Origin of the sequence: Ketobacter sp. MCCC 1A13808, assembly GCF_009746715.1 — a bacterium.
In the GTDB taxonomy this organism is placed as follows: Bacteria; Pseudomonadota; Gammaproteobacteria; order Pseudomonadales; family Ketobacteraceae; genus Ketobacter.
On sequence record NZ_VRKW01000005.1, the window covers coordinates 1 to 115,343 of the forward strand.

Here is a 115,343-nt window from a genome sequence, read left to right on the forward strand (position 1 = left end):
ATGGACCATGCCGATTCGAAATTGGAAAGCTGCCCTGAATCGATTTATTATTGAGTTTCCTGAGCGTTTGCAGAACTATATTTAAACAAAAGCAGTTACACGGTTTTGTTTACAGTCTCGAAGTGCGATATTTTTTCTTTGCGGTTCTAGCCCTAACTCTTTACACATTAGATCTCGGTTTTAAGTAATCAATGATGGCATTGGCTTAAAATGACGCACTAAATAATGTTTGATGTATGCCTTTGGCTTTTACTCTGCATTTTCTTAAGGTTTTAATGAATGAAAATTTCTTCCTTTACTTTAAAAAATTACCGGCGGCTAGCCAATGCTACCTTGGTGCTTGATGATAAAACCACTGTGCTTGTCGGAGCGAACAATAGCGGAAAAACCTCTTGCATAGGAGCGCTACATACGTTTCTGAGGGGGCCAGAGAACCTAAATATTCGTGATATATCGAAAAGGAATTGGAAGGAGATTCAACTGCTGGGAAAAAAAGTCGAACAAAAATTTCCTACAAATGAGGAAATAGGAGAACTATCGGGTGATCTAACTGGCTTATTGCCGAGTTTAGATATCGAAATTATGGCAGAAGCAAGTGAAGCATATAAGCTCCGCGACATTCTGCCCGACCTGGAATGGTGCGGTGGTACTTTATCAGTTCGAATTAATTACGAAGCAGTCGATTTCTCCAAATTTTTTCGTGAGTTTGTTGATACGAGAAGCGTAGTATCCAAGCATGGTGGTGAGGTAAGCCTGTGGCCAAAGGATTTATGTGACTTTTTAGAGAAAGGGCGTAATTTCAGTAAATACATAAGACAAAAGCACTATATTTTGAGCAAGGAGGAAGAGTTTAATGAAGCAGGTGAGATTGTTGTTAATGAAATCCTACAGCCCCTCACATCCGAAGCTTTGAAAAAATTGATTAGAGTAGATGTTATATCAGAACAACGAGGCTTAGGATCGGAAGATGCCAAAGTTCAAAAAGGGCCTTATTCAGAAAAGCAGCGTCTCAACAAGTTGCTCCGTGAATATTATGAGCACATTCTTAATCCAGAGGATTTACCTGAGGCCGACGACCTAATAGTACTGGGGCAACAGCAAAAATTAGAAAAGGACTTCACTGACAGATTGAATGGTCAATTTGAAGCTCCTTTCGAAGAACTCAAGAATATGGGATATCCTGGTATCGGAGGTAATCCGACTGTTGAAATATCCGCAATGATAAGCGGCATGGATGCGCTGCGAAAAACCTCATCTGTGCGGTATCGTTTCGATAAAAATGAAGAGGAGTTTCTTCCGGAAAGTTACTTAGGACTAGGTTACCAAAATCTGATTTATTTAACATTCAGGCTTTTGGAATTTCGCGATAGATGGATGCGTGTTGGTAAATCAGCATCATATGACGGCAGTGTTGAAGCGCAAAGTGAGCCAATTCATTTGGTCTTAGTCGAGGAGCCTGAAGTGAACCTGCACGCGCAAGTTCAGCGTGTCTTTGTATCGAAAGCTTATAATACGTTGAGAAATCACTCAAATTTGCGGGACAGGGAAACTCAACAAGACAACCCTGAATACCAAACCCAGCTTGTGATTAGCACTCATTCAAGCCATGTCGTCAATGATATGGACTTCAAGTCCTTGCGTTATTTCCGACGAAATAGTGCTGACAAGTCAATTTTAATGGACCATACATCAATCGCGAACTTATCAGAGCTTTTTGTAAATCCGAAAAATGAGATTTTGTTTGTTAGAAAGCATTTGAAGCTCACTCACTGTGATATTTTCTTCGCTGATGGAGTCATTTTCGTGGAAGGTCAGGCCGAGAGTCTACTCGTACCAGAATTCATTAATAAGAGCTTTCCAAGCCTGTCGAATCGCTACATTTCCATCATCGAAGTGAGTGGAGCACATACGCACAAATATAAAGACTTAGTTGAAAAACTTGGCGTTGCGACTCTGGTTTTGACCGATATTGACTCAGTTGATAAGGATGGAAAGAGCTGTTTCCCACAAAAGAAAGAAGGCCAACTAACTAATAACGATACATTGAGGAAATGGCATCCGAGAATAGAATCGTTGGACGACCTAATAGACTTAAAATCAGTTGGGCATGGGATGAACAGTAATGGAGCACCACTTTACGTTGCCTATCAGAAGCCAACACAGATTTCTGGTAAGGAGGTATTGTCTCGAACATTTGAAGATGCTTTGATTTTGGCAAACTTCGAGGATGACTTTTTCCAGAAGAAAGAGAGCATCAATGATGCAAAATTTAATTTTGAATATGGCATAAAGTCACTATCAGAATCACTTTATGATTACGTACAAAATTTAAAGAAAGGCGACTTTGCTTTTAACTGCCTTTTTCATCTATCTGACAACGAGACAATAAGCTTCACTCCCCCTAAATATATGAGCGACGGCCTAATGTGGTTGGAAAAGCAACTTTTACCAAGTTCGTAGAGAGAAAACATGTCAGAAGAATTTTATTTGGCAGAAACAAAGCCTGTCGACTATGACTGTAGCGTTGACATTGGTATACAGGACTGCCTGAGCATAGCGTCGGGTAAAAGCTTCATTACCTTTGCGGGAGCTGGTTCCGGTAAAACATACTCTTTAAAGGAAGCTCTTGATTATCTTAAAGAGAGGTATTCTAGTGATTTTATTCGTCAAGGAAAACAAATCTCAGTTGTCACTTTTACTAATAATGCTGCTGACGAAATAAAAGATCGGATCGAACAAAACATAATCTTCTCTGTCTCTACAATTCATAGCTTTTGCTGGTCGGCAATTTCCGGATTTGATCAAGATATTCGCAAGTGGTACTTGGAGACGATTCCCAATGACATAGCGAAGATTCAAGATGAAGAAAATCGTGGGCGCGCTGGTAAAGCTTCTGATGCTCGAAAAAGGACTATCAGTCGCTTGATTGAAAAGTTGGAATGGTTGTCAGAACCGCGCTCCTTCATTTACGATCCAAATGGTGTAAATTCTTCTGAAAATTCGCTATCGCACTCGGATGTCTTGAAAATTTTCTCAAACTTTCTGACTACCAAACCAATGATGGGGGAAGTCATAGTGAATAAGTTCCCTTTTATATTTATTGATGAAAGTCAGGATACGAACAAAGAGGTAATCAATGCGTTCTTTGAATTGAAAAATGCCAAATATGATAAAGTCGTCGTTGGCTTGTTCGGTGATACTATGCAACGTATTTTTGGCGGTGGCGAACCTGATCTAGGAAAGACTAAGCCAAATGACTGGGTAGTATTTGACAAGAAAATGAACCACCGTTCAGCTAGACGTATTGTTGGCTTGGGTAACCAAATTCGAAATGAAGATGATAAACGAAGTCAGTATGCTCGACATGGCGCTGTAGAAGGCTTTGTTCGTTATTTTCTGCTTCCCCTCGGAATTGAAAATAAAAACGAAGTTGAGACCAGTATTCGCGAGGCTATGGCGAATATTACGAAAGATGTGGATTGGGCAGATACACAATCTAAGGAGACAGCTATTTTGCTGTTAGAGCATAAAATGGCTGGGCGTAGACTTGGCTTTGATGACATGTGGGATAAGCTTTCAAAGTCAGACAAGATAAAAGATCGAATTTCTGAAGGTGAAAATAACGAGTTGAATTTTTTCTCTAAAATTGTTTTTCCTTTGGCCGAAGCGAGCCTGAACGATAGGCGATCAGAATTAATGTCTATTTTAAGGGAAAGTAAGTCACCACTTCTAGATGCTAGTGTATTAGAGTCCAATAGAGAAGATCCCCTCGAACTCGCCAGAATGGCCGAACATGAGTTTAGAAATGTGGTTTCGAGTAAGAATGTCAGCTTTCGTTCGGTTCTAGAAATACTTTCTGAGCACAAACTGCTTAAAATTCCAGAAAAATTACAGGCGTTTGTGTCAAACTTTGAAGAAAGTGGGGATGAATTAGAGTCAGGCCAAGCTATACACGAGGCTGAGGAAGATCGTGTAGTCGCGGACAATAGTGAGTTTACTGCGTGGTCTGAAGCCTTAGAAACTGAATTCTTTCAAATTCGAAACTATAAAGAATACATTGATGAGGATTCAATATTTCGAACCCATCAAGGTGTTAAGGGTAACGAATTCGAACGTGTAATGGTAATCATGGATGATAATGAAGCAGGTGGATTTCTGTTTTCATATGAGCAGTATTTTGGTGTGAAGGAACTTTCCAAAGCGAGCCAGAAAAAAAGAGATGCAGGTGAAGAAACCGGTTTGGATCGCACCCGCAGATTGTTTTATGTCACATCCACGCGGGCGAAGACCAGTCTCGCACATGTAATTTATACGTCGGATATGAAAAAAGTAAAAAAATATCTCATCGATAAAAAATTTGCGCGAGAAGATGAATTTATAGAAATTAGTAATTTGAATTCAATAAGCGAATGATGATTTCAATAATACCAAGTTTCTGAATTAAGAATGATTAGGTGATCAAGGTGACTTTCGTTAAATATGCCCAATTCATGCCAGTATTATAAATATTTGGCAAGTCATATTTAGTATATTATATAGGAATTATTGGTCACGATCATGACGAAACTACAGATAGGATGTGCCATCCTTGCCGGTGAGGTCTCGGCCATCACCTAAGGCTTTGAGAGCAGCTTCCATGTCGAAGGTTGGTTTTGTCATAAGTCATATCTTTTGGTCTAATGATAAAGAAATGACACAGAATTTTGAACACTATCTATGCCGCTATTGGGCACACCCCAAACGGCCGTTAGACCGGATTGCGCAACTTCAACCTAAACAGGACTACTTCGTGACAATGTCAAAAAACCCTTACTACCGGCTTTTGTCAGCCTTTCTAGCCCTATGTTATCTGCATTTGGGGGGATGCGCTGCCAACCCAACAAGCAGCGAGGCGAAGGCGGACGCCAGTACAACGAATCTTTATGACCAGTATATGGCAGAGGAGCGCGCTTGGGCCGGGTTAACGACCAACACCCTGGCAGTGCGTAAAAACCTTGATATTGTGTATTCCGAAGGGGGAAAGCGGGGTGCGCCGGTGCTGATCCTGCTGCACGGCTATTACGGCGATCGTAACAATTGGAACCGGGTTGCGTATCAACTGCGGGACCGCTTTCATCTGATTATTCCGGATTTGCCCGGCCACGGGGACAGCAGTGTGCACCCCGAGGCGGATTACACCTTCGCTGAAACTTCCTTCGTGTTGAGTGATTTTATTGATCAGCTGAAGATTCGCCGTTTCAACTTGGCAGGACATTCCATGGGAGGAGGCATCGCCATCCAGTGGGCGATGTCCAGGGGCAAGCAAATTGACCGTATGATTCTGGTGGACAGTGCAGGTAAATATCCCGGCAATACCTCGGTAATCGCCCGTCAGATGATGGACGGGGCGAACCCGATGCGAATTGCGCAGCCCGGAGACGCGCGCCGGGTTTTATCCATGGCGATGTCATTACCGCCGTTTGTTCCGCATCAGGTTATGAACGATTTTGAAACCAAACAATTAAAACGCACGGCGGTTTATGATGAAGTGATGGCGGATATGCTGGCGCGGGATAAATCACTTGACGTGCGGTTTTTTAATGCGGCACTCAGATTATTCAAAATGCCTGTGTTGATCCTTTGGGGCGACCAGGACGCGATTTTCAGTGTGGATGTAACCAAGCAATACATGGAAAACCTGGGGGAGGCAAAGCTGGTAATTCTGGAAGGGGTAGGGCACACACCGATTCTGGAAGCGCCCTGGCCAACCGCAAAGGCAATGGCGTCTTTTTTAACAGAATAAACTTAAGCGACTGTAACCTGGTTGCGTCCGTGCTTTTTGGACCGGTATAAAGCCGCATCGGCCCGTCGGATTAGCTCGTCTTTGCCCGGGATGTCATCTTGCAACATGGAAACGCCGATACTGATGGTGACGGTCAGTTGCTGTCCTTCATGCAGAACGCGGTGATTGGCGACTGAGCTGCGTATGCGTTCGGCGACTTCTTCTGCTCTGGGTATCGACGTTGTGGGTAAAATTACCACCATTTCCTCGCCGCCGTAACGGGCAACCAAATCACTTGCGCGACAAGTGGACTTAATCAGTTGAGAGACCTCCCGCAATACCTGATCGCCCACCTGATGCCCCCAGGTATCGTTGAATTGTTTGAAGTGATCAATATCAATCAGTAGCAACCCCATGTCGCGATGGTGGGTTCGGGACGATTCAATTTCCTGGTTCAAGGCATTTTGAAAGTATTCGTGGTTAAACAAGCCGGTGAGTCCATCAAATGCGGCTTTGCGGGAAAGTTCAAGGCGTCCGGCCGCTGCCATGACGATAATTTCCAGCGTGTCGAAGCGTTCCTGGGTAAAGGTCCCGGTGGCCAGATTATTTTCCAAATAAAGCAGTCCGATCAGCTCTACGCTGTCACCGCTACCGGAAACAATCGGCAAACAGAGCACGGAGCGGACCTGGTGCTGATGGATATAGTCATCCAGATCCAGTCCCGGAATTTCATTTTGTTTGGTCTGTGCGTCGTGAATAACGACGCTGGTTTGGGTGCGCATCACATAGTTAACCAGCGCCTGAGGCAGGCTGCCTTGTTCAATCGGCAATGATTGCAATACCCGTGGAGTGCTTTCCACGCTGGATTCACCTTCGATACAGTAAAGGCCCTCGGCGTTGCGAAGTATCAATAACCCGCGCTGAGCACCGGCGAACTCCACCGAAGTGGCGATTATGGCTTCCAGCATGCGGCTATGTATTTTTTCATCCGCGATGGATTTCAGGGCTTTCATCAGGGCGGTGATATCAATGCTGTCCAGCCGTTCCGTTTGCGTTCCCAGTCGTGGTGATGCAGGTTCGTTTTGGCGCAGCTCCATCAGCAAATGCGGGAACCGCTGGTGCAGGTTTTGTACTTTTGCTTGAGCACCCCAGCGTGCATACAAATCCCTGGCCTGAATCAGATAGGGACGCGCGACGGTGATACGCCCGGCAGCAAGGTGCATACAGGCGCAAAGTTCACTGGCCAATGCTTGTTCCTGAATAAACCCGTTATCTGCGCTGCATTGGATCGCTTCGTCGAACAGCGTATTAGCCTTGTATTGTTTTCCGGTAACCCGCAACCGTTCAGCCTCTACGATCAGAACTTTGTGACGATAATTTTCAGGGCAGCTTTTTGCCCAGGCTTTGAGTTTGGTGTGAACCCGTTTGACTTGGCGTAGCAGTTTGCGCTTTTGGGTGCTATCGGCATCGGCGACATTCGCCAGCCGGATCAAAGCGTCCACCATATAGACGCGGGCTGTTTTAAAGAAGCCACCCACCAGGCTGTCTTCGATGGCGGTACTATCGGCTTGCTCCAGAGCGCCTTTTATATCCCCAAACAGATAGCGTAGCCAAATGGACAATTCATGGTCCGTAGAGATCAGGGTTTTGTCGCCAATCTGGGCATGTTGCTGCCGTTTCTGCTCGATATTGTATTGGGCGCCGGTGAGTACAGCCGGATTCTTGGCTAGCCCGAGAAGGTTGTCGCAAACCTGCAGCAAAGCGCTGACGTAGTCCAGGTTATTGCCTTGCTTGAGTGACTTCACGGCAGCATGACATTGCTGAAGTTCTTGCTTGAGTTGCAATAGGTCGTAGCCTGCATCCAACAGGTTATATAGACTGATTTCCCAAGCCAATACCGCGTACTCAAAATCGCCGTTTTCCATCGCCATGCGGTACGTTTGTTTTAATGGCTCGATGGTTGTTTGCACTGGTTCTTTCCAGTGTCTCACCATCGCGTTGAACACATGCATGCAGCGTGTCTGCATGGGCCTGAATTGAAACCGATTTGCCAGTTCCAGGGATAAACGCCCGAATGCATGGCCCTCATCCACTCTGTTCAACTGACTCGCAAGTACCATGCCATAGACTGCCCAGGAACCCAGAGAGTTGGTGCAATGACCGAATTGATATTGAATACGGACTGAGCGCAAGGCCATCATCGCAAACATGTCCGGCTGAATAAATATTACCGCAGATCCGACCCGTTCCCCGATGTCATGGGCTGCAATATGATTCGGGTCTGTCATGGCCGGGGCTTTGGCCATTGCTGTTATGTCCGGTTTCCTCAACGCCCACAGGTTTTTAAACACTTCGATTACCACATGCAGTTTGCCTGGATTCTCAGGGTATCTGTGCTTACGACCGAACTTCGACATGAGGGGTTTTGCCAATTGCACCGCGTCTGCCAAGCGTCCACGGGCAATCAGCGCAGAAATTTGAACCAGTATGAGTTTCACTTTATCGAGCTCACCGGCGGCACTGCTGAATCCGGTCTTTAAAAGGCGATCCATGGTGTCATAGTCTTTGCTCAGATAGGCTGCCTCTGCCGCTTCGTTATGCAGCTCCAGCGTTAACCCATACTCACTTTGCCAGGACTGCAGCGGCAATAAGTCCAACGCAGAGGCGAAATAAAGATAAGCCGCCTGATAAGCGCTGGCGGCTTTAGCCCGTTGACCGGCTTTCAAGTTCAGACGGCAAAGTTGAAGTCGTTCGTCCTGGTCTTTTATGAAGGAAACGCCCAGGTTCAGGTGATTGGTAATATCAAAGAGCTGTTGCTCATGCTGGTGTGCAGGCAGATTGTTTTGCAATAACCGGCCTATTTTTAGATGAGTGATTTGTTTGCTGGTGTCGTCCAGTAAAGAATAAGCAGCCTGTTGAATGCGGTCATGCGCAAATGCAAATTCCACGGTCACTTCCGCTTCCGGGCTGCTTTCCAGTTCTAATAATTGATAGGCATCACCGATGGGTGCGATCACGCCTTCGCTCATGGCAGAGCGCAAGTGTTCAGCGATAATATTGTGTTTTTGTTCCGATACCACGGCCAGATCCCGCAGCCGAAAGCGGTTCCCGATACACGCGGCCAACTGCATTAATTGCAGGCTTTCCGGTTGCAGCTGACGAAGTTTATCTTTCATCAGTTCAACAACGTTATCGGTCATCTGCTGTGTACGGATTTTTTCAATATCCCATTGCCAGCAACGCTTCTCGAGGGAATAGGCAATTAACTTCTGTTTGTTCAAATCTTTTAGAAATTCTTCGGTGAAAAATGGATTACCAGCGGTTTTTTGTATGACCAGCCCTGCCAGCCCGGCCACTTCGGTGGGGTTGCTGGTCAGGGTATCCGCCAGCAAATCGATCAGATTGATCTGGCTTAGTGATTGAAGCTGGATTTCATCGATAGGCACCCCGTGTTCGGTGATGCTCTTGATACAAAGCAGTAGCGGGTGACCGGGGGAAACTTCATTATCCCGGTAGGCGCCGATGATCAATAGATGAGTGGCACCTGAATCGGGGTGGGTGAGCATTTCAAGCAAATTCAGGCTGGCGCTGTCTGCCCATTGCAGGTCGTCCAAAAATATCACCAAGGGGTGCAATGGCCGGGCAAAGACTTTTATAAAATTAAGAAACAGGCGGTTAAAGCGTTGTTCCGCTTCCACGGGTGGTAACTGCGGAACCGGCGCTTGCGGGCCGATAATAAATTCAAGTTCGCGCAGTATTTCTGTAATGAGCTGCCCATTGGGACCCACCGCAGTCAGAATATCCTGCTTCCAGGTGAGCAGCCGTTCTTCGCTCTCAGTGAGTAGTTGACGCATCATGTCGCGCAACGCGGTCAATACGGCGCTATAGGGAATATTGCGATGTAATTGATCGAATTTGCCACTGATAAAGTAGCCCCGCCGCTCAGTAATGGGTTTATAGAGTTCCCGGATCAGACAGGTTTTGCCAATACCGGAATAGCCGGACACCAGGGTAATTTCATTCACGCCCTGTGTGATCCGGTCGAAGGTACTGAGGAGGCGTACTATTTCCTGTTCGCGGCCGTACAGCTTTTGCGGAACTTGAAAATGCTGGGGGATTTCTTCGCTCCCCAAATCAAAATGTTCAATATGTCCCTTACTCTGCAATTGATTCAGGCAGCGTCGAAGATCCGCTTCAATTCCCTTGGCACTTTGATAGCGATCTTCTGCCATCTTCGCCATCAGCTTCATTACGATATCAGATACCAGCTGAGGGATTTTCGGGTTCACGATATGAGGGGGTTGTGGCTGTTTGGCAATGTGGCTGTGAAACCACTCTATCGGCTCGAATACCGTAAAGGGGAGTTTTCCGGTGAGCAATTCATATAACGTGACCCCGAAAGAATAAAAGTCACTACGGTAATCGATCGAACGATTCATACGCCCGGTTTGTTCCGGTGACACATAAGGCAGGCTGGCCTCAACAATATGAGGGTTGACGATCGCGGCTTGTTCCCGGGTGAGGGAACTCGAAATGCCAAAGTCGATAATTTTCAGTACACCGGTATCGGGGTTGTACACGACGTTGGAGGGGTTGATGTCTTTATGAATGATATTTGCGGCGTGGATTTCGCCCAGGCCCTGGGCCAGCTGAGCCCCGATGGAAAGTAATTCAGCTAGCTCAAATGAATGGGTGGCCATCAGGTTCAACAGCGAATCGCCACCGAAGTCTTCCAATACCACGACCGGCAGGTTGCGGTAGTGCTCTAATGCGTGCATGCGAATGACGGTTGCCGCCAGCAGGTTCCTGCCGATTTCATATTCGTGTTTCAGGCTTGCGATGGCTTCCCGGGCTTCGTGTTCGCTACCCAGGCATTTCAGCATTACAGATTCACCATCGGCGAGTCTGCGCGCCCGGTAAACACGAGTCGCATTGCGGGAACAGATCAGCTTCTCAATGCTGTAACCGGGGATATGTAACGGCTGGATTGGCTCTAGGTCAGTGCCGCTGTGGATCATGTCTGAGCTCGAAATAAATCAGTCCTCGTTAAGTTGTTTTACCGCCTTCTCAAGAGAGCTCCTTTTACTATAGATCAGATCTTTTAATACAGAAGGCTGCCGAGCGCTCAACAGCGGATATGAGATAAACGGTCATCAATGCCGGTTAGATTGGCCGTTTAGACAGGCTTTTACACCCCTCAGTCAGTGACTTTAACCGCCGTGAAACCGTACCATCGCACCTTACGCAGTAGTTAGAGATGACAAATGATGCCGCTGAAGCCAGCACAGTTAAAAGCCACCCTGAAAAACGTCAGTGAGCGTCTGTTACGCCCGGGAAACCTGATCACCGGTGGTAAAACGCCGTCCGACATAGTGTATGAGAATGAGTTAATAAAAGTACTTCACTACCGTCCTGACAGGGCTGCTATTGCTCGGAACAGTCGATATGCGGTGCCCTTGGTTATCGTGCCACCGCTGGCGATCAATAATTTAATTTATGACTGGTTTCCTGATCGCAGTTTCGTGCGTTTTATGCTGGCTCAGGGCTTCGATGTCTATCTGGTGGATTGGGGCAGCCCCACCCGCAAGCACGCGCATTACACGCTCAATACCTACGTCAGCCATTTGCTCCCACTGTGCCTGCAGCACGTGCGTCAGCACTCTGGCCGTCGCGAGCTGACTCTCCATGGCTGGAGTATGGGAGGTGGATTGGCGCTGTGTTACCAGGCGCTGAGTCAGGATAAGTTAATCAGAAATATTATTACGATTGGAACGGCCGTAGACGGACACGCTAATGGGCAGATCGGTCGGCAGTATGCGGTGATTAACCGTGGCCTGAAGAAAATCGGGTTCAATCTGAGCAAGGTGCCCGCACGGTGGGTTTATGCGCCGGCGTGGGCAAACGTGATTGGTTTTAAGTTGTCGGATCCGGTGAGCAGTGTTCAGGGCTATGTGGATTTGATTCGTAACCTGGATGACCGGGAGTTTATGGCCCGGCACGCCAATCAAAGCGCGTTTATGGATAACCTGGAAGCTTATCCCGGTGGTGTAATTCGGGATTGGATGTACAGCATCTGGCTGGAAAACGAAGCCGCCCGAGGGTATATCACTCTGGATAATACCCGGGCTTATTTTAAAGACGTTGATGCCAATCTGCTCTGCATAGCCGGGAGTAACGATAAGCTGGCGAACCAACATTGCTGTAAGCCTTTAATGAACATGGTGGGCAGTGAGGATAAGCAGTACCTGCTTTGTGAAGGCGGGCATACCGGCATCGTCAGTGGCAAGCGGGCCCCGGAGCAGATCTGGCCGCAGATATCAGCGTGGCTGGCAAGTCGATCGAAACCCTATGCCGGTTAGGCGCGCCTGGACAAAAAGCGCGAGATAAACGAGTGGTTTGTTACCGAACTCCGGTTTAACATTAGGTTGTAAATTGAACATCAATAACACTGCATAATGTTACATAGAACTCGTTAAAAAAAACTGTACCCGTTCATTATTTTATATTACATTGGTTGATGTAACATAAAATAATGAACCAGAGGGCAACTTATGACAGCTGCGATTCTCCCAGTACGCCGGAATCTTCAGTTTTATCTACCCCAAAATAAAATAGATAACTGGAACGGAGGCGGTGAACATTGGACCCAGTTCATGAACACACTCTCCATCTTTTTTCCCGCCGGAGAGCGGTTCTTCATGAAGAGCGTGCGCAATTATCGTAACCAGATAATCGATGCTGAGTTAAAGAAGGCGGTATCTGCCTTTATCGGTCAGGAAGCATTCCACACCCGTGAGCATGAAGAATACAACGAGGCCATGGCGAATGCGGGTATTCCGGTGAACGAACTGGAAGGCCAGGTGCAGACATTGCTCGATTTTGTCGACGAAAAGCTTCCCAATTCAGTCAAATTAGCGGTCACCGTGTCGCTGGAACATCTTACTGCGATGTTGGCGGATGTGGTGATGGGCGATGAGCGTTTTATGAAGGATGCCGATCCACACTACAAAGCGTTGTGGCAATGGCATGCGATGGAAGAAACCGAGCATAAGGGCGTTGCTTATGACGTGTATGAAACCGCGATGGGCAAAGGGCTGAAAGCGTATGCGATACGCACCAGTGTGTTTCTGGCTGCCAACGTGATTTTCTGGAGTTTATTCTACCGATACTATTATCTGGTTGTGAAAAGCCGTGGTGAGCATAAAAACATCAAGGGCTGGGCGAAATCTTTCCGCTTGCAGTTCGGTCGGGGGGGCGTTTTCCCAACGTTGTTCGGCGATTGGTTGAGCTTTTTCAAATTCAGCTTTCACCCTTGGGACATTAATAATGTTGAGGTGCTGGACGGTGCTGAAGACCTGATGAAACTGGTCGATCAGTTTGCGGAAACAGCGAAACTGAATATCAAACCGAAAGCCGCGTAGTGTTAAGCTTTACAGCTAGTGAGTCTAACGCTGGCCTGTAATCCGGTTTGGTTGCTGCAGCCTTCGCTATTGTGAATAGCGGGGGCTGATCAGTTTGATATCATTTACCATCCCGCTCCCGAGCCAAGCGTTCTATGATCTTTTCCAGCCGGTCCGATAATAATCGGGAGGCCGCATTCTCCATCGCTCGCGCCAATTCGGCATGCACAGCCATTTCTGCCAATGGTCGCATACGCCATACCAGGTCCGCCAATTTGGGAAATTCTTCCTGCGGAGGCAATTCTTCGGTTTCGTAGTTCGACAGTACGTGATCACCGACTAAACGTACTAACTCGTTGGCAACCCGTTCCACGTTGCCTCGCAACATGCGAACAATATCCAGTAACTCCTCCAGTGGAATCCCGGTTGCAACCAACTCCGCGCCGGCACGTAAGGTGCGCATACTGCGCACGGTGACCATGGTTCCATCCGGCTTCATCAGATCCAGTTCAATGGCCCGTTTCAATGCTTCCGGGGTAAGGTGGGTACCGAACATGGCCAGCAACTCCGCCATGGGCACCAGCATGGGCTCTTCATCCGTCCAGGGGCTGGTCATGGCGGATTCCAGTCCCATCAGGTGGCGCAAATCGATGCCGTTTTCCAGCGCGCTGATCAGATCCTTGATACTGGAAAGGGAGTATCCTCGATCCAGTAATCCGGAGATGACCCGTAGTCGCGCCAGATGGCTGTTGAAATAAAAGCCCTTGCGTCCCCGCAGTTCCGGTGGTGGCAGTAACCCGCGATCCTGGTAGGCGCGAATGTTTCTTGCGGTGGTGTCGGCGGCCCTGGCCAGTTCATCGATGGTGTACTCTTTGGCTTGGGGCAGTTCGACCGGTTTTTTAGCCGGTGTGCTGAATCCCGGAAGATGTTGAGCAATAAAGTGCAGCGTTTTATGTGGCAGTTTCATTGTATTCCCAGTGCCAGCTGAATCCGTGTTGGTGTCTTATAAGAGGCGTATCGGTATTGTGTCGGTGTCGCATTATGCCATATCCGGCGCGAGGCGTTATGGCGGGATTCCCCCTTTCACCTGATTGTGCTCAGGGAATCGAAGTGGCGGCGATGCGTTTGTCGTTTATTCGGACCACATTTTTTTCAATGCGGGTCGTGCTTAAGGTGACCAGTTGCCCGCTGAAAGCAGCGACGCCGGTAACCGCATCGATACTACGGTCGTCGGTTATATCATTGATGCTGACACCGGCATTTTGTTGCGCGATTGACAGCTGGCTGCCACTGCGGTGGTGGCCCCAGCCATGGGGAATTGAAATTACCGAAGGCATAATATCGTCCGTCAGTTGAGCGGGCAGTTCAATTTCGCCCACGCTGCTACTGACGATCACGGGGTCGCCGTCACGAATGCCCAATCGCTCGCCGTCGGAAAAGTGGAGCAATGCAGTACAGCGGTTTTTTCCTTTTACCAACCGCTGGCTGTTGTGCATCCAGGAATTATTGCTGCGCAAATGCCGTCGCCCGATCAGGATAAAGGCGTCCGGGGATAATTTGGTTTTCTGGTCGAGCTGTTGTTGCAGGCGGTTTATCTCCTGCATAAATAATTTCGGGACCAGATTGATGCTCTTGCCCTGGGTGGCCAAGCGCTCGGGTAAGGCGGGTTGCAATGGACCCAGATCAATACCGTGGGGGTGTTGTTGCAATTTTTTCAGGCTCAGATTGTGCTGTTGCCTATGGGTGTGACGACTGTATGGGCTGACGTCCAGAAGCTGGCTCAATCCCGATTCCGGAAAACGCTTGTAGATCAGCTTTACCAGAGCTTTCTGTAGCTCGGAAAGTTGGTCAGGCGAGGTTCCGTAGGGCCCCAGGCGCAATAACAAATCCAGCATGCCTTCACTGCCCAGTGATTTGATCAGCCGGTATTGCAATTCGCCGCCGGCCCATTTGAGCGGGGAAAGCGGTTGCAGGCGCCGGGTTAACTCGTTGAATATTTGCCAATCATGGCGGCTGTCCGGCATGGGCTTGTAGAGCGCGGGGGAGTATTTCGCCGTATTGCGCACGGTGACCATATTTAAGGCCAGGTCGTAATGTCCGTGTTCAAGCGGCCCGGTCGGAGGCAGAATAATGTCCGCATGCTGTGTGGTTTCATTGAGGTAAAAATCAATCGAGACCATGAAGTCCAGGTTCCCCAAGGCTTTTTCCACTTTCTTGCCATTGGGTAAGGACAGCACCGGATTGCCGGCGCAAGTAACCATTGCTCTTATTTGTCCTTTGCCCGGCGTCAACATTTCATCCGCCAGGGTTGCGGCGGGGAATTCGCCACCGAATTCGGGGTATTTGTGGACGCGGCTGCGTCGCGAGTTAAAACTGCCTCCCTGGCCCAGCAAATTGGCCAATCCGGGCAGATCGACCGCAGGACGGGTAAACATAACCCCGCCGGGATTATCCAGATTGCCGGTCAGGGCGTTGAATACAGTGATCAGCCAATTGGTGGTGGTACCGAAGGCTTGGGTGGATATCCCCATGCGGCCATACAGGCAGGCACTGTCCGCGTTGGCAAAATCAACCGTCAGCTGACGGATCTCCTTGGTCTTGATACCGGTTGCTTTGGCGACCCGCTGGGGTGTGAATCCAGCTACCATATTCTTAACAATATTAACGCCTTGCATGTGGCTGCTCAGGTTTGCGGTGTTCACCAGATCCTGCCGGAATAGAGTGTGCAGCATGGCCATCAGTAATAACGCATCGGTTCCTGGGCGGATAAAATGATGTTGATCAGCAATTTCAGCGGTTTCCGTGCGGCGAGGGTCAATTACCACCAGCTTGCCACCACGCTCCTGCAAGGCTTTGACGCGGTTTTTAAAGCCGGGCGCAGTCATCAGGCTGCCATTACTGGCCATGGGGTTGGCGCCCAGGCACACCATCATTTGGGTCCGGTCTATATCCGGAACAGTGAACAGGGTTTGATTGCCGAACATTTTCAGTGCTACCAGCATCGGCGCCAGTTGGTCCACCGAGGTGGCACTGAACCGGTTTTGAGTGCCCAGTGCAGACAGAAACGGTTTCAGCGTAAGCATGGAGCCCAGATTGTGAATCGTGGGGTTGCCGATATAAATGCCGACCGCATTTTTGCCATGCTTGGCTTGCACGTTACGGATTCGCGATGCCACTTCATTTAACGCATTTTCCCAGCTGATCTGTTCCCAGCCCTGTGGGGTTTTCAGCATCGGATAGTGCAGGCGGTCAGGGTCGTCATGAATATCCTGCAGTGCCACCGCTTTTGGACACATAAACCCTTTGCTGAGTGGATCGCGTTTGTCGCCTTTTATGGAAACAATATGACCCTGATCGTGAGTGATCTCGATACCACACATGGCTTCACAGAGGTTGCAGGTGCGTGTGTGTGTTTGGAGATCTGGCATAAGGGTTCCTTGTGGCGTGAAGGAAATGGGACAAAGACCATAGTACTCTGCGGGTTTTATTCAGAAAAGCCAAGCAGTGGGAAATTGTTATATTTTATTGACGGCCTTCATGCAAATCCCAAGCTGATTTGCAACAACTAAATTCATTAGTTTTTAAATATCCAACGGCATCAGCCGGTTAAAAGTTAGTGAACACTCACAAGAATCGTCGGTGAAAAAAAGGCGTTCAAATATCCAATTCAACCCTTGCCTCCGGCTGATTGGGCAGTCTATTATCAGTGACTCGACTGCCCGATCGCACAAATTGACTTGCATTCCGTTCTAACTCCTCAGCTATGGTGAAGCGGGCCTCTTTTCGCGATCGGGTAGCTCGATACCCTAGCTGTTCTGGCTGAAGTGATTTCTATCCTGTTGAAAAATAAGCTGTTATTCATCGTTTTCTGATTAGGCTGATGCCGTCGGCCACGGTCAGCAGACTGACGTCCACCCGCTGGTCCTCCAGTAATTTCTGGTTCAGTCGGCGGATCGCGAGTGTATCTTCATCATCGAATTCGGGATCGGCAACCCGTCCGCTCCAAAGCATGTTGTCCAGCAGGATCACCCCGTTACTGCGCAGCAATTGCAGGCACTGTTCATAGTAAGTGTCATAACTTTCTTTGTCGGCATCGATGAACGCCAGATCAAATTGATTCTGCTGCTGGTCGTCAATTAGCGTTTGCAGAGTCTGTTGCGCGGGCGCTAAAACCAACTTAATTTTTTGCGCCACCTGGGCTTGTTGCCAATAGCGTTTGGCGATGTTGGTCCACTGTTCACTCAGGTCGCAGCAAATTAATTCACCATCTTCCGGCAATGCGCGCGCCATACACAAACTGCTGTATCCGGTGAAAGTACCGACTTCAATTATGCGCTTGGCACCGGTTAGTTTAACCAGCAATGCCATAAGCTGGCCCTGTTCAGCGGAAATTTGCATCCTTGCCATATCGTCTTGCGCGGTTTCCTCACGCAATGCACGGAGCAGGGGGTCGTCACGCACGGAATTATCAAAAACATAATCGCTGATTGACGCCAAATCCAGGCTCGGTTTGCTGGTCATAACGTGGCTCCTGTTTAGTCTTCAGTGATCCATTGGATGATGTTTTCACCTTCTGAGGTAATTTCTAACCACTGGTCAGGGTCGTCGCCTTTGCTCCACGCACTCTCTACACAGCGCACGGTGGAGTGAAGTGCGTTACAGGCGGACCGGCCCATCTCCACATCGTTTTTCCAGGGTGTGTTCTTCCCGTCGATCCAGATAGAGGTGTATCCTGTTCGACCTGCATTTAATACAATCATTCCATTATTAAAATGACCGTCGCTGCCGCAGCGGAATTTGCAGCCCTTTTTGCTCTGTCGTACCACGTCAAACTGATCGAAGGACGTTTGCAACCAGCCCGTTATGTCATCCAGATTATTATTCGCAATGTATATTTCCAGATCGTCCAGATGTGCCAATGAGTCATTCGACATTATTTTATTCCGTGGCCAGCAAGTTAATAAGTAACTGCTCATAGATTTTGGACAGCGTATTCAGGTCGTCAGCTTTGATGCGTTCATCGAGTTTGTGAATAGTGGCATTGCAGGGACCTAGCTCAATTACTTGGGTGCCGGTAGGAGCTATAAAACGCCCGTCGGAGGTGCCGCCCGACGTGGATAACTCCGGCTCGATACCGGCTTCGGTGCGAATCGCGCTGACACAGGCCTGGACCAGATCGCCGTGCCCGGTGATGAAGGGTTCCCCGTATAAGGTCCAGTCGATGTCGTATTCCAGTTCAAAACCATCAAGTATCTCGTGCGCCTTTTCACGCAAGGTATCAGCGGAGTTTTCGGTGGAAAAACGGAAATTAAAAACCACTTCCGCTTGGCCTGGGATTACGTTGGTGGCGCCGGTTCCGGCATTGAAATTGGATATCTGAAAGGAGGTCGGCGGAAAAAATTCGTTGCCGTTGTCCCAATGTGCTGTGGTAAGGGCATCCAATGCCGGTGCAATCTGGTGAATTGGATTGCGGGCCAGGTGCGGATAAGCAACGTGTCCCTGAATGCCTTTAACTGTAAGTTTTGCGCCCAACGAGCCGCGGCGCCCATTCTTAATTACATCACCCACCTTGTGGGTGCTGGAGGGTTCGCCCACCAGACACCAATCCATTTTTTCATTGCGAGCCTCGAGGTGTTCAACGACTTTTACCGTGCCGTTTACGGCGGGGCCTTCCTCGTCGCTGGTGATCAAAAAACCGATGGAGCCGCGGTGATCCGGGTTGTGTTCAACAAACCGTTCACACGCGGTCACCATCGCGGCCAGGCTGCCTTTCATGTCTGCTGCGCCGCGACCGCAAAGCATGCCGTTTTCAATGCGCGGTTCGAAAGGGTGAAATTCCCAGTTGTTAACCGGGCCGGTGGGCACGACGTCGGTATGACCGGCAAAAGCAAACAACGGTCCGCTTGCGCCACGACGGGCCCAGAAGTTGTCCACTTCACCAAAACGCAGGTGTTCAATCTGAAAACCGATAGCCCGTAACCGGTCGCACATGATGGTCTGGCAGTCACAGTCATCCGGCGTCACCGATGGCTTAGCCATCAGTTCAATCGCCAGTCCTAAGGTGGGGGAGTGGCTGGAATCAGAGGTGCTATCTGTCGGGCTGGGTGTGTCGGGCATGATTCGTCAATTTCCTATGGGTTCAAACAGCCCGCTATAATAGCAAACCACGCCTTGATTACCGAGTTCTCCGCGGGATTACTTGAATTGTTCTACGGTTTCTATGTCGGCAACATCCAGAATCTTTCGACTATCATAGTATTTGTTCCAATCGACCTTGATGGCCCGTAAATTCCCTTGCGTGTCTTTCGGAAATGGCTTAATTGCCTTCAATTCAACGCCCGCCCGCATCAGCGTTAACGCCGCCAATTTCACTTCCAGCGGTGTCATGTCGCGACCGTAGTAAATAATATTAACTTGTGTATAGGGCTCTTCGTCGGCCTGATAGGGTACCAGGGTGAATCCCACCTGGCGTAACGCCAGCTTCACAATATGCTCATCCACGTTAGTGGGAACCCCTTTGATCAACATGGGCTTGACCGGGTTATAATTGGCCCGGAGTCGTTCTCTGGCTTCATGAGCCTGTTGTGCGCTGAGGAGTTTCGAATTATTACCCAGCCAGCCATAGCTGATTAATTTTTTTAGTAACGCCTGATCGGCCTCGGAGGGCGGTTTGAATTGCGCCAGTATCAGCGTTAGCTCATCCAGATGCCGGTATTTCCAGTCTTCGGCTTGCAGAGCTTGCTCCTTGTATCGTTCAAGGTGATCTCTATCTTTTGCTGTGAAAAGGTTGCTGAGGACGGCAAACAGCAGCATGAATGCACCCAGTGCTGATAGAGTTATAATGCCGGCTTTGCTGCGCAAAGGTATTAGGCGGGCTGCAAATCCCACGGCGATTGCCAACGCCAAAAGCAGCCAGGGAAGAAGAAAAGAGGTTAGATGCATGGTGTCCTGCTGTGTACGGTCATTAATTACTAACCAGTATAGACAATCCGCCAGCGCAACCATGGGATTAGCAGCAACCCGACGGCAGGTCGGGTTGCTTGGCGCCTTATTTGTTGAACAACGACTGAAACGATGCCTCCTTAAAACCCACTAAAATGGATTGGTCGTGAATCACAACGGGTCGTTTAATCAGGGTCAGATTTTCCAACATCAATTTCTTGGCGTTGCTTGCGTCGGTATTGTGTTTAACGTCTTCAGGCAGCTGGCGCCAGGTGGTGCCGCGTTTGTTCAACAGTACCTCCCAGCTTTGCTGTTGCAGCCATTGCTCCATCGTCGCCTCACTTAAACCGTCTTTGCGAAAATCATGGAATTCAAACTCCACACCATTCGCATCCAGCCATTTGCGGGCTTTCTTAACCGAGTCGCAATTGGGTATGCCGTAAAGTGTTGTACTCATGATGTGTCTACCCGTTAATCCGTGATGCGCAGCAGTTCATTGATGCCTACCTTGCCGCGGGTTTTCTCATCCACTTTCTTCACAATGATGGCTGCGTAAAGGCTGTATTTGCCGCAGGCGGAGGGCAGATTGCCAGATACCACTACGGATCCGGGTGGCACGCGACCGTAATGGGTCTCGCCGGTTTCGCGATCGTAAATACGAGTGCTTTGGCCGATATATACACCCATGGAAATGACAGAGCCGGCACCCACGATGACGCCTTCAACCACTTCGGAGCGGGCACCAATAAAGCAATCATCCTCGATAATAGTGGGCCCGGCTTGCAAAGGTTCCAGTACACCACCAATACCAACCCCACCGGAAAGATGTACGTTTTTACCGATCTGTGCACAGGAACCGACGGTGGCCCAGGTGTCGACCATTGTACCGCTGTCGACGTAGGCTCCGATGTTGACGTAGGAGGGCATCAGGACAACGCCGGGTGCAATATAACTGCCGGCACGAGCAACCGCAGGTGGAACTACCCGCACACCGGCTTCTTTAAATTGTTCAGCGGTCATATCGGCAAATTTGGAGGGCACTTTATCGTAATATTGAGTGAACTGGCCTTCGATCGGCACATTGTCGTTAATGCGGAAGCTCAGCAGCACGGCTTTCTTTAGCCATTGATTCACGACCCATTCGCCATCTTGCTTTTCCGCAACACGGGCTTCTCCGCTGTCCAGTAACGCCAAGGCATCGTTGATGGCGGACTTTACGCCGGCGTCGACGCTGGAGGGTGAGATGCTGTCGCGATTATCAAACGCGGTTTCAATAATGGCTTTCAGATCTGACATGGTTTTTCTCCTGAAGGTAATCTCGCCTGTGCCGGCTTTATGCTGACAGAGGAATCCTGATTAATGGTGATGGATAAAATGTTTAATGCGTTCGGCCGCTTCCAGGCATTGGGCGACCGGGGCTACCAGCGCCATGCGCACCCGGTTTGCGCCCGGATTAACACCGTTGACAGTGCGTGACAAATAGCTTCCGGGTAACACGGTGACGTGTTGTTGCTGAAACAGGTTGCGGGCGAAGTCGGTATCCGGCGTCGGCGTTTGCGGCCACAAATAAAATCCGGCATCCGGCAAAGATAGGTTCAAATGGCCATCCAGAATCGTTAGAACACCGGAAAATTTCTGCTGATAAAGGCGGCGATTTTCACGTACATGATCTTCGTCACTCCAGGCAGCCACACTGGCTAATTGATGCTGTACCGGCATGGCACAGCCGTGATAGGTGCGGTATTTCAGAAAACCGGACAGCAGGGCTGCGTCTCCAGCGACGAAGCCTGAGCGCAGGCCTGGCAGATTGGAACGTTTGGACAAACTGTGAAAAACCACACAGCGACTGAAATCATCACGCCCCAGGTTTTTGCAAACTTGCAGTAACCCGGTGGGTGGATTCGACTCGTCAAAATACAATTCCGAATAACATTCATCAGAGGCAATAATAAAATCGTGCTCATCGGCCAGTTCGATCAGCTGCTTTAGAGTGGCTTCATCTGTGACTGCGCCGGTCGGGTTGCCTGGGCTGCATACAAATAATAACTGGCAACGCCGCCAGACATCGGCAGGCACCGCGTCGTAATCTGGAATCATGGCGTTACTTTCCAGGCAGGGGAGAAAGTACGGTTGCGCGCCGGCGAGCAACGCCGCACCCTCGTAAATCTGATAAAACGGATTTGGTGAGATCACCAGCGGATCACGGCTGCGGTCAATCATCGCCTGAGCAAATGCAAACAACGCTTCCCGAGTGCCATTGACTGGCAGCACCTGCGTTTCCGGGCATAATCCCTGATCGCCAAGTTGAAAACGTGTGCAGGCCCAGCGACTGATGACCGCACGGAACTCAGGTATACCTTTGGTTGTGGGATAGACTGCCAGCTTGTCTACGGCGTCAATTAATGACTGTTTTACAAATTCCGGGCTCGGGTGTTTGGGTTCGCCGATCGACAAAGCGATGTGCGATAAACCAGCGCTATGTGCGGCACCTTTAAATAACGTTGCCAGTTTTTCGAACGGGTAGGAGTGTAATTTCTGTAAATCTGGATTCATTTTATTTTGCCGGATGATCGAGTTTTTCTTTAATGGATTGTTTTAGTCGTTCGCACAAATCCAGATCCTGAATCATGTTGCCATCAGCGTCGCTGATGGAGAAAACGTCTTCCACCCGTTCCCCGAGCGTGGCAATGCGGGCGCTGTGAATCAGCACGTTGTGTTCAAGAAAGATGCGGCCCACTTCAGCCAGCAGGCCGGGGCGATCCAAAGCCACCAACTCCATTACCGTATGCTCATGTTCCAAATCATTGCTGATCACGACTTCAGGGGGGATGTTGAAGGCTTTCAACGCTCTTGGCATTCGTTTTTGAACAATATCAGGGAACTTGCTCGGGTCTTTTAATGCTTTACACAATTTGGCTTCGATCTGTTTGACGCGAGCCAGGTCGTCACCGATGGGGCTGCCGTTTTCTTCCAGAATGATGAAGGTGTCCAAACTGAAGTTATTGGTGGAGGTAATAATTTTAGCATCGGCAATGGTTAAATTTAATTGATCCAGTGCCGCCACAGTCGCCGCAAAGAGGTTGGCGGTATCCTTGGTGTAGATGAACAGTTCAGCAGCACCCTGAAAGTTGCGTTCATCCGATTTGCCAATGAACACCAGAGGTTCTTCCGGCTTCTTACGGGTCAGGATAGCTTCACTATGGCGGGCTACGTCCGCGAATGTTTCCCGCAGAAAATAGTCATCACCCAGCTGATCCCACAATTCCAGAACGGTGTCTTCATCAAAATTCCGATTCGACAATAATGCCAGCGCCCGTTCTTTGGTTTCTTCAATCCAGTCCTCACGGTTTCCCGGTCTTTTCAGGCCCCTACGCAATGCTCGGCGCGCCTCTGAATAAAGCTGCCGCAGCAGAGCAGAACGCCACCCATTCCATAGCTTCGGATTGGTCGCGCATATGTCCGCTACCGTAAGCGCATGTAGATAATCGAGGCGGGTGGAGTCTTCTACAATACTGGCGAATTCATGTATTACTTCGGGGTCGGATACGTCTTTTTTCTGAGAAGTGATCGACATCAAAAGATGGTTTTCCACCAGCCAGGACACCAGGTTGGCATCCCATTTACTAAGCCGGTGGTGAATACAGAACTCATAGGCATCGACCGACCCCAGCTCAGAATGATCACCGCCGCGGCCTTTTGCTAGGTCATGGAACAAGCCAGCGATATAGAGCAGCTCGATCTTGGGGATCCGGCTTACCACGTAATGGGCAATAGGGAAGTCTTTTTTTACTTCCTGATGGCGGAACATGCGCAGGTTTCGCAGCACATGCAGGGAGTGGGCATCCACTGTATAAATGTGGAAGAGGTCGAACTGCATCTGGCCAATGACCTGGCCGAATTCCGGAATGTAATTACCAAGGATGCCATACCGCTTCATCCGGTATAGCTGCGTATAGATTTTATTGGGCGAGCGCAGCAATTCCATAAAAAAAGATATATTACGGATGTCGTTACGGAAGTGCTCATCGACCAGGTGGCGATTATCCCGAATCAGGCGAATGGTCGAAGCGCGAATACCTTTGATTTCTTCTTTCTGTGCCAGAATCACAAACACCTCCAATAGAGCAGAGGGGATATGTTCAAACAGCTTGTCGTATTTGGCCTCTATATAGCCGTTACGCACCTGAAAACGCCTGTTAACCGGTTCAATAGAATCAGGCTCGTCGGCGCGCACAATCGCTTCGTCAAAATGCTGTAACAGCATGTCATTGAGCTGTGAAATGGAAAGCGCCACACGGTAGTAGCGCTTCATGAATTTTTCCACTGCGAGATTGGCGTTGCTGTCCCGGTAGCCAAGCATCTCAGCAACGGTACGCTGATACTCAAACAACAGCCGGTTTTCGCCACGACCAGTGATCAGGTGGAGCGCATACCGCACTTCCCACAAGAATAAATGCCCGGAATTAAGGATGTCGTATTCTTCGTTGGTAAGAAAGCCGTTACTGACCAAGTCACTCATGCGCCGGGCATCGAAATACCGCTTCGCCACCCAGCCGATATTCTGGATATCCCGCAGGCCTCCGGGCGCCCCTTTTATGTCCGGTTCCAGATTGAACTCTGTATTGCTGAATTTGTTATGCCGGGAAATTTGCTCTGACCACTTTGCCAGAAAAAAGGCTTTCGGGTCCCAGATATTGTCTGGTCCCGTGGCTTCGCGCATTTTTCTGCCAAGGTCGGGGTCACCCCAGATCGTGCGAGATTCCATTAAGTTGGTGGCGATAGTGATGTCGGCTGCGGCTAATTCTTTGCTTTGTTTAATGGAGCGAACGCTATGACCTACTTCCAGCCCGATATCCCACATCTGCGTCAGGAATGTTTCCAGATCAGTTTTATAGGACGCTCCGCTGTCGTCCTGGCGCAGCAGTATCATCAGGTCAATATCGGAGTGGGGATGGAGCTCGGCCCGTCCGTAGCCGCCCACGGCCAGTAAGGCAATGTCCGGGCTGCGGGAACAATCGAATTGCTGCCACAGTTTTTGCAACAGCTTGTCCATCACCCAGGCGCGCCGACGAATTATGAGCTTTATGTTTTCCATGCGCAGGAAACGTTCGTTCAGCAACGCATCCGCTTGCTCCATAGTTCGCTTGAACGCCATGGTTAAGGAGCCTTCGGTTTGCGCCAGCGCATCAAAGCGCTCAGCGTCGAACAGTTCGCTATCGTGTTTTAACTCGGTAACTAGTGGCGTTCGCATGTCGGCAGTTTACAGCCCGGTCTCTTCTGATCGCAAAGTCAGCACTTCGTATCCGTTCTCCGTAACCAAAATGGTGTGTTCCCACTGTGCTGAAAGTTTATGGTCTTTGGTGACAACGGTCCATTTGTCCGGCAGTAGTTTGGTATAGCGTTTACCGGCGTTGATCATGGGTTCGATGGTGAAAGTCATGCCCGCTTTTAATGTGGCACCGGTGTCTGCTTTGCCGTAGTGCAGCACTTGAGGTTCTTCGTGAAATATTTCACCGATTCCGTGGCCGCAGTATTCACGTACTACAGAAAAATGGTTGCTTTCGGCGTGCTGCTGAATGGCTGCGCCGATACTGCCGAGCTTCTCGCCGGGCTTGACCATTTTAATGCCCAGGTATAAGCACTCCTGGGTCACTTTGGTTAGCCGTTGTGCCTGAATAGACGCTTCACCCACAAAGAACATTTTACTGGTATCGCCATGAAAGCCATCTTTGATGACGGTAACATCGATGTTAATGATGTCACCTTTCTTTAATACTTTTTTCTCGCTGGGAATACCATGGCAAATGACATGATTAACCGAGGTGCAAACGGACTTGGGAAAGCCTTTATAATTGAGCGGCGCCGGAATCGCGTTTTGTTCATTCACGATATAGTCGTGACAAATCTTATCCAGCTCAGCGGTGGTGATACCTGCTTTGACATAGTCCCCGATCATTTCAAGGACTTCAGCAGCCAGGCGGCCGGCAACGCGCATCTTTTCAATCTGTTCCGGGGTCTTAATACTAATGCTCATGTGTGATTGATCGCTTTGAGACGGAAGTTGATTAGGCCAGGGTCAAAGGGCCCGAAATTGGCAAAGCTGCGTATTGTACATGGGGAATCCGGTTCAATATACCCCTTGTTGGCCTCCGCGGGTAGCCAGGAGGCTCGGCAATGGCGGTCTTGGGTTGGGCAAAATGAGGGCTTTTGGTTGTCCCGTGTGGCTGGTTATGGTATAAAGCGCCGCTCAATTGAAACCATAAACCACACATATACCGACACATGGATCAGGGTGCTTGAACAAGGCAAATAGCCATTCAGGTTGATTCATGGGGTATATGGAGGCTTAACCCGTTAAAAATCAGGAGTCTATATGACAACTCAAGTCAGCATGCGCGATATGTTGAAAGCTGGTGTTCACTTTGGTCACCAAACCCGTTTCTGGAATCCCAAAATGGGCGAATTCATTTTCGGCGCCCGTAACAAGATTCACATCATTAACCTGGAACAAACGGTTCCTGCCTTTAATGATGCCCTGACGTTCATCAATAAGCAGACGTCCCACAAAAACAAAATCCTGTTCGTCGGCACCAAGCGTGCTGCCAGCAAAATCATCCAGGAGCAGGCGCGCCGTGCCGGCATGCCCTACGTTAACCATCGCTGGTTAGGTGGCATGTTGACCAACTGGAAGACCATTCGCCAGTCCATTCGCCGACTGAAAGACCTGGAAGCGCAAAGCCAGGACGGCACCTTCGATAAGTTGACCAAGAAAGAAGCCTTGATGCGCACCCGTGAAATGGAAAAACTGGAGCGCAGCCTGGGCGGTATCAAGGATATGGGCGGCCTGCCCGACGCCTTGTTTGTAATCGACGTTGATCATGAGCGCATTGCGGTGACCGAAGCCAATAAGCTGGGTATTCCGGTTATCGGCATCGTTGATACCAACAGCAATCCGGATGGCATAGACTATGTCATTCCCGGAAATGACGACGCTATCAAAGCGATTCAGCTCTATGTTGAATCCATAGCTGACGCTTGTCTGGACGGAGCTGAATACGCGAAAACGACCGGTTCTGCTCCGGTTGAAGCCGACGGCTTTGTAGAAGTGGCTGAAGGTGGTGAAGCCGCCGCCGCTGCCACTAAGTAAGCCGTCACATAACAGCGTTATAACGTTCTTAAGCAGAACGTTCAGTGCAGGTTAGGTACAAAAGGGGGCCAGGCCCCCTTTTTCAAAAGCAAATCAGTATTAGCGCAATTTCAAATACCACCCATTCATAAAATTGGTAAGAGGATATTCTCATGGCTGTGACTGCTGCACAGGTAAAAGAACTACGTGAGCGCACCGGCTTGGGCATGATGGAATGTAAAAAAGCCCTGGTTGAAACCGAAGGTGACATTGATCTGGCAATTGATAATTTACGTAAATCCGGACAAGCCAAAGCGGCCAAGAAAGCGGGCCGTACCGCTGCAGAAGGCATTGTGATCGCCAAAGTGTCTGACGACGCAAAAACCGGCATACTGCTGGAAGTAAACAGTGAAACCGATTTCGTGGCTCGCGATGATAACTTTCTTAACTTCGCCAATCAGGTTGCGGCCCAGGTTCTGGCAACCAAAGAAACGGATATTGAAAAGTTATTGCAAGCACCTTACACCGAGGGCGGGGAATCCATAGAAACGGCGCGTTCCGCTTTGGTTCAGAAAATTGGCGAGAACATTCAGGTGCGTCGTGCTTACACGCTGGACGCCAGCGATGGTTTGGTCTCCGCATACGTTCACAGCGGTAAGATCGGTGTTCTGGTCTCGCTGAAAGGCGGCAACGACGAATTGGGTAAAGATGTCGCCATGCACGTGGCTGCTGCTAACCCGTTGGTAGTGGACCCGAGTCAGGTAGATCAGGCGACTTTGGACAAAGAACGTGAGATTTATAGCGCGCAAGCAGCGGATAGCGGTAAGCCCGCTGAGATCGTTGCGAAAATGGTGGAAGGCCGCGTTAATAAATTCCTCAAGGAAGTGAGCTTGGTGGATCAGCCTTTTGTTAAGGACCCCGATACCACAGTGGGCAAGCTGGTTAAGGGCGCAGGCGCTGAAGTGGCGGGTTTCATCCGCATTGAAGCCGGTGAAGGCATCGAGAAAGAAGAAGTGGATTTTGCCAGTGAAGTAATGGCACAAGCTCGCGGACAGTAAATCTCTTTTTAAGGCACCCATGGACTGCACGATACCTGCTCGGTATTATGCAGCACCATGGGTGCCTTTTGTTAGGGGCAGCTTTTGTAAAGGGGCAAGGGCAAGTGGTTTTGACGAGCCCTTAATCACTGTTTCAATTGGAGTTTTTAATGCCAGCGTCTGATCGTACTCCCAAGTATAAGCGTATATTGTTAAAGCTAAGCGGCGAAGCCCTGATGGGTGAGATGGAATTCGGTATTGACCCCAATGTCCTCGACCGGATGTCGCTAGAGATAGGTCAGTTAAGGGGGATTGGTGTTGAAGTTGGTCTGGTTGTCGGCGGAGGTAATTTATTTCGCGGCGCGGCACTGCAAAAAACCGGGCTTGACCGGGTTACCGGTGATCACATGGGTATGCTGGCCACGGTAATGAATGGCCTTGCCTTGCGGGATTCACTGGAGCGCGCCAATATTTCCACCACGCTGATGTCAGCGATTCAGATGAGCGGCGTGGTCGAGCATTATGACCGCCGCCGCAGTATGCGATTGTTGGGTAACGGTGATGTAGTCATATTTGCTGCAGGCACCGGCAACCCGTTCTTTACCACCGATTCCGCAGCCTGTCTGCGCGGCATTGAAGTAGAAGCCGATGCGGTCTTTAAGGCAACCAAAGTGGACGGCGTCTACGACTCCGACCCGGTGCTGAACCCGGAAGCGGTAAAATACAACCATTTAACCTATGACGATGTTCTGGAAAAGAAACTGGGCGTAATGGACCTGACTGCGATCTGCTTATGCAGGGATCACAACATGCCGGTCCGGGTATTCAATATGAACCAGCCTGGTTCGCTGCTGGCGGTAACGCTCGGCGGTAAAGACGGAACCATAATAGATAAGGGATAGAGTCCGTGATTAACGACATCAAGAAAGATGCAGAAACCCGCATGAAGAAGTCTTTGGAAGCACTCGAGACTGCTTTCAAGAAAGTTCGTACCGGCCGCGCTCATCCGAGCATTCTCGATAGTGTCATGGTGCCTTATTACGGTACACCCACGCCGTTGAAGCAGGTCGCCAACGTCACTATCGAAGATGGCAGAACCCTGGCTATCAGCGCCTGGGAACGGCACCTGATACCCGATATTGAAAAAGCCATCATGAAAGCGGATCTGGGTTTGAATCCGAGCAGCAATGGCGATTTCATCCGCGTACCGATGCCACCGCTGACCGAGCAAACCCGTAAAGAGATGACTAAAATCTGTAAGGCTGAAGCCGAACAGGGACGGGTTTCGGTACGTAATATCCGCCGTGATGCGAACAGCACATTGAAAGATCTGCTCAAAGAAAAAGAAATCAGTGAAGACGAAGAGCGTAAGGGTCAGGATGAAATCCAGAAGCTGACCGACAAGTACGTCGCCCTGATTGAAGAAATGCTGAAGCAAAAAGAAGCGGATCTAATGGAAGTTTAAGGCGTCTGCCGGAAATACACCTACGGGGCTACGGCCCCGTTTTTACGCCAGAGAGACATTGTGAAATCACACTCTTCAGCGCCAGATATTGATAACGGGGCAGGGTCTGTGCCTCGCCACATCGCCATCATTATGGATGGCAATAATCGTTGGGCCAAAAGTCGGGGTTTGCAGGGAGCCGAAGGGCACCGAGAAGGTGCGCGGGCGGTCAGGGCGACTGTAGAAAATTGTGCCCGTCTGGGTGTCGACGTGCTGACGGTTTATGCTTTCAGTAGTGAAAACTGGCGTCGCCCGGAAGCCGAAGTTTCTGCATTGATGAATTTGTTTCTGGAGGCATTAGCAGATGAAGTGCCGGATCTGCATCAGAATGGCATTCGCCTGCGCTTCATCGGTGATTTATCGGCCTTCAGCTCTGAGTTACAGGCTAAAATGCTGGAGGCGGTGCGTCTGACCGAAAAGAATACCGGTATGGTATTCGCCGTGGCGGTGAATTACGGTGGTCACTGGGATATTACAAATGCTTGCAAACAGCTGGCTGTGCTGGTGCAGGACGGTCGCCTCTCTGCAAAGAACATTGGCCCTGAGTTGTTGCAGTCGCATATGTCGTTGGGCGATTTGCCGTTGCCGGATCTGTGTATCCGTACCGGCGGTGAGCAACGCATCAGCAATTTCCTGTTGTGGCAGATAGCCTATGCCGAATTCTACTTTACCGAGTTGCTTTGGCCAGACTTCGATCAATCTGCGCTTGAAAAAGCCATTGCGGACTATAATGGCCGCCAGCGACGATTCGGTCGCACCAGCGAGCAAGTAGAGGCTAGTCAGCAATAATATGTTAAAGCAACGGATCGCAACCGCACTGGTATTATTGCCCCTGGTTCTAGGGGCAATTTTTTATTTAAGCACCCCTTGGTTCGCGCTGGCTATGGTCGCTCCGGTCGTGGTGGGTGGCTGGGAGTGGGCTAACATTATGGGCCTTAAAGAATCCGCCCAGCGCCTGGGGTACGCGCTTTTTATCGGTTTGTCCCTGGGCCTGGTTTATTGGTTGCATGCCGATTTTATTCTGTTGGCGAGCCTGTTCTGGTGGGTCACCGCCATTGTTCTGGTGAGTGCCTACCCCCGCAAAACCGAACTCTGGTCACCCATTGCGGTGACAGGGCTGATCGGTGTGTTGCTGTTCCTGCCGGCGTGGTGGGGGCTGGTGGTGCTACACCGCCAGGAAGGGGGGGCTTGGTGGTTACTGTATGCCCTGCTGCTGGTATGGGGCGCGGATACCGGAGCCTATTTCGCTGGCCGCGCGTTCGGAAAACGGAAACTGGCGCCCGATGTCAGCCCGGGAAAGACAATAGAAGGTTTGATCGGAGGGTTAGCCCTGACCTTGATCATCTCGATATGGGTCGCCCTGAAATCCCCGGTATTACAGAATGTCGGGTTGATGGGTTTCCTCATGGTCAGTATGGTGTCCGTTATCGGATCGGTATATGGTGATTTGGCAGAAAGCATGTTTAAGCGCCATCGTGGCATAAAAGACAGTAGTCAGATCCTGCCGGGGCATGGTGGGGTGCTGGATCGAATTGATAGCATCACAGCTGCAATCCCGTTGTTCGCGGGTGGAATGTTGCTGTTGGGAGCGTTCCATTAACAGGTTGAGTCTTTAAATGTCCGAGATAAAGTTGATTACCGTGCTGGGCAGCACAGGCTCCATCGGGGTAAATACACTCGATGTTATACAACGGCACCCCGACCGCTATAGCGTGTTTGCGCTTACGGCCAACACCAGTGTGGATGATTTGTTTGCGCAGGTGATGGCAACCGCTCCACGTTACGCGGTGATGCGGGATGAAGAGCGGGCGGCAGATCTGCGGAACCGATTACGTATGACCGGGTCTGAGACCGAGGTGTTATACGGCGAGGCCGGCTTGATCGAAGTGTCTGAACATCCGCAGTGCCACATGGTGATGGCCGCGATTGTGGGTGCTGCGGGGCTTTTGCCTACATTGGCCGCGGTAAAGTCCGGTAAGCGCGTGTTGTTGGCTAATAAAGAAGCGCTGGTGATGAGTGGCCAGATTTTTATGGCCGAGGTGGCCGGTAGCGGCGCTGAGTTACTGCCAATTGATAGCGAGCACAATGCCATTTATCAATGTATGCCGCTGGACTTTAGTCGCGGTTTGGCTGGTTCCGGGGTTTCTCGGATTTTGCTGACCGGTTCCGGCGGTCCATTTCGTGAGTTACCGCTGCAGGATTTTGAGCGTGTAACACCGGACCAGGCTTGCGCCCACCCGAATTGGTCAATGGGACGTAAAATTTCAGTCGATTCCGCTACCATGATGAACAAGGGGTTGGAATTTATAGAAGCCTGCTGGTTATTCAATGCCAACCCAGACCAAATCGATGTGGTGGTGCATCCGCAAAGCGTGATTCATAGCATGGTCGAGTATGTGGATGGCTCTGTACTGGCCCAAATGGGTAACCCCGATATGCGGACGCCTATCGCTTATGGCCTGGGATGGCCTGAACGGATTGAATCAGGCGTATCGCTGCTGGATTTGGTTAAAGTAGCCCGCCTGGATTTTCAGGCACCTGACCCGGTGCGGTTTCCCTGTTTAAAATTAGCCAAAGCAGTAATGCAGGAAGGCAAAACGGCTTCGGTCGTACTTAATGCAGCGAACGAAATCGTTGTGCAAGCATTTCTTGAGGGTAAAACCCGCTTTTCCTCAATTCCTGAGGTGATTGAGCAGGTATTGGAAACAGTTAGATTGGTGGATGCAGTGGATATTGATACTATTCTGGGTGCGGATGCCGAAGCTCGTGCGCTGGCCCGGGAATTTCTTCAGAGGCTCTCTGTCTAAAGAAACAGCGTCAAATCTATCAATGATACCCACTGTATATGCGTGTGAAACCGACAATAAGAAGAGGCTAATTTGTTCGATATTCTCCAAACCATACTCGCTTTTGTAATCACCCTGGGGCTGCTGATTTTTGTGCATGAATACGGCCATTTTTGGGTGGCGCGACGGTGTGGCGTCCGGGTATTGAAATTTTCTATCGGTTTCGGAAACCCGCTGCTCAAATGGAAAGATAAGCACGGGACCGAGTTCGTCATTGCCTCCCTTCCTTTGGGAGGCTTCGTCAAAATGCTGGGAGAGCCGGGAAGTGACGTACCGGAACACCAGAAAAGCATGGCTTTCATTCATAAAAGCGTATTCCAGCGATTTGCTATCGTTTCCGCCGGCCCCCTGGTCAATCTCGTCTTTGCCGTTCTTCTGTACTGGATTCTGTTTGTTTCCGGAGTGACCTCGCTTGCGCCCTATGTGGGCAAAGTTGAGCCTCAAAGCCAGGCTGCCAGTGCTGGTTTTCATTCGATGGATGAAATTCTGCAGGTGGACGGGAAGGATACGGAAAGTTGGGAAGACGTAACCATGGCGATGGTGTCGCTGATCGGCGAAAACGCCGAGGTCCGATTTACCGTGCGCCCGGAAAACAGTACCGCAACCGTTGAGCGGGTGGTTGAAATTCAGAACTGGATGCAGGGTCAGGAAAAAATACATCCAATGAAACTGTTGGGTATGGACCCCTATTTTCCGGAAGTACCGCCAGTGCTGGGTGAGCTGGTCCCCGACAAGGCGGCTCAGCGGCAGGGTTTGCAGAGTGGTGACCGGGTATTGGAAATCAATGGGGTTCCGATCAACACCTGGGAAGAGTGGGTCACTCTGATTCGTGCCAACCCCGGCACCGAAATGAACTTATTGATCGATCGTAACGGCAGTCAGATTACAATGCCCATCGTGCCGGATGAAATTGTCGGGCCAAATGACGAACACATCGGACAAATCGGGGCTCATCTGCCTGAAGAGTTAAGCAAATATCCGGACTTTATGCTGCGTGATCGTCAATATGGCCCGCTAGAGGCGCTACCCAAGTCGGTAGCGTATGCCTGGTCCAGAATAACCCTGACGTTGATGTCCATTGAGAAAATGATCACCGGAATGATCTCTTTGGAGAATTTAAGTGGTCCCATTACCATCGCCAAAGTCGCGGGCGATAGTGCCAGTTATGGCTTCGAAGCCTTTTTCAGCTTCATGGCCTATTTAAGTATCAGTCTGGGGGTGTTAAATTTGCTGCCCATTCCGGTGTTGGATGGTGGCCATTTGATGTTCTATCTGGTCGAAATGGTGAAAGGAAGCCCGGTTTCCGAAAAAGTTCAAGCGATCGGAAATGGCCTGGGGTTAAGCCTGTTGGTGATGTTTATGGGCCTCGCTTTTTATAACGATATTATGGGGCTGTAAGAAGCAGGACGCTTTTTAAGACCTCAATACTCTAATGACAGATTTGGACTGACTTTGACCTCTTTTGTACCTGATTTACATTCCTGCGGATTTGAACGTTAAATGAATCGATTTGCTGCCTTAGTGCTGTTGTGTTTGAGCTGTCTTACCACGAACATGGCGGTGGCTGACTCATTCAAAATAAAAGATATACGAATTGAGGGCTTACAGCGCATTTCCGCTGGGGCCGTTTTCAATGTGCTGCCGCTGCAGGTGGGTGATGAAGTGGATGCCGCTGCGTTGGCCCGCTCCACGCGGATTCTGTTCAAAACCGGAAACTTTCAGGATCTTACTCTGTTTGAAGATGACGATGTGCTGATCGTGCAGGTGAGTGAACGTCCTTCGATCAGCAGTATCGAACTGGATGGCAATAAATCGATCGAAACCGAAAACCTGATGGAAGGCTTGTCTCAGGCGGGTCTGAGTGAGGGCAGCGTATTTCAGCGGGCGACCCTGGATAAGCTTAAAGTGGAACTGGAGCGCCAGTACATTGCACAGGGCCGTTATGGTGCGAGAGTCGAGCCTGAAGTAAAGCCTTTGCCGCGCAATCGGGTGGCAATCAATATCAAGATAAAGGAAGGTGACGTCGCGACCATCTCCGGCGTCGATATTGTTGGCAACACCGTCTTCACAGATGAAGAGTTGGTGGAAGAATTCGAATTGAAAAAATCCCATATGTTTTCTTTCTTTAAAGGCGACGATAAATACTCCAGGGAGAAACTGTCTGGCGACCTTGAGAAGTTAACTTCGTATTACCAGGATCGCGGCTACGTCAATTTCCGCGTGGAATCGACGCAGGTATCGGTAACTCCGCAAAAATCAGAGGTGTATATTACGGTTAATATCTCTGAGGGTGAGCGTCACACCGTGAATGAGGTCAGAATCACCGGTGACCTGAAAGTGCCGGAAGCCGATTTGCGACGTTTGATATTATTGAAACCGGGACAAACTTTTTCACGACGCTTGGTCACGACTTCAAATGAATTGATATCCAAGCGGTTGGGTAACGAAGGCTACACGTTTGCCAATGTGAATGGTGTGCCGTCTTTATCCGAAAAGGGCGATAACACGGTGGACATTACCTTTTATGTGGACGCCGGAACCCGGGTGTATGTGCGCAGGATTAATTTTTTCGGCAACATGAAGACCCGGGATGAAGTATTGCGCCGGGAAATGCGACAAATGGAAGGAGCGTGGGCCTCCGGACAGTTGATCGAAAACTCCAAAGTACGACTTGAGCGCCTGGGCTTCTTTAAAGGGGTGACCATAGAAACACCCCGGGTTCCCGGTGAAGATGACCAGGTCGACGTCAATTACACGGTCGAAGAACAGCCCTCCGGTTCGATCGGTGCCAGTGTCGGCTATCAGCAGGGTACCGGCTTTGTGTTCGGCGCGAACCTGTCCCAAAGTAATTTCCTGGGCACCGGCAATCGGGTATCCATCGCGGCTAACCGAAGTGATATCCGTAACACGGTAAGCTTCTCGTTTATGGATCCGTATTACACCATTGATGGCGTATCCCGTGGTTATTCCCTGTTTTATCAGGAAACGGAAATTGACAGTAACGATATTATTTCCAACTGGGCGTCGGATCGCTTGGGAGGAAATATCAACTTTAGTTACCCCACTAGCGACATTTCACGAATCAATTTTGGTGTTGGCTTTGAAAATGTTACTGTTTATGCGAGTCAGCAGTCGCCGATACAGGTGTGGGAGTTGGTTGGATACGATCTGAGGGACTACCGTTTTAACGGCGAGACCACGCAATCCAAGGAATTCCTGAATTTCCCATTAACGGCCGGCTGGTCGATTAGTACACTGAACAGAGGGGTTTTTGCGACCCGCGGATCATCCCACTCACTTTCTGCCACCGTGACATCGCCTGGCAGTGATCTGGAGTATTACCGGCTTACCTATCAGGCGCAGAAGTACTTCCCGATCAGCAACGATTGGACTTTCCGGCTGCGCACCGAAATTGGATTCGGTAACGGTTTCGGTAATGCAGATCAGATACCGTTTTATGATAATTATTATGCTGGTGGCTTCGGCTCGATCCGGGGTTATGAGGACCGCTCATTGGGACCACGCGAGACGCAGTCCCCCTATGATTTCGGTACAGCCAGAGCGATCGGTGGTAATTTGCTGACGGAAGGTAGCGCGGAATTCATTTTTCCAATGCCGTTCGTGAAAGACTCACGTTCATTCCGCACTATGTTCTTTATTGACGCAGGTAACGTTTTTGATACGCATCGTGAAGAATATGAGTTTGAGTTCGATCAATTGCGCATGTCTGCCGGTATCGCTTTGTCCTGGATAACAGGAATCGGTCCGCTGTCTTTCAGTTTGTCCAAAGCGTTTAACGATCAGGAGGGCGACGACGTGCAAACGTTCCAGTTCTCACTTGGGCAGCCATTTTAACGTTTAGAAAAGTGACGAGGTTAGAAAGTGAATAAAATTAAAATTACATTGGTGGTGTTGGTTGCGCTTTTGTCGCAGGTCGCGGTTGCTGCAGATTCTCCTAAAATCGCGGTGCTCGATACCCGGCGTGCTATTATTGAATCCGATGAAGGTCGCAAAAGAGCCGCCGCCCTGGAAGATAATTTTTCCTCGGATAAGGCAGCAATCGAAGCGCTGCAGAAAAAAGGCGCGGCCATTGAAGAGCGTTACAAGAAAGACAGCGCAGTGATGGCGAAAGACGAAAAAAGCAAAATTCAGAAAGAGTTGTCTGATATTGGCAGCGAATTTGAATTTAAGGTGACCAAACTGCAGAAAGACGTGCAAGCGGCTCAGCAACAAATTTTTAAAGATCTGTCAAAGGACTTTGAAGCAGCTGCAAAAGCGGTGTTGGATGAGCAAAAGTTTGATATCGTGCTGCGTAGAGAAGCTTTGATGATCGTGACGCCGGAATACGATATAACCGATCAGGTTATTAAAAAGATGAATTCAAAATAGCGAGAGGTTATTGCCCGTGGTGAAAACGGCTTGGAATCTGACTGAGCTGGCTCAGTATCTGGGAGTAGAGCTGCTGGGGAATGCCTGCCATGAAGTGTCACGGGTTGCTACGCTTGGGCAAGCCGGACCCGGTGACCTCACATTTCTATCCAATCCCCTTTATAAAACCCAATTACAGTCGACCGGGGCAACCGCGGTGATACTGCACCCCGCCATGGCAGACGAATGCCCGGTGTCAGCATTGGTCACGGAGAGCCCGTATCTGGTCTACGCCACTGCGTCACACCTGTTTGACCGGCGTCCACAACCTTCCGCCGGTGTGCATCCGACAGCATGGGTTGCCGATGATGTCGAGTTAGGTGAAGGATGCCGTATTGGCGCACATTCCGTTTTGGAATCCGGGTGTAGATTGGGCGCAAACGTTGAGGTCGGCTCCGGCTGCGTCATCGGGGCCCAGTCAAAAATCGGAAACGATTGTGTGCTCCACGCGAACGTGACCTTTTATCATAACGTCCGTGTCGGTGACCGCTGCCGATTTCACAGTGGCGTGGTGGTTGGCGCCGATGGGTTCGGGTTTGCCAATGAACAGGGTCGCTGGGTGAAAATTGCTCAGCTTGGCGGTGTCGCCATCGGTAACGATGTGGAAGTGGGCGCGAATACCACGATAGACCGTGGAGCGATCCAGGACACCCTGATTGGTAACGGCGTCATACTCGATAACCAAATCCAGATCGCGCACAATGTCGAAATCGGGGAGGGTACCGCAATCGCTGGTTGTACCGGCATTGCAGGCAGCACCCGCATCGGAAAATACTGTACTATTGCCGGTGCGGTTGGCATTGCCGGGCACCTTGAGATTGCAGATCGTGTACATCTCACCATGCGGAGCGCTATTACTAAAAGCATTACAGAACCGGGGTCATATTCATCGGGAACAGCAATGTCCAAGACCGGTGTGTGGCGTAAAAATGCCGCCCGGTTCCGGCAGCTGGATGAAATGGCACGCAGGATTCAAAAACTCGAAAAGCAGATTCAGGGCCGTGATCAATCGCCTGATTGATTTATATCATGTTACGTTTAATGCGGTGATTTGTTTCTGGATTGTCCCTAAGCTAGTGATTTAAAATGAGATAAATTCCAACTATTGAACTATGATGAATTTAAACGAAATCCAATCAATCCTTCCCCACCGGGCCCCTTTTCTGCAAGTAGACAAAGTCTTAGAACTGGTGGAAGGGGAATATATTCTGGCCGTTAGAGGCATATCCAATAACGAGCCGATGTTTCAAGGGCACTTTCCGGGCAACCCTATATTTCCGGGCGTCCTGATTATCGAAGCCATGGCGCAGACGGCAGGTTTATTAGCTTTTAAAACCATGGGTAGCAAAGCTACGGAAAATAAAGCCTACGTGGTAGCCGGTGTGGATAATGCAAAATTTCGCCGGGTTGTCTTACCGGGTGACCAGTTAAAAATCAGGGCTACCATTAAAGGCCACAAGCGCACTATTTGGAAATTCCTGGCAGTGGCGATGGTGGATGATGTCGAAGTAGCCAGTGCTGAAATTACGTGTGCTGAAAAGGATTTATAGATTGATCCATCCTCAAGCAGTTGTCGACCCTAAAGCGAATCTGGCTTCAGATGTAGAAGTGGGTCCGTTTACCTATATAGGCCCCGGCGTGGAAATCGGCGCGGGTACCGTCGTGCATTCCCATGTGTGTATAAAGGGGCCGACAAAGATAGGTAAGCGAAACCGAATCTTTCAGTTCGCTTCGGTTGGGGAAGACTGCCAGGATAAAAAGTACAAGGGTGAACCCACTACCCTGGAAATCGGGGATGATAACCAGATCCGGGAAAGCTGCACCATTCACCGGGGTACCATTCAGGACGAAGGTATCACTCAGATCGGCAGCGGTAATCTTTTCATGGCGTATACCCATGTGGCCCACGATTGCCGAATCGGAGACAATAATATTTTTGCCAATAACGCCTCTGTTGCCGGGCACGTCCATGTTGCACACGATGTGATTTTGGCTGGTTTTGCCGGCGTGCATCAATTCTGTCGTATCGGGGCCTACAGTATGCTGGGTTTAGGCACGCTAACGGGCAAAGATGTGCCCGCTTTCGTCATGGCCATCGGTAATCCTGCCAAACCGTCCGGTATGAATTTTGAGGGTATGCGGCGACGCGGGTTTCCGAAAGAATCGATACGGGTTCTGCGTGAAGCCTATAAAACCGTGTACATGCGCGGGCAACGGCTGGAACAGGCGATATTGCAGCTCGAAGCCTTGCCCCATGACGACCTCCTGCAGTTATTTATCGAATCCATCAAGTCATCCGAACGTGGCATAGTCCGCTAAAACTGGGGGCTGATGTGTCCGACCTTAATTCCGAAGCGAGACAACCATCGGCTCCGAAGTCGTTGACCATCGGTATTGTTGCTGGGGAAATGTCGGGTGATTTGCTGGGAGCAGGGCTTATAGCGGTACTGAAACAAAAATTCCCCGGCGTGCGTTTTGTGGGTATCGGCGGTCCCGCGATGATTGCAGCTGGCTGCGAAAGCTGGTTTTCCATGGAACGGTTGAGTGTCATGGGTATCTTTGCAGTATTGGGGCGATTGCGAGAGCTGCTTGATATCCGCAAGACCTTGAAGCGGCGTTTTCTGGAGCAGCCTATCGATCTGTTTATCGGTATTGATTCCCCGGATTTTAATTTGCCATTGGCGGGCTATCTGAAGCGACAGGGCGTTCATACGGTACACTACGTGAGTCCGACGGTGTGGGCATGGCGTCAGAAAAGAGTGATTAAAATCCGTCGTGATATTGACCTTATGTTGACTTTGCTGCCCTTCGAAGAAGATTTCTATAAGCAATATTCAGTCCCCTGTAAATTCGTCGGTCATCCCTTTGCGACCGCGATTGATCCGCAAATTGATCACCAAAAAGCAAAACGCTTTTGGGGTTACAACCAGAGCGAAAAAGTCATAGCCGTATTGCCAGGTAGCCGTGGCGGGGAGCTTAAATTTATGGCGCCCCTGTTTCTGGAAACCATGAGCATCATTAAGAAGATGGAACCGGATATAAAATTTATCGTGCCGCTGTCCTCAGCACAGCGCCGCGAACAATTCGAAACGGTGCTCAATCATTACGGTGAAGATATGCCCGTTCAACTGGTGGATGGTCATGCCCGCGAAGTGTTGGCAGGCAGTGATTTTGTATTGGCAACATCCGGCACGATTACCCTGGAGGCGATGTTGTTGAAGTGCCCGATGATAGTGGCTTATCGTTGGGGCGTGATCACTCACGCGCTCTTTTCGCCACTGGTTAAAACGAAGTTCATTGCGTTGCCGAATTTGTTAGCCCAGGAAGAAATCGTTCCTGAGTTTCTGCAAGACGAAGCGACACCGGAAGCCTTGGCAAAAGCACTGTTTCAGTTAATGTACGATCATTCCCGTTGCGATCAGATGCGCCGCCGTTTTACCCAGATTCATGAACAGCTTAATACTAACGCCAACGAGAAAGCCGCTGAGGCCATCGCCGAGCTAATTCAAGAGCAGGCCGGTTAGCAAGTAATTAACCAATTAAACAGCTGCGTTTTCGGCGTACAGTAACAGGGGACAACGATGCAATCTGAATTGAGTTTTTACGATGGACAACTGATTGCCGGAGTGGACGAGGTCGGCAGGGGGCCTTTAGCGGGCGCGGTAGTCGCAGCGGCGGTGATATTGGATCCGGCCAGACCGATTGCCGGTTTAACCGATTCCAAAAAGCTCACTGAAAAAAAACGCAATACCTTATTTGATATTATCATGGAGCAGTCGTTGGCCTGGGCGATCGGTCGTGCCGAAGTCGATGAAATCGACCAGCTTAATATTCTCCATGCCAGTATGTTAGCGATGAGCAGGGCGGTAGAGCAGCTGACGCCCCAGGCCGAATTCGCCTTGGTCGATGGTAATCGATGTCCGGCGTTGGCGTGTCCCTCCCGAGCCATCATAAAAGGGGATCTGACGGAGCCTTGTATCAGTGCGGCCTCCATCATTGCAAAAGTAACCCGCGATCGTGAAATGGGCGAGCTTGATAAACGATATCCCGGCTATGGCCTGGCTCAGCATAAAGGGTATCCCACCAAGGTTCATCTGACTGCACTACAGGAATTGGGACCGTCCGAGATACATCGCCGGAGCTTCGGACCGGTAGCAGCACTATTAGGTTAAGAATATGAGTTCTTCATTTGTACATCTTCGTGTTCATACAGAATTTTCTTTGGTTGATGGCCTGGTTCGCATAAAGCCCATGGCGAAAGCCGCTTCGGCCATGAATATGCCTGCTATTGCCATGACTGATTTCTGTAATCTGTTTGCGTTGGTGAAGTTTCAGCGCGCAACCACCGGGGCGGGGATCAAACCTATTTTTGGTGCAGATATACTCATTGAATCCGCCCATAGTGAAGACCCGCCCAGCCAAATTGTAGTGCTGGCGAGAAACATGCAGGGTTACCGTAATCTGACCGAATTGGTGTCGGAAGCTTATCTGCACGGTCAGAAGCTGGATAAAGCGATCATTTCAAGGGAGTACCTGAAGCAGAAAACCGAGGGTTTGATTTGCCTGTCCGGTGGCAAGCAGGCTGAGATAGGTCGCGCTTTATTATCAGGCAAAGCAGACAAAGCAAATGACTTGGTTCAGGAATACATGGGCCTGTTCCCTGACAGTTTTTATCTTGAGTTACAGCGTACCCAGCGTCAGGACGACGAAACTTATCTACACCTTGCAGTAGATCTGGCTGCACAAAATGATTGCCCTGTAGTGGCTACCAACGATGTGCGCTTCATTAATAAAGAAGACTATGAGGCCCATGAAGTCCGGGTGTGTATCTATGAAGGCTGGACATTAGAGGATACCAGTCGCGAGCAACGTTACAGCGAAGAGCAATATCTTAAAGCGCCGGAAGCCATGTGCGAACTGTTTGCCGATATTCCCGAAGCCATCGAAAATACGCTGGAAATCGCCAAGCGCTGTAGTTTCGAGATTCCCCTTGGTACCTACTATCTACCGGATTATCCAGTGCCGCAAGGCATGACTCTGGATGAATTCATGATAGACGAATCCAGAAAAGGCCTGGAAGAGCGGTTGGCATTTTTGTTTGATCCGGCTGCGCCGGATTTTGCCGAAATTCGCAAGCCTTACGATGAACGTTTGCAGATCGAGTTGGATGTCATACTGCAAATGGGGTTTCCCGGTTACTTTCTTATTGTTGCTGATTTTATTCAGTGGGCCAAAAATAATGGTGTACCGGTGGGCCCCGGACGTGGTTCCGGAGCCGGCTCCCTGGTCGCCTACGTTTTGAAAATCACCGATCTTGATCCCTTGGAATACGATTTGCTGTTTGAGCGATTCCTCAATCCGGAACGGGTATCCATGCCTGACTTTGATGTGGATTTTTGCATGGATGGACGCGACCGCGTTATTGAGTATGTGGCGGAGAAATACGGTCGCAATGCAGTAAGTCAGATTATTACTTTCGGAACCATGGCGGCGAAGGCGGTGGTGCGTGATGTGGGTAGGGTGCAAAGCCGTTCCTATGGCTTTGTGGACCGTATTGCCAAGTTAATCCCGTTTGAGGTGGGTATGACCCTGACCAAAGCGTTGGAGCAGGAGCCACAGCTGCAGGAATTATTCGACCGCGATGAAGACGTGCGTGAATTGCTGGAAATGGCGCTCAAGCTGGAAGGGGTAACCCGTAACGTGGGCAAACACGCGGGGGGAGTTGTCATTGCGCCTTCTGCCCTGACGGATTACGTTCCGCTGTATTGCGACGAGCAGGGTAATAATCTGGTAACGCAATTCGATAAGGATGATGTAGAGTCTGCGGGCTTGGTCAAGTTCGACTTTTTGGGGCTGCGTACCTTGACTATCGTCGATTGGGCTTTGAAAACCATTAATCCGATTCTGCAAAAACAAGGTAAACCGGAAGTGGATATTGCCCGTATTCCTCTTGATGATTCTACCTCGTTCGATCTGCTGCAAAAGGCTGAAACCACCGCCGTATTCCAGTTGGAATCACGGGGTATGAAAGATTTGATCAAGCGGCTTAAGCCTAACACATTCGAAGATATAGTTGCGTTGGTCGCGCTGTTCCGGCCGGGCCCGCTGGGCTCCGGTATGGTGGACGACTTTATTGCCCGTAAACACGGCAGGCAAAAAGTGGATTACCCGCATCCGGATTTGCAGCCGATTCTTGATACCACCTATGGAACCATTTTGTATCAGGAACAGGTTATGTTGATTCCGCAGGTGCTAGCGGATTTCACTCTTGGTGGTGCCGACCTGTTGCGCCGCGCAATGGGTAAGAAAAAAGCCGATGTAATGGCTCAACAGCGGGCCGTGTTTGTAGACGGTTGTGCTAGAAACGGCATTGATGAAAAGTTATCAACCGATATCTTCGACACCATGGAGGAATTTGCGAAGTACGGTTTTAACAAATCCCACTCGGCTGCCTATGCATTGGTATCCTATCAGACAGCCTGGTTGAAAGCGCATTATCCCAGCGGCTTTATGGCTGCGGTCTTGTCTGCGGATATGCACAACACCGATAAAGTGGTGACGTTGATTGATGAGTGCCGGCGCATGCAAATTACCATTGTCACACCGGACGTCAACGTCAGCCAATATAAATTTACGGTAAACGAACGCAGTGAAATTGTGTATGGCTTGGGTGCGATAAAAGGTTTGGGCGAAGGTCCTATCGACGCTATCCTGGAAGGCCGCGAAGCTGACAAACCGTATAAGAATCTATTCGAGTTCTGCCGTCGCGTGGATTTGAAAAAACTCAACCGGCGCGCCATGGAAGCGTTAATACGTGCGGGGGCACTGGACAAGCTTGGCCCTGACCGTGCCACGTTGATGGCCAATTTGCAGGAAGCCACCCGTTACGCCGAACAGGAAAACAACAACCAGGCCATCGGTATTATGGATATGTTCGGTTCCATCGACGATGAGTCGGCCCCGGAACCTGAATGGATAAAGGCCAAGCCCTGGAGCGATGACGAACGCCTGAACGGTGAAAAAGACACTTTGGGTCTCTATCTCACCGGTCATCCTATTGACCAATATCTGGATGAAATTTCGCATTTCGTAACCTGCCGTATTGCCGACGTCAAACCCGGTAATACCCGCGAGTCCCGTTCTATCGTCTCGGGTTTGATTATTGCGATGCGGGTCATGAAAAGTAAACGCGGTGACAAGATGGCGTTTCTGACGCTGGACGACAAAAGTGGCCGGCTGGAGGTTTCCATTTTTTCAGACACCTATGAAGAGTATAAGGATCAGCTGATTAAGGACGCTATTTTGGTGGTGGAAGGGGACGTCAGCATCGACGAATACTCCGGAGGCTTGAAAATGGTAACGCGGAAGGTGTTCAGCATCGCCCAAGCCCGTGAAAACTATGCACGCCTGATCAGTCTGGATATTGATCACTCGGTGCTGTCTAATGATTTTAGCCGTCAACTGCAACAGGCGCTGGAGCCCTACCGGGAAGGTGGCTGCCGGGTGCGGGTGCAGTATTCCAGACAAGGTGCCAATGGTCGCTTGTATTTAGGGGACGACTGGCGGATTTCGCCGAAGGCGGAATTGATTAAACAATTAGAGCAGCTTTGTGGAGAGCGCTCCCTTAAAGTGCTGTATCGATAATGACAGAATCCGGCTTCGCGGCAAAATATGAGCATAAATAACATTTTGCCACAAATTCGGGGTATGGCGGATCGATCATCTAGTCGACAGCTTTAGCTGCTTACTTTAAGGTAGAGGCAGCTCCATTCTCCTCAAAATAACAACGTAACAGGATCAGTAAACTATGAATCCTAACTATTTGGATTTCGAGCAACCCATTGCTGAATTGGAATCCAAGATTGATGAATTGCGTAATCTTGGCAAAGGCTCAGACCTCAATATCAACGATGAGGTAAAACTGTTAAAAGAAAAGAGCCTGTCGCTGACGGAAAGTATCTTTTCGGAATTAACTTCATGGCAAATTGCCCAATTGGCGCGGCATCCCCAGCGTCCTTACACGTTCGATCACATAAAACGGATTTTCAGTGACTTTGATGAGCTGCACGGGGATCGTACCTTTGCAGACGACAAAGCAATTGTTGGTGGTGTGGCCCGCCTGGACGGAAAGCCGGTGATGATTATCGGCCATCAAAAGGGCCGCGATATCAAAGAAAAAGTGCTGCGCAATTTCGGTATGCCGCAACCGGACGGCTACCGCAAAGCCATGCGATTGATGCAAATGGCAGAACGATTCAAAATGCCGGTACTCACCTTTATTGATACCCCGGGTGCATACCCGGGTATCGAAGCAGAAGAGCGTGGCCAAAGCGAGGCCATTGCACGCAATTTGGCAGTGATGGCCAGCTTGCGTACTCCTATTATCGCTACCGTAATTGGAGAGGGCGGCTCCGGCGGTGCGTTGGCTATTGGTGTGTGTGACCATTTACAAATGTTGCAATACAGCACCTATGCCGTTATTTCACCGGAAGGCTGTGCCTCCATTCTCTGGAAGAGTGCTGAATATGCCTCTGATGCTGCCGAAGCCATGGGATTGACTGCCGAGCGTCTGCATGAACTCGGGTTGGTGGATCAGGTGATACCGGAGCCGTTGGGCGGTGGACACCGAAATTACGACGTGGTTGCTGATGCAATGAAGGCCGCACTCATCGAAAATCTGGAGCGGTTGTCTTCCAAAGACGAAGAAACCCTGATGTCAGAGCGCTATCAACGTTTAATGAGCTACGGTTTCAGCGGGTAACCCTATCTAGTGGAATTACTGATCTATCCGGTGCTGGGAATTGTTGCCGGATTGGCCGCCGGTTTGCTTGGCGTGGGTGGCGGCCTGATCATTGTGCCGGTGCTGATTTACGCATTTACTTCGCAAGGGTTCTCACCGGAAGTGTTGACACACATGGCGGTGGGGACGGCGCTGGCCACGATGATCGTGACTTCCTCCGGATCCGCTTATCAACACCATAGAAATGGCGCCGTTGTCTGGTCGGTATTTCTGTGGTTTGCGGTAGGCTTATCGGCAGGCGCGCTGCTTGGTGCTAAATTGGCGGATTTGCTGCATGGTCGCATCCTTCAAATATTACTTGGATGCTTCGCAATTCTACTGGCCTTGCAAATGGCGGCGGGTAAGAAAGCAAAACCCTCTCGTGCTTTGCCGGGGAAGCCGGGTCTGGTTTTGGCAGGGGGCATAATCGGTTCTATTTCTGCAATCTTCGGTATCGGCGGCGGCTCACTCAGTGTGCCTTTTTTCTCCTGGTGTAATATGAAGATGCAACAGGCAGTGGCAACCTCCGCTGCCGGTGGGCTGCCTATAGCGGTGGCCGGCTCTGCCGGGTTTATCTATACCGGCTGGAACGAAGCTGGTTTACCACCACACAGTGTGGGCTATATCTACATTCCTGCGTTGATCGGTATCGCCATTACCAGTGTGGTATTCTCCCAAATTGGAGCCCATTGGGCACACAGACTTCCTGCGGCGACCCTCAAGAAAATATTTGCTGCCCTTTTGGTTGTAGTAGGTATCAAGTTGGTCATTGGATAGCGAATCCGGCTTTCATCCCCCCCGCGGTTAGGGTAATGTCACGCTTTTGCAATAAACACGTAATAGCCTGCGCCGAGCTTCTAAAGGACCCTAATTATGACTCGCTTCCTTCTTCCCGTATTGTTAGCTTTTTTTCTGGTGGCTTGTGCGAACCACAAGGTTCAGGATCTGTATGACGGAGCGGATGAGCACGCAGCGTTGATTCAATCCGATGACACGGTGTTGATAAAATATATTGATAATACTCCGGTGGCGGATGGTTTTATCGGTCAAAAGATTCGCTATCAGGTGGGCGCTGGACAGCATACGCTCATTGCGGAATATTCCGATATATTTGATATTTCAGACGACGACTTTGACAAAGTGGTGTCACGTCCGGCAAAAATCACGTTCAACGCAGAGCCGGGTAAAGAGTACTTTATCGGTAATCAACCCCAGAAAACCTTGCAAGAAGCCAAAGACTTTGCTGAAAATCCAGAATTTTTGGTGACGGAAATAGGTAGTAACAAGGCCATTGAAGCGAAGGTGGAGCTGAGTCGTCCACGTACCTTTATGACAACACTCAGATCGGCCGCTGCACCTGTCTACGAATTCGAATCTGATCAGGTAAACACCTCTGCAACCCGTAACGTTGCGACGGGTGCAGCGGATAGTGCCGTTGCCATTGCACCGGAGCAAGAGATTCCGCAGAGTAGGGATATCCCCGCAGCACAAGTCTTACCTGAAAATATACCTTCACCGCTTTTGATTTTGCAGCAAGTGTGGGATAGGGCGTCTGAGGCCGAGCGAGAAGAATTTTTACGCTGGGTGAATCTGAGAAAGCAATAACCGGACACCCAATTAGCCGGCATCGACGCGGATGTAATGTGTAAGCAGCTATTAGATTGCCCGCAAACGGGCGATTTTAATGCAGACATTACTTTGCATTTCATTCAAGTGTCATATAATTGCAATGTCGCCGTAGCCTAATTAGAAAGGTGACTTATTAATGTTGCTGTTTATGATCGTTGCGAAGAGTGGCAGAAATGGTGGGAAACCACGAATTTTACGCCGGTAATTAAGGGTTTTACCTACCGGAACCTGACTCGTAAATTTCGTGCACATTTTGCTCAGGGAATTGAGTTCAAACAACGTGAATGTCACGAAAGTGTAATCTGCCACATTCATACTTCGCAGCGTTTGTAAGCCGACATATTGCGAAAAAAACCTCGGACCTTCTTAGGAGAGAAAAATGAAAGTTAGATTGCTTCCTTTAGCTATTGGTGCTGCTATTGCTATGCCTGGTATTGCGTTGGCAGACGGACCCACTGTCTACGGTAAAATGAATGTTACCTATGAAGCTGTTGATTACGATGAGTACGACGAAGTGCAGCTGAATAGCAACGCATCTCGTTTGGGTATCAAAGGCTCTGAAGAAATTAACGATAACCTGTCTGTAATTTATCAAGCTGAGTATGATATTAATGTTGACGATGGTGGGTCTGCTCCATTTTCTCAGCGGGATATTTTTGCTGGACTGGAAGGGAGTTGGGGTCTATTTAAAGCCGGTAAATTTGATAGTCCGTTGAAATTGTCTCAAGGCAAAATTGATCAGTTCAACGATATGCAGTTTGGTGATATCGGTTATGTGGTTTTAGGTGAAGAGCGGGTTTCAAATACACTGCAATATTCAACACCAGCGCTCGCCGATGCGTTTACTATAAATGTAGCATGGATGCCCGGTGAAGACGGTGAGCCTGCAGGAACACCTCCGGTGAGTGGTGATGACGGTGCTGCAGATTCATTTTCAGCAGCTGTTGTTTACTCTACAGATATGTTGTATCTGGCGGTGGCTATGGACGACAGCATAGTGACTGAAATCAAATCGTTTATTGATAGTGTTGCTTGGGATAGCGTTCGTTTTACTGCTGGTCTAAAACTGGACATGTTTGAACTCGGCTTTTTGTTCTCAACTTCCGAAACATCTGATGATGCAGCTCTTGGGGAACCTGAAGAGCAGGAAGGCTACGTGCTGAGTGCTGGCCTGAAATTAGGTGAAAGCAATAAATTGAGAGCCCAATACGGTTATTCTGAAACGGACGTGAAAACAGTAGTTGGCGGGTCAGCCGCAACATATGAGCTCACACAGTATGGTATTGGTTTCGATCATAGTCTAAGCAAGCAGTCCAAGCTGTTTGCGAATTACATAGCTCTGGAAGAAGACGATGGAGCAGAATTAAACACGTTCCAGGTGGGTATGGAGCACAAGTTCTAAGTTGATTTTCACGATAGATCAATTTAGATAACATAAAAACGCCAGCGATATTATGCTGGCGTTTTTATGTTCAGAGGGTGCTTGAGACCCCCACAAAAAAGGCAGCTTTTAAGCTGCCTTTCATCGTACAGTGTGAGTGCCAGTTAATCAATCTTCTGAAAAACCAGCGTAGCATTGGTGCCACCAAAACCAAAGCTGTTTGACATTGCTGTGCGGACGCCTGCGTTGTCAATCCGGCTGCGGGCAACATTGGCGCCTTCCAGTTTTGGATCCAGGTTGTCGATATTAATGGATTCGGCGATAAAATCATGCTGCATCATGAGCAAACTGTAAATCGCTTCCTGCACACCGGCGGCACCCAATGAGTGACCGGTAAAGGACTTGGTCGAACCCACCACCGGCATCTTGCCGCCGTTAAAGATCTCCCGTACCGCCCCCATTTCCGCCACATCGCCCACTGGCGTGCTGGTTCCGTGGGCATTGATATAGTCTACGCCACCGTTCACCGTGGACATCGCCAGTTGCATACAACGCATTGCGCCTTCCCCGGAAGGGGCCACCATATCCACACCGTCGGATGTGGCACCGTAGCCCACCAACTCAGCATAGATTTTCGCACCACGGGCTTTAGCGTGTTCGTATTCTTCCAGCACCAGCATGCCCCCGCCACCGGCAATAACGAATCCGTCACGGGCAGCATCAAAGGCGCGGGATGCCTTTTCTGGTGTGTCGTTGTATTTCGTCGACAGCGCACCCATGGCATCGAACAAGCAAGTTAGCGTCCAGTGCTCTTCTTCTCCGCCGCCGGCAAACACCACATCTTGTTTGCCCAGTTGAATCAGCTCCATAGCATGGCCGATGCAGTGTGCACTCGTGGAGCAGGCCGAGGTGATTGAATAGTTAACCCCTTTAATTTTAAACGGGGTTGCCAGGCAGGCGGAAACGGTGCTGGTCATCACCCGGGGCACCATGTAGGGCCCAACACGTTTAACACCTTTCTCGCGCAGCAGGTCTGCAGCCAGTACCTGGTTGCTGGAGCTGCCACCACCGGAGCCGGCAACGATACCGGTGCGAATATTGGACACCTGGTCATCGGTCAGGCCCGAGTCTTCAATGGCTTTTTGCATGGAAATATAGGCGTATGCGGCAGCCCCGCCCATAAAGCGAAGTGGCTTGCGATCAATATAGTCTTCTATATTGATGTCTACCTGGCCTGCAACATTGCTGCGCAAACCCATCTCTTTGTATTCCTCTTTAAATCGAATACCGGATTGTCCGCTCCGTAAAGATTCGGTGACAGTTGTCTGATCGTTCCCGAGGCAGGACACGATGCCCATACCAGTAACCACTACGCGTTTCATGGTAAAACCCTTTGTTAAATGGCTGACATTGATTTTTTGTTATGTTGTTTTCAGCACGTCCTGTTAAAAGTTGTCTGTTGAGGTGAACAGACCCACACGCAAATCCTTCGCGGTGTATATTTCCCGTCCGTCGACATGCAGTGAAGCATCAGCGATGCCCATTACAAGTTTGCGTTCAATCACTCGTTTCATTTGAATCTCGTAACGTAATAATTTAGCAGTCGGTAATACCTGCCCGAAGAATTTCACTTCGCCGGATCCTAACGCCCGGCCTCTGCCCGGATTGCCTTTCCAGCCCAGGAAAAAGCCCACCAGTTGCCACATGGCATCCAGCCCCAGGCAGCCCGGCATAACCGGATCTTCTTCAAAATGACAATCGAAAAACCACAGGCTGGGGTCGATATCCAGTTCAGCACGAATCTCCCCTTTACCGTGTGTGCCGCCCTCGGCACTGATATGGGTGATGCGGTCCATCATAAGCATATTCGGAAGTGGCAGGCGTGCGTTTCCTGGCCCGAACAATTTGCCGTGGCCGCAGTCTAAAAGTTCTTCACGAGTGTAGGAGTTTTTTTGATTCATGGTTAATTGTGGCTTTTATAGATGAATAGTTTGCGTACATTTACTCGCAATCCGTTGAAAAGCGGAGATATCGCAAATGCGCTCCAACAGAATGCCAGATGGAAAAATCAAGTTGCCGGGCTAAGCGTTTGAGTTTTATTGTTTTTATATCTTTGTTTGTCTGCGCCTGGCCAGCAAGAGTCATTGAGTATTCAGTGAGATATGGTATCTGTTCTGTAAGTAAGAATCGACAGGTCAATAGTTTAAATTGTATTTGAATATGTTAATCCGATACGCCGGTTTATGGCCCAAGGGCGGTGAATTTCAGGCAGTCAAGCGGCTTAAGAATGCAAAGGGAGCTAATAAGGCGACTTTTGTGTGTCAGGTGGTTGCCAGGCCGGTGTTCGGGTGTCTCTGTGTAGAGGTTGTGGTATGGTAAGCGGCGATTTTTTCGAGCCATATTAAAGCCCTGCAAGGCTAACAAGAGGTCAGCTTGTGATTCCTGAGATTGGAAATTTTGCCATAGTTATGGCGTTGGTACTGGCAGCGGTTCAGGCCGTTGTACCATTAGCCGGCGCTGCCCAGGGAAACCGGCGCTGGATGGTGGTCGCCAGGCCTGCATCCTATGCGCAGCTTTTGTTTTTGGTTGTCGCATTTGTGCTATTGGCTTACAGCTTTGTCAAAAATGATTTTACTGTGTCCTATGTCGCCAATCACTCCAATACCCTGTTACCCGTAGGGTATAAAATATCGGCGGTTTGGGGCGGTCATGAAGGTTCGCTTTTGTTGTGGGCATTGGTGTTAGCCGGGTGGACCGGAGCTGTAGCCATGTGGAGCAGCCATCTTCCCCTGGTGGTGGTAGCCCGGGTGTTAGGTGTAATGGGCCTGATTGCGGTAGGTTTCAATTCTTTTCTTCTATTTACCTCTAATCCATTTGCCCGCCTGCTTCCGGATTTTCCGCCTGATGGTGGCGATCTCAATCCGCTGTTGCAGGATCCCGGACTCATTGTGCATCCGCCCATGCTGTACATGGGGTACGTTGGATTTTCTGTTGCGTTCGCATTTGCCATTGCAGGCTTATTGGGCGGTCGTCTCGATAGTGCTTGGGCTCGATGGTCCCGTCCCTGGACCACCATCGCCTGGTGTTTTCTAACCATAGGCATTGCTCTGGGCAGTTGGTGGGCTTATTACGAATTGGGTTGGGGCGGCTGGTGGTTTTGGGACCCGGTCGAAAACGCATCCTTTATGCCCTGGCTGGCGGGTACTGCGCTGATTCATTCTCTGGCGGTCACAGAAAAAAGAGGGGTTTTCAAAGCCTGGACGGTTTTATTGGCAATCACGGCTTTTTCCCTCAGTTTGCTGGGCACGTTTCTGGTGCGTTCCGGGGTGCTGACATCGGTGCACGCATTCGCCGCGGATCCCGAGCGAGGCTTCTTTATATTGGTGTTTTTATTAATGGTGGTCGGGGGCTCCCTGGCATTGTTTGCGATTCGTGCCCACGCCTTGAAAAGTGAGAGCCAATACGACCTTTTTTCGCGTGAAGTCTTTTTGCTGATCAACAATATTATTCTGATCTGTGCCACGGGTGTGGTGCTGGTCGGTACTCTGTATCCGATCCTTTTTGATGTCCTGGGATTAGGAAAAATTTCGGTGGGGGCACCTTTTTTCAATATCGCTTTTACCCCGATTGCGCTCATTATTATGGTGTTTTCCGGCATCGGGCCGTTGGTGAACTGGAAGCGCCACAACATAACGATGCTGAAGCGAACCCTAATACAAGCGGCGTTTATCTCGGTGTCGATCGCAGCCCTGTGTTTGTGGATATTTGATGCAGGTTGGAATTGGATGGTGTTTGTTGCGTTGAGCCTTTGTGTTTGGGTGGTGTGGCATTCATTGTTTGAAGCGTTCAAAAAAATGCAGACCGCCAAAGGCGGCCTGGTGGCCGGATTCCGGCGTTTATCATTAAGCTACCGGGGCATGGTGATTGCGCACATCGGCTTTGCCATTACCGTTGCCGGAATTACCATGACATCCAGTTATGATGTGGAGCGTGATGTGAGGATGTCAGCCGGTGACGAAGTGGAAATCGGCCCGTACCTGTTCGTATTTGATGGTATCGAAGAAGTGGAAGGACCCAACTATGCAGCGACCCGGGGTTTGGTTGCGGTGAGCAAAGGCGGTAAAGCCGTTGCATTTCTGACTCCGGAAAAACGCCATTACCATGTGCGCCGGGATGTGATGACCGAAGCGGCCATTGACGCTGGGTTCAGTCGTGACCTGTATGTTGCTTTAGGCGAATCCCTGGGGGATGGGAGTTGGGCCATCCGTATTTATTTCAAGCCCTTTATGCGCTGGGTATGGGGGGGAGCCATGATTATGGCTTTGGGCGGATTTATCGCGCTGAGTGATCGCCGTTACCGCATTAAACTGACCAGCAAGGCGAGAGGTGCTGCATCGGGCTTACTGGGGGGCCATAGTTGATGAGTCGCGGTAAACTGCTTTTATATTCGGTGCCTTTGGTACTGTTTCTGCTGTTGGGCTATTTCTTTGCGCGGGCGTTGCATTCCGATCCTTCATTGCTGCCATCCACGCGTGTGGATCATCAGGTGCCGGCTTTCAATCTCAATACACTGGCTGAGCCGGAACAGCAGATAACGGAACAGATGATTAAGGGGCCTTTGCTGCTGAATGTGTGGGCTACCTGGTGCCCGTCCTGTCAGTTGGAGCATCCGATGTTGATTCAATTGGCTGAAAACGGCATCCGCATCATCGGGCTCAATTATAAAGATGAACGAATGGCAGCGCAGAAATACCTGGACATTCACGGCAATCCGTTTGAATTCAATATCTACGATACGAAAGGCGACCTGGGGTTAGACCTGGGTGTTTACGGTGCCCCGGAAACATTTTTGATCGACTCTGACGGGGTGATTCGTTATCGCCACGTCGGGGTTATATCACCGGAGGTTTGGCGTGAAACCCTATGGCCAAAATGGCGGGCAATGGGTGGGACACACAGCCCGGTGCCGGACGTGGAGAAATCCTGATGTGTAAACCGATTTTGTTATCGCTGGCACTCATGGCGTTTTGTTTGCCTGCAGTCGCGACCATCGATGCTTATGAATTTGAAAATTATCAGGATGAGCAACGGTTTCGGGTATTGGTGGAGGAGCTACGTTGCCCCAAATGCCAGAACCAGAATATTTCAGATTCCAATGCCGGGTTGGCTAAAGACATTAAAGATCGTGCGCACAAGCTCATTGTTGAAGGCAAAAGTAATCAAGAAATCACAGATTATATGGTTGAACGCTACGGAAACTTCGTAACCTACCGTCCGCCGGTTAAACCCATCACCTGGTTTCTTTGGTTCGGTCCTTTTGTTTTGGCACTGTTCGCCACTGTGGTTTTGTTGGTTTATAAACTCAAATCAGGCGCATCAGGAAAAGCCGAGCTGGATCCGGAACAGCGGGATAAGGTCGATGCTTTAATGAAAAAACTGGATCAGGTTGATCGGTGAAAACCGCTGAAAATCATTGTTAATAGGATATCTGTTTTATGACCCTGCTTTGGGTATTAATGGGCGCTATGGCCTTAGTCGGTATGCTCATGATTATTATTCCCGTGATCAAGTATCAGGATCAGCACGAGCTGTCTGGGGACGTGATCAATTCCATGGTTTACCGGGACCGCTTGAAAGAACTGGATCAAGACCTGCAGGAAGGACGAATTCTTGCCTCGGATTATGAGCCGTTAAAAAAAGAGCTTGAATTGACCCTGCTTGACGACGTCGAGGCCAGTCAGCCTGATCAGAAATTAAAGCGTTCCGGTCATTTGAGTCTGGTATTGCCACTGATCGTAATTGTTCCTGTCGCCGCCTTTATTGTGTACTGGTCCGAAGGTTATCGGCCCGAAGTCGGGCAGTGGTTCGACCAGCAAAAAAAGATGGAGCGGATACTTCCGATACTGATGGCGGGAGACTACGAAGCCGTTGAAAAGGAAGGGGTGGGGCTTGATGATTTGATTAGGGCGTTACAGAAAAAGATCCAAACTCACCCGGAAGACCATCGTGCCTGGTACATGCTGGGGCTCAGCTATTTACAGCTCCGCATGCCACAGCAGAGTGAACTGGCGTTTCGGCGTGCGTTGAGTCTGGATCCTGACAACGTCGATTACGTGATGGGTTATACCCAGTCGGCACTGTCAGCAAACGGGGGGGAGCTGACCACGGAAATTCGCCAGAATCTGGAGCTTTTGATTCAACAGCAACCGGATAACCCAAAGCCGTATATGTCACTGGGCATGGCTCTATTTCAAAGTGGCGATCCGAAATCCGCAGTCGGGGTATGGCAGGCGTATCTTGACCGTCCGCAGACGGATCCCCGGGCTGCTGAACTACTCCAAAAAAGCGTTGCTATGGCGCGCCAACAATCGGCTTCGATGCCAGAGGCCAGGTCTGAACACGCCGACCCCGCTGCGCAAACAGCGGTTAAGCCGGTAATTAATGTGCGTGTCGATATTGCCCCTGAGGTTAAAAGCCAGCTAAAAAGCAGTGACATACTCTTTATCTATGCAAAGGCGGCACAAGGTCCGCCGCTACCGTTGGCGGTGGTACGACAGCCGGTAGCCGATTGGCCGGTGGCAGCCGTTCTGAGCGATGAAAATGCGATGACCCCCACAATGACGTTGTCCAAATTTGATAAGGTGGTTGTGCAGGCGCGTATCTCGCCAACGGGTAATGCGATCCCCCAATCCGGGGACTGGGTGGGACCAACGCAGGTTCTGGAGCTCAAATCCGGTGCACAATCCGCGTCGCTGCGCATCGAAAATCGCATGCCTTAGCCAGAATAGGGCCTGTCAATAGAGTGTAAGAAATTCTTTTGAGGCTTTTAAAAACAAAGGTTTAGGTGCAGAGTAGGGGTGGGCTTGTATCGCAGCCTTTTCATGTGTATGTTTGGCGATTCTTTTCTACGCCGGTAATGTCAGTGTACTCCCCTGGCGGTGGACAACATTTAATTAATTTAACGTTTCAGGCAAGGCCAATAAATAAGGTGTACCGCATACTCTGAATGCGTGTTTTCCTGCCACAACAATAATGCGAAAGTAGAGAATACTAATCTGAATTTTGCAGCGATTTCCGTTTGTGATTTAGGCTTAATCGCGCCGTGCCCTGTTTTATACAACCTACTATGGAGTCAATCTCGATGCGTATCATTTTATTAGGTGCCCCAGGCGCTGGAAAAGGAACCCAGGCCCAATACATCACGGAAAAATTCGGCATACCTCAGATATCGACTGGCGATATGTTACGCGCGGCCGTAAAAGCAGGGACCGAGCTTGGACTAGCAGCTAAAAAAGTAATGGATGCAGGGCAGCTGGTTTCCGATGAGATTATTATTGGTTTGGTTAAAGAGCGAATTCGGGAAGCCGATTGTCAGAATGGGTTTTTGTTTGATGGATTCCCCCGCACTATTCCCCAGGCCGAGGCGTTGCAAGCGGCGGGAATCGAAATTGATCATGTTTTGGAAATTGCGGTTAAGGACGAAGAAATCGTTAAGCGTTTAAGTGGTCGCCGCGTTCATCCGGGCTCAGGACGTGTTTATCATGTCACTTATAATCCGCCTAAGGTTGAAGGCAAAGACGATGCTACCGGGGAAGACTTAGTGCAGCGGGACGACGATAAAGAAGACACTGTCCGTAAGCGCCTGGATGTTTATCACAGTCAAACAGCACCGCTTGTGGATTTTTATAAAAATCTGGCGGCTGAGGGCACTGCAAACACAAAATACAGTCGGGTAGAGGGTGTTGGATCGGTGGAAGACATCACGGCAGCAGTCATGGCTTCGATTAAATAGTCCGGATTCAGTTATTCCGATAAATTGTTACCAGATCGGAGCAGAGGAAAAGACACCTTGAGGTGTCTTTTTTTTTGTCCAGATTTGGATTTATAAGGGCTTATTTACGTTGGAACAAGGTGGCGAAGACGCGCCAGAAATTATAATTTAAAGCGAGCTTCAAGATTGGACTTCGTGGTTTTACAAAAGCTCAGATTGAATTGTCTCGGATTGAATTATTGCTCTGGAAACTTCATCGGCCACCCGCAAAAATTAAAAAACGGAATGCTCAATTGGCTGGCGTTTCCTGAAACAGAATAATTAAACTCAAAAAGTTACCCGGCCGGAAAAGCATAAAAAAGAATATTGTCAGTGCCGAAAGATTAAAAAGCCGATGAAAATTGAATGAAATTGAAAAAAAGTGGGGGATTTTTTAAAAAAAGGGGGGTTAAAGCTGGAAATAAATTAATTATTAAATAATATTGCCATGTGTATGTATCACATGCATTTTTTTTGTGCTACTTTTTCTTAAGCACATTTACAAGTAGTACTAAATGTGTGTGTCCGAAATATGCCATAGCTGAGGAGACAGAATCATGGCAAGAGCAAAAAGAGCGGCTGCTAAAAAGCGTCCTGCACGCAAAGCAGCACCAAAAGCAGCAGCAGTTTCTGCTAACCCGATGCTTGAAAAAGCAGAGGCAGCATTAACTAAAGCCCAAACTGAAGTAAATGACCTAACCAAGAAAGCCGCGGCAGCTAAGAAAGATGCCCAGGCCAAAACCAATGCAGCTAAAAAAGCCGGTACTAAAATGGCACAGCGTTCTGCAGAATCTGCAAAACGAGCCTCGGCTAAAGCGGCAGAGCAGCTGAAAGCGAAGCGCGAAGCACTGCGTAACGCCAAAGTTGCAAGCACCGTTGCTAAAGTTGAAGCCTCAATCGCTGAAGCAGAGCAAAAAGCTGCCTCAACGATCAAAGATTTTGCTGATTCGTTGGCGGCACGTGCTGATGCAGACATGAGTAAGGCAATTGCAGCCTTCGAAGCACGCTGGAAGAAAGCCCGTTCAACGGCTGATGCCAAGAAAGTGAAGGCGAAAGAGAAGAAAGAAACGGCGAAAGCAAAAGCGGCAGCGAAAAAAGCCGCTGCTAAGAAGAAAGCAATCGCGAAAAAAGCAGCTGCCAAGCCAAAAAGACGCGTAGCCAAGAAGCGTGTAGCGAAAAAAACGACTCCGGCCAAGCGTCCAGCAGCGAAAAAAGCACCTGCTAAGAAGCGTGGTCCAGCCAAGAAAACAGCTGCGAAAAAAGCGCCTGCTAAGCGGACTGCAGCCAAGAAATCAACTCGTGGTCGTCCTAAAAAAGCATAATCAGTTTTCAGACTGATTTTTTGCGTTATAAAAAGCCCCTTTCAGGGGCTTTTTTTTGCCAACTCAGCAAGGTTGGTAACAATGGAATGGCTGTTAACCTTCAGTTGTGACAATTTTTCTCAAATTTTGCGATATCTTCAGGGGAATTCAGGTTTGTAAACACCTGATTGTCACCAATGGTGACAATCAGCGGGTGATGTTGTTTACACCACAGCCCTAACTTACGCTCACCCCGCAAGAGAAATTGATCTATCGAGTCTGCAAGAGAGCGGTGATACAGCCCGAACAAGGGTTGCAAGCGTTCCGAGTCGCGGCAAAGCACCAGAGGCGCAGGCGCGTGGTTATAAAGCTGTGTCACCAAATCCTGTGGAACGAGCGGGGCATCGGTGGGAATAACAAGAGCGTATTCCGTTGTAATGTGTTTCAGGCAGGCAGCAATTCCACCCAACGGCCCCAGGTAGGGCGTGCTGTCCTGAATAATAGGAAACGGCAAGCTGTGGTAGCGTTGCAGGTTGCGGTTGGCGCTGATGACGATGTCGCTCACCTGGGGTCGGACTCGATCAATAACATGCCGGATTAACGGTACACCATTCAGGTCCAGCCAGCCTTTATCCTCGCCACCCATCCTCCGTCCTTCTCCTCCTGCCAGTATAATTGCGCTCACCGCAGGATGAACCGTTTTTGCCATTGTTGACTCCGAGTGTGGTACATTCCCGTTCAATCTGTTTTGATTTCCGATTATAACTGAGTTGCCATGAACCCCCACCGATCCGCTGATTCCTCTCTGGTAACAAAGTTATTGTCCGAGGCAGGTGAGCTTGCGCAGCTCTGGCCGGGATACCAATCACGCGAAGAACAACTTGGGTTATCACAGCAGGTAGAGCGAGCGATTTCAGAACGACGTTCCATGCTGATCGAGGCCCCCACCGGCACCGGTAAAACCCTGGGCTATCTGTTGGCGGCAATGACCTCTCCCGACAAAATAATTCTATCGGTAGGCAACCGGACGTTACAGGACCACTTGTGGTGGGGGGAGTATCAGAAACTGCAACTCATGTTACCACAGTCAAAATCGATGCAGGTTTTGAAAGGCTGTGACAATTATTTGTGTAATCATAAAATCCAGCAATCCCTGGAGACCGGCCATCCCTTGCTATTGGAGGTTTGGGATCACATAAACCAATGGCGGCTGCAGACCCGCAGTGGGGATTTACAAACTCTACCCCCCGCTGCGCAGGAAAAACTAACGCCGCTACGACGGCTCATCAGTGTCAGCGCCGATCACTGTCTGGGTAAAGCCTGCGCCTGGTTCGACCATTGCTTTTTCCAGCGTGCTCGCAGTAAAGCGGCTGAATCAGAGTTACTGCTGATTAATCACAGTTTGCTGCTCAGCGATCAGCAACTATTTGATAAAGGTTTGGGGGCGTTGTTACCAGAAGCAGCTGCGGTGATCGTGGATGAAGCCCATCAGTTACCGGATATGCTGGTGCGCCACAATATGGAAATGATTGACGGTTACCGTTTGCAACGCTGGTTGACCAAGTTGCGCCGTCAGTTGGGCGATGAGCTCCGCCTGTTTAGTGAGTTGACGCAGCGACTGGACCAGTTGGGGCGGGTTTGGCAACAAATTGAAACCCAATTGTCGCCGGCCTTCGAGAGCCAGGATTTGTTGGCGGTGTCCTCACGCAGTGTGCAACCTCTGCTTGATATCATGCGGCCCCTACAACAGTACCTGGAACACATTCAGGGGTCTGTGGCCAATATCAAAGAGTACCTCGCCCAACTCACTTTGTGGGTATCGATGCTAAGCCGTACCATTGAAGAGTCTGGTTTGCTCTATTGCGAGCGCTCAGGAAACTGGATGCGGGTATTGGCGGCACGATTAAATACACCTTTCACAGGGTTGCGAACATCTCATATCAGCTGGGTGTTTCTGTCCGCGACCCTGGCAGTGGGCGATAAATTTGATTTCGTAAAGCGGTCGCTTATGTTGCCGGAGATGGATGAGTACCGGTTTAAGGGCGCCATGGATTATCGCAAACAGGCCCGGCTTTGGGTGCCGGAATCGTTGCCGGATCCTGCAAATGAGCACTTCTATTCTGCCTGGACAGATACCTTGCTGGAGCTGGCCACTCAAGTGCAAGGTGGCATGTTGTTGTTGTTCTCAAGCCATAAGGCGTTGCAGGTTTGCGCTGAGCTGCTGCGGGGTAGAACCGAGCGGACCATCCTGGTGTACGAACCGGAATCCAACCGGCAGCAATTGTTGCAGCAATTCCGACAGGATCAGAATAGCCTGTTGTTGGCGACCGGAAGCTTCTGGGAGGGAATCGATATTCAGGGGCCTGCGTTGCGATGCGTGGCAATTGATAAGCTACCTTTTTCACCACCGGATGATTTGATGAATTTGGCGTGGCGGCATATGGCCCGCCAGCAGCAGCGTCATTGGTTTAATGATTTCGCCGTGCCCCAGGCCATTACGCGTCTGCGCCAGGGAGTAGGGCGTTTGCTGCGGGCACCGGACGATGATGGGCTGGTGGTGGTGGGGGATCGTCGGCTGTTGCGTAAAGCCTACGGAGGCCGCTTCCTTGCTGCGTTACCGGATATGGCCAGAGTGGAATCCTTAGCAGAAGCGATAGCGTTTCTCGAAGCGCACCAGATTAATGGCGTAAATACCTAATCAGGGTTTTTCAGCTATGTCGAAACCTGAGATAATGCGCAGCTTCTGAATCAGTCGACGAATTTTTGATTCTTCCATGCCACAAGCCAGGACCCAGATCAATATGCATAACACGACGCAGGCTGCCGAAGGCTCAATATTGGCTATTGATACTTCGTCAGACGCGTGCTCGGTCGCATTGAGTTACGGGTCTGAAACACGCCACCGCTATACTGATGAACCACGCAAGCATGCAGAGTGGGTGTTGCCGATGGTGGACGGGCTGCTTAGCGATGCAGGGATCAGCCTGAAACAACTGGATGCCATAGCGTTTGCGCGGGGCCCCGGCTCGTTCACCGGTCTGCGTATTGCCGCTGGTGTGGTGCAAGGGTTGGCATTGGGCGCTGATCTGCCGGTAGTGCCGATTTCAACTCTCGCCGTATTGGCGCATCAGGGCTATCGGGTGCATGGCTGGAAATCCATCATGGCAGCGCTGGATGCCCGTATGGGGGAGGTGTATTGGGGATGTTTTCACGTATCCGGGTTCGGTGACGTCATTGCAGTGGGCGAGGAACAGGTTTGTGTGCCGCACCAGGTGCAACCGGGTACCTTGGCAGTGCCTGCTTATGGTGTGGGTGGCGGCTGGATCTATCAGCAACAAATAGAGTCAACCGGTAGCCTGCCTGTGAAGACCGATGCCGCGATGTTACCGCACGCAACGGATCTTTTATGTCTGGCTCAAACGCAATGGCGGCAAGGTCATACGGTAGACGCGACGCAGGTGGTGCCGGTTTACCTGCGTAATAATGTGGCCGCAAAGCCGATGCCACCAGGAAAATAACAGGACAATGTATGAAACCATCTGACATCGACGGCCTGAGCTGGGATTATGGAACGCCCACCTATGTGCGCGAAATCGAAGTGAAAGATGAACATATCGATATTATGGGGCATACCAATAACGTGGTGTACGTGAGCTGGCTCGAAGAAGCCGCTTGGGGGCACTCACAAGCGTTAGGCCTGAACTGGGAAAAATACACCGAGCTCAACAGGGCAATGGTGGCACATCGCCATGAGGTGGATTATCTGGCCGCTACCTTTTGCGGTGACCGTCTGGTGATGGGTACCTGGATCATGGAAAACGACAAAAAACTGTCGCTGGTTCGCCGCTATCAGCTGGTTCGGCCTGCGGATGGAGTGACGGTATTGCGCGGTTATACTAAATGGGTGTGTGTTGCTATAGATTCAGGTAAACCCAAGCGAATGCCTGCTGAGTTTGCCAACGGTTATATCATTACTGCAAAGGAATAACGAATGGACAATGTATTTCAAGCACTGGTGCTTGCTGTTATCCAAGGCTTGACGGAGTTTCTTCCCGTTTCCAGTTCTGCTCATCTGATTCTGCCTTCCCAGATTCTGGGGTGGCCTGACCAGGGGCAGGCATTCGACGTAGCTGTGCATCTGGGCACGCTGCTTGCGGTGGTCGTTTATTTTTATGTGGATCTTAAGCGGATGGTGGTGGGCAGTTGGGATTCGGTCACCAGTCGCAAAATGAATCAGGATATGCATCTCGCGTTAGCGGTGGGAATCGCAACTGTGCCGGCGGTGATTTTTGGTGGTCTATTCAGTGATTTTATTGAAGATCACCTGCGCTCCAGTTTCGTTATAGCTTGTACGACGGTGTTTTTTGGATTGTTATTGTGGGCATCGGATAAAGCGGGCAAAGGTGAATTAAGCGTCGAAAAGATCACCTGGAATTTTGCGTTTCTCATTGGTTGTGCGCAAGCTCTGGCTTTGATTCCAGGAACCTCCCGCAGTGGCATAACAATCACAGCGGCACTGTTCCTCGGCTTTAGCCGGGTAGCGTCTGCGCGATTTTCCATGTTGTTGTCGATCCCGATAATTGTGGCCGCCGGCTCCCTGGAAACCGTAAAGCTGGCGGGCGGTCATAGCCCGGTGCCCTGGGATATTATGGCCCTGGGTGTCGTTGCTTCTGCGGTAAGCGCTTTTTTGTGTATCCACGTTTTTATGAGGTTGGTGGAAAGTATTGGCATGCTGCCGTTCGTAATTTACCGGTTGGCGTTGGGTGCATTTTTATTTGCGTTTGTGGGCTTAAATTAGTAAAACCCTAAGCTCGGTAGTCACGGCCCTCACTAAACGAAGCTTACCTAATTAGTGTTGTCGGGTTACGGCTCGGCCCCGTGGCAAACTTCACCTTATTGAATCCCGTGTTTCGACGTTTAACACCCGGTAAACAGAGGCTATACTAATCGGGTTTCAGTAATGTTCGCGAATGATATGCACACATGAAAATCAGCTCAGGCCCAATACAGACCTACGCCAGAACCGGTTTGCGCGAAAGCGATAACCAGCGGACTGCTGCGCAGCAGCTTGAGCGTGTCCGGCGCCCGCCAGGCCCACAGCAGAACAATGCCCCAATAGAGCCGACCACAGAAACCAGCCAGGCCAATCGCCAGGTGATCGAGCAAGCCCCTGTGGTGGCGATCAACCAAAACCAAGCCAGTCAACATTTGCACCGGATATACCCTGCGTCCACCGGTGAACACCTGCCACCCTCCAGGCAAACGGCGATGCACACGTACACTACCACCCAACAGATGAGCCGTGAAGCCCAGGGCAGTGGTGAGTTTCTGGGAACCATCGACCTGTTCGTGTAAGACCCTCTAAGCCAGTCACACCGATAGTTATAATAAGGGGAGCCCTTTGAGCCGTACTTGGATTGCTGTGGATCATCCGGAAATGCGTCAACGAATAAAGCAGTTGGGTTTACCGGTTTCCCATTTTGATGAATATTGGTCGCAGGAGGGTGTACAGGAAGAAGAGCTGAAAGCGGTGCTGGAGTGGCGAGAAGGTCAAATTCAGTTGCGCTCCTTGAACCCCGAATTGGGGTTGCCGATCGCAGTTGATTTTCTGCACGGCAAAACCGGGTTTCGATTTCAGCGGGCTCAGCATGAAATGATCGTGAAAGCGGTGGCAGGGCGGAGCAAAGACCGCTTAACAGTGGTGGATGCCACGGCAGGTTTGGGTCGTGATAGTTTTATTCTGGCCGCTGCGGGTTACAGTGTGATCAGTTGTGAGCGACAACCGGCCATCGCGGCGTTGCTTGCCGATGGCCTGGATCGCGCGTTGGACTCAGAGGCTGGAGCCCCGGTGGCCCGGCGCATTACCGTGAAACCCATATCGGCTTTCAGCCTGTTGTCGGATTTATTGGCAGCGGGCGATGAGCTGGCACGTCCTGATGTGGTCTACCTGGACCCGATGTTTCCGGAGCGATCCAAACCTGCATTAGTAAAAAAAGAAATGCGCATCTTTCGCGACGTGGTGGGAGACGATATAGATGCTGAGTCACTGTTGACACTGGCCATCAATGCAGCCAAAAAGCGGGTAGTAGTGAAGCGTCCGCGCAAATCCGGGGCGCTAATGGCGGCCATGAAACCAGGTTACCAAATTCTGGGTAAGAGTAGCCGCATGGACGTTTATCCGGTCTGAGCACCGAGTGGTCGCCTAAGTTCCGCGGCTATGCTTTTTCTTTGGTTTTATTTGTCGACGCTTCGTCGATTTCTTTCTCCAGATCCATTTCGGCTATTTGCTGAATGCTCTGTCGGGTATCCTCACCTAACAGTGAATGAGCATCCTCGTAGGAACGTAGCAGAGGATCACCAAATACCAGATTTCCGTTGTCTCCAACGTTGATAATATCGTTTTTTATCAGGGCCTGGATAAAATTACGGAATAGTGATTTATCGGAAAACTCAGGCCCGCTCAAGGTATGCAATAGTGACATACGCTGAGCCAGCATCGTGCAAGCATTCTCGAGCTGAGATCGATGCAGCTTTCCTGAGCCCGCCTTAATCAATATTTCAACTGTGATGAAAAAGCGTTCCAATGTCTGATGTGTCGTATTGGCCAGAATGGTCAGATGCATGAATTCGGTGGTGCGGGAATCCGGTGCCCAGACTTCTTCAGCATCGGCGATTAAATATCCGTATTCCACCAACACGGCGACGCATTGGTCTACGACTCCGGGTATATCGTCCGCTTTCCAGTGGATGAACAGTTCGGATTGCAGAAAAAGGTACAATTGCTGAATCTGTTTATACAGGACTGCGCGTTGCAGGCGCCGGTTATTCAGCACCAGACAAGCAACCAGGGAAATGACCGCGAACACATGAATGATGTTGTTACGATAGTAGGTCATTAAGAGGGATTTTTCGTCGGTGAAACGTATGACGTCTCCCAGGGGGTGTTTCTGACGGATATACACTTCTAACGTGTCGCAGTAAGCGATAATTCCGTTGCCGTCAATCTCCGGGACCACAACCTCATTGCTGTAGGGGGATTTTCGGAGATAGGCGAGACAAAAATCCAGTTGTGTGGCCAGGGCTTTTTCATCCATAGCTTGCTTTGGGGTGGAGAGCAAAACCAGGCTCAGCAGGTTGATGGGATTGATCACCGCAGCATTATTAATTTCGGTGATGATTTGGGTGCCGAGCTGATCGACGGCTGTGCTGACCCAGGGCGGTGGTTTGTTGTCGTTGTAGTCTGCTTTTTTCCAGTCCGGCTCAATTTCGGTAAGATGATCATTAAGGTGAATCGGATCGCCGAAATTGACGTAGACTTGCCCAAAAGTGCCGCGGATTTTACGCAAAGTACGCAAAATTCCGAAAATGGATTCCTGTTGTTTTTCTTTGCCGTAAAGCTCACCCAGGTAGGTGCCGGCTTCCAACACTTTTTCATAACTCACGTGCACGGGCACGAACACAAAATTCCGGCGCTGTGTGCGGAGGAAACTGCGCACGGTCATGGAAAGCATGCCCGGTCTTGGCGCTAGCAGCCGCCCAGTGCGGCTGCGTCCGCCTTCTATAAAGTATTCTACAGAAAACCCACGATCAAATGTCATATTCAGGTATTCATTGAATACGGCCGTGTAAAGCCGGTTGCCTTTGAAACTACGGCGTAGAAAAAAGGCTCCACCCCGACGCAGAATGGGACCCACTACCGGCATGTTCAGATTCACACCGGCCGCTATGTGCGGTGGCACCATGCGGTTGCGAAACAGGAGGTAGGACATCAGCAAATAGTCAATATGGCTCCTGTGGCAGGGCACGTAGATAACTTCATTATTGGTGGCGACCTTTTTGAGACGATCAATACCGGTAACAGAAACACCGTTGTATAATTTATTCCACAACCAGGTTAACACCAGGTAATAAATACGAATCACCGCGTGCGAATAGTCTGCGGCAATTTCTTCGGCGTAACTGCGCGCTGTAGCCTGGGCTTTTTTAATGTTCTTTTTCCCGGAACGCGACGCTTCGGCTTCAATTGCAGCCACCACGTTAGGCATACCCAATAGTGCGTTTACCAGAATGCGCCGGTGAGAAAGATCCGGGCCGATAACGGCCTCGCGCAAGCGGCGGAAATGAGTGCGGAAAACGCGGCTCAGTTTGCGCACGGTGCGTTCCTGGCTCAGGCCTTCCTGCATGGCGGTACGTAGCGACACCGGCTCGTCAAAATGCACGACCGTGTTGCGTCCCTGAATCATAATCATCAGCAATTTGCGGAATAAACCGGGCACACGCCAGTTGTCCGAAAACAGGATTTTAAATACAGAATTTTCACGCGCCGGTGCTTGCCCCCAAAACAACGACACCGGCACTAATTGCACATCCAGGGTGGGGTCGAGTTCCATGGCCTTGATCATGTTGACCAGCTTTTTGGGTTGCGACTGAATCATCTCCTTGCGCTGCCAGACCCAGCCCTGACCACTAAGATAAAGCGCCGCTCGCTTATGTTGAAAGCCGCCCACCTGCAGTCCGCTGGAGGGGGCAGGCAAACCCTGTGCTATACATTCCCGGTCCATGACCAAATAATCAGACAAGGATTCGCTCTTCAGTACATAGCAAACCGGCTTTTCGGCATCAATATTCAGCGATTCAATATTGTCTGGCTGAACCCGTGTACGCACTATCAAATATAAAAACTGCTTTACAATCCATGCGAACAGCAGATCCAATCCTAACCATCGTGTCATGTGAAACCTTTATGTTGAGTCGCCGGGCCTGCTCGGAAGCAGCCATTCAGAACTCGCAGAGTCTAATCCCTATGCCGCGTGTAGGCAAAAATCTATCATATAAATCCGTAACAGGGGATGAATTCAGTGGTAGCATCCGTACCCATCAGGGGCTAAGAACTTTTTTAAGTAGCTGTAGTCCAACCACCCGATTTTTACGATGAAACCCCTGAGCCTGCCAGGGTTCGCGGCGGTCGCACGCCAGGGCTCTGTGTCGAGGGTTCGTGTGAACTAAAAATAAACAGGGAAAATCATGATAAAGATAGACAACCTGACTAAATCTTTTGGCCAGTTCACGGCAGTGGATGGCCTGTCCTTCCGGGTTGCTCCCGGAGAAGTGCTGGGCTTTCTCGGCCCTAACGGCGCCGGCAAGTCCACCACCATGAAGATGATCACCGGATTCATGGCGCCGAGCTCCGGCAAAGTGACGGTTTTCGAAAATGACGCCAGCGTTAACCCGCTCAAAACCAAGGCGATCATCGGTTACTTGCCGGAAGGGGCCCCCAGTTACGGCGATATGACCACCGCTCAATTTCTGAAGTTCATCGGCAAGATCCGGGGTTTTCGGGGAGCAGAGTTGGCAAGCCGAATAGAGCGGGTGAAACAGCAATTGCATCTGGATCGGGTGATGGATCAAACCATCGACACCTTATCCAAAGGGTTCAAACGCAGGGTGGGGATGGCACAGGCCATTATTCACGATCCAAAAGTTCTTATTCTGGATGAACCTACGGACGGACTGGATCCAAACCAGAAAAAAGAAGTGCGCGAACTGATTGCAAATCTGTCGAAAGACAAGATTGTCATTATCTCGACGCATATTCTGGAAGAGGTGTCTGCTGTCTGCAGTCGGGCCATTATTATTTCGGGCGGGCGCATACTGGCGGACGGCACACCGGCCGAGCTTGAGGCCCGTTCCCGCTATCATGGCGCTATCTCCTTGAGTCTGTCTGACGCTGAGGGTGCCGAATCGTTGCTGGCCCGGTTACCGCAAGCGGGTAGCGTAGAAGTCGATGGCGGTAACCTGGTGGTGTTTCCTAATGACAAACCGGGTTTGTTTAACGCCGTTAACGATCTAATACAACAAAAGCAATGGCAAGTACGCGAGCTGCATGTGGAGCGTGGTCGTCTGGATGAAGTGTTCCGTACCATTACTCAGGGGGCCGCATGATGAACCAATTAGGTGTCATATTCCGACGGGAATTGTCCAGTTACTTCGCTACACCGCTAGCCTATGTGTTTATTATGATTTTTCTGGTTTCAGCGGGTTCGTTTGCTTTTTTCTTTGGCAATTTTTTTCAAAGTGGGCAGGCAGATCTGAGAATCTTTTTTAATTACCACCCCTGGTTGTATCTGTTTTTAGTACCTGCGTTGTCGATGCGGTTGTGGGCGGAAGAACGGAAGAGCGGAACTTTGGAGCTGTTAATGACGCTACCGGTGAGCCTTGCGGATATGGTGCTGGGTAAGTTCCTGGCTGCCTGGGTGTTCACCGGCATTGCGTTAATACTGACGTTTCCAATCTGGATAACGGTAAATTACCTGGGAGACCCGGACAACGGCGTAATTCTTGGTGGATACATCGGTAGCTGGTTAATGGCCGGAAGCTTGCTTTCCGTCGGTTCCTGCATTTCTGCTTGTACTAAAAATCAGGTTATCGCTTTTATTATTACTGTGGTGGTCTGCTTCTTTATGATGATGAGCGGTATGAGTATCGTGATGGATTGGATGCCAGGCTGGTTTGCCACCTGGGTGCTGGAATCCATCGCAGCACTTAGCTTTCTGTCTCACTTCAACTCCATTTCGAAAGGGGTTCTAGAAATCAGGGATTTGTTGTATTTCCTCATCATGATGGGCGGCTGGTTGATGGCAACCGCAATCGTGATTGACATAAAGAAAGCTAACTAAGGAGCCTCCACGATGCACATTAGCAAATGGTTTTCAGGTGCCGGGTTGGTGATCCTGGCGTTGATTGTTTTATTTTCCACATTATTTACGGATTGGATTTTTAAGGGTGCCCGAGTTGATCTGACCGAAGGGCAAATCTACACCTTGTCAGATGGCAGTAAAAATATAGTCTCCGAGCTGGATAAACCCCTTGAGCTGTATTTTTTCTTTTCACAAAGCACCACGCGGGAAGCACTGGGTTTGCGTAATTACGCGAAACAGGTGCGTGAACTGCTTGAGGAATACGTGTCGGCTTCGAAAGGAAAAATCAAGCTAACGGTGATTGATCCGGAGCCTTTTTCAGAGGATGAGGATCGCGCCGCCGCGTTTGGTTTGGAGGCGGTTCCGATTAATAATTCGGATACAGTCTACTTTGGTTTAGTGGCGCAATACGGCGAATTAACCGAAGGTGCCACTGCCGAAGAAAATGAACGTCCTACTTTGCAGATCCCTTTCTTTCAGGCAGAGCGTCAGCGGTTTTTGGAATACGATATTGCCAAGATGATCCACCAGGTCAGTCAGACGAAGAAACCGGTTATCGGTTTGCTGTCCGGGCTTCAGGTCGATGGCGGCTTCGAAATGATGACGCGCCAGCCTACGGCACCCTGGTTTACTTTCTCTCAACTCAAAGAGTTGTTTGAGGTGATGCCGGTTGCTGAGGACGTGCAGGAAATCCCCGTGCAAGACTATAACTTGTTACTGGTAGTCCATCCCAAAGAGCTCAGTGAAGAGACGCTGTTTGCTATTGACCAGTATGTATTGAGAGGGGGGCATGCGGTATTTTTTGTCGATCCTTTTGCTGAATTGGATCGCATGAGCGAGAACAAGGCGTCTCAAGATCTCAATCGGTTGTTCAATGCCTGGGGCGTAAACGTCGATATGGGTAAATTTATCGGCGATGCTCAGTTGGCGTTGCAGGTCAGTGGCCAGAATCGTCAACCTGTTCGCCATCTGGGCATTTTACAGCTCACTGACCAAAACCTGGCGCGTGATAGTATCTCCACCAGCCAGCTGGAAACATTGCATATGTCCAGCACTGGTTTCATTTCGACCTTGGAGGGGGTGACCACCAAAATCGAACCCCTGATGACCAGCTCGGAACATGCGATGCCTATTGATGCTGCGAAGCTGGTACAAATGGACGATCCGCTCACGTTGATGCAGGGCTTTACCCCGGATGGCAAGGTTTACTCGATGGGTGTGAGAATCACCGGTGAGGTCCAATCCGCGTTTCCGGAGGGGGTACCAATCAGCGAAGGCGGTGATGATACCAAACAAGGGAGCGAAGCCGCCGAAGACATTGCCGATGATGTCGCCGAAGAGCCGGTGGAGGCGGAGTCGGTGAAAGCGGTGACGGACAATAAACAGGAATACCTGCAGAAGTCCGGCCAACCGATTAACGTCGTGATCGTTGCCGATACCGATGTTCTTACTGATCGTTTATGGGTTCAGGTGCAGGAAATGTTCGGCCAGCAAATTGCGAGCCCGTTTGCGGATAACGGCAATTTCTTCTTTAATACCGTGGAACTGCTATCCGGAAGTTCAGACCTGATTGATATTCGCGGTCAGGGACGCTATTTCCGCCCCTTCACCGTGGTAAAAGAGATGCGACGGGCGGCCGAAGAGGAATTCCAGAGCGTTGAACAGGGATTGCAGCAGGAACTGCAGAATATTGAGCAGCAACTCACTGCACTGCAAAATCAACAGGGTGAGAACGGTGAAATGATTACCCTGACTCCGGAGGTGGAAAACCAGCTGGAAGAGTTCCGCAAGAAAAAGCTCAGTATTCGGAAGCAGTTGCGTGATGTGCAGCATCAGCTGAACAAAGATATCGAAGCCCTGGACTTCAAACTGAAATTGATCAATATTGCGCTTGTACCTTTTATCCTAACGCTGATCGTGGTGGTTATCGCCCTCTATCGTCGGCGAAAACGAGGTTAACGCGCCTATTGATATTCATCTAATCCGGCAGGCTCTGGAATCGCATCCGCAGCCTGCTACCATTTTCATCGGTTTTAGCGGCGGCATGGATTCTACAGTGCTGCTGCATTTGCTTTGCCGGTGGCGTGATCGTAACGAGCATGGCGACGTTGCCTTGCAAGCCATTCACGTTAACCATCAGCTGCAATCCCACGCCAGCGATTGGCAGCGTCATTGCCAGCGGGTCTGCCAACAATGGGATGTACCTCTGATTGTAGAAGCGGTGGATATCGACCTGCATCAATCCAGCCCGGAACAAGCTGCCCGAGACGCCCGCTACCGGAGTTTCAATAAGCACGTTTCGGAGGCAGGAACTGGCGCTGTCCTGATGCTGGCTCATCACCGGGACGACCAGGTCGAAACGTTGCTGCAACGTCTGGCCAGAGGCAGTGGTCCATTGGGGCTGGGGGCGATGCTGCCAGTCACTGAGCGACTGAACATGAGCGTGTTCAGACCCTTGCTGGAGCAGGATCGTGAGCAATTGGCAAACTACGCTGCGGAGCAGAAGCTGGTCTGGGTAGAGGATCCCAGCAATCAAAATGACCAGATCGAACGGAACTATATACGTCGACAGATATTGCCGGCGTGGCGGAAAATCAAACCGCAATTGAACCAAACCATCGCCCGCAGTGCGCGTCTGAATCAGGAAGCCAGTGCGTTGTTGGACCAGTTGGCGGCACTGGATATGGGACCGCCGCGGGCGGATCAGGGTTTGGCTATTGGGCAGCTAACCGGGCTGGCGTTGCCGCGGCAAAAAAACCTATTGCGCTATTGGCTTGTCAGAGTGGGGGCGCTGGCGCCTTCGGAAACCCTTCTTTTGCGGGTGATTCGTGAAGTCCTGCCCGCTGCCGACGACGGCAGCCCCATGGTGGAATGGGGGGCGCTTAGCATAAGGCGCTTTCGCCAGCACTTGTATTTGGCCCCCTCCCATCTGGAATCGGACTCACTGCCGGAGCTGGGCAGGTTTGGCTCTGTGGCGGCATTGGATGGATTGGCATCCTCATTAGGTGTTCTTCGGGTTGATCCCCCGTTTGACGGGGCCGGAGCCAGCCAGCACGGGGCCCCCGACGGCCAGCTCGAAACCGGGTTTTCGTTACGCCGTTTGCAGGCAGCCCCGTTACAGTTAAGTTTAAGAACCGGTGGGGAGCGGGTAAAACCCGCAGGGCAATTGACCAAGCCGCTCAAACACTGGTTCCAGGCTCTTACAGTAGCGCCCTGGTTACGACCGTATTGGCCGATTTTGTACTGTGGTGATCAGGTTGCCGGGCTGCCTGGACTGCTGGTGTGTGACGGCTTCGAACCGGAATCGGAGCAGGATAGGGTGGTTGTTACCTGGCATTGGCGCATTCCCGTACCGGTGATTGATTGAGTCTGATTGAGTCAGCCCCCTTAATCGGGTAGAATTTCGGTCCATTCTTAGCGAAGTGATTCGTGCTCGTCTGAGCCCGCTCACTGCATACATTTTTTCCATTCTCCGTTCACTGGTAAGTCGATGACAAAATATATTTTTGTGACGGGGGGTGTTGTTTCTTCCCTGGGTAAGGGAATTGCAGCAGCCTCTTTGGCTTCTATTCTTGAAGCGCGTGGTCTGAAGGTTTCCATGATGAAGCTGGACCCCTATATTAACGTGGATCCAGGCACAATGAGTCCCTACCAGCATGGAGAGGTGTTCGTTACCGAAGACGGCGCCGAAACCGATCTGGACTTGGGTCATTACGAACGATTTATCCGTAACACTATGACCCGTAAGAATAATTTTACTTCCGGCCGCATCTACCAGGATGTCATCGAGAAGGAGCGTCGGGGCGATTATCTGGGGGCGACGGTACAGGTCATCCCGCATATCACCGATGAAATAAAAACTCGTATTATTAATAACGACCTGGGCGTCGATGTACTGCTTGTGGAAATCGGCGGCACCGTGGGAGACATTGAATCGCAACCCTTTCTGGAAGCAGTGCGGCAACTGCGGGTTGAATTGGGCTCTAACAATTCGGTCTTTATTCACCTGACCCTGGTGCCCTATATCAGCACTGCCGGAGAGACCAAAACCAAACCCACTCAGCACTCGGTTAAAGAGCTGCGTTCGATCGGCTTGCAACCGGATGTTCTGTTGTGCCGTTCCGACCATAAAATTCCTGAATCCTCTCTGGCTAAAATTGCGCTGTTTACCAACGTTGAGCGGCGGGCCTGTATCGGGCTGCAGGATGTGAATACGATATACAAAATTCCATCGGTGCTGCATGCCCAGGGACTGGATGATTTTGTGGTCGAAAAGCTGGCATTGGAATGCGGTCCGGCGGACTTAAGTGAATGGACAGCAGTAGTGGATGCGCAGTTGAACCCGCAGCACGACATCACCCTGGCCATGGTGGGCAAATATACGGATTTGGCTGATGCCTATAAATCGCTCAATGAATCATTGTTGCACGCCGGTATTCGCACCCGCACTAAAGTTAATATTGAGTATGTAGACTCGGAAGATCTCGAGCGTGACGGTATCGACGCGCTGAAAAAATACGATGCGATTTTGGTTCCTGGCGGATTCGGCAAGCGCGGCACCGAAGGCAAAATCGCTGCAGTGCGCTACGCTCGTGAACACCATGTGCCCTATTTGGGTATCTGTCTTGGTATGCAGGTGGCGGTGATTGAATATGCCCGTGATATGGCCGGATTAGCTGAAGCACACAGTACGGAGTTTGATGAAGGCACGCCGAATCCGGTCGTGGGTCTCATTACAGAGTGGCGTAACGAAGACGGTTCCTTGCAGCAGCGGGATCTGGAATCGGATCTGGGGGGCACCATGCGTCTGGGTGCGCAGGAATGCCGTTTGGTGGATGATAGTCTGAGCCGCAAGCTCTATGGTAAAGACGTCGTGTTTGAACGTCATCGTCACCGCTATGAGGTGAACAATAAGTTTGTGCCTGCACTGGAAGAGGCCGGCCTCAAAGTAGCAGGCCGTTCGATGGACGGTTCATTGGTGGAAATGATCGAAGTTCCGGACCACCCGTGGTTTGTTGCCTGTCAATTTCACCCGGAATTCACTTCAACGCCAAGGGATGGCCACCCTTTATTTACAGGCTACATCAAAGCGGCAAAAGCATTTAAAGACAGCAAGCTAAACAGTAAAGAGTAAATGGACGAACCCTATGACAAAAACAGACCAGAAAGTGATAGAGCTTGCCACCCCTGACGGCAAAATCCTGAAAATAGGAAATGACCTGCCGTTTGTTTTGTTTGGCGGAATGAATGTTCTGGAATCCCGGGACATGGCCATGACAGTGGCAGAAAAATACGTCACGGTTACCGAAAAACTCGGTATTCCTTACGTGTTTAAAGCGTCGTTCGACAAAGCCAACCGGTCATCGGTGAGTTCGTTCCGTGGGCCGGGCCTGGACGAGGGCCTGAAAATATTCCAGGAAATAAAAAGTACCTTTAACGTGCCGTTAATTACCGATGTGCACGAACCGGAGCAAGCGCAGCCGGTAGCGGAGGTCTGCGATATTATTCAGTTGCCTGCATTTTTGTCCCGGCAAACGGATCTGGTGGTTGCCATGGCGAAAACCGGTGCCGTCATCAACGTTAAAAAGGCGCAGTTCCTGGCTCCGCGCGAAATGAAACATATCATTCGCAAATGCGAAGAAGCCGGCAATGATCAGGTGATTCTCTGTGAACGGGGTTCCAGTTTTGGTTACAACAACCTGGTTGTCGATATGCTGGGCTTCGGCATCATGAAAGAATTCGGCAGTCCGATACTGTTTGATGTGACTCATTCACTGCAAATGCCCGGAGGCTTGGCGGAAGCAGCCGGGGGCCGTCGCGCTCAGGTCACAGAGCTGGCGTTGGCCGGTATGACTCAACGTATTGCTGGCCTGTTTCTGGAGGCGCATCCTGATCCGGATAAAGCCCGCTGCGATGGTCCTTGCGCCCTCCGGCTCGACATGCTGGAGCCGTTTCTGACACAAGTCAAAGCCATCGATGAATTAGTGAAAGGTTTCGCGGCGCTGGATACAGAATAATCCGCAAGCCGCGTCAATATTCTGAATTAAAGACACATTTGTCATTAACCGTTTTAACTCATAACAGGAGACATCCTTACAATGTCTAAGATCCTTCAAATCCGCGCTCGCGAAGTTCTTGATTCTCGTGGTAATCCCACGGTAGAAGCCGACGTCATTCTTGAATCCGGGGCAGCAGGTACAGCTTGTGCACCGTCCGGTGCCTCTACCGGTTCCCGTGAAGCATTGGAACTACGGGATGGAGATAAATCCCGTTACCTGGGCAAAGGCGTATTAAAAGCGGTTCAGGCGATAAACCAAGATATCGCCGAGCTGTTGAAAGGTAAGGACTCCCTGGACCAGAAAAAAATTGATCAGTTGATGATTGATGCGGATGGCACTGAAAACAAATCCAAATTCGGCGCCAACGCCATTCTTGCGGTATCGCTCGCCAATGCCAAGGCGGCAGCGGTCTATAAACAGGTTCCATTATTTCAGCACATCAGTGAAATCGCCGATGGCAAAGCCGGACCCTACAGCATGCCGGTGCCGATGATGAATATCATCAACGGCGGCGAGCATGCCGATAACAACGTAGACATCCAGGAATTTATGATTCAGCCGGTGGGTGCACCGAATTTTGCTGAAGCTCTGCGGTATGGTGCCGAAATCTTTCATTCATTAAAAAGTGTATTGCAGGCTCGTGGCCTGAGTACGGCGGTTGGCGATGAGGGTGGTTTTGCACCGGATCTGGCATCCAATGAAGAAGCATTGACGGTCATTGTGGAAGCGGTAGAAAAAGCCGGCTACGAGTTAGGAAAAGACATAACCCTGGCGTTGGACTGCGCTGCGTCCGAATTTTATAAGGATGGCAAATACGTCCTGGCAGGGGATAACAAAGTACTGGATTCGGAAGGTTTTGCAGATTATCTGGCAGACTTGTGCAGCCGTTATCCGATCGCTTCTATTGAAGACGGCCTGGACGAAAGCGATTGGGATGGATGGAAAGTCCTGACCGAAAAGCTGGGTGACAAAGTCCAGTTGGTCGGCGATGACTTGTTCGTAACCAATACCCAAATCCTGCAGCAGGGTATCGATAAAAAAATTGCTAACAGCATCCTGATCAAGTTCAATCAGATTGGCAGTCTGAGTGAAACTCTGGCCGCCATTAAAATGGCAAAAGATGCAGGTTACACCGCGGTCATTTCTCACCGCTCCGGTGAAACCGAAGACGCTACCATTGCTGACCTGGCGGTAGCCACGGCGGCTGGCCAGATCAAGACCGGTTCACTGTGCCGTTCTGACCGGGTAGCGAAATACAATCAACTACTGCGTATTGAAGAAATTATCGGTGATATCGCGCCCTATAAAGGACGTGCAGAGTTCACAGCTCTGAAGTAGTAGTAGAATCCGCCTCCCCGTAACGGATTTCAGCTAAACCGTTACGGGACTCGCGGGCTTGACGCCTGTCATAATTGCCCCCATTCTTAAATCACCAATACATCCCGTTACAGCAGTGGTTATGACCGATCAACCCCAACAGCAATGGATCACCTTGCCCCGGGTCCTATTCTGGATCCTGATCCTGATGTTTTTTCTGCTACAACTGCGCCTGTGGATTGGTGAAGGCAGTCTGGCAGACGTGTGGCGCCTGAGTGGCGAAACTGAGCGGCAGGAACAGGAAAACCACATCGTCTCTGAACGCAATAAGCGTTTGCAGGCGGAAGTAAAAAACCTCAAGGAAGGACTTGATGCAGTGGAAGAGCGAGCGCGAACCCAGCTGGGTATGGTAAAAGAGGACGAAACTTTTTTTCTTATCATTGACGGCCAACAGCAGCAATAATCTATGAGTACATCTCCAGTGATTTGGTGCGTCGTCCCGGCGGCGGGGGTGGGCAAGCGTTTTGGCGCATCGAAACCAAAGCAGTATTTGCCCTTCCATGGCATGACCGTATTCGAATCAACCCTGCAGCGTTTGCTTGAAGTACAGGGAATTCAGCAAGTCGTCGTTGCTATCAGCACCGAAGATGCTTTTTTCAAAAAGCTCCCGGTCGCTCGTAATTGCAAAGTGAAATCCGTGATCGGAGGAGCCGAGCGTTGCCATTCCGTGCTTAATGGTTTGCGTTATTTGTCTAATTTGGGTTCAGATCAGGACTGGGTTTTGGTGCATGATGTGGCCCGTCCCTGTGTGCGCGCAGCGGACATTCAGAAGCTCATCGAACAAGTAATTCAGTTTGATAGCGTTGGCGGGATTCTGGGTAACCCGGTTCGCGATACGATGAAGCGAGCGAACCGGGTTAATGAAATTGTGGACACCGTGGACCGCAACCAGTTGTGGCACGCACTGACACCACAGATGTTTCGTTTGGGCGCTTTAACATCTGCGCTGACGTCAGCCTTGGCGGATGATGTCGTGGTGACCGACGAGGCTCAAGCCATGGAGCGGGTCGGATATCACCCGCTCTTGGTTGAAGGCCACAATGACAATATCAAAATTACCCACCCGCAAGACTTGCCGTTGGCTGAATTGTTTGCACAACAGCAAACTGCCCCGTAAATTAACCCCGCTGGTTGCTGGAAATAGACAGGTACAACATGTTTCGAATTGGACACGGATACGACGTACATCGCTTCGGAGACGGCGATCATCTGGTATTGGGCGGCGTGAAAATCCCTTATCAGCAGGGTTTTGTGGCGCATTCAGACGGCGATGTTGCTTTGCACGCATTGGCGGACGCTTTATTGGGCGCAGCGGCTTTGGGGGATATTGGCCGTCACTTTCCTGATACGGATGCTCGGTATAAGGGTGCGGACAGCCGCATACTTCTTCGTCATGTACTGAAACTGGTTCAGAAGGAGGGTTATCGGGTGGGTAATGTGGATGTCACTATCGTCGCTCAAGCTCCTAAGATGGCCCCGCATATAGAGAGCATGAAGCAGAATATTGCGGCTGATCTGGAATTGGCGATTAACGCGGTTAATGTAAAAGCCACCACGACAGAACAGCTGGGTTTCGCCGGCCGCAAAGAAGGCATTGCCGTGCATGCGGTGGCATTGCTAATGGCGGAGCACCGATGACAGTGATGCACCAGGCTTTGCCCGCCTATGGATTTGAGTCCGCACCTTACGCCCACGGTGAACCCCTTGCGCGTGCGGATTTTAAAACCCGGCCGGAGGACTTTGTGGTGGAAGAAGTGCTCGGTTTTGAGCCGGGTGGAGAAGGGGAGCATTTGTTTCTACTGGTGCAAACCGATGCTCATAACACCCGCCATACCCAGCGCTGCCTGGCTCGTCATTTTAATGTGGCCAAGCAAGCGGTCAGTTATTCGGGAATGAAGGACCGGCGCGGGCTAACCAGTCAATGGTTTTCCATTCATCTGCCGGGGAAGGCTATCGAACCCGATGCGGATGAGCTGGCGCAACAGGGCTTTAATGTGTTGCGTTGGCAAAGACACAATAAAAAGCTGCGCATTGGCACCCATAAATACAACCGTTTTCATATTGTTCTGCGTAACCTGAGCCAGATCGAGCGCCTGAATTCACGCTTGCCCGAGTTGAAAAATCTGGGTGTGCCCAACTATTTCGGTGCTCAGCGCTTTGGGCATGGTGGGGCGAATATCGAAGAAGCCTTGCAGTGGGTCGAACAGGGTAAATTACCAGCAGACCGCTTGCTCAGGAGCCGTGTGTTGTCGACGCTCCGTGGCTGGCTGTTTAACGGAGTGTTAGCCGATCGTGTCGCTAACGGCACCTGGAATCAATGGCAGGATCAGGATTTGATCCAATTGAACGGCACCCAGAGCTTTTTTACCGAACCGCAGTGGGATGACCAGTTACAGCAGCGCTTCCTGTCTGACGATATACACCTGTCAGCCTATCTGGCCGGTTGCGATCAGGCCGGTACGATCCCGGATCAGATGTTACTCTTGTTCAACCAAGCGAGAATGGAAGCTGAGCCCCGACCGCTGCGACTGAAAGCACAACAATTGCGGTGGAATGGGGACGCGAACGCACTGCAAATACAGTTCAATCTGCAAAAGGGCGCTTATGCGACCAGCGTGCTCAGGGAGCTGGTGCTATTAAATGATCGCTCAGGTCAGCAGGAACAAATATAGAAACCATTTGCCCTGTAAAGTCTCTGCAAACTTCTCGCTGTTTTGCTAACCTTCTTTTAGAATGAATTTTAAATAACGGTTGCCTCTAAAAAGCGGATTAATACCGATGTGCTGATCACAGGCAACCAATAAAAAGAGCCCATTCCTGGGGGGAGCTTTCCCCTGTGGGGCAGGACGAGGATTCTCGATTGAACGACTCATTTTCTTTAAGTGCGGGGGTGGCTGGAATCGGCATGACCTCTCAGCGAACGCGGGAGCGTTTAATAGCGCGTTTGCAGGATCAAGGTATAACAAATTTTGCTGTTTTAGACGCAATCCGCAGCATTCCCAGACACCTGTTTGTAGACGAAGCATTAGCGCACCGTGCTTATGAAGACACGGCATTACCTATCGGCCACAACCAAACCATATCGCAGCCCTATATCGTTGCCCGAATGACGGAATTACTGCTGCAGGGCGGGCCGCTGAATAAGGTTCTCGAAATCGGCACCGGGTCTGGTTATCAAACCGCGGTACTCTCGGCATTTGCCAGTGAAATTTATTCTCTGGAACGTATAAAAGCGTTGCAGGAAAAAGCACGTCAACGCTTACGAGCGTTACGCATGAACAACGTGGTGTTTCGCTATGCGGACGGTAATGTGGGCCTGCAGGAAAAAGCCCCCTTCGATGGTATTCTGGCCGCTGCGGCACCGGCAGAAGTACCGCAAGAACTACTGGAGCAACTGGCCGTGGGTGGACGGCTGATCATACCCATTGGTGAAGATCAGCAAAAGCTCTATCGCATCACCCGTTCAGAGCAGGGATATCATCGTGAATTCATAGAAGACGTACGCTTCGTGCCTTTCCGTTCAGGTTTGCGTTAATCTAACGACCTCAAATTCCCATTCGGATCAGGCGTGAGCATCTTGTCGCGCCTTCCTGTTAATCCATCGCAGTGATACAGCGCATATAAGCGCAGTTAAGAGAAGTTGATAACATGGAAAAACCTTCAAAACGCGAGCTGTTTTTATTGTACCTAAAGGGAGTCGCAATGGGTGCTGCGGATATCGTGCCCGGCGTGTCCGGCGGCACAATCGCTTTTATCACTGGCATATACCAAACGCTGGTGGGGAGTATCGGAGCGATTGGTCCGAAAACCGTGCAGACATTGTTCAGGGACGGGCCGGTAGCCGCCTGGCACTCCTTTAACGGAAACTTCTTGTTTGTGCTGATGGCCGGCATTCTGACCAGTGTGTTCACCCTCTCGAAACTGATTTCTTACCTGTTGACCGAGCAGGCCGTGTTGTTGTGGTCTTTTTTCTTCGGTCTGATCCTGATATCAGCCGTTCACGTGGGCCGGCATATTACTGAATGGCGCGTGCCAGAGGTACTCACCCTGGCGGGAGGGGCGTTATTGGCGTTCGGCATTACTACTATTGCTCCCACGGAAATAGCGCTTAATCCGATCACGCTGTTTTTATCGGGCTCGATCGCAATTTGCGCGATGGTCTTGCCGGGGATTTCAGGGAGTTTCATTCTGCTATTGTTAGGCATGTACGCCCATATTATTGGAGCGGTTAAAGCCCTGGATGTGGTGAGCCTGGGTATTTTCGCCAGCGGTTGTCTGGTCGGGCTGCTTCTGTTTACTCGTTTGCTATCCTGGCTTCTGACCCAATTTCACAACCTAACCCTGGCTTTGCTGACGGGATTTATGATCGGTTCACTGAATAAGGTCTGGCCGTGGAAACAGACCCTGAGCACGCGTATCAACAGTCACGGTGAAGCCGTTCCCATGGATCAGGCTAATGTACTACCGGATCAATTTTTGATGGTTACTGGTCAGGATCCACACCTTGTATACAGTTTGTTTTTAATGGCCGCAGCGATCGCTTTGGTGTTGGTAGTTGAGCGTTTAGGGGGAAGTAAGTCTTAACACCGAGTCAAAGAGATGACGCAAAGCTGGTCATTATTTAGACTATTTTTGAGAATTAACACGAATTTCAGTTAGATTATGTGGTCATAAGCCGAAGGAGGTTATGATTATTAATTCTAAATTAGTTTAGGGTGTTTTGTGATCTGAAAATAAAGAACACGCTGGAGTTCGTTTGTGCTGAGGAAGGTTTTAACCGTTAGAAAACACATTTTACATCTCCTGGTTGTGATCTCTGTCACATCTTGCGGACCAACCCGTTACGAACCCATCAGAAATGTTTATCGCCCTGCAGCCCCCATCACACAAGGCTCTCACAAGGTCAGGCCGGGTGAAACCCTCTACGCAATTGCCTGGCGCTACAATTGGGATCATGAACAATTGGCCCGTGCCAATGGCATCTCTGCACCTTACAGGATCTATCCTGGACAGATTCTAAGCTTGGAAAATAAGGTGCCTGGCGGGGTCCGTCAGTCCACCCAATCGTCAGCGGGATCAAAAGGAAAATCGTCATCTCGTTATAAGAAACCCGTTACCCATACCAAACCGGTCCAAGAAAAAGTTGCAAATCAAAGACATAAAAAGGTAGATATGTCCTGGAGTTGGCCGACAAAGGGCCCCGTAATAGAAACCTTCTCGCTTGGGAAGCGTGTCAACAAGGGGATCGATTTGGCGGGCAAACGTGGCGAACCGGTATTTTCGGCAGCGGATGGGAAAGTGGTTTATAGCGGAACAGGGCTGATCGGCTATGGCAACTTAATCATCATCAAGCACAGCGAGGTTTACCTCAGTGCGTACGCTCACAATAGTCGATTGTTGGTTAAAGAAGGACAAACGACTAAAGCTGGGCAGAAAATTGCCGAAATAGGTTCTAGTGGGGCCAATCGCGACAAATTACATTTTGAGATTCGTCGTAATGGAAAACCAGTGAATCCACTTCAGTACTTGCCATCACGTTGAGCGGGACAACAGGTGAGTATGCCATCAAGTCTTAAATAATAACGGGGCCGTTCGCGATGGAACGGTGATAACAATTACGAGCGCGGGAAGAAGAGCAATGATTCAAGCAGAGCAGGACAAAAAACTGAATATGGATCCGGAAATGTACGAAGAAGATTCAGATCTTGAGGATGCCTTTGAAGAGCGTGCAGCGGAGTTAAGGGACAAACGGAGTGGTGCGGACGACTATGATGATGATTCCTTCGTTGCTCAGCCGGGAATGCAGAAGACGCTGGATGCAACTCAGCTGTACCTCAACGAGATTGGTTTTTCGCCGCTACTGACCCCAGAGGAAGAAGTTTATTACGCCCGTCGCGCTTTACGTGGCTTTGAAGATGCGCGCAAACGCATGATCGAGAGTAACTTGCGGTTAGTCGTCAAGATCGCCCGGCGCTATGTCAATCGTGGCTTGTCGCTGCTGGACCTGATAGAAGAGGGCAACCTGGGACTGATTCGGGCGGTCGAAAAATTTGACCCTGAGCGGGGCTTCCGTTTTTCAACTTATGCCACCTGGTGGATTAGACAAACTATTGAACGGGCCATAATGAATCAGACCCGCACTATCCGGTTACCGATTCATGTAGTGAAAGAGCTTAACATATACCTCCGTGCAGCCCGTGAACTGACTCAGAAGCTTGATCATGAGCCCAGTCCTGAGGAGATTGCAGAGTTACTGGATCGGCCCCTGGAAGATGTTAAAAGAATGCTTGGCCTCAATGAGCGGGTGTCTTCGGTCGACACGCCGATGGCTCATGATTCGGATAAGTCATTGCTGGATACCATCGCTGATACCACCGTGTCAGATCCCGCCGAGCTGCTGCAGGATGCAGATCTTCGCTTTAGCATTGATTACTGGCTGGATCAGTTGCCAACCAAACAACGCGAAGTCATCGCCCGCAGGTTCGGTTTGCGCGGATATGAAATGAGTACGCTGGAAGAAGTCGGGCTGGAAATCGGCCTGACTCGTGAGCGGGTCAGGCAGATTCAGGTGGAAGCACTGAAACGGCTTCGGGATTTGCTCGAGAAGCAGGGTTTAACAGGCGAATCCATTTTCGGAGCCTGATAACCCCTCGGGGTGGATAAGTTAAGCCTCTCGTTTTGTTAAAAGAACGCACTTTCGGGTGCGTTTTTTTATGGCCGATTTGGGAAGGGTTGAGATAATGTCCCGCCTGCATGTAAGACATGTCTCACATTGGTGTGCGTTGTTGGGCATATGGCGTGTAATGTAAATTTAATGCACGATTTATCTATCTGATAATACTAGAAAAAATTGCTTGGTCCGATTTGTGCGCACAATTACCGTTTTTTAGCTGATTGAGCCGAACATTATTTTCGATAGAATTAGTCGCATGTAAGGATACATACTCTTCACAGGAAGCGAAGAGACAGGATGAAGTTTACCGGATGTAAACTAGGGAACAGGACCCAGGAAGGGTTGTGGCACCGGAAGCCCAGGGACTAATCGACGGATTGTTTATAAGGACATGGGCGAAGGGATTGCCAAGGAGTCATGCTACGGAACGCAGGCGTGCAGGATGCACATCAAGGATGTATTTAAAGGATGTTTTGCATCAGGGATTAGATAGAAAAGCGAGGTGGGCGGTTGAACCGCCCTTCTTTTTTTCTAGACAGATATCTAGAAAACAGAATTCTTAATGGTCATCCGATCAGGTCTTGCATGCCCCCTCTCGTTAAATGAATAATAGGCTATTATCTGCATCTTGTGTAGGACATATCTTACATGATTGTAAGAATATTAATTTTCTTGGGTGAGATTTAAGTCCAAAACTTTCTTTTGCTTGTTTAACTCGCTGATTATCAAAAAGATTATTTTCTGGTAGGACAATCAGTCCAGTTATGTGACTAATTGTACCTGTTTGGTTGCAGATTGTATGGGGTAATATGTTTCTTACAGCAGGACGCTGGGAAAGGGAATTGGCTAAGGACAGTCGATCAGGGATGAACGCAGGATGCGTCTGGATAAGGAAATCCAAGCGAGGTGGGGCGGTGTAAAAACCGCCCTTCTTTTATTTTGCAGTCCGTTCTTTTTCGCGTCGCAATGACGTATTTGGCGAAGTTGGCACAAACGGACGGAAAAAAAGCCGCAAAAGCGGCTTTTTTAGTGCTTGAAATACGAATTTAACGCTCTAACTGTTCGATCTTTCCTTCGACACCATCCCAGTCATCTGCATCAGGCAAAGCATCTTTCTTCTCAGTGATGTTAGGCCAGACTTCGGAGAGCTCAGCGTTAAGTTCCAGAAAATTCTGTTGATCTGCGGGCACTTCGTCTTCCGAATAGATGGCATTGGCCGGGCACTCAGGCTCACATAACGCGCAATCGATGCATTCATCCGGATGTATGACCAGGAAATTGGGACCTTCGTAGAAGCAGTCTACGGGACAAACTTCAACACAGTCTGTGTACTTGCACTTGATGCAGTTATCAGTAACAACAAATGTCATTTATACGTGCCCTCTACAATAATAAATGCGGGGGGAGTCTAATCCCTCTGACCAATCCAAGCAACTTTTCCAAACAACTTTACCGGTCGCCCTTGATAGGTGCGCTGCTTCATTTTATGGCTTTTCAGTCATCTCTTTCAATTTGTAAATCAAATCAAGTGCTTGCCGCGCATTGATACAGTCAGGGTCGAGTTTGCAAAGGGTTTCCACCACCGGGTGTGGGGAGGGTGGTTCGGCAAACAAATCCGATTGTAACGGCTGATTGGCGGTGGCGAGCACCTGATTATTTAAATCCTGTTTTTCAAGTTGAGATAGTTTGCGTTTGGCGTTCTCAATCACGGCCGCAGGAACACCGGCCAGCTTGGCAACCTGTAAACCGTAGCTTTGGTTCGCAGGCCCTTCCAGAACTTTGTGCAGAAACAATATGGTATCGCCTTGCTCCTTGGCTGCCAGGTGGACATTAACCACATTGGGAACCTGGTCGGGAAGTTGGGTCAGCTCAAAGTAGTGGGTGGCGAATAGCGTTAAAGCCTGGATTTTTACCGACAGGTAATTTGCGCAGGCCCAGGCCAGGGATAGTCCATCAAAAGTGCTGGTGCCGCGCCCAATTTCGTCCATGATAACCAGGCTTTGTCGCGTCGCGTTGTGTAAAATACTCGCTGTTTCGGTCATTTCGACCATGAATGTCGAGCGGCCGCTGGCCAGATCGTCAGAAGAACCGATGCGGGTAAAAATACGGTCGATGGAGCCAATACGAGCCTTTTCTGCCGGCACAAAACTGCCGATGTGTGCCAATATTGCGATCAAGGCGGTCTGGCGCATGAATGTTGATTTACCACCCATGTTGGGGCCAGTGATAACCAGCATCCTGCGGTGGCTGTCCAGCCTTAAATCGTTGGGTATAAAGGCCTCATTCATTACTTGCTCTACTACCAGATGGCGGCCAGCTTCGATATGCAGTCCGGTTTCTTCTGCAAGCACCGGACGGGACAAGGCTAGCGTATCGGCTCGTTCTGCCAAACAAGCCAGTACATCCAGTTCGGCGATAGCGGTAAAGCTCGTTTGCAAATCAAAAAGAGGTTCAGAGAAGCGTTCAAGCAAGGATTCGAAAAGTGCTTTTTCACGCGACAGAGAACGGCTTTTTGCGCTCAGCGCTTTGTCTTCGAATGCTTTCAATTCCGGGGTGATATAGCGCTCGGCGTTCTTCAGCGTCTGGCGGCGGATGTATTCTTGCGGCGCTTGCTTGGACTGGGATTTACTGATTTCAATAAAGTAACCGTGAACCCGGTTGTAACCGACTTTTAGCGTGCTTAATCCGGTGCGCGCTCGCTCCTGCTCTTCCAGGTCCACCAAAAACTGGCCGGCATTTTCGCTGATAGCACGCAGTTCATCCAGCTCAGCGTCAAACCCTTCAGCAATCACACCTCCATCGCGGATCAACACCGGGGGTGTTTCGATTAGCGCTGAGGTCAATAGCCCGGCTAATTCGGGGTAGCAGGAAATGGTCTTGCTCAGCTGCGCGATGATGGGCGCATCCATTGCTGTGAGCGCTTCGTGTAGCTGCGGCAGTATGTTGAGCGCATCCCGTAACCGCGACATATCCCTCGGGCGGGCTGATTTGAGTGCGATACGGGCCAGAATTCGCTCTATGTCGCCTATCTGTTTCAAAATGGCCTGTATGGGTTCGTATTGGTAGTCATTCAGCAGAGCGCTAATACTATCCTGGCGCCGGGTGATGTGGTTTTTGTCACGAATTGGCCGGCGCAGCCAGCGCCGCAGCATGCGCCCGCCCATTGCTGTTTTGGTGCGGTCCAGGACCCAGGCCAGGGTGTATTTGTCGCCGCCATGGACGTTTTCGGTTAACTCCAGATTGCGCCGGGTTGAGCTGTCAAGCACCACACAATCACTCTGGGACTCCACTGCGAGGCTGCGTATGTGGGGCAGGGCAGCACGCTGTGTTTCTTTTGCGTATTGCAGCAGGCAGCCTGCAGCCGATACCGCCAGCTCCAATTTCTCACAGCCGAATCCGGCCAGATCCTGAGTATTGAATTGTTGTACCAGTGCGCGCTCTGCGGATTCAAAATCGAATTCCCATACCGCACGAAGACGCACGCCTTGGCGATTCGAAAGCAGTTTAGCTACATGGGTATCTTCTGTAATCAACAGCTCTGCGGGATCCAGGCGGGCAATTTCTGCCAGCAGCGCAGCGTCGCCCTGTACCTCGCTGACAAAATAGCGTCCGCTGCTGATATCCAGATGTGCAATGCCGAAATTGTCCATGTGTTGGCTAACAGCACACAGCAGGTTGTCCTGATGTTCATCCAGCAGGGCTTCATCGCTGACCGTACCCGGGGTCACGATGCGCACGACTTTACGCTCCACCGGCCCCTTGCTGGCGGCTGGGTCGCCTATCTGCTCGGCAACGGCAACAGACTCCCCCTGTTTGACCAGTTTAGCCAGGTAGCTCTCAGCCGCGTGGTATGGAATCCCCGCCATGGGAATGGGGCTGCCGGCGGATTGGCCTCGTTGAGTCAGGGTGATTTCCAGTAGCTCGGAGGCCTTTTTGGCGTCATCAAAGAAAAGCTCGTAAAAATCGCCCATGCGGTAGAAAACCAATTCATCGGGATGTTCCGATTTGATGCGTAAATATTGCTGCATCATGGGGGTGTGATTGCTTAAAGATTGTTCGGCTGTGGACATCTTATCTCAGTTTTCTTGTTGGCAGGCTCAGCGATGAATATCTGGGTCGCATTGTAACTTGAATCGGTTTCTTTGGAAGCCTCTCTAAGCCATCGGAAGTAATGCCACAGATTAACCCTAAGTAATTTTGGCGCTGTTGTCGTAGTGCCGGAGCGCCGTTACAGGTAAAATCCTCAACACTTTTTTGGATGCGCAGAAATTATCTATGTTGTTGTACTCGGATCAGGTCTTACTGATAGAAGCATTGGCTTCCCAATTGGGACTCTTGTTAGCGGATAAAAATAAAAAAATTGCGACCGCGGAATCCTGCACCGGAGGTTGGGTGGCCGAGGCTATTACCCAGGTGGCGGGCAGCTCAGAATGGTTCGATCGTGGGTTTGTGACTTACAGCAACGATTCCAAAAAGCAAATGCTGGGCGTGAAGCTACGCACTTTGAATCAGCAGGGGGCCGTGAGTCAAAAAGCCGTAGAGGAAATGGCCGTGGGTGCGCTTAAGAAATCCAAAGCGCAGTTTTCAGTCGCCATCAGCGGTATTGCTGGCCCAACCGGGGGCACCGACGAGAAGCCGGTCGGCACGGTCTGGCTGGCCTGGAACATCGAGGGAGTGGTGGACAGCTCGTTGGCTATGCTGCCCGGTGAGCGGCGTGATGTGCGTGCTGCGGCTGTCACGCTGGCGTTGCAGGGACTGTTGGTTCGCTTGCGGAAATGCCCTGCGCTTGGCAAGGCAGAGCAGGAAAAGACAAAAGAATTGCCGGACTTACTTGATGGATCACAATAATACTGTTTAAATATACAGTAATTGATTGGGTAGTCGATAATACAGCAAATTCAGCGTGAGGAGTGATTAATGGACGACAACAAAAAGAAGGCGTTGAGCGCCGCTTTATCCCAGATTGAACGCCAGTTCGGAAAGGGCGCCGTGATGCGCATGGGTGATCAGGCTCATGTGGCTATACCCGCTATATCAACCGGGTCTTTGGGTCTGGATATTGCGCTGGGTATTGGTGGTATGCCTCAGGGGCGGATCGCTGAGATCTACGGTCCTGAATCGTCCGGTAAAACAACGTTAACGCTGAGCTTGGTGGCTCAGGCTCAAAAGAAAGGCCTGACCTGCGCGTTCGTGGATGCAGAGCATGCATTGGATCCGCTCTATGCCGGTAAGCTTGGGGTCAACGTTGATGATTTGTTGGTGTCGCAACCCGATACAGGGGAACAGGCACTGGAAATAACGGATATGTTGGTGCGCTCCAATGCGGTTGACGTGATAATTGTGGATTCGGTTGCAGCTCTGGTGCCCAGAGCAGAAATCGAAGGTGAGATGGGGGATGCCCACGTCGGCTTGCAGGCGCGTTTGATGTCCCAGGCGTTACGTAAAATTACCGGTAGTGTGAAACAAGCAAATTGCTTGGTTATTTTCATTAATCAGATCCGGATGAAAATTGGTGTGATGTTCGGTAATCCGGAGACCACCACCGGGGGCAACGCGTTGAAGTTCTACGCGTCCGTTCGGTTGGATATTCGCCGTACCGGTGCAGTTAAACAGGGTGACGAAGTGGTCGGTAATGAGACTCGGGTCAAGGTAGTAAAGAACAAAGTGGCGCCTCCGTTCAAACAAACCGAATTCCAGATTCTCTATGGTTCCGGCATTTATCATATGGGTGAAGTGCTTGATCTGGGGGTAGCATGTGGCTTGGTGGTGAAATCAGGTGCCTGGTATTCCTACCAGGGTGACAAGATCGGTCAGGGTAAAGCGAATGCCGCTAAATTTCTGGAGGATAATCCGGAAATTGCAGAGACAATTGAAACGGAAATACGCAATCAGCTGCTTGTAACCGAACCACCAAAAAAAGAAGATCAGGCGCTAGAAGAGGCCTGATTATTGATCGGTCATTTATCCGGGCCAAAGTTTTAATTAATAGCTTCCGGATTTTGGAAAAGGGTCGCAATCACACGATTGCGGCCCTTTTCTTTTGCCTGATATAACGCCTCATCGGCCTTTTTAAGTATATCGGCTGCGGTGAAGCTTCTGTTCGGCGATGTGGTAGCAACGCCCAGGCTAATCGTCACCGTATTTTGCGGGTCATCCCGAATCGGGTTCTGGATTTTGAGCGATTCTATTTTCTGTCGCAGGTTATTGGCTAATTCCGTTGCCTCTTCATGAGACACATCCGGAACGACACAAGCAAACTCTTCTCCGCCGTAGCGGGCGATGGAATCTGACGAGCGCCGCATGGTGTTTTTCAATGACGAGGCCACTTGCTTCAGACACTGGTCTCCAGCGACATGTCCGAATTGGTCATTGAGGTTTTTAAAATGATCGATATCAATCATGATGATCGTTAACTGGCTGCCAGTACGACCACACCGACGCCACTCCTGGAACAGGATTTCGTCAAAACTCCGACGATTACACACCCCGGTTAAGCTATCAATGGACACCAGTTGTTCCAGCATATCGGTCTTTGTTTTTAACAATAACTGGTTGCGAATCCTGGCCATGACAATCGGCAGGCTGAAAGGTTTTGTGATGTAGTCCACAGCCCCGAGTTCCAAGCCTTTGGCCTCATCTTCTGTGGCATTTTTAGCGGTAATGAATATGACTGGAATGGCTTCAGTGAGCGGGTTGGATTTTAGCTTGGCGCAGACTTCATAGCCATCCATGCCAGGCATGGAAATATCCAGCAAAATAAGATCCGGACGATCATCGCTAGTGGCAACGGTAAGTGATTCGGCTCCGCTGGTTGCTGCTTTCACCCGATACCAGGGCGTTAAAGCTTGAGATAGCACCCTGATATTTAGGGGCTCGTCATCAACAATGAGCACAGACTGTTTGTACTGATTAGGCATTAAGGTGGTTTGCAAAGCAGCTTGTAATTCTAAATTTAGACAATGCCCCCCCGCAGTCAAGCCAAACCGCGATACAACTGCTAGTCTTAATTGATAAGGAAGTCACAATTCAGGGAATGGCTATCATTGCTCATGGGAATAGAACACCACAAGAGAGATGATTTACTTCGACTTATATTTGAACAATCTGACAAGGCCCGGTTCATTTTTGAACACGGTGTATTAGTGGATTGTAACGAAGCCGCTCTGCGCTTGCTCACTATCGAGACCAAAGCGCAGCTTTTGGGTGTTGGCTATCAGTCGCTATTTCCTGATTGCGAAGCGGCAGTAGCATCGCCATTTTTTTGTTCTCGTTTGAAGACACCGGAAGGGGGTTCCATTTCCGTTAAAGCGTCCCTGACAGAGGTTGCAACTTCGCCGCACTTTCTACGTCTGGTGGTGATTCATTCAATAGAAGACGAATCACCTGAAAGGCGGATTTTGGACGACACCTGGCAAGTGGTGCTCGAACTTGACACCGAAGGGTGTATCCAATTCAGTAACCGCGCCGCACATCAGCTGGTCGCGCAATCCCGAGAAGAGGTAATGGGTGTAGCGCTGTGGCAATCACCCTGGTGGGGCCACACGCCAAGCCAGCGAGACATACTCCATCGGGTCACCAAGCAGGCGCTAAAAGGACATTCTGCGCATTTTTCTGCCGAGCACCAATGTCCCGATGGCTCTTTATTGCAAATGGAATTAATTTTTAACCCGGTTGTAGAGGCGGGTAGAGTGGTCAGGATTATTGTCGAAGCCATGGATGTCACCGTTACCTATCAGGCCCATGCATTTGAGCGATATTCCCGTGAGCAGGCTGAAGCAGCGAATCAGGCAAAAAGTGAATTTCTGGCTAATATGAGTCATGAAATCAGAACGCCGATGAACGCAATCATCGGCATGACACAATTAACGCTAAAGACCAATCTAACCGACCGTCAGCGTTATTTTCTGGAGACGGTAGACACGGCAGCCCAATCATTGATGAGCATCATTAACGACATTCTGGATTTTTCAAAAATAGAGGCCGGTAAGCTGGAATTGGAACTCATTCCGTTTAGCCTGAATGAGTTGCTTGAGCAGCTGGCTGCGGTGGTGGCTTTAAAAGCCCAGTCAAAGAATCTGGATTTTATTATCGAAGATGTGGACGTACCCTTTTCATTAATAGGTGATCCTTTGCGGTTGCAGCAGGTGCTTCTCAACCTGTGTGACAACGCCATCAAATTTACCCTTGAAGGTGGAGTCCAGGTGCGGGTTAAGCTGAAATCCCGTTCCGATACTGCGGTGGCGTTGCAGTTTAAGGTCACCGACACCGGGATCGGCTTTAGCCCTGATGATGGCAAGCGACTATTCGGTCCCTTCATTCAGGCAGACGCTTCAGTCAGCAGGCAGTTTGGTGGAACCGGATTGGGTTTGGCTATTTGCAGACAGCTGGTCAACGCTATGGGCGGTGAATTAAAGGCCGACAGTGAGCCTGGGCGGGGCAGCACATTTCATTTTGAACTTCCGCTGGGTTTGGGGGAAGAAAAGCCTGCAGCAGACGGCGTCGACCCCCAGCTTATGCGTAAACCATCGCTATTGAAAGATACGTGTGTTTTGTTGGTCGATGATAATCCGGTCTGTTGTCTCACTGAAAGTAAGATACTGCGTAAGCATAATTGCAATGTATTAATAGCGCACACCGGAGCCGAAGCGATTGCTTTAGCGCAGCAATACCAGCACCAGATACAGATTGTATTAATGGATTGGGAGTTGCCTGATATGAATGGCATCGAAACTGCTGTCCAGATCCTTCAGCAGCATCCGAAAATATTCGCACTCCCTCCCAAACCTCAGTTATTGGTGCCTTCCATTGTTATGGTCACCGCTTTTGATCAGGATGAAATTTTGACTGAAAACAGTTATAGGCCAGATGGTTTCCTTTCAAAACCGATACGCGCGTCACAGCTGATCGAACTGCTTGAAGGTGTTATGGAAGCACGTCTCCAGCGCACCGAAAGCAGCCAGACCCGTATTGGGGAACAGAAGTTTGTTGTTAAGCCGAATCAACAACCGGACGCGCCGTTATCCCGTAAACCTCGAATATTGCTGGTGGAAGATAACGAGATCAATCAAATTCTGGTAAAGGAAAACTTACTGGCAGTCGGGCTGGAAGTGGATATGGCGGGGAACGGGGAGGAAGCGCTCAGTGATCTATACGCTCGGCAGTACGACCTGGTGTTGATGGACGTGCAAATGCCGGTTATGGACGGTATAGAATGTTGCAGTAAATTACGTGAACGTTGGCCTAAAGATGCATTGCCGGTACTCGCGTTAACCGCAAATACGACACCGCAACAAAGAGAGCAGGTTTACGCTACCGGAATGAATGGTTTGGTTGCAAAGCCGTTCGATCCGGATCTTTTGATCAGTGAAATTGCTGCTCATTTACCACAGGAATTCAATGATTGGTCCCGGAGGTTACTCACTTTTGGTGGCTCATCTTCACTTCAGGATATCGGGGAGCTACCGGGGTATGATCTGCACAATGCGCTCAGCAGAACCCGGGGCAGTTGGCGGCGATACGCCGTACTTGTAGATGAATTCTGCGTTCGTTTTGGAAAGTCTTCTCTTGAGTTCAGGGCGCTCGCAGAAGAACAGCAATGGAAGGCGCTGAGTCAGGCGTGTCATAAATTGATTGGCGTCGCCGCTAACTTGGGATTAACCCGGGTTGCTGGTATCGCTAAGCTAATCCACGGCCTTTGCAATGGCCAGAGTCAAACCGAAATTGTTGGCCAATTGTTGAAACTGGACGACGCTTTGCTCGAAGTCCTGTCGGGTGAAAAAGCCATACAGCAATATGCTTACACGGTTGAACCGGATATTCAGAACACCGTCCCGCAAGTGCCGGTGAGTCAATTGTTATTGCAGTTGCGGCAGTTACGCGAAAGCCTTCAACGCCACGAGGTCCAGGATGCGGACGCTATCCATTTATTGACGCACAGTCTGCTGGCCTTGGCAGGGGAAGTCGAAGTCGTATCTTTAGTAGACTCAATCGCCAATTTCGACTTTTCCTCGGGAATCACAAAACTCGACACGATACTTGCAAAATTCGATGCAAGCGTCACACAGGAGTGATGCCAAAGGAGTGGGGTATGGTTCTCCAAACACGCCTTTACGTGTTAATATCACGGCAGTCAATTGCAAGTATTGCCCGGTAGCCAACTTCGAATTTGGAAGCACAACGCCATGCCCACCGATAATCAGCCTGTCAATCGCTTATCCATTCGCGCTATTGATATTTCATGTAAAGATTGTAGCTTGAACCCGATATGCTTGCCGGTGGCCGTGAACGCAGTGCAATTAGTGGAACTGGACAGTATCATTAAACGCAGCCGGCCTCTGCGCAAAGAAGAGTACTTGTTTCGCGCAAGTGATCCGTTTCACTCCATTTTTGCAGTGCGTAGCGGGACGCTAAAAACCTATGCAGTGTCGGAAAATGGCGAAGAGCAGGTAACTGGGTTTTATTTGCCGGGAGAATTGCTGGGCATCGACGGCATCAGTATGAATCGGCACACCAACTTTGCCAAAGCACTGGAAACCGCTGCAGTGTGTGAAATACCCTTCGATAAACTGGAAATACTTTTCGCCAAAATGCCTACGTTACAGCGCCATTTTTTTCAGCTATTGAGTCGAGAAATTCAATCCGACCAACTGCTCATCAGGTTGCTAAGCAAAAAAAGTGCAGAAGAACGTATCGCTGCCTTGTTGATGAGCATTTCTCATCGCCATACCCGGCGAGGCCTCTCTCCGTTAGGCTTCCGTTTGGCTATGTCCCGAAACGACATAGGCAACTACCTCGGATTGGCTGTTGAGACAGTGTCCCGGGTTTTTACCCGATTGCAAAAGCAGGGCATTATTCTGGTGGATGGAAAAGAGGTAGAAGTACTTGATTTGTCGGCTCTCAGTCTGGCTTCCGACGCTTATGAGCTTCGCGCCCAAACCGCCTGAATTGTCTTAAACCCACCCAATCTCCGCTGGCCTTTTGGCTGTGTTCTTGGCCTAATCTGCATTGTTTTCGGCACAAACAACCAATGACAACCCCGATCGGGATGTGTTCTAGTACATCGTGTTTATTTATTAGCCGACCAGCAACTCAAATTGATCGTGATCGCGCCCCTTTTAAGCGGTTCATGGCGAAGCAGACACAGTAAAAAAGAGACCGTAATATGACGTCTGAAATAATCGACGTGTTGATTGTCGGTGCCGGGCTCTCCGGTATTGGCGCAGCCCGTCACTTGCAAAAAATTTGCCCGAAAAAGACCTACGCCATTCTGGAAGCTCGTGATGCCATTGGCGGTACCTGGGACTTGTTTCGTTATCCCGGCATTCGCTCAGACTCGGATATGTTCACGCTGGGATACAGTTTTAAACCCTGGAACAATCCAAAGTCGATTGCGGATGGAGAAGATATCCGCCACTACATTGAAGAAACCGCCCGCGAAAATAATATCGAGCGTAACATTCGGTTTGGTCATAAGGTAATAAGCGCCTCATGGGACTCCGATCAGGCACTGTGGACGGTTCAGGTTCAGCGAGTAGACGAACCGCAACCGCTTCAGATTCAATGTAATTTCTTTATCGGGTGTACCGGGTACTACAATTATGACAAAGGCTATACCCCGGAATTCCCGGGTAGTGATCGTTTTGGCGGGCAGATTGTTCATCCCCAGCATTGGCCTGATAAACTGGATTACCGGGACAAGCGGGTTGTGGTGATCGGTAGCGGTGCAACGGCGGTAACATTGGTTCCGGCGATGGCGGAAGCGGCGGCACATGTCACCATGTTGCAACGATCCCCGTCCTACGTGGCGTCGGTTCCCCTGAAAGACAAAGTTGCCATAAAATTGCGCAAGTATTTACCTGCGTGGTTGGTATACCGGATGGCCCGTACCAGACAAATCGGTTTCCAGATGGCGTTTTATCGTCTGGCCCGGGCCAAACCGAAAATGGTACGCCGTTTATTGCTGGGGCAGGTGCGAAAGCAAGTGGGTCCCGACTTTGATATGACTCATTTTTCTCCGCAATATAATCCTTGGGACGAGCGCTTGTGTGCGGTTCCAAACGGGGATTTATTCCGCGCTATCCGCAAAGGCAACGCCTCTGTCGAGACCGATCATATTGAAACCTTTACCGAAAAAGGGATTTTGCTGAAATCCGGAAAGCAGTTGGAGGCGGACATCATCATTACCGCCACGGGGTTGGATTTACAAATGCTGGGCGGTACTCAGTTGGAAGTGGACGGTAAACCCTTTGTGATTTCCAACTCAATGAATTACAAGGGTGTCATGTTTCAGGACCTACCGAATTTTGCCATGATCTTCGGATACACCAACGCGTCTTGGACGCTGAAATCAGATATTACCAGTGAGTTCCTGTGCCGTTTGATCAAGGAAATGGATAAACGTAAATTACGTCAATGCACGCCGCGCTTGGCGGATAGTAGTGTAGAGGCGTTACCGTTCATTGAAATGCGGTCAGGGTATCTACAGAGAGCGATGTCAAAACTGCCCAAGCAGGGTTCGGTCGCCCCCTGGAAATTGCATCAAAATTACGCAATGGATCTGGCAATGTTACGTTTTGGTCAACTCGATGACGGTACTATGACCTTTTCAAATCCGGCACCTGGGTGACTGACTCGTTAGTCCCAGCGGTATTTCTTGAAAGCCCCTGTTAACAGGGGCTTTTTCATTGTTATAAAATGTGTGTAGCATTAACTGCTAACACGCTATGGATGGTTGGAGTCGGCGACGCTGGTTTGCAAGGCTCCTCAAACGCAACACCCCAACTTGATAGAGAGACTACGTATGACTAAGTTAGCTGAGCTCGTATCGGAAGACACTTCATTCGCTGAAAAAATGAAAATCAACGCAAGGCGATTTGGGCTGGCCGGTGTGGGCCTGCTCAGTCTCGTTGAACATGAACGGGATCGTCTCTATAAGCAAATATTGGAAATGGGTGAAAGTGTAGGTGGGTCAGATACTTTGGTGGGGCGTATCAGCCTGATCAGCACCGGCACCCTGAATCTGATGCGTGAAGAAACCCTGCGGGTGTTTGATGAGCTGGTGGAAGAAGGCGAACAAGCCTGGTCGAAGGATAAAAAAACAACCTTGCTGGGGGTCGAAAAAATCAGTGCAACCCGCACGGTAGGAAGGTCAAAAAACAGCACAGCCGATCTCAAAAGGTCAGTTTCATCCAAAGCTGCTACGGTAGCTGATGCCGCATTGCAATCAGCCGCCGGGTTAAAAGCCGATTCCGAGTCCGTAATGAAACGCACAGCGTCGAAAGCGGCAGTCGTGAAGGCCAAAGCCAAGGCCGCTTATGATGAATTGTCAGATGAAATGAAACAACGGTTTGATGAGGTCAAAGTGTTGGCCACCGATCTGAGTGGATATGGTGAGCAGGCCAAATTGGAAATTAACGCGCTGGTTAAACAAATCAAAGAGGGTGATGTAAAAGGTCGGCGCCCAGCGCAGAGTAAAGTTCAGGAGTGCGCTGAATTTGATGCACGCAAAGCGATCAAAGGGATGAAGCCGTCGGAGGCTTTGCAACGCCTGGAAAAAGTGCTGGCTCAGAACGCAGAAGAAGTTGCTCATTAATAGTAATTCCGGGCAAAGCAACGGGCGCGACGCAGATGGGCAGACAAAAGCGCAGGTAAAGGAGAGCGCTCTACGTTTGTTGTCCCGGCGTGAATACAGCGTACGCGAATTGACAACCCGGTTGACCTCAAAGTTTGATGCAGCGCTGGTCGATGCAGAGCTGAAAGGGTTAATTGAACAAGGTTTGCAAAGCGATGAGCGTTACGCCCGCATGATGCTTAACGCCAGGCTGTCTCGGAGCCACGGTCCGTTGCGTATTGCCCGGGAAATCCAGAGCAAGGGAGTGGCGCCTGAGTTGGTAGGCCAGGTTATGGAAGCCGCTGAGGTCGATTGGTTCGAGCAGGCCCGGGAAGCCTATGAGCGCCGCTTCGGTCCCGGACCTGCAACGGATATGAAGCAGCGGTCAAAGCAGTTTCGCTTCCTGCAATACCGGGGTTTCAGCGTTGATCAGATACAATATGCAATGAATCCTGATAAATAATCAGAGCAGAGACCATTTTTCACTCATCCAGTAGATGAAAGCGCCGCAATAGATGGTAAACTCGCGCCTTTATGGCGAGAAATGCCTATCACCTCGCATAACCAACTGCTAGTTCACAAATCCGAATCTATGAAAACCTCTGAAATCCGACAAGCGTTCCTCCAATACTTTGCTTCCCAGGGACATGAAATCGTGCCCAGCAGCTCTCTGGTGCCTGGAAACGATCCTACTTTGTTGTTCACCAACGCCGGAATGGTGCAGTTCAAGGACGTGTTCCTGGGCCGTGAACAGCGGCAGTCCACCCGAGCCACGTCGTCCCAGCGTTGCGTGCGAGCAGGGGGGAAACATAACGATCTTGAAAACGTGGGTTATACCGCTCGTCACCATACCTTTTTTGAGATGCTGGGTAACTTCAGTTTTGGCGATTACTTCAAGGAAGATGCAATCCGCTTCGCCTGGGAATTTCTCACTGGCGTAATGAAGCTTCCGAAGGAAAAGCTGTGGATCACTGTATATCAGGATGACCAGGAAGCAGAAAAAATCTGGTTGGAAACGATGGGAGTCGACCCCGAGCGTTTTTCGCGCCTGGGTGCAGACAGTAATTTCTGGCAGATGGGGGACACGGGTCCTTGCGGTCCCTGTACTGAAATATTCTATGATCATGGTGCTGATGTGTGGGGCGGGCCACCGGGTAGCCCGGAGGAAGACGGTGACCGCTATATAGAAATATGGAATCTGGTGTTCATGCAATATGACCGGCAGCCGGACGGCGAGTTGCAGCCGCTACCCAAGCCCTCGGTTGATACGGGCATGGGCCTGGAACGAATCGCTGCAGTGATGCAAAGCGTGCACAGTAACTACGAAATCGACTTGTTTGTAAATCTGCTTAATGCCGCGGCCAAAGTGATTGGTACACAGGATCTGGAAGAAAAATCCCTGCGCGTAGTGGCCGATCATATCCGTTCCTGTGCCTTTCTGATCACCGATGGTGTGATGCCTTCTAACGAAGGCCGGGGCTACGTGCTGAGGCGCATATTGCGGCGGGCAATCCGCCACGGAAACAAGCTCGGAATGAAAGATTTGTTTTTCTATAAATTGGTGAAGCCGCTGGTATTGGAAATGGGGGATGCCTATCCGGAGCTGCGGCAAGCTCAGACACAGATTGAAAAGATTCTGAAGCTTGAAGAAGAGCAGTTTGCCAAAACACTGGAGCAAGGATTGCGTATTCTTGACCAGGAGCTGGAATCATTGCAAGCCAAGCAGATACCAGGGGATCTGGTATTCAAGCTTTATGACACTTATGGCTTTCCCGCTGACCTGACGGCTGATATCGCCCGTGAACGTGAGTTAACGATCGATCAAACCGGTTTTGAGCAGGCGATGCACCAACAGAAAAGCCGCTCCAAAGAAGCCGGTAAATTCAAGTCTGGGTATCATGATGGTATTGAGGTGCTAACGGCAACCGGGTTTACGGGATATCAGCAATCGGAGGCACCGGCCACCATCACGGAGCTGTTTGTGGGTGGTGTGTCCGTAGCGCAGGTGATGGCCGGACAGGAAGCCATTATCGTGCTGGACAGCACGCCATTTTATGCGGAATCCGGCGGCCAGATTGGAGATGTAGGTTTTATAAACTCGGCGGATGCGTCATTCGAAGTCATTGATACCGGTAAAGAACGTCAAGCCCATTTGCATCACGGAGTAATGACGTCAGGCTCGCTCCAGGTGGGGGATGCTATAACGGCGGTAATCGACAACTCCCGTCGCCAGGCTATTCGACTTAATCACTCTGCAACACACTTAATGCATGCGGCATTGCGCATGGTGTTGGGTTCCCATGTAACACAGAAAGGGTCACTGGTGGGTGCCGACCGGCTGCGTTTTGACTTCACTCATATGGAGCCAATGAAGCCGGAAGAGATTCGGGCTGTGGAGCGTTTGGTGAATGAACAGATTCGTGGCAATAGTGAAGTGAGCACCGAACTTATGGCCATTGATGACGCCAAAGCCTGCGGCGCTATGGCGCTGTTCGGTGAAAAATACGACGATGAAGTGCGAGTCCTGACTATGGGGCAGGATCGGTTTTCCATCGAATTATGCGGAGGCACCCACGTTGCCCGGACCGGAGATATTGGCGTTTTCCGGATTATTTCAGAAACCGGTGTCGCGGCGGGTATCCGCCGAATTGAAGCGGTGAGTGGTCAGGCCGCGATGGATTGGATTGATGCGACGGAAGACACGGTCGACGCCATTTCCAGCCTGCTGAAAACCAACCGGGAACAGGTGCTTGAGCGAGTTCAGCAGTCGCTTGACCGGGTCAAGATTCTGGAGAAAGAACTGGAGCGGCAGAAAGCCAAGCTGGCCAGCAGTGCCGGCGACGAACTGCTGCAGCAGGTTAAGGACGTAGCCGGAGTGAAGGTGTTGAGTGCCGAAGTGGACGGGGTTGATCCTAAAGCACTGCGGGATATGGTTGATAAACTGAAAGACAAATTAGGCTCCGGCATTATCGTTCTGGGATTAGGCGGAGAAAAAGCCAACCTGGTGGCCGGGGTAACCAAAGACCTGACATCAAAAGTGAAAGCAGGTGATCTTGTCAATCACGTTGCCCAACAATTGGGGGGGCGTGGTGGCGGTAGGCCGGATCTGGCGATGGCGGGAGGCCCGAATGTGGCGAATCTTGCGGTTGCCCTCGGGTCGGTGGAAAACTGGGTGTCGGAAAAATTGAATTAAAACGGATCAAAGGCTGTTGAAAAGGTCGGAAAAGCAAGTTGACCAGGCAACAAAAGGTATACAATACAGGCCTTTAGTTTCATATTGAGAACCGCTATTGTTGCGATCCTGTAACAGTCCCGTGCGATAGCGAATCGTTAAAATCTACTGAAGAAATGTTTCAATGGCGTTAATTGTTCAGAAATACGGTGGAACCTCAGTCGGTACCATTGATCGTATAAAAAGTGTGGCCAAGCGGGTCGAGCGGACACGTGATGAAGGCCACGACGTGGTGGTCGTGCTATCTGCTATGAGTGGGGAAACCAACCGTTTGTTAGCGCTTGCCCATGACATCTGTGCTAAGCCTTCTGCGCGGGAATTGGACGTTCTAGTAACCACCGGAGAGCAGGTAACCATCGCCTTGCTGAGTATGGCATTGCAGAGTGATGGCTATGAGGCCCGCTCCTATACCGGTGCCCAGGTCAGGATTCTCACCGACGACTCATTCGGAAAGGCTCGTATTCAGGGGATTGACGCTGAGCGTATCGGCACCGACCTCTCCAAAGGCCGCATTGTTGTAGTGGCCGGGTTTCAGGGTGTCGATGGCGAAGGCAATATTACGACGCTGGGTCGTGGTGGTTCTGACACGTCTGCGGTGGCGTTGGCAGCGGCGCTCAAGGCCGATGAATGCCAGATTTATACGGACGTAGACGGCGTTTACACAACCGACCCCCGGGTGGTCGGCAGTGCGCGCCGGCTGGATCGTATTACTTTTGAAGAAATGCTGGAAATGGCAAGCCAGGGTTCAAAAGTATTGCAGATCCGTTCAGTGGAATTTGCGGGCAAATACAATGTACCGCTGCGGGTCCTGTCCAGCTTTGAAGACGGCCCCGGAACATTAATTACAGTCGATGAAGAGGAACCCATGGAACAGCCCGTGATCTCAGGAATTGCCTTCAACCGTGACGAGGCCAAGATTACCGTACGCGGTGTGCCGGATATTCCGGGTGCGGCCTATAAAATATTAGGCCCTGTAGGCCATGCGAATATTGAAGTGGACATGATTGTGCAAAACGTGGGAGCGGACAACACCACGGATTTCACCTTTACTGTGCACAAAAACGAAATGGAAAAAGCGACGGAAGTGCTGAAGAACGTCGCTGCTGAGCTTGGTGCCCGAGAAGTACAATCGGATGCGTCAGTTGCAAAAGTCTCCATGGTGGGGGTCGGCATGCGTTCTCACGCGGGGGTAGCCGCCAAGATGTTTGAAATTCTCGCTAACGAAGTCATAAATATCCAGATGATCTCCACTTCGGAAATCAAGATCTCCGTCGTGATCGAGGAAAAGTATCTGGAATTGGCCGTGCGGGCTTTGCATTCCGGGTTTGAGCTGGAAAAGGAACCATTTGAGTCAAAATAACGTGAATACGAAATAAAATAGGCTTTATCCCTACCAAAATCGTGAAGCTGGTCAATAATTACGGTGGTTTTGGAATTTAGGGCAGGGCATTTACCCGGAAATAATATCCAAGAGCTCGTTGGAGCAGTATGCACAGGAGAAGGATATGTTAATTTTGACTCGAAGAGTCGGTGAGACGTTGATGATAGGTGATGAAGTCACCGTAACTGTACTGGGTGTTAAAGGTAATCAAGTGCGAATTGGCGTAAATGCACCTAAAGAAGTAGCAGTTCATCGGGAAGAAATCTACCAGCGCATCCAGCGGGAAAAAAGTTCTGATCAACCAGACTCGTAATCCCCTGTAGCGGTAGTAAAAGGCGGTGTTTAGCATCGCTTTTTTTTATCTCCCGAGCCGGTCGGGTATTATCTTTCAAAATCAGCAATTTGGGCTAGAAATTTTGGCGTAAGGCTAGTAATATCCAGCGCACGTTTTTAGGAGAGGTGGCCGAGAGGCTGAAGGCGCTCCCCTGCTAAGGGAGTATACGGCTTATACCCGTATCGAGGGTTCGAATCCCTCCTTCTCCGCCATAAAACGGCTTAGCACAAGTCACACGGCTTGACTAAGAGTAAAACAAATCAGGTAATGATTGATTAGCAATTGACATAGATACCTGGTTACGTAAAATGCACCACCCACGCGCCCGTAGCTCAGCTGGATAGAGTACCTGGCTACGAACCAGGCGGTCGCACGTTCGAATCGTGCCGGGCGCGCCATATAAAATGAAGGCTTGCAGAAATGCAGGCCTTTTTTTATGTTCGCACTAGGCATTTTCGCCAGATTAATAGACACCAATACCCCCTGAATTTGAATTTTGTGCCCTGCGTCAAGCAAGCGGCCTTGGGCCAAGTGCGGGAGTAGGTACGCATTTTAGAGCACGTTTTGGCTACGGCGCAGTGAATTACCAATTTGGCTGCCGAATTTGATCGGGCGAGCTGCAAATATCCCAACCAATACATTGATAAATAGTGGGTTCGAATCTGGCTATAATCGGGTCTGGCCTATTGGCTTCGTTTTTTACCTTCCCCCGCACTGTGGTTCGCTGTTGTTTGCGGTGCAAATATTGCATTATACGTTGCTAATCAGAACTGCTATTGCGACAAACATACATCCAATTAACTCAATCCATGTGATTTGGAGAGACAATATGAGCAACTTACTATGGGAAGGGGTCAACCTCATGGTGGTTGGAATGGGAGCGGTCTTCGTTTTTCTGATGTTGCTGGTCTTCACCACCAGTGTTATGTCCGCTCTGGTGGCCCGGTTTCTTCCCCAGCCAAATCACCCTGTGGTCACTGAAACGCCAACACCCGCCCGCGCTACCGGCACTGATAACAGCACTTTGATGGCAGTGATAACAGCTGCAATTCATCAACATCGCTCACGTCATAAATAGGGTGGCCTTTCCCAGGCCCGATAAATCCAAGCTGTTTTTTCGTCTATTTTTTCCCGATTTTAAAAACCGAACAGAAGCGAACTACCAAAAGGCCGATTCTTATGACCGAGATTAACAAACCGCTAGGTATTACCGACGTCGTGTTGCGTGATGCGCACCAGTCTTTGTTTGCCACGCGGTTGCGTGTTGAAGATATGCTTCCGATCGCAGATAAGCTGGATCAGGTTGGCTTTTGGTCGATCGAGTCCTGGGGCGGAGCGACTTTCGATGCTTGTATTCGTTACTTGGGGGAGGACCCCTGGGAGCGCATTCGCCTGCTGAAAAAAGCCATGCCGAAAACGCCGCAGCAAATGTTGCTGAGAGGACAAAATTTGCTGGGCTATCGCCACTACGCGGACGATGTGGTGAAAAAGTTTGTTGAGCGGGCTGCGGTGAATGGTGTGGACGTTTTCCGTGTCTTCGACGCAATGAACGACACACGAAACCTGGAGACAGCAATCAAAGCCGTATTAGAGCATGGCAAGCATGCGCAAGGGACAATTTCCTATACGGTGAGTCCGGTCCACACCACTGAAATGTGGCTCGATATGGCGAAGAAGATTGAAGATATGGGTGCCGATTCAATCTGTATTAAAGACATGGCGGGCTTGCTGAAACCTTATGTGGGCTACGAACTGGTCACCCGACTCAAGCAAACGGTTAAAATTCCGATTCATATGCAATGCCATGCGACCACAGGTATGTCCACTGCCACGGCACTTAAGTGTGCAGAGGCCGGTATCGATAATGTGGACACGGCTATATCCTCTATGAGCATGACCTATGGCCATTCGCCCACGGAAGCCGTGGTGGCAATACTGCAGGGCAGCGCACGGGATACCGGATTGGATATTTACCTGCTGGAGGAAATTGCAGCCTATTTCCGTGAGGTAAGAAAAAAGTACGCCAAGTTCGAAGGTGCGCTACGTGGTGTGGACTCGCGTATTCTCGTGGCACAGGTCCCAGGCGGCATGCTCACCAATATGGAAGGTCAGCTTAAAGAGCAGGGAGCCGGTGATAAACTGGATGCGGTGCTGGAAGAAATTCCCCAGGTACGCAAAGACCTGGGGTTTATTCCGTTGGTGACACCGACGTCGCAAATAGTCGGCACTCAGGCGGTGCTGAATGTGCTGACCGGTGAGCGTTATAAAAGTATTTCAAAGGAAACTGCCGGAGTTCTGAAAGGTGAATACGGTTCTGCACCTGCTCCCTTTAATGCAGATTTACAAGCCCGTGTGTTGGAAGGTAAAGCGGCCATTACCTGTCGCCCCGCTGATTTGTTGCAGCCGGAGCTGGATAAGCTAACCAGTGAGTTATATTCGCTGGTCGAACAGCATAAAATCACCCTGGCGGTGGATTCTGTGGATGATGTTCTAACATACGCTTTGTTTCCTCAAATTGGCCTTAAATTTTTACAAAATCGCGGTAACCCTGATGCATTCGAGCCGGTCCCCGATGGGGCGGAACAAACCCCGGTTGCGCCTGCTGCCAGCACCCGTAGCGACAGTGGCGTTTATACCGTAACCGTCAATGGGCAATCTTACGTCGTACAGGTGGCTGATGGGGGGGATATCAGTTCAGTTGAGCCGTCCGTTCCATCCACTCAGGCAGTGGAACCTGTTGCTGCACCCGCCGGCAAAGGTGAGCCGGTGTTGTCCCCCCTGGCCGGAAATATATTCAAAGTCAAAGTGAATGTTGGTCAGTCTGTGCAGGAGGGTGATGTGATCGTGCTTCTTGAGGCTATGAAAATGGAAACAGAAATCAGGGCTGCTCGATCAGGCGCGGTTGCAGCGATATCCGTTAAGGAAGGGGATGCTGTAAAAGTGGGTGATATTTTGTTGACCATTGCTTAATTTTTGGAGCGGTTCCCATGGATAAATTGACCAAGCTTTGGCATAGCACTGGAATATATCACCTTGATCTTGGGCAGGGGGTGATGATTCTGGTGGGCCTGTTGTTATTGTGGCTCGCGATCAAAAAAGGCTTTGAACCACTCTTGCTGGTGCCGATTGGAGTGGGCGGAATTCTGGCGAATATCCCCGTAGCAGGGTTAGCGGAATCGGCGGTGGGTCATGCCTTATATTATGGCGATGCTGATTTAATTTCAGCGATCAAATCCCTGCTCAGTCTGAATGGGGATGCCACAGCCGTTCAGGTTAAATCTGCTTATTACGCTGCATCACCTGCATTGCAGGATGAGGTAACCTTTTTGGCGAAGGGCGGGGGCCATGCCGACGGCATTTTGTATCTGATTTACACCGTGGGTTTGACCACCGGTCTGTTTCCGTTGTTGATTTTTATGGGGGTCGGCGCAATGACGGATTTTGGGCCGCTGTTGGCAAATCCGCGAACCTTGTTGCTCGGCGCCGCGGCCCAGTTCGGTATTTTTGCCGCGTTAATGGGGGCATTGGCGCTCACTACCTTGGATATAGGGGTTAACTTTTCCCTGGCGGATGCCGCTTCTATCGGCATTATCGGCGGCGCAGACGGGCCTACCGCGATTTACGTTACCAGTAAATTGGCACCGGACTTGTTGGGTGCCATTGCAGTAGCGGCGTATTCTTATATGGCGTTGGTACCGTTGATCCAGCCGCCCATAATGAAAGCGTTAACGACGGAAGCCGAGCGCAAAATTAAAATGGAGCAGCTGCGGATTGTTCCCCAGGCAGAAAAAATCATATTTCCCATTTTGATTCTGGTTTTAGTTGCGTTGTTATTGCCGGATGCGGCACCGTTACTGGGAATGTTCTGCTTCGGCAACCTGATGCGCGAATCCGGTGTGGTGGACCGGTTAAGCGATACGGCGCAGAACGCGCTGATTAATATCGTAACCATTGGCTTGGGCTTGGCGGTAGGCTCCAAATTAAGTGCGTCTTCATTTCTGGTCGCTGAAACACTGGGCATACTAATTTTGGGTATGGCCGCATTCTGTATCGGTACCGGGTGTGGTGTGCTGATGGCAAAGCTGATGAATCGCTTTTCCAAACAACCGATCAACCCTCTGATTGGGTCTGCCGGTGTCTCCGCTGTGCCGATGGCGGCCCGGGTATCAAACAAAGTTGGGCTGGAAGCCAACCCGCAAAACTTTCTGCTGATGCATGCAATGGGACCGAATGTGGCGGGTGTCATCGGTTCGGCAGTGGCTGCGGGTATTTTACTGAACTATGTTGGGTAAGTGGGGTAAGTGGGGTAAGTGGGGTAAGTTGGGTAAACCGGCAAGCGTTAAGGGGATCAAAAAAGCCGACCTGGATGTCGGCTTTTTTCGTCTGCTGAGTCCGTTAATCGGTAACGCGTCAGGATTTTACCAAGCGGAAACGTTGCGGATTGTTGCGTAGATCTGCGGCTTTTTTTGCCCGGTTCTCATCTACAACGGAACGCAGCGATTCAGCTACCGCACGGATATCGTCACCCAGGGCTTCCGCAATAAACTCCGGTGAATGACCGATCATAAACAAACACTCGATCAACTGAGGCTTAAAATCCGGTTTTACCAGAGCAAAATTAAAGAGCGCAATCTTACGGCGACATTGATGGGGATCGCGTCCGTTTTGGGGTTCTTGTCTGAGAATATAGAGTGATTGAGGAATATCGTAAAAAGCAAGTAGATCAACGACTTGTTGCCCGCGAGCCTTATTTAAAAATCGATCTTGTTGAATCTCTTCCAGTTCAATCAACAGATCAGTCAGTTCATAATCGATCATGGCACCCTCCAGTGGGACTATTGAGGCCTTCGCATCCTTTAGGCTTCCAATGCTTACCAACGGCCTAAGCTACCACACTTTTAAAAATAGTGAATAGGCGACCAAGTAAACAATGCTAATTTTGTTTGGTCGCGTCGGTTTTACTGTACTAATGGCCCTGAAAGCACAATTTTATGGTCGTGTTAACAGATTGAAGTGGTTACGATTTCCATGCTTGTGCACGCTGTAAAACCAATTGACTTAAAAATGCGATGTGATCGGGACGGTTGTTCAGGCACGGGATGTAGTGATATTCCTTGCCTCCGGCGTGCAAAAATATTTCCTTGTTTTGCTCTGCAATTTCTTCCAGTGTTTCCAGGCAATCAGCCGAGAAAGCCGGGCACACAACGTCAACCCGCTTAATATCATCCTGTTCTCCCCATTCTTGCAGAATGACGTCCGTATAGGGCTTGACCCATTCTTCCCGGCCAAAGCGGGATTGAAAGCTTTCTGTCCACTGATCTTTTAGCAGACCCAGCCGTTCGGCCACCCCTCGAGCGGTGTCTCGGCTGTACTGCGGATAGGGGTCGCCCTGATCTTCATAGCTTTGGGGGATGCCGTGAAAGGAAAGCAACAGGCGGTCCGGCTTGCCGTGGCTCTGCCAGTATTCATCGATACTGTTTGCGAGACATTGTTGGTAATCAGGATGCTGCCAGTAATCACGTATAAAGATCATTTCCGGCAGATTGGGATAGGCGCGGAAATTACGGGCAATAGCATCGAACACTGCGGCTGTGGTGGTGCCGGAATATTGCGGATACATCGGTAAAACAATCAATCGTTGGATGCCGGATTTCATCAGGTTCGCAATGCCCTTATCAATACCCGGATTGCCATAGGTCATCGCCAGCTCCACCGGGATGTTCTGCCCGGTCAATTGCTGTAAGCTGCTTTGCAGGTCTTGTTGTTGTTGCTGGCTGATGGCGAGCAAGGGGGAACCGCGATTGGTCCAGACGGTCTGATATAACTTTGCTACCTTGGGTGGACGGATCAGCAGAATCACCAGATTCAATGCACACCACCAGATCAGGCGGGGTGCGTGGATTACCCTGGGATCCGATAAAAATTCACGTAAATACCGCCGGACACTCGGCGCGTCGGCTTTATCCGGTGTGCCCAGATTCACCAGCAGTACTCCAAAAGGTGCAGTGTTCTCGTTAGACAAGTGTGATCTCCTTTATTAATGCGGTTATTGTAAGTAAATTATGCTGCAAAGCGAGCCTTGCTCGATGATTTATAACTATGAATGAGTTGGAGAAATACTATGGCGTTGCCAAAGGTGGGGAATATGGCCCCGGCCTGGACTTTACCGAACCAAGCGGGTGAAAAAATCAGTCTGAAGGATTTTAAGGGTAAGAAGAATGTGGTTTTCTATTTTTATCCTCGGGCGTTAACGCCCGGTTGTACCACGCAAGCGTGTGGATTACGGGATGTCAAAAAGGAATTGGCAAAGCTGGATGCGGTGGTATTCGGAGTCAGCCCGGATCCGGTTAAGAAGTTGCAGAGCTTTATTGAGAAGAAAGCGTTGAATTTTGATTTGTTGTCCGATGAAGATAAAACCATTGCGGAAAAATACGGCGTGTGGGGACTAAAGAAATTCATGGGTAAAGAATTCATGGGTATTATCCGCACTACCTTTATTATCGGTAAGGACGGCAGGCTCAAACATATTATGGATAAGGTCAAAACCAAAACCCACCATGATGATGTGATTGAGGTATTAAAAACGCTTTAATGTGGTATTTAGCCAATTTTCGCAGACTAAGAGACGCTCAGGCGTTTGTGGATTACATGCAGTCCATTGGCGTGTCCTGTAAATTGCAAATCGATGGCACGGAAATAAAGCTCTTTTTGCAGGATGAGATGCAGTTAGAACAGGCTAGGAAGGAGTTGGAGCGATTCGGCCGTGAGCCGACGCATGCCCGTTATCGGCTTGCATCCTGGCAGCTTTCTGAATCAAACCCCGTCAATCCGCAATTGACCGGATTATATAAAGGCTTCTCCATTATTGCGGCTTTTAAAAATACCGGTCCCTTCACATTAACGATTCTGGCGATCTGTACCCTGGTCTATTTGTATACCGGCCAAGGTATGAATGACGCAGCTCGTGCGCCCTTTATGTTTTTTGCCAGCGCGCCTGAAATGTTCGATCTGCAGCAGATATGGCGCTGGGTAACCCCCGCTTTTCTGCACTTCGGCATTTTTCACTTTCTGTTTAATATGGGTGCCTGGTGGATCTTCGGGGGCATGGTGGAAAAAGGCCAGTCCGGTTCGCGGTTGTTTCTGATTTTTGCAGCCACCGCGTTGTTGTCCAATGGTGTGCAGTTTTTCTGGAGCGGTAACCTGTTTGGTGGCTTATCCGGCGTGGTGTATGCGGTGATCGGCTACCTCTGGGTATACCAGCGACTCCATCCCGCGCCTCCGTTTCGCATACCGAATGGCATGATGGCCTTTATGCTGGTTGCACTGGCGCTGGGTTTTACCAACTTTATACCGACAGCCAACCAGGCTCATCTTGCAGGTCTGCTGGGCGGCTGTGCGTTGGGATGGCTGTTGGCGTGGATGGATCGTCCGGATCATGCGGGTCTTGTGTGAAATGGTCCGCCCTTCAGGATTCGAACCTGAGGCCTTCCCCTTAGGAGGGGGACGCTCTATCCAGCTGAGCTAAGGGCGGGTATCGGCTAAATTCTGCGGATTCTAGCGAGATCATCCCAAAGAATCCAGTCGTTGGCGGCAAATAGCGTTAACGGCTGGCGTTGGGGTTCCCGCTATTCTGGCAATTTAGGCCAGTGACTCTGCCAACTTAGGCGAATACACTTTTAGGCCGCTATAAAAGCGACGATGATACCGGTTCAGGAATGATTTGATGTCATACGTGAAAAGGTGCAACTGAGGAAAGGTAGAAAATAATGGATATTCAATTGACCCCGGAAGATCTTGCGTTTCGAGATGAAGTGCGGAATTTTCTGAAAACTAAAGTTTCCGATCGCATTAAAAAGGCCATAGTAGGCGGCCATATCGATAAAGACTGCATGATCGAATGGCAGAAAACCCTATATGAGCAGGGTTGGATTGCGCCGGGTTGGCCGCAGGAATACGGCGGTACCGGTTGGAATATTACCCAAAAATTCATCTTTGAAAATGAATGTGCAGAAGCCGGGGCTCCAGCCATTGTGCCATTCGGGTTGAAAATGGTGGGTCCGGTTATCTATACCTTTGGCAACGACGAACAGAAGAAACGTTTTTTACCGGATATATTGCAAAGTAATACATGGTGGTGCCAGGGTTACTCTGAACCCGGCGCCGGATCAGATCTGGCCGCGTTGCAAACCAAGGCGGTTCGTGATGGCGATGATTATCTGGTAACGGGTCAAAAAATCTGGACTACCTACGCCCAGTATTCCGATTGGATTTTTTGTCTGGTGCGCACTGATCCGGATGCCAAAAAGCAGGAAGGGATTTCGTTTCTATTAATCGATATGAATACACCCGGAATCGAAGTACGAAAAATCGATACCATTGATAACCAGCATTCCTTAAACGAAGTGTTTTTTGACAACGTTCGGGTTCCGGTCGCCAATCGGATTGGTGAAGAAAACAAAGGCTGGACGTACGCAAAATACCTGTTGACCCACGAACGCACGGCAATCGCTGGTGTTCCTCAGTCAAAGAAAGCCCTAGAGCGCATAAAGACGATTGCCTCGCAGGAAATGTCCGGCGGACGGCCTTTGATCGAAGATAGTTTGTTTGCGTCCAAGTTGGCACAAATCGAAATCGACCTGATGGCTCTGGAATATACGGAATTGCGTACTATCGCCAGCGTGGCTGATGGTGGTGCCCCGGGTCCTGAATCTTCCATCCTCAAAATTCGTGGTACTGAAATACAACAAGCGGTGGCCGAACTCTCTGTCGAGCTTTGTGGTTATTACGCCAACGCAATAAACGACGGGGATCCGATCGGCAATGCCTATGCCGCAGACATTGCAACCAAATATCTGTATGGCCGTGCTGCCACCATTTATGGGGGCTCCAACGAAGTACAGAAAAATATCATTGCGAAAATGGTGCTGGGGCTTTAGCAGCGGGAATTAAGGAGAATGGATCTATGAATTTTAATTACAGCGAAGAGCAGAACCTGCTGAAAGATAGCATCGCGAAATTTATTAGCAACGATTACAGCTATGAAACCCGTCAGAAACACGTGGCGATGGAGAAAGGCTTCAACGAAGCAACCTGGAACACCTTTGCCGAATTAGGCTGGTTGTGTGTGCCATTTAGTGAAGATGATGGCGGCATCGGCGGTGGCCCTGTTGAAATCATGATAGTGATGGAAGAATTTGGCAAAGGTTTAGTAGTAGAACCATTTGTGCCCTCGGTCATTCTGAGTGGTGCGGCAATTGCGGCAGCGGGAAGCGAACAGCAGAAGGCCGATTTATTACCAGCGATAATTGATGGAAGCCAGATCTTTTCTCTAGCCTTCGTTGAGCCTCAGGCTCGCTTTGATCTGTACGATGTCAAAACCACCGCCAGCGAAACCAATGGTAAGTTTACATTGAATGGGGCCAAGTCTATGGTGATTCATGGCGGGTCGGCGGACACTTTTCTGGTTGTGGCAAGAACCTCTGGTGAACAGCGGGATGAGCAGGGTATTTCTGTTTTCCTGGTGCCGGCGGATGCGAAAGGCGTTGTGGTTAAGTCCTATCGCACGTTAGATGGGCAGCGTGCTGCAGAGGTGGTTTTGGATAACGTGGAGGTGCAGGCGTCGGCCCTGTTGGGCGTTAAAGATCAGGCTTATGAGTTGCTGCAAACGATCTCCGATGATGCCTGTCTGGCATTGGGTGCAGAGGCCGTTGGTATAATGGAAAAACTGTATAAAGAGACGGTGGAATACACCAAAGAGCGCAAGCAGTTTGGTGTTCCCATCGCTATTTTTCAAGCCTTGCAGCATCGCATGGTGGATATGTTTACTTTGCAGCAGGAGTGTCGTTCGTTGTTGCTCAGAGCCGTGTTAAGCCATGAATCCGGGGCCAAAGAGTACCAGAAAAATGTGTCTGCATTGAAATATGCGGTGGCGGTAAAAGGCCAGAAGGTAGCGCATGAAGCGGTGCAGATATTCGGTGGCATGGGCATGACCGACGAAATGAACGTCGGTATGTACCTGAAACGCATCAATATGATCAATACCCTGTTTGGTAATGGCGATTATCATTTACGACGCTTTATGGCTTTGTAAGTTTTATTGAGCCCGCCGCCAGTCTAGCCGTGTAAAATTAAAACCCCGTAGAGATCCGTTTTCTACGGGGTTTTTTCGCGCTGGACTTTAATACCCAGGCCCGAGGGCATAAGATGTCGATATGCAGTTCCAAAGGATACCCCCATGTTAGATACCAAACCCCTGTTGTTCCGCTCTGGTCATCAGTTTCCGGATATTCAGCGCAAAGAGCTCAGCATTCTCCAGGTTAATCTGGGTTATCGTTGCAATCTGAGTTGTACCCATTGCCACGTCAATGCCGGTCCCAAGCGGACCGAAGAAATGTCCTGGGATGGCATTCAGCAGGTACTGGAGGTATTAAAGAAGCGATCTTTTCAGACTCTGGACCTGACCGGAGGAGCGCCGGAAATGCATCCCCATTTCAGATATCTGGTGGAGCAGGCAGTCGTGCTGGGCACGGAGGTTATCGACCGTTGTAACCTGACCATTTTAATGGAGCCGGGATACGAAGACATGGCCTGTTTTCTGGCGCAGCAACGGGTGCGTGTGGTGGCCTCGTTACCTTGCTACAGTGAAAGCAATGTTGATGCGCAGCGGGGCAAGGGGGTATTTCATGATTCGATTGAAGGCTTACGTGTGTTAAACCAGCTCGGTTATGGCAAGGCGGATACCGGCCTTATTTTGGATTTAGTGTATAACCCGGGTGGTGCCTTTTTGCCTCCTCCGCAACAGCGACTGGAACAGGATTACAAACAGCATTTGCTGAATGAATTCGGCATTGAATTTAATCACTTGCTGACATTGGCGAATATGCCGATCAGTCGTTTCGGTAGCATGTTGTTATCGAAGGGGTGGTACGAAGACTACATGCAGTTGCTGCATGATAACTATAAAGCGGAAAACCTGGACGGATTAATGTGTAAGAGCACGGTCAGCGTGGACTGGCAGGGTAATCTGTACGATTGTGATTTTAATCAGATGTTGGAGCTGCCAATGCGGACGCAAATGCCGCGCATGATGCAGGGGGGAATTCGAACTGCCCGGCTCAGCGATCTGTTGGAAACCGATTACAACGGCAACCCGATTGCGGTTGCTGACCATTGTTTTGGTTGTACGGCAGGGCAGGGCAGTAGTTGTGGCGGCGCGTTAGGTTAGTAGCAGGTTACTGAGATGACATCAGATTGTCTGCTTGGGACGGTTGTGATTCCGGTGCTGAACGAAGCCCAACAAATGGACCACCTGTTGCTGGACGTTCTGACCAAAACCGGGGGGCGTTGGCACGTCATAGTGGTGGACGGTGGCAGTCGGGATGCTACCGTCGGCATTACTAAGCGGTATCCGGTGGAATTGCTCTCGGCTCCTGCGGGAAGGGCATTTCAAATGAACATGGGTGCCAGTCGTGCTAAGGGTGAACTGGTTCTGTTTTTGCACGCGGATACCCGTTTACCCATGCAGTTCAATACGCATATGGAGCACTTCATGGCGGGTCCCCTCGTCTGGGGCCGATTTAATGTGCGTCTGGATTCCGCGGGCTATCGACTGCGTGTGGTTGCCAACCTAATGAATCTTCGCTCCCGGATCAGCGCGATAGCCACAGGAGATCAGGCGATTTTTATGAAGCTGGATACGTTCAGGGAAATCAGCGGATTTGATGAGATTCCACTGATGGAAGACATTGATATCAGCAAGCGTCTTAAACAGTTAAGCAGGCCCTTCTGCATCGCTGACCCGGTTGTGACTTCCAGCCGGCGCTGGCAGCAGGACGGCGTGGTCTACACGATTTTACTAATGTGGTTTATGCGGCTGGCCTATTGGCTGGGGGTTTCTCCTCAGCGCCTTTGGCGTTGGTATTACGGGAATTCATTATGAGTACGCTGATTCAGGTATTCGCAAAGGCGCCATTAGCCGGAAGGGTTAAAACCCGCATTGCGAAAACGCTGGGTGAGACCGCCGCGTTAAATCTGCATAAATTATTGTGTGATCATATTATACAGGTTGCCCAGACATCCCAGGCCGACGAAGTGGAAATCTGGACCACGGAGCCGAATGCCTATTTTGATGTTTTCGCAGCACCGGTCTGGATACAGCAAGGACGTGAGCTGGGTACCCGCATGTCTTTTTCTTTACGTCATGGGTTGTCTCGTTTTGATCGGGTATTGATAATTGGTGGGGATGCCTACTCATTGACACCGGACTATCTTAATCAGGCGTTAAGCGCGTTGCAGGAAACCGACGTGGTGTTGGGGCCGGCAGAAGACGGCGGCTACGTGTTGGTAGGCGCCACGCAGACTTGGCCTGTATTATTCCAGAAGGTGCCCTGGGGTACGGCGGACGTAATGGGGGCGACGTTGGATATCATGTTAGCGAACGGCATCGGATTTCACCTTTTGCCGGAGCAATGGGATATTGATACCCTGGACGACTTGCGGAAGCACGCGCCTGATTTACTGCAACAATTAGAGGATACAATTAACTGAGCTGTCGGCTTTTTCTCTGCATATCCGTCAAAAACCGGTTCAGCGTGCGTTGGGTGTTACCGTCCAGTTCAGTGAATTGAACTCCAAGGTAGGTCACTTTGCGTTCTTGTTCCACTTGCCAGTGCATCAGCTTGCCACCACAGACAATAGGCGTACCGTCACTCAGTACCAGGTGGCAGGCACTGTAGATCTCGCCGCGTTCGGGTTTGGGGTCTAAAAACCCCTGTATTTTTACCCGCATACCGCTGGCGGACAGATCCACCAGTCCACCGCTCAAGGTGGGGTTGCTATCATGAGTGAGTGTGACTTTGATGGATGATATCTGGCTGAGTTTAACCCGGAAAGCGTCCCGCAATTGAACTTGCTCTATCCCTTTCGGAAAACTAAACCAATGCAGGTCTTCGCTGCGGCTAGGGTCTTTGTCGTTATATAAGGCTTCGAACTGATGACGAATGCCCTGATGGGTTAGCGAAAATCGCACTTTAACCCCGGGCATCATTAGAGCATTGGCTTCTTTTGGTAGAAACGCATCACAGGCAAAGCGGTGGGCATCGGGATCGACATCCACTATGCCGCTATTTAACTTGGCTAAGCGCCGCTTACCTGTGTCCATTACCACAGCGGTAAGAAAATGGTTTTCCCGTAAATACAGTTCCAGCAAATCACTGATACTGTTGCGGCCGTGCTTTATGTTTTTGGACGACCCTTTCTTTTCCTGATGTTCCTGGCCAAATAGCCGATCAATGAGACCGTTAATCATGGTGGCTCAACTACCTTTCGTAAAACTCCTTATTGCAAGTCTAGCAGTTCTTCGACAGCTTTCCTCTGGCTGAAATATCAAGCAGTTACCAGCATGCGGTGTTCGGCATTCAGGGACTTACGCCCGTTTGCCTGGTAAATGGCGACCTGATTCACGGTGCCCTTGATAATGGTCATCAATCTTTCCATGGAATTCTGGGCATGCGCCAGAATTTTGCCATTGACTTTGTTAAGCCGGCCGCAGGTGTTCATGGTGTCAGACAGCGTATCCCAATTCTGGCTGAAACGTTGCTGCCAGCTGGCCGGAACCTGTTTTAAGAACAGATCAAAGCCGGCTTTGTCCGCGCTAAAGCCCATTTCGGACATGATCTGGCGGCGCTGTTGATCCGCTTCTTCCAGCTGAATCAAAGAGCGGGTCTTTTGCTTTACCAGTTCACTGTGGGCATTGTATTGCCGTCTTTCCAGGAGTGTTTTTTCCTCCTGTAGAACGGTTTTGAGTTGCTGGGCCAGCTGGCAGTCATGCTCAATAACTTTAAGAAGTTGTTGTGCCGCCTGGGGTGAGACCTTCGCGGCCGGTGTTGAGGTTGCCTGTCTGGACATAGTGACTCCTGTGACTGTTCTTTGACAATATTAGAGAATAAGCAATGGTTGTGCCAAAGGTAGAAAAGGGGAGTCGGAAGGGGGAATGAATTGGGCGGTTTGGGTCAGCCGGTTTATCGGGATCCACCAAGG

At 50.1% G+C, this 115,343-nt stretch carries 95 protein-coding genes and 3 tRNA genes; 74 read left to right on the forward strand and 24 right to left on the reverse strand.

All coding sequences use genetic code 11. From position 1 onward, the window contains the following. Window positions 1-279 precede the first annotated feature (279 nt). The 3 genes from FT643_RS11240 (at window position 280) to FT643_RS11250 (ending at window position 5,782) form a co-directional block, all read left to right on the forward strand. Window positions 280-2,460, forward strand: a complete 2,181-nt coding sequence (locus FT643_RS11240; RefSeq protein WP_156871504.1) for an ATP-dependent nuclease — start codon at window positions 280-282, stop codon at window positions 2,458-2,460. Between the two features lie 9 nt (window positions 2,461-2,469). Continuing rightward, complete coding sequence (locus FT643_RS11245; RefSeq protein ID WP_156871505.1) at window positions 2,470-4,413, forward strand: UvrD-helicase domain-containing protein; 1,944 nt, start codon at window positions 2,470-2,472, stop codon at window positions 4,411-4,413. 382 nt (window positions 4,414-4,795) lie between these two features. Next, on the forward strand, window positions 4,796-5,782 hold the full coding sequence (locus tag FT643_RS11250) for an alpha/beta fold hydrolase (RefSeq protein WP_232340160.1): 987 nt from the start codon (window positions 4,796-4,798) through the stop codon (window positions 5,780-5,782). Window positions 5,783-5,784: 2 nt separating this feature from the next. Here the strand turns inward: FT643_RS11250 and FT643_RS11255 are convergent, their stop codons facing one another. Further along, window positions 5,785-10,779, reverse strand: a complete 4,995-nt coding sequence (locus FT643_RS11255) for a diguanylate cyclase (RefSeq protein ID WP_156871507.1) — start codon at window positions 10,777-10,779, stop codon at window positions 5,785-5,787. Window positions 10,780-11,025: 246 nt separating this feature from the next. Here FT643_RS11255 and FT643_RS11260 point away from each other — a divergent pair, with 246 nt between their 5' ends. Together FT643_RS11260 and FT643_RS11265 are read left to right on the forward strand one after the other, a co-directional pair. After that, the gene (locus tag FT643_RS11260; RefSeq protein WP_156871508.1) at window positions 11,026-12,120 is read left to right on the forward strand and encodes an alpha/beta fold hydrolase; all 1,095 of its coding nucleotides are present in this window, start codon (window positions 11,026-11,028) and stop codon (window positions 12,118-12,120) included. A gap of 192 nt (window positions 12,121-12,312) precedes the next feature. Next, entirely contained in the window at window positions 12,313-13,182 is an 870-nt protein-coding gene (locus FT643_RS11265; protein WP_156871509.1) for a metal-dependent hydrolase, read from the forward strand. Between the two features lie 100 nt (window positions 13,183-13,282). Here the strand turns inward: FT643_RS11265 and FT643_RS11270 are convergent, their stop codons facing one another. From FT643_RS11270 to map, 11 genes are all read right to left on the reverse strand, one after another. Then, window positions 13,283-14,128, reverse strand: a complete 846-nt coding sequence (locus FT643_RS11270; protein WP_156871510.1) for a MerR family transcriptional regulator — start codon at window positions 14,126-14,128, stop codon at window positions 13,283-13,285. Between the two features lie 130 nt (window positions 14,129-14,258). Continuing rightward, the gene (locus FT643_RS11275; RefSeq protein WP_156871511.1) at window positions 14,259-16,589 is read right to left on the reverse strand and encodes a molybdopterin-dependent oxidoreductase; all 2,331 of its coding nucleotides are present in this window, start codon (window positions 16,587-16,589) and stop codon (window positions 14,259-14,261) included. A gap of 430 nt (window positions 16,590-17,019) precedes the next feature. Continuing rightward, the gene (locus FT643_RS11280) at window positions 17,020-17,682 is read right to left on the reverse strand and encodes an O-methyltransferase (RefSeq protein ID WP_156871512.1); all 663 of its coding nucleotides are present in this window, start codon (window positions 17,680-17,682) and stop codon (window positions 17,020-17,022) included. 14 nt (window positions 17,683-17,696) lie between these two features. Continuing rightward, window positions 17,697-18,095 (reverse strand): hypothetical protein, encoded by a 399-nt coding sequence (locus FT643_RS11285; protein WP_156871513.1) that lies wholly within the window; start codon window positions 18,093-18,095, stop codon window positions 17,697-17,699. 4 nt (window positions 18,096-18,099) lie between these two features. Beyond that, entirely contained in the window at window positions 18,100-19,278 is a 1,179-nt protein-coding gene (gene dapE / locus FT643_RS11290; protein WP_156871514.1) for a succinyl-diaminopimelate desuccinylase, read from the reverse strand. 78 nt (window positions 19,279-19,356) lie between these two features. After that, entirely contained in the window at window positions 19,357-20,103 is a 747-nt protein-coding gene (locus FT643_RS11295) for a hypothetical protein (protein ID WP_156871515.1), read from the reverse strand. A gap of 106 nt (window positions 20,104-20,209) precedes the next feature. Continuing rightward, window positions 20,210-20,560: an ArsC family reductase gene (locus FT643_RS11300; protein ID WP_156871516.1), complete on the reverse strand. Its 351-nt coding sequence runs from the start codon at window positions 20,558-20,560 to the stop codon at window positions 20,210-20,212. Between the two features lie 14 nt (window positions 20,561-20,574). Beyond that, a complete protein-coding gene (dapD, locus tag FT643_RS11305; protein WP_156871517.1) occupies window positions 20,575-21,399 on the reverse strand; it encodes a 2,3,4,5-tetrahydropyridine-2,6-dicarboxylate N-succinyltransferase in 825 nt (274 codons plus the stop codon). A 60-nt stretch (window positions 21,400-21,459) separates the two neighbouring features. Beyond that, the gene (gene dapC, locus FT643_RS11310; RefSeq protein ID WP_156871518.1) at window positions 21,460-22,656 is read right to left on the reverse strand and encodes a succinyldiaminopimelate transaminase; all 1,197 of its coding nucleotides are present in this window, start codon (window positions 22,654-22,656) and stop codon (window positions 21,460-21,462) included. 1 nt (window position 22,657) lies between these two features. Continuing rightward, window positions 22,658-25,354 carry a [protein-PII] uridylyltransferase gene (locus FT643_RS11315; RefSeq protein ID WP_156871519.1) on the reverse strand — a complete coding sequence of 899 codons (2,697 nt, stop codon included), beginning with the start codon at window positions 25,352-25,354 and terminating at the stop codon, window positions 22,658-22,660. Window positions 25,355-25,363: 9 nt separating this feature from the next. Beyond that, a complete protein-coding gene (map, locus tag FT643_RS11320) occupies window positions 25,364-26,137 on the reverse strand; it encodes a type I methionyl aminopeptidase (RefSeq protein ID WP_156871520.1) in 774 nt (257 codons plus the stop codon). A 339-nt stretch (window positions 26,138-26,476) separates the two neighbouring features. On the opposite strand from map, the gene rpsB reads away from it, so the two are divergent. From rpsB to FT643_RS11420, 20 genes are all read left to right on the forward strand, one after another. Continuing rightward, complete coding sequence (gene rpsB / locus FT643_RS11325) at window positions 26,477-27,250, forward strand: 30S ribosomal protein S2 (RefSeq protein WP_156871521.1); 774 nt, start codon at window positions 26,477-26,479, stop codon at window positions 27,248-27,250. A 152-nt stretch (window positions 27,251-27,402) separates the two neighbouring features. After that, window positions 27,403-28,287, forward strand: coding sequence for a translation elongation factor Ts (gene tsf, locus FT643_RS11330; protein WP_156871522.1), 885 nt, complete (start codon window positions 27,403-27,405; stop codon window positions 28,285-28,287). A 149-nt stretch (window positions 28,288-28,436) separates the two neighbouring features. Continuing rightward, the gene (pyrH, locus tag FT643_RS11335) at window positions 28,437-29,168 is read left to right on the forward strand and encodes a UMP kinase (protein WP_156871523.1); all 732 of its coding nucleotides are present in this window, start codon (window positions 28,437-28,439) and stop codon (window positions 29,166-29,168) included. Between the two features lie 5 nt (window positions 29,169-29,173). Then, window positions 29,174-29,731, forward strand: coding sequence for a ribosome recycling factor (gene frr / locus FT643_RS11340; protein WP_317622006.1), 558 nt, complete (start codon window positions 29,174-29,176; stop codon window positions 29,729-29,731). Between the two features lie 60 nt (window positions 29,732-29,791). Further along, the gene (uppS, locus tag FT643_RS11345) at window positions 29,792-30,559 is read left to right on the forward strand and encodes a polyprenyl diphosphate synthase (RefSeq protein WP_317622007.1); all 768 of its coding nucleotides are present in this window, start codon (window positions 29,792-29,794) and stop codon (window positions 30,557-30,559) included. 1 nt (window position 30,560) lies between these two features. Beyond that, window positions 30,561-31,370, forward strand: a complete 810-nt coding sequence (locus FT643_RS11350) for a phosphatidate cytidylyltransferase (RefSeq protein WP_156871524.1) — start codon at window positions 30,561-30,563, stop codon at window positions 31,368-31,370. A gap of 16 nt (window positions 31,371-31,386) precedes the next feature. Next, entirely contained in the window at window positions 31,387-32,577 is a 1,191-nt protein-coding gene (gene ispC, locus FT643_RS11355) for a 1-deoxy-D-xylulose-5-phosphate reductoisomerase (protein ID WP_156871525.1), read from the forward strand. Between the two features lie 72 nt (window positions 32,578-32,649). Then, complete coding sequence (gene rseP, locus FT643_RS11360; RefSeq protein WP_156871526.1) at window positions 32,650-34,014, forward strand: RIP metalloprotease RseP; 1,365 nt, start codon at window positions 32,650-32,652, stop codon at window positions 34,012-34,014. 102 nt (window positions 34,015-34,116) lie between these two features. Further along, window positions 34,117-36,471 (forward strand): outer membrane protein assembly factor BamA, encoded by a 2,355-nt coding sequence (bamA, locus tag FT643_RS11365; protein WP_198043498.1) that lies wholly within the window; start codon window positions 34,117-34,119, stop codon window positions 36,469-36,471. Between the two features lie 27 nt (window positions 36,472-36,498). After that, the gene (locus FT643_RS11370) at window positions 36,499-37,005 is read left to right on the forward strand and encodes an OmpH/Skp family outer membrane protein (protein WP_156871527.1); all 507 of its coding nucleotides are present in this window, start codon (window positions 36,499-36,501) and stop codon (window positions 37,003-37,005) included. Between the two features lie 19 nt (window positions 37,006-37,024). Next, window positions 37,025-38,065 (forward strand): UDP-3-O-(3-hydroxymyristoyl)glucosamine N-acyltransferase, encoded by a 1,041-nt coding sequence (gene lpxD / locus FT643_RS11375; RefSeq protein ID WP_411267811.1) that lies wholly within the window; start codon window positions 37,025-37,027, stop codon window positions 38,063-38,065. 91 nt (window positions 38,066-38,156) lie between these two features. Continuing rightward, entirely contained in the window at window positions 38,157-38,594 is a 438-nt protein-coding gene (gene fabZ / locus FT643_RS11380; protein WP_156871529.1) for a 3-hydroxyacyl-ACP dehydratase FabZ, read from the forward strand. Between the two features lies 1 nt (window position 38,595). After that, a complete protein-coding gene (gene lpxA, locus FT643_RS11385) occupies window positions 38,596-39,363 on the forward strand; it encodes an acyl-ACP--UDP-N-acetylglucosamine O-acyltransferase (RefSeq protein ID WP_156871530.1) in 768 nt (255 codons plus the stop codon). A gap of 14 nt (window positions 39,364-39,377) precedes the next feature. Then, the gene (gene lpxB / locus FT643_RS11390; protein WP_317622009.1) at window positions 39,378-40,568 is read left to right on the forward strand and encodes a lipid-A-disaccharide synthase; all 1,191 of its coding nucleotides are present in this window, start codon (window positions 39,378-39,380) and stop codon (window positions 40,566-40,568) included. Between the two features lie 57 nt (window positions 40,569-40,625). Further along, window positions 40,626-41,216, forward strand: a complete 591-nt coding sequence (rnhB, locus tag FT643_RS11395; protein ID WP_156871531.1) for a ribonuclease HII — start codon at window positions 40,626-40,628, stop codon at window positions 41,214-41,216. 4 nt (window positions 41,217-41,220) lie between these two features. Next, window positions 41,221-44,688 carry a DNA polymerase III subunit alpha gene (gene dnaE, locus FT643_RS11400; protein WP_156871532.1) on the forward strand — a complete coding sequence of 1,156 codons (3,468 nt, stop codon included), beginning with the start codon at window positions 41,221-41,223 and terminating at the stop codon, window positions 44,686-44,688. A 163-nt stretch (window positions 44,689-44,851) separates the two neighbouring features. Then, on the forward strand, window positions 44,852-45,805 hold the full coding sequence (locus FT643_RS11405) for an acetyl-CoA carboxylase carboxyltransferase subunit alpha (protein WP_156871533.1): 954 nt from the start codon (window positions 44,852-44,854) through the stop codon (window positions 45,803-45,805). Between the two features lie 9 nt (window positions 45,806-45,814). After that, window positions 45,815-46,600, forward strand: a complete 786-nt coding sequence (locus tag FT643_RS11410; protein WP_317622010.1) for a sulfite exporter TauE/SafE family protein — start codon at window positions 45,815-45,817, stop codon at window positions 46,598-46,600. A 96-nt stretch (window positions 46,601-46,696) separates the two neighbouring features. Beyond that, window positions 46,697-47,428 (forward strand): DUF2057 family protein, encoded by a 732-nt coding sequence (locus FT643_RS11415; protein WP_156871534.1) that lies wholly within the window; start codon window positions 46,697-46,699, stop codon window positions 47,426-47,428. Between the two features lie 403 nt (window positions 47,429-47,831). Further along, entirely contained in the window at window positions 47,832-48,854 is a 1,023-nt protein-coding gene (locus FT643_RS11420; protein ID WP_156871535.1) for a porin, read from the forward strand. 143 nt (window positions 48,855-48,997) lie between these two features. Here the strand turns inward: FT643_RS11420 and fabB are convergent, their stop codons facing one another. Both fabB and fabA read right to left on the reverse strand, forming a co-directional pair. Beyond that, entirely contained in the window at window positions 48,998-50,215 is a 1,218-nt protein-coding gene (gene fabB / locus FT643_RS11425; protein WP_156871536.1) for a beta-ketoacyl-ACP synthase I, read from the reverse strand. 63 nt (window positions 50,216-50,278) lie between these two features. Then, window positions 50,279-50,794 (reverse strand): 3-hydroxyacyl-[acyl-carrier-protein] dehydratase FabA, encoded by a 516-nt coding sequence (gene fabA / locus FT643_RS11430; protein WP_156871537.1) that lies wholly within the window; start codon window positions 50,792-50,794, stop codon window positions 50,279-50,281. 474 nt (window positions 50,795-51,268) lie between these two features. On the opposite strand from fabA, the gene FT643_RS11435 reads away from it, so the two are divergent. The 6 genes from FT643_RS11435 (at window position 51,269) to FT643_RS11460 (ending at window position 57,965) form a co-directional block, all read left to right on the forward strand. Then, window positions 51,269-53,254, forward strand: coding sequence for a heme lyase CcmF/NrfE family subunit (locus FT643_RS11435; RefSeq protein WP_317622011.1), 1,986 nt, complete (start codon window positions 51,269-51,271; stop codon window positions 53,252-53,254). Next, window positions 53,254-53,820, forward strand: coding sequence for a DsbE family thiol:disulfide interchange protein (locus FT643_RS11440; protein ID WP_156871538.1), 567 nt, complete (start codon window positions 53,254-53,256; stop codon window positions 53,818-53,820). The genes FT643_RS11435 and FT643_RS11440 overlap by 1 nt, the downstream gene beginning before the upstream one ends. Continuing rightward, window positions 53,820-54,290 (forward strand): cytochrome c-type biogenesis protein, encoded by a 471-nt coding sequence (locus FT643_RS11445; protein WP_232340138.1) that lies wholly within the window; start codon window positions 53,820-53,822, stop codon window positions 54,288-54,290. The genes FT643_RS11440 and FT643_RS11445 overlap by 1 nt, the downstream gene beginning before the upstream one ends. A gap of 38 nt (window positions 54,291-54,328) precedes the next feature. Continuing rightward, entirely contained in the window at window positions 54,329-55,612 is a 1,284-nt protein-coding gene (gene ccmI / locus FT643_RS11450) for a c-type cytochrome biogenesis protein CcmI (RefSeq protein WP_156871539.1), read from the forward strand. A 362-nt stretch (window positions 55,613-55,974) separates the two neighbouring features. Continuing rightward, on the forward strand, window positions 55,975-56,625 hold the full coding sequence (adk, locus tag FT643_RS11455) for an adenylate kinase (protein ID WP_156871540.1): 651 nt from the start codon (window positions 55,975-55,977) through the stop codon (window positions 56,623-56,625). Window positions 56,626-57,200: 575 nt separating this feature from the next. Next, on the forward strand, window positions 57,201-57,965 hold the full coding sequence (locus FT643_RS11460; RefSeq protein WP_156871541.1) for a hypothetical protein: 765 nt from the start codon (window positions 57,201-57,203) through the stop codon (window positions 57,963-57,965). A 100-nt stretch (window positions 57,966-58,065) separates the two neighbouring features. Here FT643_RS11460 and mobA read toward each other — a convergent pair whose 3' ends face one another. Further along, on the reverse strand, window positions 58,066-58,653 hold the full coding sequence (gene mobA, locus FT643_RS11465) for a molybdenum cofactor guanylyltransferase MobA (RefSeq protein WP_156871542.1): 588 nt from the start codon (window positions 58,651-58,653) through the stop codon (window positions 58,066-58,068). A gap of 66 nt (window positions 58,654-58,719) precedes the next feature. Here mobA and FT643_RS11470 point away from each other — a divergent pair, with 66 nt between their 5' ends. From FT643_RS11470 to FT643_RS11495, 6 genes are all read left to right on the forward strand, one after another. Beyond that, the gene (locus FT643_RS11470; protein WP_156871543.1) at window positions 58,720-60,642 is read left to right on the forward strand and encodes an ATP-dependent DNA helicase; all 1,923 of its coding nucleotides are present in this window, start codon (window positions 58,720-58,722) and stop codon (window positions 60,640-60,642) included. A 103-nt stretch (window positions 60,643-60,745) separates the two neighbouring features. Further along, window positions 60,746-61,462, forward strand: a complete 717-nt coding sequence (gene tsaB / locus FT643_RS11475; RefSeq protein ID WP_156871544.1) for a tRNA (adenosine(37)-N6)-threonylcarbamoyltransferase complex dimerization subunit type 1 TsaB — start codon at window positions 60,746-60,748, stop codon at window positions 61,460-61,462. A 35-nt stretch (window positions 61,463-61,497) separates the two neighbouring features. Next, window positions 61,498-61,932, forward strand: coding sequence for an acyl-CoA thioesterase (locus FT643_RS11480; RefSeq protein ID WP_156871736.1), 435 nt, complete (start codon window positions 61,498-61,500; stop codon window positions 61,930-61,932). A 3-nt stretch (window positions 61,933-61,935) separates the two neighbouring features. Next, window positions 61,936-62,742, forward strand: coding sequence for an undecaprenyl-diphosphate phosphatase (locus tag FT643_RS11485; protein WP_156871545.1), 807 nt, complete (start codon window positions 61,936-61,938; stop codon window positions 62,740-62,742). A gap of 185 nt (window positions 62,743-62,927) precedes the next feature. After that, window positions 62,928-63,299, forward strand: coding sequence for a hypothetical protein (locus FT643_RS11490; protein WP_156871546.1), 372 nt, complete (start codon window positions 62,928-62,930; stop codon window positions 63,297-63,299). A 46-nt stretch (window positions 63,300-63,345) separates the two neighbouring features. Beyond that, window positions 63,346-64,131, forward strand: coding sequence for a class I SAM-dependent methyltransferase (locus tag FT643_RS11495; RefSeq protein WP_156871547.1), 786 nt, complete (start codon window positions 63,346-63,348; stop codon window positions 64,129-64,131). Between the two features lie 28 nt (window positions 64,132-64,159). Here FT643_RS11495 and plsB read toward each other — a convergent pair whose 3' ends face one another. Continuing rightward, window positions 64,160-66,676, reverse strand: coding sequence for a glycerol-3-phosphate 1-O-acyltransferase PlsB (gene plsB / locus FT643_RS11500; RefSeq protein ID WP_156871548.1), 2,517 nt, complete (start codon window positions 66,674-66,676; stop codon window positions 64,160-64,162). Between the two features lie 292 nt (window positions 66,677-66,968). Here plsB and FT643_RS11505 point away from each other — a divergent pair, with 292 nt between their 5' ends. The 15 genes from FT643_RS11505 (at window position 66,969) to rpoS (ending at window position 82,720) form a co-directional block, all read left to right on the forward strand. Continuing rightward, the gene (locus tag FT643_RS11505; protein ID WP_156871549.1) at window positions 66,969-67,886 is read left to right on the forward strand and encodes an ABC transporter ATP-binding protein; all 918 of its coding nucleotides are present in this window, start codon (window positions 66,969-66,971) and stop codon (window positions 67,884-67,886) included. Next, window positions 67,886-68,620 (forward strand): ABC transporter permease, encoded by a 735-nt coding sequence (locus FT643_RS11510; RefSeq protein ID WP_156871737.1) that lies wholly within the window; start codon window positions 67,886-67,888, stop codon window positions 68,618-68,620. The genes FT643_RS11505 and FT643_RS11510 overlap by 1 nt, the downstream gene beginning before the upstream one ends. 12 nt (window positions 68,621-68,632) lie before the next feature. Then, entirely contained in the window at window positions 68,633-70,600 is a 1,968-nt protein-coding gene (locus FT643_RS11515; protein WP_156871550.1) for a GldG family protein, read from the forward strand. 67 nt (window positions 70,601-70,667) lie between these two features. Further along, a complete protein-coding gene (tilS, locus tag FT643_RS11520; RefSeq protein ID WP_317622015.1) occupies window positions 70,668-72,008 on the forward strand; it encodes a tRNA lysidine(34) synthetase TilS in 1,341 nt (446 codons plus the stop codon). A 123-nt stretch (window positions 72,009-72,131) separates the two neighbouring features. Further along, a complete protein-coding gene (locus FT643_RS11525; protein ID WP_156871552.1) occupies window positions 72,132-73,775 on the forward strand; it encodes a CTP synthase in 1,644 nt (547 codons plus the stop codon). A gap of 13 nt (window positions 73,776-73,788) precedes the next feature. Continuing rightward, on the forward strand, window positions 73,789-74,658 hold the full coding sequence (gene kdsA, locus FT643_RS11530) for a 3-deoxy-8-phosphooctulonate synthase (RefSeq protein ID WP_156871553.1): 870 nt from the start codon (window positions 73,789-73,791) through the stop codon (window positions 74,656-74,658). Window positions 74,659-74,739: 81 nt separating this feature from the next. Beyond that, the gene (gene eno / locus FT643_RS11535; RefSeq protein ID WP_156871554.1) at window positions 74,740-76,038 is read left to right on the forward strand and encodes a phosphopyruvate hydratase; all 1,299 of its coding nucleotides are present in this window, start codon (window positions 74,740-74,742) and stop codon (window positions 76,036-76,038) included. Between the two features lie 121 nt (window positions 76,039-76,159). Beyond that, complete coding sequence (gene ftsB, locus FT643_RS11540; protein WP_156871555.1) at window positions 76,160-76,480, forward strand: cell division protein FtsB; 321 nt, start codon at window positions 76,160-76,162, stop codon at window positions 76,478-76,480. Window positions 76,481-76,483: 3 nt separating this feature from the next. Then, the gene (gene ispD / locus FT643_RS11545) at window positions 76,484-77,194 is read left to right on the forward strand and encodes a 2-C-methyl-D-erythritol 4-phosphate cytidylyltransferase (protein ID WP_156871556.1); all 711 of its coding nucleotides are present in this window, start codon (window positions 76,484-76,486) and stop codon (window positions 77,192-77,194) included. A gap of 38 nt (window positions 77,195-77,232) precedes the next feature. Further along, a complete protein-coding gene (ispF, locus tag FT643_RS11550; protein ID WP_156871557.1) occupies window positions 77,233-77,715 on the forward strand; it encodes a 2-C-methyl-D-erythritol 2,4-cyclodiphosphate synthase in 483 nt (160 codons plus the stop codon). After that, a complete protein-coding gene (gene truD, locus FT643_RS11555; RefSeq protein WP_156871558.1) occupies window positions 77,712-78,749 on the forward strand; it encodes a tRNA pseudouridine(13) synthase TruD in 1,038 nt (345 codons plus the stop codon). The genes ispF and truD overlap by 4 nt, the downstream gene beginning before the upstream one ends. A 233-nt stretch (window positions 78,750-78,982) precedes the next feature. Then, a complete protein-coding gene (locus FT643_RS11560; protein WP_156871738.1) occupies window positions 78,983-79,612 on the forward strand; it encodes a protein-L-isoaspartate(D-aspartate) O-methyltransferase in 630 nt (209 codons plus the stop codon). 113 nt (window positions 79,613-79,725) lie between these two features. After that, complete coding sequence (locus tag FT643_RS11565; protein ID WP_156871559.1) at window positions 79,726-80,661, forward strand: polyprenyl-phosphate transporter; 936 nt, start codon at window positions 79,726-79,728, stop codon at window positions 80,659-80,661. Between the two features lie 174 nt (window positions 80,662-80,835). Continuing rightward, entirely contained in the window at window positions 80,836-81,618 is a 783-nt protein-coding gene (locus FT643_RS11570) for a peptidoglycan DD-metalloendopeptidase family protein (protein WP_317622012.1), read from the forward strand. A 97-nt stretch (window positions 81,619-81,715) separates the two neighbouring features. Next, window positions 81,716-82,720 carry an RNA polymerase sigma factor RpoS gene (rpoS, locus tag FT643_RS11575; protein WP_156871560.1) on the forward strand — a complete coding sequence of 335 codons (1,005 nt, stop codon included), beginning with the start codon at window positions 81,716-81,718 and terminating at the stop codon, window positions 82,718-82,720. Window positions 82,721-83,796: 1,076 nt separating this feature from the next. Here rpoS and fdxA read toward each other — a convergent pair. Both fdxA and mutS read right to left on the reverse strand, forming a co-directional pair. Continuing rightward, the gene (fdxA, locus tag FT643_RS11580; protein ID WP_156871561.1) at window positions 83,797-84,120 is read right to left on the reverse strand and encodes a ferredoxin FdxA; all 324 of its coding nucleotides are present in this window, start codon (window positions 84,118-84,120) and stop codon (window positions 83,797-83,799) included. A gap of 114 nt (window positions 84,121-84,234) precedes the next feature. After that, the gene (mutS, locus tag FT643_RS11585; protein ID WP_156871562.1) at window positions 84,235-86,820 is read right to left on the reverse strand and encodes a DNA mismatch repair protein MutS; all 2,586 of its coding nucleotides are present in this window, start codon (window positions 86,818-86,820) and stop codon (window positions 84,235-84,237) included. Window positions 86,821-87,025: 205 nt separating this feature from the next. Here mutS and FT643_RS11590 point away from each other — a divergent pair, with 205 nt between their 5' ends. Both FT643_RS11590 and recA read left to right on the forward strand, forming a co-directional pair. After that, a complete protein-coding gene (locus tag FT643_RS11590; RefSeq protein ID WP_156871563.1) occupies window positions 87,026-87,598 on the forward strand; it encodes a CinA family protein in 573 nt (190 codons plus the stop codon). A gap of 69 nt (window positions 87,599-87,667) precedes the next feature. Next, a complete protein-coding gene (recA, locus tag FT643_RS11595; RefSeq protein WP_156871564.1) occupies window positions 87,668-88,696 on the forward strand; it encodes a recombinase RecA in 1,029 nt (342 codons plus the stop codon). A 32-nt stretch (window positions 88,697-88,728) separates the two neighbouring features. Here recA and FT643_RS11600 read toward each other — a convergent pair whose 3' ends face one another. Continuing rightward, complete coding sequence (locus FT643_RS11600) at window positions 88,729-89,667, reverse strand: diguanylate cyclase (RefSeq protein ID WP_156871565.1); 939 nt, start codon at window positions 89,665-89,667, stop codon at window positions 88,729-88,731. Between the two features lie 225 nt (window positions 89,668-89,892). On the opposite strand from FT643_RS11600, the gene FT643_RS11605 reads away from it, so the two are divergent. From FT643_RS11605 to FT643_RS11665, 13 genes are all read left to right on the forward strand, one after another. Then, the gene (locus FT643_RS11605) at window positions 89,893-92,820 is read left to right on the forward strand and encodes a response regulator (RefSeq protein ID WP_198043500.1); all 2,928 of its coding nucleotides are present in this window, start codon (window positions 89,893-89,895) and stop codon (window positions 92,818-92,820) included. Window positions 92,821-92,931: 111 nt separating this feature from the next. After that, complete coding sequence (gene fnr / locus FT643_RS11610) at window positions 92,932-93,693, forward strand: fumarate/nitrate reduction transcriptional regulator Fnr (RefSeq protein ID WP_156871567.1); 762 nt, start codon at window positions 92,932-92,934, stop codon at window positions 93,691-93,693. A gap of 218 nt (window positions 93,694-93,911) precedes the next feature. Then, window positions 93,912-95,375 (forward strand): flavin-containing monooxygenase, encoded by a 1,464-nt coding sequence (locus FT643_RS11615; protein ID WP_156871568.1) that lies wholly within the window; start codon window positions 93,912-93,914, stop codon window positions 95,373-95,375. A gap of 174 nt (window positions 95,376-95,549) precedes the next feature. Further along, window positions 95,550-96,341, forward strand: coding sequence for an acyl-CoA-binding protein (locus tag FT643_RS11620; protein WP_156871569.1), 792 nt, complete (start codon window positions 95,550-95,552; stop codon window positions 96,339-96,341). Continuing rightward, a complete protein-coding gene (locus FT643_RS11625; protein WP_156871570.1) occupies window positions 96,331-96,822 on the forward strand; it encodes a regulatory protein RecX in 492 nt (163 codons plus the stop codon). The genes FT643_RS11620 and FT643_RS11625 overlap by 11 nt, the downstream gene beginning before the upstream one ends. Before the next feature lie 129 nt (window positions 96,823-96,951). Beyond that, window positions 96,952-99,552, forward strand: a complete 2,601-nt coding sequence (alaS, locus tag FT643_RS11630) for an alanine--tRNA ligase (RefSeq protein WP_156871740.1) — start codon at window positions 96,952-96,954, stop codon at window positions 99,550-99,552. Window positions 99,553-99,715: 163 nt separating this feature from the next. After that, window positions 99,716-100,951, forward strand: coding sequence for an aspartate kinase (locus FT643_RS11635; RefSeq protein ID WP_156871571.1), 1,236 nt, complete (start codon window positions 99,716-99,718; stop codon window positions 100,949-100,951). Window positions 100,952-101,096: 145 nt separating this feature from the next. Then, on the forward strand, window positions 101,097-101,285 hold the full coding sequence (gene csrA, locus FT643_RS11640; protein ID WP_156871572.1) for a carbon storage regulator CsrA: 189 nt from the start codon (window positions 101,097-101,099) through the stop codon (window positions 101,283-101,285). Between the two features lie 140 nt (window positions 101,286-101,425). Continuing rightward, window positions 101,426-101,518, forward strand: a tRNA-Ser gene (locus tag FT643_RS11645). Between the two features lie 109 nt (window positions 101,519-101,627). Next, window positions 101,628-101,704, forward strand: a tRNA-Arg gene (locus FT643_RS11650). A 431-nt stretch (window positions 101,705-102,135) separates the two neighbouring features. Then, window positions 102,136-102,384 (forward strand): OadG family protein, encoded by a 249-nt coding sequence (locus tag FT643_RS11655; RefSeq protein WP_156871573.1) that lies wholly within the window; start codon window positions 102,136-102,138, stop codon window positions 102,382-102,384. A 101-nt stretch (window positions 102,385-102,485) separates the two neighbouring features. Next, window positions 102,486-104,276, forward strand: a complete 1,791-nt coding sequence (gene oadA, locus FT643_RS11660) for a sodium-extruding oxaloacetate decarboxylase subunit alpha (protein WP_156871574.1) — start codon at window positions 102,486-102,488, stop codon at window positions 104,274-104,276. Window positions 104,277-104,293: 17 nt separating this feature from the next. Continuing rightward, on the forward strand, window positions 104,294-105,598 hold the full coding sequence (locus tag FT643_RS11665) for a sodium ion-translocating decarboxylase subunit beta (RefSeq protein WP_156871575.1): 1,305 nt from the start codon (window positions 104,294-104,296) through the stop codon (window positions 105,596-105,598). 118 nt (window positions 105,599-105,716) lie between these two features. Here the strand turns inward: FT643_RS11665 and FT643_RS11670 are convergent, their stop codons facing one another. Both FT643_RS11670 and hemH read right to left on the reverse strand, forming a co-directional pair. Beyond that, the gene (locus tag FT643_RS11670) at window positions 105,717-106,124 is read right to left on the reverse strand and encodes a hypothetical protein (protein WP_156871576.1); all 408 of its coding nucleotides are present in this window, start codon (window positions 106,122-106,124) and stop codon (window positions 105,717-105,719) included. 199 nt (window positions 106,125-106,323) lie between these two features. Then, a complete protein-coding gene (gene hemH / locus FT643_RS11675; RefSeq protein ID WP_156871577.1) occupies window positions 106,324-107,328 on the reverse strand; it encodes a ferrochelatase in 1,005 nt (334 codons plus the stop codon). Window positions 107,329-107,427: 99 nt separating this feature from the next. On the opposite strand from hemH, the gene bcp reads away from it, so the two are divergent. Then, window positions 107,428-107,898: a thioredoxin-dependent thiol peroxidase gene (gene bcp, locus FT643_RS11680; RefSeq protein ID WP_156871578.1), complete on the forward strand. Its 471-nt coding sequence runs from the start codon at window positions 107,428-107,430 to the stop codon at window positions 107,896-107,898. Then, a complete protein-coding gene (gene glpG, locus FT643_RS11685) occupies window positions 107,898-108,758 on the forward strand; it encodes a rhomboid family intramembrane serine protease GlpG (protein ID WP_156871579.1) in 861 nt (286 codons plus the stop codon). The genes bcp and glpG overlap by 1 nt, the downstream gene beginning before the upstream one ends. A 2-nt stretch (window positions 108,759-108,760) precedes the next feature. Here glpG and FT643_RS11690 read toward each other — a convergent pair. Beyond that, window positions 108,761-108,837 (reverse strand) — tRNA-Arg (locus tag FT643_RS11690). A 235-nt stretch (window positions 108,838-109,072) separates the two neighbouring features. Between FT643_RS11690 and FT643_RS11695 the strand changes: the two genes are divergently transcribed. The 5 genes from FT643_RS11695 (at window position 109,073) to FT643_RS11715 (ending at window position 113,852) form a co-directional block, all read left to right on the forward strand. Next, window positions 109,073-110,242, forward strand: a complete 1,170-nt coding sequence (locus tag FT643_RS11695) for an acyl-CoA dehydrogenase family protein (protein ID WP_156871580.1) — start codon at window positions 109,073-109,075, stop codon at window positions 110,240-110,242. Between the two features lie 26 nt (window positions 110,243-110,268). Further along, window positions 110,269-111,396 carry an acyl-CoA dehydrogenase family protein gene (locus FT643_RS11700; RefSeq protein WP_156871581.1) on the forward strand — a complete coding sequence of 376 codons (1,128 nt, stop codon included), beginning with the start codon at window positions 110,269-110,271 and terminating at the stop codon, window positions 111,394-111,396. A 144-nt stretch (window positions 111,397-111,540) separates the two neighbouring features. Further along, a complete protein-coding gene (gene arsS / locus FT643_RS11705; RefSeq protein WP_156871582.1) occupies window positions 111,541-112,530 on the forward strand; it encodes an arsenosugar biosynthesis radical SAM (seleno)protein ArsS in 990 nt (329 codons plus the stop codon). 15 nt (window positions 112,531-112,545) lie between these two features. Continuing rightward, window positions 112,546-113,244, forward strand: coding sequence for a TIGR04283 family arsenosugar biosynthesis glycosyltransferase (locus tag FT643_RS11710; RefSeq protein ID WP_156871583.1), 699 nt, complete (start codon window positions 112,546-112,548; stop codon window positions 113,242-113,244). Further along, window positions 113,241-113,852, forward strand: coding sequence for a TIGR04282 family arsenosugar biosynthesis glycosyltransferase (locus FT643_RS11715; RefSeq protein ID WP_156871584.1), 612 nt, complete (start codon window positions 113,241-113,243; stop codon window positions 113,850-113,852). The genes FT643_RS11710 and FT643_RS11715 overlap by 4 nt, the downstream gene beginning before the upstream one ends. Here the strand turns inward: FT643_RS11715 and FT643_RS11720 are convergent. Next, window positions 113,845-114,612: a flagellar brake protein gene (locus tag FT643_RS11720; protein ID WP_156871585.1), complete on the reverse strand. Its 768-nt coding sequence runs from the start codon at window positions 114,610-114,612 to the stop codon at window positions 113,845-113,847. The two genes, FT643_RS11715 and FT643_RS11720, sit on opposite strands and share 8 nt — an antisense overlap. Before the next feature lie 77 nt (window positions 114,613-114,689). Next, on the reverse strand, window positions 114,690-115,211 hold the full coding sequence (locus tag FT643_RS11725; RefSeq protein ID WP_156871586.1) for a flagella synthesis protein FlgN: 522 nt from the start codon (window positions 115,209-115,211) through the stop codon (window positions 114,690-114,692). Between the last annotated feature and the right edge of the window lie 132 nt (window positions 115,212-115,343).

Bases quoted from the DNA above. Each gene is read 5' to 3' on its own strand.
- FT643_RS11240 (WP_156871504.1), top strand. From the start codon at position 280: ATGAAAATTTCTTCCTTTACTTTAAAAAATTACCGGCGGCTAGCCAAT.
- FT643_RS11245 (WP_156871505.1), top strand. From the start codon at position 2,470: ATGTCAGAAGAATTTTATTTGGCAGAAACAAAGCCTGTCGACTATGAC.
- FT643_RS11250 (WP_232340160.1), top strand. From the start codon at position 4,796: ATGTCAAAAAACCCTTACTACCGGCTTTTGTCAGCCTTTCTAGCCCTA.
- FT643_RS11255 (WP_156871507.1), bottom strand. From the start codon at position 10,779: ATGATCCACAGCGGCACTGACCTAGAGCCAATCCAGCCGTTACATATC.
- FT643_RS11260 (WP_156871508.1), top strand. From the start codon at position 11,026: ATGATGCCGCTGAAGCCAGCACAGTTAAAAGCCACCCTGAAAAACGTC.
- FT643_RS11265 (WP_156871509.1), top strand. From the start codon at position 12,313: ATGACAGCTGCGATTCTCCCAGTACGCCGGAATCTTCAGTTTTATCTA.
- FT643_RS11270 (WP_156871510.1), bottom strand. From the start codon at position 14,128: ATGAAACTGCCACATAAAACGCTGCACTTTATTGCTCAACATCTTCCG.
- FT643_RS11275 (WP_156871511.1), bottom strand. From the start codon at position 16,589: ATGCCAGATCTCCAAACACACACACGCACCTGCAACCTCTGTGAAGCC.
- FT643_RS11280 (WP_156871512.1), bottom strand. From the start codon at position 17,682: ATGACCAGCAAACCGAGCCTGGATTTGGCGTCAATCAGCGATTATGTT.
- FT643_RS11285 (WP_156871513.1), bottom strand. From the start codon at position 18,095: ATGTCGAATGACTCATTGGCACATCTGGACGATCTGGAAATATACATT.
- dapE (WP_156871514.1), bottom strand. From the start codon at position 19,278: ATGCCCGACACACCCAGCCCGACAGATAGCACCTCTGATTCCAGCCAC.
- FT643_RS11295 (WP_156871515.1), bottom strand. From the start codon at position 20,103: ATGCATCTAACCTCTTTTCTTCTTCCCTGGCTGCTTTTGGCGTTGGCA.
- FT643_RS11300 (WP_156871516.1), bottom strand. From the start codon at position 20,560: ATGAGTACAACACTTTACGGCATACCCAATTGCGACTCGGTTAAGAAA.
- dapD (WP_156871517.1), bottom strand. From the start codon at position 21,399: ATGTCAGATCTGAAAGCCATTATTGAAACCGCGTTTGATAATCGCGAC.
- dapC (WP_156871518.1), bottom strand. From the start codon at position 22,656: ATGAATCCAGATTTACAGAAATTACACTCCTACCCGTTCGAAAAACTG.
- FT643_RS11315 (WP_156871519.1), bottom strand. From the start codon at position 25,354: ATGCGAACGCCACTAGTTACCGAGTTAAAACACGATAGCGAACTGTTC.
- map (WP_156871520.1), bottom strand. From the start codon at position 26,137: ATGAGCATTAGTATTAAGACCCCGGAACAGATTGAAAAGATGCGCGTT.
- rpsB (WP_156871521.1), top strand. From the start codon at position 26,477: ATGACAACTCAAGTCAGCATGCGCGATATGTTGAAAGCTGGTGTTCAC.
- tsf (WP_156871522.1), top strand. From the start codon at position 27,403: ATGGCTGTGACTGCTGCACAGGTAAAAGAACTACGTGAGCGCACCGGC.
- pyrH (WP_156871523.1), top strand. From the start codon at position 28,437: ATGCCAGCGTCTGATCGTACTCCCAAGTATAAGCGTATATTGTTAAAG.
- FT643_RS11350 (WP_156871524.1), top strand. From the start codon at position 30,561: ATGTTAAAGCAACGGATCGCAACCGCACTGGTATTATTGCCCCTGGTT.
- ispC (WP_156871525.1), top strand. From the start codon at position 31,387: ATGTCCGAGATAAAGTTGATTACCGTGCTGGGCAGCACAGGCTCCATC.
- bamA (WP_198043498.1), top strand. From the start codon at position 34,117: ATGAATCGATTTGCTGCCTTAGTGCTGTTGTGTTTGAGCTGTCTTACC.
- fabZ (WP_156871529.1), top strand. From the start codon at position 38,157: ATGATGAATTTAAACGAAATCCAATCAATCCTTCCCCACCGGGCCCCT.
- rnhB (WP_156871531.1), top strand. From the start codon at position 40,626: ATGCAATCTGAATTGAGTTTTTACGATGGACAACTGATTGCCGGAGTG.
- dnaE (WP_156871532.1), top strand. From the start codon at position 41,221: ATGAGTTCTTCATTTGTACATCTTCGTGTTCATACAGAATTTTCTTTG.
- FT643_RS11405 (WP_156871533.1), top strand. From the start codon at position 44,852: ATGAATCCTAACTATTTGGATTTCGAGCAACCCATTGCTGAATTGGAA.
- FT643_RS11415 (WP_156871534.1), top strand. From the start codon at position 46,697: ATGACTCGCTTCCTTCTTCCCGTATTGTTAGCTTTTTTTCTGGTGGCT.
- FT643_RS11420 (WP_156871535.1), top strand. From the start codon at position 47,832: ATGAAAGTTAGATTGCTTCCTTTAGCTATTGGTGCTGCTATTGCTATG.
- fabB (WP_156871536.1), bottom strand. From the start codon at position 50,215: ATGAAACGCGTAGTGGTTACTGGTATGGGCATCGTGTCCTGCCTCGGG.
- fabA (WP_156871537.1), bottom strand. From the start codon at position 50,794: ATGAATCAAAAAAACTCCTACACTCGTGAAGAACTTTTAGACTGCGGC.
- FT643_RS11440 (WP_156871538.1), top strand. From the start codon at position 53,254: ATGAGTCGCGGTAAACTGCTTTTATATTCGGTGCCTTTGGTACTGTTT.
- FT643_RS11445 (WP_232340138.1), top strand. From the start codon at position 53,820: ATGTGTAAACCGATTTTGTTATCGCTGGCACTCATGGCGTTTTGTTTG.
- ccmI (WP_156871539.1), top strand. From the start codon at position 54,329: ATGACCCTGCTTTGGGTATTAATGGGCGCTATGGCCTTAGTCGGTATG.
- adk (WP_156871540.1), top strand. From the start codon at position 55,975: ATGCGTATCATTTTATTAGGTGCCCCAGGCGCTGGAAAAGGAACCCAG.
- FT643_RS11460 (WP_156871541.1), top strand. From the start codon at position 57,201: ATGGCAAGAGCAAAAAGAGCGGCTGCTAAAAAGCGTCCTGCACGCAAA.
- mobA (WP_156871542.1), bottom strand. From the start codon at position 58,653: ATGGCAAAAACGGTTCATCCTGCGGTGAGCGCAATTATACTGGCAGGA.
- FT643_RS11470 (WP_156871543.1), top strand. From the start codon at position 58,720: ATGAACCCCCACCGATCCGCTGATTCCTCTCTGGTAACAAAGTTATTG.
- tsaB (WP_156871544.1), top strand. From the start codon at position 60,746: ATGCATAACACGACGCAGGCTGCCGAAGGCTCAATATTGGCTATTGAT.
- FT643_RS11485 (WP_156871545.1), top strand. From the start codon at position 61,936: ATGGACAATGTATTTCAAGCACTGGTGCTTGCTGTTATCCAAGGCTTG.
- FT643_RS11490 (WP_156871546.1), top strand. From the start codon at position 62,928: ATGAAAATCAGCTCAGGCCCAATACAGACCTACGCCAGAACCGGTTTG.
- plsB (WP_156871548.1), bottom strand. From the start codon at position 66,676: ATGACACGATGGTTAGGATTGGATCTGCTGTTCGCATGGATTGTAAAG.
- FT643_RS11505 (WP_156871549.1), top strand. From the start codon at position 66,969: ATGATAAAGATAGACAACCTGACTAAATCTTTTGGCCAGTTCACGGCA.
- FT643_RS11510 (WP_156871737.1), top strand. From the start codon at position 67,886: ATGAACCAATTAGGTGTCATATTCCGACGGGAATTGTCCAGTTACTTC.
- FT643_RS11515 (WP_156871550.1), top strand. From the start codon at position 68,633: ATGCACATTAGCAAATGGTTTTCAGGTGCCGGGTTGGTGATCCTGGCG.
- FT643_RS11525 (WP_156871552.1), top strand. From the start codon at position 72,132: ATGACAAAATATATTTTTGTGACGGGGGGTGTTGTTTCTTCCCTGGGT.
- kdsA (WP_156871553.1), top strand. From the start codon at position 73,789: ATGACAAAAACAGACCAGAAAGTGATAGAGCTTGCCACCCCTGACGGC.
- eno (WP_156871554.1), top strand. From the start codon at position 74,740: ATGTCTAAGATCCTTCAAATCCGCGCTCGCGAAGTTCTTGATTCTCGT.
- ftsB (WP_156871555.1), top strand. From the start codon at position 76,160: ATGACCGATCAACCCCAACAGCAATGGATCACCTTGCCCCGGGTCCTA.
- ispD (WP_156871556.1), top strand. From the start codon at position 76,484: ATGAGTACATCTCCAGTGATTTGGTGCGTCGTCCCGGCGGCGGGGGTG.
- ispF (WP_156871557.1), top strand. From the start codon at position 77,233: ATGTTTCGAATTGGACACGGATACGACGTACATCGCTTCGGAGACGGC.
- truD (WP_156871558.1), top strand. From the start codon at position 77,712: ATGACAGTGATGCACCAGGCTTTGCCCGCCTATGGATTTGAGTCCGCA.
- FT643_RS11560 (WP_156871738.1), top strand. From the start codon at position 78,983: ATGACCTCTCAGCGAACGCGGGAGCGTTTAATAGCGCGTTTGCAGGAT.
- FT643_RS11565 (WP_156871559.1), top strand. From the start codon at position 79,726: ATGGAAAAACCTTCAAAACGCGAGCTGTTTTTATTGTACCTAAAGGGA.
- rpoS (WP_156871560.1), top strand. From the start codon at position 81,716: ATGATTCAAGCAGAGCAGGACAAAAAACTGAATATGGATCCGGAAATG.
- fdxA (WP_156871561.1), bottom strand. From the start codon at position 84,120: ATGACATTTGTTGTTACTGATAACTGCATCAAGTGCAAGTACACAGAC.
- mutS (WP_156871562.1), bottom strand. From the start codon at position 86,820: ATGTCCACAGCCGAACAATCTTTAAGCAATCACACCCCCATGATGCAG.
- FT643_RS11590 (WP_156871563.1), top strand. From the start codon at position 87,026: ATGTTGTTGTACTCGGATCAGGTCTTACTGATAGAAGCATTGGCTTCC.
- recA (WP_156871564.1), top strand. From the start codon at position 87,668: ATGGACGACAACAAAAAGAAGGCGTTGAGCGCCGCTTTATCCCAGATT.
- FT643_RS11600 (WP_156871565.1), bottom strand. From the start codon at position 89,667: ATGCCTAATCAGTACAAACAGTCTGTGCTCATTGTTGATGACGAGCCC.
- fnr (WP_156871567.1), top strand. From the start codon at position 92,932: ATGCCCACCGATAATCAGCCTGTCAATCGCTTATCCATTCGCGCTATT.
- FT643_RS11615 (WP_156871568.1), top strand. From the start codon at position 93,912: ATGACGTCTGAAATAATCGACGTGTTGATTGTCGGTGCCGGGCTCTCC.
- FT643_RS11620 (WP_156871569.1), top strand. From the start codon at position 95,550: ATGACTAAGTTAGCTGAGCTCGTATCGGAAGACACTTCATTCGCTGAA.
- alaS (WP_156871740.1), top strand. From the start codon at position 96,952: ATGAAAACCTCTGAAATCCGACAAGCGTTCCTCCAATACTTTGCTTCC.
- FT643_RS11635 (WP_156871571.1), top strand. From the start codon at position 99,716: ATGGCGTTAATTGTTCAGAAATACGGTGGAACCTCAGTCGGTACCATT.
- csrA (WP_156871572.1), top strand. From the start codon at position 101,097: ATGTTAATTTTGACTCGAAGAGTCGGTGAGACGTTGATGATAGGTGAT.
- FT643_RS11655 (WP_156871573.1), top strand. From the start codon at position 102,136: ATGAGCAACTTACTATGGGAAGGGGTCAACCTCATGGTGGTTGGAATG.
- oadA (WP_156871574.1), top strand. From the start codon at position 102,486: ATGACCGAGATTAACAAACCGCTAGGTATTACCGACGTCGTGTTGCGT.
- FT643_RS11665 (WP_156871575.1), top strand. From the start codon at position 104,294: ATGGATAAATTGACCAAGCTTTGGCATAGCACTGGAATATATCACCTT.
- FT643_RS11670 (WP_156871576.1), bottom strand. From the start codon at position 106,124: ATGATCGATTATGAACTGACTGATCTGTTGATTGAACTGGAAGAGATT.
- bcp (WP_156871578.1), top strand. From the start codon at position 107,428: ATGGCGTTGCCAAAGGTGGGGAATATGGCCCCGGCCTGGACTTTACCG.
- glpG (WP_156871579.1), top strand. From the start codon at position 107,898: ATGTGGTATTTAGCCAATTTTCGCAGACTAAGAGACGCTCAGGCGTTT.
- FT643_RS11695 (WP_156871580.1), top strand. From the start codon at position 109,073: ATGGATATTCAATTGACCCCGGAAGATCTTGCGTTTCGAGATGAAGTG.
- FT643_RS11700 (WP_156871581.1), top strand. From the start codon at position 110,269: ATGAATTTTAATTACAGCGAAGAGCAGAACCTGCTGAAAGATAGCATC.
- arsS (WP_156871582.1), top strand. From the start codon at position 111,541: ATGTTAGATACCAAACCCCTGTTGTTCCGCTCTGGTCATCAGTTTCCG.
- FT643_RS11710 (WP_156871583.1), top strand. From the start codon at position 112,546: ATGACATCAGATTGTCTGCTTGGGACGGTTGTGATTCCGGTGCTGAAC.
- FT643_RS11715 (WP_156871584.1), top strand. From the start codon at position 113,241: ATGAGTACGCTGATTCAGGTATTCGCAAAGGCGCCATTAGCCGGAAGG.
- FT643_RS11720 (WP_156871585.1), bottom strand. From the start codon at position 114,612: ATGATTAACGGTCTCATTGATCGGCTATTTGGCCAGGAACATCAGGAA.
- FT643_RS11725 (WP_156871586.1), bottom strand. From the start codon at position 115,211: ATGTCCAGACAGGCAACCTCAACACCGGCCGCGAAGGTCTCACCCCAG.